Here is a 115,343-nt window from a genome sequence, read left to right on the forward strand (position 1 = left end):
GACGATCACGGTGCCGGGCTGGACGGAATCGACGATACGCCGACTGAGTACGTGGTCGCAGTCGCGCCGGAAGCGGTTGACCTTCCCGGCCAGCTTACGCAGGTGCCTCTTGGCCGAGCGGGTGCCTTTGCGCTGGAGACTGCGACGGAGCCGGAAGTACCGGCGCTCGATCTCCTTCCAGCGGCGTTTCCCAAAGAAGCGATTGTGGGAGCAGACGGCAGGGCGCGAAAGGCCCATGTCCACCCCAACGACATCTCCAGACGGCTGGAACTCCACGTCGGGGATGGTGACGACGATATGCAGCCAGAACCGGCCTTTGCGATGGATCATGTCGGCGCTGTCGAAGCCGACGGCCTGATCCAGAATGCCCTGGGTGTGTGGATCGAGGGCGAACGGCACTTTGAGCCGCCCCGCCACGGACGCGAGGCTCACACGCGCCCTTGGCGGCGCGAAGCGTGTAGGTGCGTGCGTCGTACCGAATAGGGCACAGACGGCTTCTAGGCTGGGACGCCTTCTTGCCTCGCCTTGCGCGGCCAAGCGCACTCCTCAGCGCCTCGCGGGCGCGTTCCCTGGCGGCGACCACAAGCTGGGACGGGAGCGCTGGGAATCGCTCGCGCAAGGCGCGATAGGTGGCATGGTGGAGCCGGACGCCGTTCCTCTCCTGGTGCTGCCAACCATACGCGCACACGGCGTTGAAGCATTCGGTGTGCTGGCGGAGGGTTTCCCGGAGCGCGTCCGCCTGCTCGGGGGTCGGTTTCAGCCCGACCCGAATCGTCCGCTGCATGCTCATATGCTACTGCTACCACATTTCACGAGAGGAGGGAAGGCGGCGCTCCTCCCCAGCCCTGAAGGGCGGGGTCTGCGGCGCCGCTGCAGTCAGATGAGGAATTTTTCAAAATCTCGAACGGCGCGCTCAATCGAGCGCGCCGTTCGATTTGAATCCGCGCCCCAAGCTAGCTCACTTGTCGCAACGTGATCCTTTCGCTCGAGACCTTAGCTTGCCGTTCGGAGGTCAATTTCTCGAGTTCATCGATGTGCATCTGCTCTTCGGCCATGCGTTCTTCGAGCTGAAATTGCGTGGCGCGCTCGGCATCCGTACAGGCCTCCCAAGCCGCGACATATGCGGCCATCGCCTCACGCTCTAGCTCGAGATCTTGCTTGAGCATCTCGGCCAAGTCGGTCGATTGCCTGATCACCGCCGGCTCGACGGTCGGCACGCCGCCCAATGAGACGATCTTGTCGCCGAGCGTCGTGGCGTGCTCATGCGCCTCCTCCGATTGCTTGCGGAAGAACTCGCGATAGACCTCCCGTTCTGGTCCAGTGACGAGAAAGCTGTGCTGCAGATATTGGATCACACCGGCAAGCTCCAAACTCAAAGCCCGATTCAACGCCTCGATCAATTTCGTATTAGCCATCTTCACATCCTCCAGAATGAACTGCTGACAACATGGGATGATATCGAAGGCCATCCCGCGTGTCAACGTAAATATTTGACTACCAACAACTTAGCAATGAACTTCAATTTCGATTCCGCCGTCAGGTGACGGCCCCGCCATCGATGATGACGATCTCGCCGTTCATGAAAGAGTTACGGTCGCTGACCATGAAGGCGGCGTATTCGGCGAGTTCTTCCGGGCGGCCCAGCCGTCCGCGCGAGACCCAGAAGTCATGCATCTCGAGCAGACGCGCGGGCAACGTGTGGGCCAGTTCCGTGTCGAAGATCCCGGCGGCGATGGCGTTGACCGTGATGCCGAAAGCGGCGGCTTCGCGCGACAGGCATTTCGTAAAACCGATCATCGCCGCTTTCGAGGTCGCATAATGGACCGAGGTCGGAAGCGCGCGGATGGCCGCAATCGAAGTGATGTTCAAGATGGTGCCGCGCCGTTGGCGGATCATCTGTTTGTAGATCGGCTTGGTCACGGCGAAGAGGCTATTGACGTTAGTGTTGATCACCTCATCCCACGCGCGGTCGGTAGTGGTCGCGAAATTGTCGCCGCGATTGATGGCCGCGTTATTGACGAGGATGTCTATGCCGCCCCACGCTTCGACGAGTTCACGCGTGACGCGCTTCATGCCGACGCGATCGGTGACGGAGACTTTGAAGGCTAGCCCGCGCCGCCCGTGAGCTTTGATCTTGGCGAGCACCTGTTCGGCAAGGTCATCGCGCGACTGGTAGTTGAACGCGACGTCGGCACCTTCGCGGGCGAAGACTTCGCATATCGCCGCGCCAATGCCGCGCGTGCCGCCCGTGACGAAGGCGCGTTTCCCTTCGAGAAGCAGACTCAACTTCGACCCTTCCTCAAAAAAGCCCGCGACCAAGGCGGGCGTACTGAACGAAGACTTTTATAAACTCAAAGGCGCGATTCTTGCAAACGTCGTTCGCTTCGAGTCGAGGTTTCGATCGAGCGAGAGATGAGCCGAGTTGAATGGATTTCGCCCCCTTCGCGCGATGATGAATTGAGCGGCGGCGATGCCCGTCAGCCAGCTCTTTCGGCATCCAACTCTGGCGTAGATGGCAGCAACGCGGCGATCTCTTCGACGATGCGCCGCGTCGCGTGCGGGATGACGAGGCTAGCGGCGGCGGCGCGCATCGAAGCGTAGTAGCGCGCGTCTTCCATCATGCGCCGGATGATGGGGATGACATCAGAGGCGCGCGTCAGCAGCACGCCCGCGCCGCGCCGCGCGAGCTCGCGCGCGGCACCGGCCTCTTGCGGCATGGGCGGCGTGATCGCGTCGGCGATGATCGGCACGCGACAGGTCAAAGCCTCAAAGGTCGTCAATCCGCCCAGCTTCGAGATCATGACGCTCGCAGCGCGCATGAGTTGTTCGATCTGTTCCGTGTAGCCGACGACCTTGACGGGAAAGCGCGCGCGGCGGGCGAGGCGTTCGGCCTTCAGGCGAAGCTTCTCGTTCCTTCCCGCGAGAAAGATCGCCTGAACGTCGAGGTCGCCGCGCACAAGTTCGCGAAAGATCTTCGGGATGTTGCCGCCGCCTATCCAACCGGCGTTGATGAAGACGGTGAACTTTTCGGGATGAAGGCCGAGCGCGCGACGGGCTTCGCGCGCCTCGCGCTCGTCAGCCTCTGACCACTCGAATTTCGGATGGACCGGCATGCCGCAGACCTTTATACGCTCCGGCGAGATGCCATAATCGATCAACTGTTGCCGCGCCTCTTCGCTGGCGACCAAGTAGAGGCGCACATCATCGCAGGCCCAACCGCGCCAGAAACCATAGAAAGGGTCCGTGACGACCGTGACGAGCGGGATGCGATCGGCCAAACCGAGTTCTTTGAGAACGCGCGCGATGCCGTGTTGCGTTAAGGGATGAACGCTGATGATGATGTGTGGGCACCAACGCTCGAACAGCTCGCGCACGTAGCCGACCGTTCGCCGGTAGAAGAAGTCGCGCGTTTCGGGCCGGAACCGGTTGACGGCCCAATAAAGATATTTCATCCAGTGTTGCCTGTGGCGCAACATCCAGTTGTAGAACCGGACCAGCCGCGCCGTCAGCGCGTGAGCCTCTTCGATGGCGCGCACGACGCGCACGGCGTAGGAATCGCTGCGGAAGAAACGTTGCACGCCGGCGACGATGGCCGCCGCCGCCGAGCGGTGCCCACCGCCCGTGTCCGAGGAGATGATGAGGATCTTGGGCGCGAAAGGGCGCTGAGTCCCGGGCCGATACAGTGCGAGCGGGGGCCGTCTTGCCTCGCCCCGTTTGAGCTGAGCCTTCTCTTCGTTCATCCTCGACTGCAGATCATCGTTCGAATTCAAGCTCGGCGTCTCTTCAATCAAGCTCATCTCGCAAAGAGGTTGCCCCTTCAGATTTCGACCGCCACACCTTCGCCCTCCTCCGCTTCGGCGCGTTCGTACTCGCGGCGCGCCCGCTTCATCTCGCGCTCGAGCCGCTTGATCTGGATCAGGTGCTTCGGGTTGAATGGAAGCGACGGATAGTAACAGTTCGACTCGTGCGTGCAGAAGCAGCCATCAGCCACTTTGCGCCGTCGCGCTTTCATCGCCGGCGAGTTCCACAATCGCCAGAAGTTCCAATCGTAATCGCGCAAATTTCCGACGGGCGCGAGATTTTCGCATGAGGAGACCGTCCCTTCGTCATAGATGACCGCTCCCGCCGTTCCCGCATAACAACGAAGCTGCGCGCGATTCTCCTCTTTCGTCTTCGCGATCAGCCCGTGCATGTAGATGTCGATCGCCGCTTTGAAGAAACCGGCTTCGCCCGTGTAGTTGTTTTTGATCGCCGCTTGGCGCGAGTCCTCATCGATCATCTTCGAAAGGCGCGCGTAGATCGCGTGATCGAATTCGAGCTCGCGCGGATCGGCTGAAGGCGGGCGGATGTAGTTGATGTTCACCTTGTCGGGTTTGAGTTCGTACTTCAGAAAGTCGTACCACTCGAAGATGCGATCTTGATTCGAACGCATGACGCACGTACAGGTCTGTACGTCGAGACGATTGTTGTACTGGCGCTTCATCGCTTGAAGTTGACGCGCCGTGTCGATGGCGATGTCCCACGAGCCGGGCTTCTGGCGGATCTTCTCGTGCTCCTCTTTCAACCCATCGATGCCGAGCGCGACAGCGACGTTCAACTTCGGGCACTCTTCGAGGATGCGCGCCACGTCGGGCAGGATGCGCTTTTGGATCTGCCCGTTGCTCATCAGATAGACCGATTCGAGCCGGTTGTTTTCGTAGAAGGCGCGCACGATCTCCGGCAAATCCTTGCGCGTGAAGGGTTCGCCGCCAGCGATGATCAGCACGCCGAGGTTGCCGCCGAGCGTCTCCGCGATCCGTTGGATCTCGTGCGTCTTCATCTGCAGCTTCTTGCGCGGACGATCGTCCAGCTCTTCCGTGAAGAAGCAATGCGTGCAGCGCATATCGCACACGGACGTAACCAGGATATTGAGCAACACCGGAGCAAATGGCTGGCCCACAGCCATGCGCGCGTAGCGTTTGAGCAGCTCTCGCGTCGTGTAATCCATCTTCGCTTTGAGATAACTCCCCTCGATCTTTTCTGGGCGCAAACGCCTCGCATGAATCCTAGCAGATGCGGCGCGATGGCGCACGTGCTGACGAGGCATCTTGGGGCAATTCGCGCGCCGCGACTTGTGGGCCGGTCCGGCAGGCGTTACGAGGAGGTTCCCGAACGCTCTTCGCGCACGTTGATGCCGAGCGCGCGCATGCGGCGGTAGAGGTGGCTGCGATCTATCCCCATCAACTCCGCCGCGCGTGAGACGTTGCCTTCGGCTTCGGCCAACTTTCGTTTGATGTATTCGCGCTGATAGGCTTCGCTGGCTTCCTTGAAGGAGGGGAATTTGGTCTGCGTGACGGGCGCGGCGTCGCCGCCGAGCGGCGGCAGATCTTTGGCGCGCACTCTGACAGGCGTGTGCATGATGACGACGCGCTCGACCGTGTTCCGGAGTTCGCGCACGTTGCCGGGCCACGAATGCTGCTGCAATCTCTCCATCGCTTCCGGGGTGAACTCTTTCGGCTCTTTGCCGTACGCGGCGGAGAAGCGGCGGTTGAAATGTTCGACCAGAAGCGGCACGTCTTCCAATCGTTCGCGCAGCGGCGGGATCTCGAATGGGATGACGTTCAGCCGGTAGAAGAGATCGGCGCGAAACGTCCCGCGCTCGATCTCCGCCTCGAGCCGTTTATTGGTCGCGGCGATGATGCGCACATCCACTTTGACGGTCGAGGTGCTGCCGACGGGTTCAAACCTCTGCTCTTCGAGCACGCGCAGGACTTTGGCTTGCACGCGCGCGCTCATATCGCCCACCTCGTCGAGAAAGAGCGTTGCGCCATCGGCCAGTTCGAACTTCCCCTTCTTCGCCGCGGTCGCGCCCGTAAAGGCGCCCTTGATGTGGCCGAAGAGTTCCGATTCGATCAGTTCATCGGGGATCGCTGCGCAGTTAAGCTCGACGAAAGGGGCCGCGGCGCGACGCGAGGCGGCGTGAATGGCGCGCGCGACCAACTCTTTGCCCGTTCCCGATTCGCCGTAAATAAGCACGCGACCGTCAGTCGGCGCGACGAGCGCGATCTGCTGTCGCACGGCGCGCATGGCGACCGATTCGCCGATGAGTTCGTACTCGCTGCGCAACTTCGCCTTGAACGCCGCGTTCATGCGTTCGAGTTCCAGTTGCCGCAGCGCGTTGCGCACCGTCAGCACGGTCTTTTCGACCGAGAGCGGTTTTTCGATGAAGTCGAAAGCGCCGAGCTTGGTCGCGCGCACGGCGGTCTCGATCGTCCCGTGCCCCGAGATCATGACGATGGCCGCATCGACGCCGCTTTCGCGCAAACGGCGCAGCGTCTCCAAACCGTCTATCCCGGGGAGCCACACGTCGAGCAGGATGCAATCGTAAGCGCGCTGCTCGATCGCTCTCAGACACTCTTCGCCGCTCGCGACCGCCTCCGCCACATATCCCTCGTCCTCTAGGACGGCGCGAAGCGCGTCGCGTATGCTCTGCTCATCATCGACGATCAACACCACGTTCGGCATCTCTCACTGCCGGCGCGCCGGACTCCTGATCTAACTCTGTTGCGCTTCGTGCGTCTGGCGCTCTTCGGTAACAGGCAACTCGATGATGAAGCGCGCGCCACGCGGGCGGTTCGCATCGGCGCGGATCCGCCCACCATGCTCGATCACGATGCGTTGGACGATCGCCAAACCTAAACCGGTGCCGCGCCCGCGCGTCGAGAAGTATGGCTGAAAGATATGCGGGAAGTCGCGCGGCGCGATCCCATGTCCCGTGTCAACGACTTCAAGCAACAGTAACGCTCGCGATGGGTCATAACCCGTGGCAACGGTGATGCGCCGTTCGCCCTCGACTTCGGCGAGCGCTTCGAGCGCGTTATCGATCAGATTGACGAGCGCACGCTTCATCTGTTCCGCATCGAGCAACGCGACCGGCAGATGCGGAGCTAGCTGCACGTCTAAGCGCACATCGCCCAAACGCTCTTCGTAAAGGGCGATGGCGCGCCGGACCACTTCATTCAGGTCATGCGTCTCAAGCCGCACGCGCGGCAGACGCGCGAAGCGCGCGAACTCATCGACCATCGCTTTGAGCCCGGCGACTTCGCGCACGATCGTCGTCGTTCCCTCTTCGACGATGCGCGCGATGCGCTCGCGCTCGCTCCCGTCGCCATCCGCGAGGCGATGGAAATGGCGCGCGATGCGCTCCGCAGAGAGCTGGATCGGCGTCAACGGATTTTTGATCTCATGCGCCATGCGTCGCGCGACCTCGCTCCACGCGGCCACACGTTGCGCTTCGAGCAGATCCGACAGATCCTCCATGACGACGACCACGCCGCGCCGTTCGTTCAAGCGCGGACGCAGCGCCGTCGCCGTCAAAGCCACGGGCACGGGATCGCTCTCACCTGAAGCGGAACGTATAAGTTGCGTCTGTTCGGTCGCGCGCCCGCTTCGTCGCGCGCGCCGGATGACGCGCGCCAGCGCCGCATGATCCTCAGCGCAGACGATCTCCGAAAGCCTTCGCCCGACGACGTCCGATCCTCTTCCGAGCAACAGGATGGCGAGCGCCGCCGCGTTGATCGTCGTCACGCGATCATCCTCATCGAGCGAGATGACGCCCGTCGAAAGAGATTCTAGAACCGTCTCGATGTAATTGCTCCGTTCTTCGAGCGCCAAATTCTTCTCGCGCAACTCGGCTGCGTTCGCCTCTAGGTGCCGCCTGTTCTCCTCGAGCTGCGCGGTCATCTGATTGAACGACTCGGCGAGAAGGGCGAGCTCATCTTCAGCGATTCCGGTAACACGATGCGCCAGATTGCCGCGTGCTACTTCGTTAGCCGCTTCAGCGAGAGCGCGGATAGGCGTGGCGATGCCGCGCGAAAGATAGAGCGCCGTCCAGCTCGAAGCGAACAATAGCAGAAGCGTCAGCAAACCGAGCGTCGAAAGGCCGAGAAGACGGACGCGCCGTTGCCTTTCGCGCAGGCGCTCATAGGTCTCAGCCCCAGCGACGATGCGGGCCAGGTGGTCGTCCCCCTGATTGCGGCGAATGGCGATCAAACGCGCGCCGTCAGCCAAAGGCGCGCTGGCCATGATGAACTCTTCGCTCAGATCCTCACCGGCGGCGGCTCGTCCCAAAGCATCATCGAGCCTAACGTCGGGCGAAATGAGATGCTTCGCCCTCAAGTTTCCATCAGCCGCGACGATCGCCAGTCCATCGAACGCGCCTGAAGAAGCTACCCGCGCCAAATCTTCGCTACTCCCTTCTGCTCCCTCCAAAGCCAGCGCGGCGAGCGCGGTCGCCTCACGCAGGTGGGCCGAGTCTTCTTGCACGTCGCCTTGCTGAGCCAATCGCGCTTCGTTGACGACATCTTCAGGCAAACGGCTGAACCACTTTTCGAGCGAACGATTGAGGAAGATGTAAGAGAAGACGGCCATCGCCGTGATCGGCAACAGGCTGACGACGATGAAGTAAACGACCAGTCGCGTTTTGATCTTCGATCCGAGCTGCCGTTCGCGCCTTTCTTGGCGCAGTTTCAGCAGATTGCGAACGAAGATGAAGCTGAAGATGATGAAGGCGATGAAATTGAGCGTCGAAAGCGCATAAAGGAGGAGCGTCTCCGAAGCCGTGTCAGGCGTCAGGATCTCCCATAATCCGAGCGCCTGCTGCGCGACGAGGAAGAAGAGCAAGATGAGGACGAGGCTGCCGAGCAACCAAAGGATGCTGCGCCGCCGGTGCGGTGAAGACCGCTCCTTCTCCTCGCTCAACTCGACCCGCCCCATGCCTTTTTGCGAAGGCACAGTTTATCATGGCAGGGCGCCAAAGCGCATGTGCGCGGCAAACGACCGGATCCGTGAGTTTGAAGATGAATGGGAACCGAATCCTCTTCGACGAGCATGGCCGACTGAGGAGCGGCCTTCGCTTCGCCTTCTTCGCCCTAACCTTCTTTTTCGCGCTCGCCTTGTCGGGAAGTTTGGCGTGGTTGGCCGCCTTTCTCCTCGCCGGGCGCTCAGCGGAGGCGACGAACCATCTCCTAGCCGGTCCAGTCGGACTCATCGTCCAATCCGTCATCATGCTGACGTCAGCGACGCTTCTCGGTTGGTTCTGCGGGCGCATCTTCGAGAACCTGCCTTTTCGCGCGCTCGGATGGGACTTGAGACCGGGTTGGTGGCGAGATCTGTTGCGCGGCTCGGCGCTAGGCGCTGCCTCGCTCTTCTTAGCGGTGATCATCGCTTGGCTCGCTGGAAGCGTGCGCTTCGCCGCCAACCATTCATCATCGAGCGCGAACGTCTTGCGGACGCTTCTTCTCACCCTCGTCACTTTCATCCTCGCCGCCGCCGCCGAAGAAGCGACCTTTCGCGGCTACCCGCTGCAGACGCTTCTGCGCTCCCTTCCCGTCTGGATAGCCATCGTCCCTTCCTCGCTCGCTTTCGCACTGGTCCATCTGGCGAACCCTCATGCCGCACCCGGTTTCACGCTCATCAACACGTTTCTAGCCGGAGTTTGGTTATCGGTCGCCTACCTCCGCGCGCGGAATCTGTGGTTCCCTCTGGGAGCGCACTGGGCGTGGAACTGGACGCAAGGCGCCGTGCTCGGCCTTCCCGTAAGCGGGATCACGCGCCTTACCGAATCATCGCTCCTACGCACGCAAGAGGTCGGCCCAGACTGGCTAACCGGCGGAGCTTATGGGATCGAAGGCGGTTTCGCTTGCACGTTGGCGCTCATCGCCTCGACGATCGTCCTCGCTCGCCCCTCAAGGCTCACGAGGTCTCAGGGTGAGATCTCCGCTCGCTAAAAGGGCTAAAAGCCGGAACTGAGCGGTCCGGCGGCAACGTGCTCGAAAGTATCCGCTCGCTAAAAAGCTAAAAGGCGGACCTCAAAGGCCCGCTTCCCTCCCAACGGGGAAGAAACCGATTGGCCGCCTTCATCGTTCGTCGATCGGCACGTAAGGCACATCGCGCGGGCCGATATACTCAGCGCGCGGGCGAATCAAGCGGTTGTTGGCGTACTGTTCGAGTATGTGACCGGTCCAACCTGAAATGCGACTGATGGCGAAGATCGGCGTGAACAGATCGAGCGGGATGCCCATCATATAGTAGGTCGAGGCGGAATAGAAATCGACGTTCGGATAGAGCCCCTTTTCGCGCATCATCACCTCTTCGATCTTGCGCGACATTTCGTACCAGCGGAGATCGCCCTTCGCCTCGCCCATCTCGCGCGAGAACTGCCGAAGCCACGTCGCGCGCGGATCCTCCGTGCGATAGACGCGATGGCCGAAGCCCATGACCTTCTTCTTCTGCGCGAGGGCGTTTTTGATGTACGGCTCGACGTTCTCGATGCTGCCGATCTCGAGCAGCATCTTCATCACCGCCGTATTGGCGCCGCCATGGAGCGGTCCGGACAGAGCGCCGATGGCACCCGTCACGGCGGCGTACATATCGGCCAAAGTCGCCGCGATGACTCGCCCCGTGAAGGTCGAGGCGTTCAGCTCATGGTCGGCATGCAGGATCAGAGCGACATCGAAGATGCGCGCTTCGCGCTCGCCCGGCATCTCGCCGCGTAACATGTAGAGGAAGTTGGTGGCGATGTTCAATTCGGGCTTCGGCGCAACAGGTTCTTTGCCGTTGCGCAAGCGATCGAATGCGGCGACGATGACGGGAAGTCGCGCCGTCAAACGGGTGGCGATCCTCAAACTCGCTTCGCGCGAAGTTTGATGCGCATCCTCGTCGTAGAAAGAGAGCGATGAGACCGCCGTGCGCAAGACATCCATCGGATCGGCTTCGCGCGGGATGCGCCGCAACATCTCGATGACGCCTTCGGGCACCTGCTGCGCAGCGGCGAGCGCCTCCTTCAACTCATCCAATTCGGCGCGTTTCGGCAAACGCCCATGCCACAAAAGAAAAACGACCTCTTCGAAGGTCGAGTGGCGCGCCAGATCATGTATGTTTATGCCTTGGTAGATGAGTATGCCTTTGATGCCATCGATGTCGCCGATGGAGGATTGAGCGGCGACGACGCCTTCTAGGCCAGCCGGAGTAGCCCCCTTGCTAGTCGCAGAAGTATCTTTTGCCGTATCCATGCTGTCTTTCCTTGTTCAATGATTTAACAAAACTGAAGATAGCACTCCCGCGCAAATAGTGTCAAACGAAGGCTTTTTTCACGAGCCCCAAGGCGCATCAATCTCCGGCCAAGCGAACGATGATCTCTTGTCCACGCACGAGGCCGAGCTTTTGCGCCGCCGAATCGAGCTTGATGACGATCTCCAGAAAACCGGCGCTACCCCACACGGCAAACGGCTCATCGGTTGTCCCCTCGTCGAAGAAGCGGCGAAAGGAGCTGATCTTTCGCCCGTTCGCCAAAAGATGGGCGCCGCGCGCGATCATCTCTTCGGTCAGATCAGCGCGCGTCAGGTTCGTGATGCAATTGCCGAAACGATCGATGTGGACTATTCTGGCACGCATCTCATTCTCGCCCACTCGTTGCGGCGCCAACGGTTCCAACTGGACCAGATCATCGATCGGCGGACCGAACTCCTCGGGCGGGACACCGAGCGTCAAAGAAGCGGCGACAGGTGCGAAGATATCGCGCCCGTGAAACGTCGCGCTGACCGGATGGCGGAAGAAGCGTTCGTTCGTCAGATGGAACGCGCGAACCTCTCCTTCGCGCTCGCAAACGTAGCTGAAGAGGCCGTTGTCCGGCCCGATGAAGAAATAACGCGGCGTGACGATCAAGATGGGCCGCCGCGCGGAACCGACGCCCGGATCGACCACGGCCACATGGACGGTCCGCTCCGGATACTCACGATAAGCTGCAAGCAGGATGAAGGCCCCCGCGCGTATGTCATGAGCGGGGATCTCGTGAGTGATATCGAAGATGCGCGCCTGCGGGTTCCTGGCGAGGATCACCCCGCGCATCGCGCCGACGAAGTAATCGCTCGTCCCGAAATCGGTCGCTAGCGTGATGAACATCCCACCCCCTGCCGCGCGGAAGAGATCTCTCGGCATTCTCCGGACCAGCGATCCGAAGCCGATCGAAGCTCGTCAGCGTGGCGCGATCTCGTCACTGAACGCGCGTATCCGTATTGGTGCGGATGCGGAGCTTCTGTCCGCGCGTCAAGCGCACATCCTCACCGCGCGAAGCGATCGCCCCGCCTGCACCGGCAGCCGCGCCGATCACCGCGCCGATGGCCGCCCCCTTGCCGCCGCCAGCGATCGCCCCGATCAACGCCCCGAGACCGGCGCCGGCACCGACCTTCACGGCGTCATCCTTAGTCGAATCTTTGCCCTTCACGCCGCCTTCCGGATCGACGCTGCCGGCGTTTGAAACGCCCTCGGGCACGACCTCGATCAACTGCGCTTTGATGTTCGCCCACCGACCATCGGGCAGACGTATCTGCTCGAAGTCGAGCTCGAGTTCAGCCGTCCCACGCACTCTGCCGGCCCTTTTGACGCGCTCGACTCGCCCGTCGAGTATCGCTCCAGCGTATTCGGCGGGCTCAACGATACGCGCTTGGAAGCGATCGCCACGCTGACTTGCGTCGGTCGAAAGATTGGTCAGCAACTCGGCAACCATCGTCGTTCCCGATGGGATGTAAATGGCCCCGCCGCTTGCCGCAGTTGAAGAGACGTTCGTCGAGGGCGCGTTCGAAGGGATGTTCGCCGTTTGTCCCTCTTGCGACGTTTCGGTTGCGGTTTCGGTCGCGTTCGATGCAGCATCGCGGCGCGCGAGATTGGCCGGGATCGTCGAATCGAAGTCGCGCCCGTCATAGCCGGCTTCATAGCCGGCTTCGAACCCTTGACGATAGCCATCACGGTAATCCTCGAGCGAGCCGTAGTTCGGCGAGTAGGCTCGATCGGCCCGCCGGTAATCCTCTTCATCGCGGAAATCGCGCGGGGCGCCGCTGTTTCGATCACGCAGTCCGGCCTGATAGCCATCTGAGTAACCCGTTCGATAACCGCGTTCGAGCGTCGCACGTTGCTGCGGCGCGGTCGATTGCGCCGCGATCGCCGGAGTCCAAACCAACGCCCAGATGAGCGCTCCAACGGCCATTTTCTCCATCAGCTTCATCGGTCCATCTCCTCTCGCTCATTCGAACCAACGCTCTTGACGAGGCGGCGCGAGCCTTCACGCGATTTTACGCTAATCCATAAACGCGCATTGTGCAAGCGCCGACCATCAATAAAAATCGGCCCCGCAGTCCAGCTTGACGCTTCGACGATCATCTGGCTAGACTCGAAACCGAGCCACTCGACCAATCAGATGCCGACAGACCGTCTGAAGTTGTTGCCGAGCGGATCTTTTGGCGCTTCCTGACGCATCTAACTAACCGGCAAGGTCGCTTTTCGATGAAACGCCGAGTCTATTTGGATCACAGCGCGACGACGCCCATCGACCCGCGCGTCGTTGAAGCGATGCTGCCCTATTTGACCGAGAAGTTCGGCAATCCGTCGAGCGTGCATCTGTTCGGGCAAGAGGCGCGGGCGGCGGTCGATCGCGCGCGTCAGTTGGTGGCCGAGTTGATCGGCGCGCAGCCTCAGGAGCTGATCTTCGTTTCGAGCGGAACGGAGGCGAACAACCTAGCCATTCGCGGCATCGCCGAGCGCGCTGCCCCGTATGGACGCCACATCATCACCTCGGCGATCGAACACCCTTCGGTACGCGGCGTCTGCCAAGCGCTAGAGCAACGCGGGTGGGAGGTGACGCGCTTGCCCGTCGGCGAAGATGGCCTCGTGCGCGTCGAAGACGTGCGCGCCGCCATCCGTCCTGACACGGTGCTCATCACCATCATGCTCGCCAACAACGAGATCGGCACGATTCAGCCCATCGCCGAGATCTCCCATCTCGTGCGCGAAGAGCGCCAGCGCGGCCACCGCCATCTCTGGTTTCACACCGACGCCGTGCAGGCTGCCGGACGCATGGCGATCAACGTCGCGGAACTGGGCTGCGATCTGCTCTCGCTATCGGGGCACAAACTTTACGCCCCTAAGGGCATCGGCGCACTCTACGTGCGGCGCGGCGTGCAACTTGCGCCGCAGATGCTCGGCGGCCATCAAGAGCGCGACCGCCGCGCTGGGACTGAAGCGGTGCCGCTCATCGTCGCTTTCGGCAAAGCGGCGGAACTCGCACGTCAGGAACTCGACGCGCGGATCGAACGCATGCGCGCGCTGCGCGATCGGTTCGAAAGAGGGGTCGCCGAGCGCATCACGGATGTCGTTTTCAACGGCCATCGCGAGCGCCGTTTGCCCCATCTGTCCAACATCTCTTTCCGGTACATCGAAGGCGAAGGGTTGCTCATCAATCTCGATCTTCAAGGCATCGCCGTCTCGACCGGATCGGCCTGCTCATCAGGCACGCTCGAACCTTCGCCCGTCATCCGCGCCCTCGGTCGCGACGAAGAGCTTGCGCGCGGTGCCGTGCGCTTCAGCCTCGGCAAAGATACGAGCGAAGAGGATATCGATTACGTGCTCGAAGTCCTGCCGCAAGCGGTGGAGAGTTTGCGCCGCATCTCTCCGCTCTATCATAGAGCCTTGGGCGAGCGCGCTGAAAGATCGCCATCGAACTGACTCGACGAAACAGATCGCGCTGGCTCGATCCGGCGCGAACGATCGCGAAGATGTATTCCGAGATCTTCAAAGATCATCTGACTCATCCGCGCAATGCCGGCGAATTGGCCGATCCAAGCGTGGTCGTCGAAGAATCGAACCCGATCTGCGGCGACCGATTGCGACTTGCGTTGCGCGTGTGCGAAGGGCGAATAGAAGAGGCTCGATTTCTCGCTTATGGATGCCCGCCGACGCTCGTCTGCGGATCGATCATCACGGAGATGATCGCCGGGTTGAGCGTTCAAGATGCGGCGCGTTTGACGCGGCAAGACTTGCTCGACAAATTGGGCGGGCTCCCATCGCGTAAGATGCATGCTGCCGCGCTCGCCATCGAGACGTTACGCCTCGCACTTGAAAGACTTCGCGGCGACTGAAGCGGTCGCTCAGATCGAGCCGACGGTTGAGTGTTTCAAGAAAGATTTCGAGCTTCGTGGCGACTGAAGAGGGCGCTCAGATCCTCTCCTCGCGAAGCAACCTGTAGACTGACCGGAGCGGCAGCCCGACGACGTTCCAATAATCGCCATCGAGTTTCGAGATGAAAAGCGCTGCCCGGCCCTGTACGGCATAGGCTCCGGCTTTATCCATCGGCTCGCCAGTCGCAACATACCAAGCGATCTCTTCTTCGCTCATCTCCGCAAACAGGACGCGCGTTCGCTCATGCGCGACGAGAGATCTTTTGTTTTCAGCTCGCACGAGCGCGATCCCAGTCAAAACATCGTGCCATCGCCCGCTGAGCTTGCGGAGCATACGGCGTGCGTCCTCTTCATCGCGCGGTTTACCCAGCATCTCGCCCTCGACGACGACGACCGTATCGGCACCGAGCACAAGCCCGCACAAGCGCCTTTCGGCGACGAACATCGCCTTCTCCCGCGCGAGGCGCTCGACATACTGCACGGGCGTCTCATCCCGTTTCACCGATTCATCGACATCCGCGACGCAAGTTTCGAAGGGCCAGCCGACGGCGCGCAATATCTCGGCCCGCCGCGGACTGGCCGAAGCGAGGATGAGCGGTTCGAAAAATCCGATCGCATCATTCATCGTCAACTGTCCTTGTGGCCTCTTATCTTTTCCGCTACACTTAAGCGCTTCGCAACTGACGAAGTTTTATCATCATCGGCAGCGCGGCAGTCAACCGATGGACGAATTGATCAGAGCCTTGCCGTTGCTCCTTCGCGCAGCAGGCGACAACGAGGAAGTGGCCGAAGCGGCGGTGTTCGTCGCCTGGCGGCGCGTCGCGGGAGAAGGGTTACGTTATCACGCCATCCCTTTCCGCCTCTATCGGCGCACGTTGATCGTCGCCGTGCCCGATGCCACATGGCAAAGGCAGATCGAAAAGATCAGCGGGCAATTGATCTTTCGCCTCAACTCGCTGCTCGGGCAACCCATCGTCACCTACATCGAGTTCCGCGTCGATCCTCAAACGGTCCAGCGGGAACGCGCACGTCGGCAACGGATCAGCTATTTCGTTGACGAAGAACAGGCGCTCCGCCGCGCCGAAGGGTTGCGCGTCGCTGCCGGCAAGATTCGCGATGAGGCCCTACGCCGCCGCTTCCTGCTCGCTGCCGGAAGTTGCCTCGATCGCATTGAGCGGTCGGAGAAGATTGACGAATAGATCGTCACAGAGGATCAAGAGCCATGTTGATCACGGAAGCTGATATCGAGAAACTGGCTACGCTTGCGCGATTGGAGATCACAGAAGAAGAGCGGCGCGCGCTTACGCCGCAGATCGCTTCAATCATCGCCTACGTCGAACAGTTGAACGAGCTCGATACGAGCGAAGTCGAGCCGGCTATCGGCGGGCTGACGCCGGAAGGCGAGCGCACGCCGACGATGCGCGATGATGAGGTTCGACCTTCGCTCGGCCAGAAGGTCGCGCTGGAAGAGGCGCCGGATCCGGCGCTGGGCTATTTCCGCGTGCCCAAAGTGCTCTAGCGCTCCCCAAAGTCAGGAAGATCGGAACTCGATCTTCACCGATTCTCTATCAACCATCGCCACTCATTAGGATTCGAAGATGAGCTATTTGGATTGCGATCTCGAAGAACTTCGGCAAAAGATCGTCTCTCGTGAAGTCAGCGCGCGTGAGATCGTCGCGCGCGCGCTCGATGCGGCAGAAAAGCTTAACGAAACGCTCAACGCCTTCCTCGCGATAGACCGCCGCGGCGCCGAAGCGCGCGCCGCAGAACTGGACCAGTCGCTCGGCAAACTCCCTGCGACCGGCCCGCTCTTCGGCATCCCCATCGCCATCAAAGACAACATCTGCGTGCGCGGTCTGCAGACTTCCTGTGGATCGCGCATCTTGGGCGATTACCATCCGCCTTACGATGCGACCGCAATCGAACGGCTGCGCGCCGCCGGAGCGGTGATCATCGGCAAGACCAATTGCGATGAGTTCGCGATGGGGTCATCGAACGAGAACTCGGCCTATGGTCCAGTGCGAAACCCGTGGGATATCGAGCGCGTGCCGGGCGGATCGTCGGGCGGATCAGCGGCGGCGGTGGCGGCGCGCATCGTGCCGATCGCGCTCGGTTCGGACACGGGTGGTTCCGTACGCCAACCGGCAGCCCTGTGCGGGATCATCGGCCTCAAACCGACCTACGGGCGCATCTCCCGCTACGGGCTCGTCGCCTTCGGCTCTTCGCTCGATCAGATCGGGATCTTCGGTCTGCGCGCGCGCGATGTCGCCAAAGTCCTCAGCGTCATCGCCGGGCGCGATCCACATGATGCGACGACGGCAGATGTCGCCGTGCCGGATTACGCCGCACAACTAGTGCCCGATGCGAAGGGCGTGCGCCTTGGCGTGCCACGCGCCCTGTTCGGCGAAGGTCTCGACCCGGAAGTGCGTCGCGCCGTCGAAGGGGCGATCGAAGCCTATCGCGATCTCGGCGCTGAGATCGTTGAGGTCGAACTCCCGCACGCGAAATATTCGATCGCCTGCTACTACATCATCGCGACGGCGGAAGCGTCGTCCAATCTCGCGCGTTACGATGGAGTCCGTTACGGCTTTCGCGCTGAAGAAGCCGATGAATTGATCGAGATGTACCGCCGCACGCGCGATCAAGGGTTCGGCGCGGAAGTCAAACGGCGCATCATGCTCGGCACGTTCGTCCTCTCTTCAGGCTACTATGAGGCCTATTACCGCAAAGCCCAACAAGTGCGCACGCTCATCCGTGAAGATTTTCATCGCGCCTTCGCGCGTTGCGATGCGATCATCACGCCTACGTCTCCAACCCCGGCCTTCTTGCTGGGCGAGAAGACGGACGATCCGCTCAAAATGTACCTCAGCGACGTTTACACCTGTATCGTCAATCTCGCCGGCATCCCCGGCATCTCCGTCCCTTGCGGACTATCTTCTAGCGGGCTTCCCATCGGCATGCAACTCGTCAGTCGCCACTGGGACGAAAGCACGCTCCTTAGATTGGCGCACGCTTATGAGCTGGCGCATCCTTTGACCGCGCGCCCACCGGTCGCGGCGAATTGGTGACAGGCTTCCCGCCTCTCGCTCCGAGCCGGGAAGAAGCCGCGCTTCAGGCGAAGTATAGTTTTCCGAAGTAGTAGATCAGCGGAGCGTTGAAGAGCAGGCTATCTAAGCGATCGAGGAATCCGCCGTGACCAGGCAAGATATTGGCCGCATCCTTCGCGCCGGCTCCGCGTTTTAAAGCGCTTTCGGTCAAATCGCCTAGCACGCCTAGAACGTTCATCGCCGCCGCGAGCGGAAGCGCCATGCGCAATGGCAGCTCCACGAAGAACCAGTAGTGGGCCACTACAGCGGCACACAGACTGGCCAGCATCCCGCCAATAGCGCCCTCCCAACTCTTCCCGGGGCTGACCGTCGGAGCGAGCTTGCGACGCCCCCAAGCGCGCCCGACGTAGTAGGCCGCAGTATCCGATCCCATGATGACGAGCAGAAAGAAGGAGAGCAGCTTGGCAGCTAAAGCGGCTTCGAATCCCATCCGCACTGCGACGAGATGTCCGCCCAAACCGACGACGTAGAAGAGGCCAAGTAGAGTCGCCCCGGACGAAGCGATCATGCTATCGAAAGGCGCCCCGCGTAACAGCCTCGCGATGAGGACCGCGATGATCGAAGAGGAGATCGCGGCGGGCAATAGATCCAATCGACCAATGAGAAAGATCGCGAAGAGGAGAAGGGCGAAGAGCCCGCCGACGATCAGATCGGGATCGAATCTTCGCGCAAGCCGCCAGAACTCCCACAGCCCAAAGCACATCGCGACGAGGGCGAAGATGATGAAGATCGCGGCTAGTCTTTCGATCCAAATCGAAGCGACGAGGATCGGCAAAAGGACGACGGCCGTAACGATCCGTTGCGACATCGAGCCTCCCCTGGCCCACCTAATTTATGAAAGAACGCGCCTGTCAACTACCCTAATAGCTAAAGCTAGGGGCTTGCGCCTAGCCCGCTTACGCGGGCTGGCACGCGAGGCCGGTTGACAACGGCCCGCCAGCGGCACATGTAGCACCGCTGGCAAGGTACTTCCGGGCTATATTGCGGGCAGCGTTGAGATCGGCGTTTAGCTCGAACCCGCAAGCCCGGCATAGGAACCGTGATTGGGAGCGTCGATTTCGACGATGGACATGTCCGCAACGGGAACACATCTGCGACGTGTGACGGGGATCGACACCCACAACCTTGCACCCCTTAGCTGCTGCCTTGTATGCCAGGAAGCTTCTGAGTCGCGCGAAGCTCCAGGAGTGCAGGCGACGGCGCGATTCCCTGCCGCGCTGTTTGGTGCGGCTTCGGATGTCCACCAAGTTCTCCACGACGATCACGGTGCCGGGCTGGACGGAATCGACGATACGCCGACTGAGCACATGGTCGCAATCGCGCCGGAAGCGGTTGACCTTCCCGGCCAGCTTGCGCAGGTGCCGCTTGGCCGAGCGGGTGCCTTTGCGCTGGAGACTGCGACGGAGCCGGAAGTACCGGCGCTCGATCTCCTTCCAGCGGCGTTTCCCAAAGAAGCGATTGTGGGAGCAGACGGCAGGGCGCGAAAGGCCCATGTCCACCCCAACGACATCTCCAGACGGCTGGAACTCCACGTCGGAGATGGTGACGACGATATGCAGCCAGAACCGGCCTTTGCGATGGATCATGTCGGCGCTGTCGAAGCCGACGGCCTGATCCAGAATGCCCTGGGTGTGTGGATCGAGGGCGAACGGCACTTTGAGCCGCCCCGCCACGGACGCGAGGCTCACATAGCCCTTGGCGGCGCGAAGCGCGTAGGTGCGTGCGTCGTACCGAATAGGGCACAGACGGCTTCTCGGCTGGGATGCCTTCTTGCCGCGCCTTGCGCGGCCAAACGCACTCCTCAGCGCCTCGCGGGCGCGTTCCCTGGCGGCGACCACAAGCTGGGACGGGAGCGCTGGGAATCGCTCGCGCAAGGCGCGATAGGTGGCATGGTGGAGCCGGACGCCGTTCCTCTCCTGGTGCTGCCAACCATACGCGCACACGGCGTTGAAGCATTCGGTGTGCTGGCGGAGGGTTTCCCGGAGCGCGTCCGCCTGCTCGGGGGTCGGTTTCAGCCCGACCCGAATCGTCCGCTGCATGCTCATATGCTACTGCTACCACATTTCACGAGAGGAGGGAAGGCGGCGCTCCTCCCCAGCCCTGAAGGGCGGGGTCTGCGGCGCCGCTGCAGTCAGATGAAAGCTCAGGCGAGCGCCCTGAATCAAGTTCCGGCTATTGGGTGATGAAAGAGCTGATGAGCAAGAGGCCCTTCACGCTGTCCGAAGCTGCGACTTGACCCGAGACGCTGCCGCCGGACGCCCCGTTTATCCGGCTTCACGCTAGTCCGAAGCTACGACTTGACGCCAGCTTCAGCGTAAGCGTTTTCGGCGCAAGGCTGCTCTTTTACTCCGCCGAAACGCCTATCGCGCCGTTGATAGTCGAGGATCGCCTCGAGCAGATGCACGCGCCGGAAATCCGGCCATAAGGTCTCCGTCACATAGATCTCGCTATAAGCCACCTGCCAGAGCAAGAAGTTTGAGATCCGCATCTCGCCGCTCGTGCGAATCAGGAGATCGAGTTCGGGCAAGCCGCGCGTGTACAATTCGCGTTCGATATCCGCTTCCGTTATCTCGTCGGGCGCGCGCCCTTCGAGCTGCAAGCGATGCACCGCCGCGCGACAGGCGTCGGTGATCTCGGCTCGTCCGCCGTAATTGAGCGCGACGCTCAAGACCATTCCCGCATTCCCTTCCGTCCGCTTCATGGCCCGTTCGAGTTCGCGCCTGACGCTCTGCTCGAGTTCATCTATGCGCCCGATCGCTTGAAAGCGTATGTGCTGTCGATCTATCTCGTCCAGTTCGAGGCGCAAATAGCGCTTCAACATCCGCATCAAAGCTTCGATCTCAGCGCGCGGGCGCTTCCAATTCTCCGTCGAAAAGGCGTAGAGCGTCAGCGCTTTGATCCCCAATCGCGCGCTCGTATCGACAGCCGCCCGCACGGCCTCGACGCCCGCGCGATGGCCCGCCACACGCGGCAGCCCGCGCCGCGCAGCCCACCGCCCGTTGCCATCCATGATGATGGCGATATGGCGCGGCAACCTGTCCCACGCGATCGCACGCAACAGGTCCTCATCGCGTGAACCGGGCTCGATGACGTTGGTGAAATTGGTCAACATCGATAACCGATAAGGATGAAAGATGCGTTTCAGGCGAAGATTGCATCTTAATGGGCGCGGGAGCGCGAGCGCAACCCGAAAGACGATGGGCGCTTGTGTAAAGCTTCTCATACTCCCGCGGAAGATCTCGACCGAAGGTCAATCGTCGTCATCGCCCGCCGCTGCGCCCGCGCTCGCCCAACCCGCCATCGTCTCCGCGTAATCGACATGCACGAGCGTCAAACCGTGGGCGGGAGCGGTCGCCCCGACCAACTCGCGTTTGCCGGTGAGGAGAGCGCGTCGTGGGGTTTCGAGTTCCATCTCGCCGCGCCCGATCTCGAGCAAGGTGCCGACGATGGAACGAACCATGTAACGCAAGAACCCATTCGCCGTGATCTTGATCTCGATCAGACGCCCGCGACCGCGCATGGACCAGCGCTCTTCGATCTCCAGCTCCGTCACGGTGCGCACCCGCGAGCGCGCCTCCGTCTGCGCCGCGGAGAAAGCGGTCCAGTCATGTGTGCCGAGGAAGAAGCGTGCCGCTTGTCGCATCCTTTCAAGATCGACCGGGCGCGCTTCGTGGAGCGCGTAACGTCTCCAGAAAGGCGAGATGAAAGGCGCGTTGAAGATGCGATAGACGTAGGTTTTGCTGCGCGCCGAGAAGCGCGCATGGAACTCTTCGGGGGCGACCTCCACCTCGATCGCGCGCACATCCCAATCCAGATTGCCGTTGAGCGCGCCGCGCAAGCGCTCGGGCGTGATCTGGCGTCGCAGACGGAAGCTGGCCACTTGCGCCTCGGCATGGACCCCAGCATCCGTCCGCCCGGCGCCATGAACGATGACCGGCTCGCCTTCGAGCAAAGAGAGCACGCGCGTCAACTCGCCCTGCACCGTTCGCCGCCCCTCTTGCATCTGCCAACCGTGGAAATCCGTGCCGTCGTATTGCAGCGTTAAGCGATAATTCATGTCGAGTGCGAAGACTTCAACGCGTGCAAATGGCCACCTGCAACGCTAAGCGATAACTCATGATCGGAATCCGTTCTTCAGGCGACCCGTTTCCGTGAACCGAGCGCTCATCGAGTTTGCAAACCCGCTCGACTTCCGGGTTTGATGAGCGGCTCTTGGCGTAAGCAAGCTGGACACTCGTCCGCTCTGAACGTTGGGATCTTCAGCGTGAGCAGAGCTTGATGCGGCACTCCGAGATCAATCGCGCCTCCGGAACGGTCAACGATCGCGGCTGCCGCGGCGACTTCAGCTCCCGCTCGACGCAAGACATCCATCGTCTCGCGCGTCGATCCGCCCGTCGTCATGACATCTTCAACGACGAGGACCCTTTCACCCGGTTGCACCGCAAATCCACGCCGCAAAGTCATCATCCCGTTTTCCCGTTCGGTCCAAATGAAGCGCGCGCCGAGGGCGCGGGCCACTTCATGTCCGATGATGATGCCGCCGAGAGCTGGCGCGGCGACGGTGGCGATCCGCTCGCGACCGTAACGCTCGGCCAGCGCTTGACCGAGCGCCTCGGCTTCATGCGGATATTGAAGGACGAGCGCACACTGCAGATAGCATGTGCTATGCAAACCGCTCGATAGAAGGAAATGGCCTTCGAGCAGAGCGCCCGTCCGCCGAAAAAGGTCCAGGATCTCTTCCGCTGTCAACATACGACCTCACACCGAAGAAGTTCTCTGATGGTCCTTCGACTCCATTGATGCACGCTTTCGATCGCGCAGGTGGTCGATGCGCCTAGCGACTCGATAGCGCTATCACTTTTCGCGCCCCCTTATGCTACAATGCGCGCGCTATGCCACCTTATCGCAATCTCATCCCCTCCTCCGAGCTCGCGCAGGAGATGGTCGAGCTTGCGCACCGCTTCGGAGGGCGCGTCCCGGCAACGATCGCCGCCGATCAAATCCTGCAGATACGCCACCTCGACGCTCGCACGGCGACGCTGCTGATCGCCGATCTGCTGCACGGTGATCCGCGCGTGCGAATGACGGCGAACGGTGAGATAGAGATCATCGCAAACAACGCGACGCATTCGATCCTCGAGGCGACGGAGTTCGTCGTCGTCGATGTCGAAACGACCGGGACTCGCACGCCGCCATGCCGCATCATGGAGATCGGCGCCTATCGCATCAAAGATGGCGATATCGTCGATGAGTTTCATCGCTTGGTGAACCCTGAGGCTCCCATCCCACCCTTCATCGCCGCGCTCACCGGAATAACCGATGCGCTAGTCGCGCGCGCGCCGCGTTTCGCCGAGATCGTTCACGATTGGCTAGAGTTCGCCGGTTTGTCAATCCTCGTCGCCCACAACGCGGCTTTCGATCTGCGCTTCCTTAATCATGAGATCGAACGGCTCTTTCCCGGATACAGGCTGGCGAATGAGAGCCTGTGTACGATCAAACTCGCCAAGCGGCTGGTCCCAGGACTGCCTAGCTACCGTTTGCGTTCGCTGGCGGAACATTTTCAAATCAGCATCACCAATCATCACCGGGCGACGAGCGATGCGTATGCGACGGCCCAAATCTTCCTTCGCCTGCTCGAACGCGCCCGAGCCTCCGCGCTCAATCCCCCGATCGCCCTTTCAACTTAGCGACGGGCGGGCGCGCCAAAAGAGATGGCGAAAGATGAGCAGGAGGATGATCAGACCAGCCAGCCCCATGCCGATCGTTGGATAATACCGCGCGAACAATTCCCCCGCCCGCGCTCCATAATGGATCGCCAAATACCCTTCGAGAAGATAGCGGAGCGCACGCCCCACACCGATCGCCACGGCCAAACGGAAGGCGTTGAGATGAAAGACGCCAGCCGTTATGATGAACAGTTTGAAAGGGAATGGCGGCGGCAGGATTGAAGCGACGAAGACCGAAAACGCGTCGTAACGATCGATCAACTGGCGCACCCGCTCTCTCCGCTCCGAGGAGAACCGCTCGAGCGCGCGGCGGCCCGCGCGCCGCGAGATCGCCTGAAGGATGAGACAACCTAAGACCGATCCCGAAGTCGCCGCCAAAACGTAGAGCAAGAACCAACGCGGATAAGCCGTCGTCAGCAGGATCAACGCCGCGTCTGGACCGCCGGGCAAAGGGATCGCCGCCGAGTCGAGCAGCGCGAGGAGGAAGACTCCGAACAAACCGAAGGTCGTCAGATAACTCGCCACTTGCGCGAAGCGGTTGGCCCAACCTAAGATCATCGTAACGCTAGCCTCTCCATAAGCTCGATCTCCTCGCTTTCCGTTCGAGCGAACTCTCTCATTCTGTCAAATGGACTTCAAGGCTCCGCCGCGCGCGCCGCCTTTGCGTCTTCGGCGTTCGCCCCAATTGTCGCGCGCGCGGCCCGTCTCTTATACCACCAGTAAACGAGCAAGGCGATGAAACCAGCCGAAGCGACGCCGCTGACGATCATCAATCCATTATCCCGAATGAAGAGCAGGACGCGCGTGCCATAGAAGATCGCCAGCGTCCCTTCGACATAATAACGGATGCCGCGCGCGATGAGGATCGTCATCATGAAACGCCAACGCGGATATTCGAGCGCACCGGCAGTGGCGACGAAGATCTTAAACGGCATCGGCGGCGGCAGAAGCGCCGGGATCGCCAACGCTAGGGGTCCAAATCGCGCGTAAGCGCGTTCGACGCGCTCGATGTGCTCGGCGCGAAATCGCGCCCTTAACACCGCTTGCCCGCCACGCCTTGAAAGCGTGTAGAGCACCGTGCAGCCGATGACCGAGCCTAATGCCGCGAAGAGCGGGAAATAGAAGATCTCTCGCGGTTCGCTGTAACAGCGCATCACGACCAGATAATCGTTGATCTCGGGCAGCGAGAGCAAAGAGGAATCGAGCGCCCCAATGATGATCATCGCCGGTCCGGCGATATGCAATGGCACGCTGATGATGAACTGTTGAAGCCATCGTGCTGTCGCGCGTAACCAGTCGAACATCGCCATCGAGCTTGACACGAGAAGACCCTCAACGACGGTTTTGAAGATTGCGATCCCCGGATGAGCTATCGTGCTGGCGTGAAGATCGCGGGCGTGTCGTAGGTGACGCCGAAAGTAAATCCCGATCGTGGGCTCGTCCCCGCTACCCCTTTGATCCCAGCGAAATCGAACTGCAAGCCCGAAGCGCGTACCTGCACGCCCAACCGCGCTTCCCCTTGCGATTCCGTGCCGAGAGGCGCAGCGCCACGGCGCGTGTTGGCGCGTCCGTTGATCTCACCCGCGACGTTGATGCGATCGGTCAAACGATAGATCCCAGCAACACCATAAAGCAGCATGTCGTTCTGCGTAAACGGTTGCAATGGCGCGCTCAAGATCCCGAGGCCGATATTGCCGAAGGCGTTCAAGCGCGCGTCGCGCCCGAACTTTTTACCGACAAGAAGCATCCCAAAAGCGTTCGTCTGGTTGGTCCCGATCCCGCGCCCTTGATTCGAATTGGGCAACTGCACGCCGAATCTGAACCCGAGCGCCGGGCCGAGCCTCGTTTCGTTGCGCAACTTGATCTTGGCCCATAAGGTGAAGTCACCCACATCGTTCGTCGAGCTCGTCCCCGGCGGGAAACTGAGCGGGATCGCCGAGCGCCCTTGAGAGTTGATGCTCAGGAAATTCTGCGCGACGCCGGTGACCTGAAATTCAACGTTGGGGGCCAACCCGACATGCACGCCGATGACTCCGACGCGCGTCAGCTCGCCGCTTAACCCGGAGAGCGGGAATTGGGCATCCTGCATGAAATCGATGCCCGCTTGGATCCGCACGCTACCCGGCGGAATAACATCGACATCTTCCGTGATGAGCGGGCGCTGCTGCGCATGAACTCCGATTGCCGCCATCAGGAAGATCGAAGCGAAAGGCCACTTCAACATCTTCTCGCCCACGCGCGGATTGTAACTTCTACGAAGCCGAATATTCAAACTTAACGATCCGCTCCTGGCTGCCCGCGCCGCATTCGCAGGCGGTCGCTCATTTCCCGCTCAGATCCGTCGCCACCTGTTCTTCGTCGAGCGAGAGTCTGGCTCCGGTCTTCGTCTCTTTGATGCGAATGCGATTCGCTTCGAGCGCGCTGCCCATAGCGCGCTGTAGATCAGCGATGGCTTTGTTGAGTTCGATCTGCGCGCGCAGCTCATTGCCACGCGCCGTCGTCAGGGCCGTCTGTCGCTCGAGGACGAAGAAGAAGGTCGATTGTCCCGCCTCGAATTTGCGCCGTTCGCTCTCGTACTGCTGTTCGGATGCGGCGCGAGCGGCGGCAGCCGCGCGGAGCCGCGATTCAGCCGTGCGGATCGCTTGCAGCGCATTGCGCACATCGACGGCGATCGTCTCTTCAAGCTGTGCGCGCTGCGTGCGCAACCGCTCGCCCTCGACGAGCGCGCGCCCGAGTTGAGCTTCCGCCGTGCGATTGCGCAGCGGAAGGCTGATCTGCACGCCGACGCGGAAATTGTTGAAACGATTCGCCAGAAGATTCGTTAACGCCTGTCCGTAACCGCCGAGCAGCAGATCCGGAAAGGTCTGCGTCGGCGGCGCGGGCAGCGGCGGAAGGCCGTTCAACTGAGAGAGCAGATTGACGCGATCGCGCAGTTGCGCCGTCGTCGCCGTAAACGGATTGGAAGCGGCGCCCTCTGAGAGCGTGCCGGCTAATCCGGTGACGCCGTAGCTAGCGACCAGATCGACCTGCGGCTTCGTCTGATCGCGATAGAATCGCTGGTCCACTTCGTTGATCTCGCGCGCTATATCTGCTTGCTTTATCTCGGGCCTGCTCTCCAACGCGACGCGCATCGCTTCATCCAAACCGATCGCCGGCGGTTCGAGATCGACCGTATCGGTCGGGATGAGCGCGACGTTCCAGATGGGCGAGAGGCGATCTTCCGCGATCAGAAGTTTGAGCGCGTTCTCCGCTCGATTGACGTCGTCAAGCGCCGTGTAGACGCTCTGCTCGAACCCGGAAAGCTGCGCTTCCGCGGCGACGACATCGATCGGGGCCAACAGCCCTTCGGCCACCAAACGCTTGTTGTGTTCGAGCTGCTGTCGCGCATCGCGCACCGCATCGCGTTGGATCTGCAGATTGCGTAACGCGAAGACCAGATCCCAATAGGCCCGTTGGACGGCGGTGATCGTCTCGATGGCGCGTTGGCGAAACTGCGCATCCGATAGCGACAGATTCCGCTTGGCGATCTCGATCTGCCGACGATACTGATCGAAACCGAAACCGCGCCACAGCGGCTGCGTGTAACTGAAGGTGAGCGCCGTTTGATACTGCGGATTAAGCGCGACGAACTGGTTGTTGGTCGTCAATCTGATGTTCGACAGATCGACGCGATAGCCGCCGCCGAATTTCGGCGACAAACCTTCGAACCGGAACGTGCCGGTAAGATCCGATTGCGTCACGGAACCGTTGGCGCCGCCGCTCAGAAAGCTGGCGACTGGAGTCTCAACCCGCTCATAGTAGGAACTCGAACTGAGCCGCGGATCATATGCGCCGCGCGCCGCCTGAAGATCGAATTCGGCAAGGCGCACGTTCTGTCGCGCCACCTCGATATCCTTGTTGTTCGCCAGCGCAAGCGCGATGGCATCCCGTAGAGAGAGCGGTCGTTGATTGGTCAATTCGACGCCGACGCGCCCGAATTCAGGCAACGGACGATTAGGCGCGCGATAATCGGGCGCGATCGAGGGGACCTGAGGCAATTGCTCCGGCGCCGGAGTCGGCGCGCTCTCGCGTCCGGGCTGACGCACGTCGGGGAATTGCGCGCCCTGAACCGGACCGGTCTGAACGGTCTGTTCCGGCGAGATGCCGGAAGACGTCGCTGCCGGTTGAGCGCTCGGCTGAATCGAGATCCCGGATAACGCCGATCCGCTCTGCGCCGCCGGAACGTTCGCCGATGGCACGGGCGGGTTCGCAGCCTGGCCCAGTGGAGTGTTCGCCGACGGCGCTGGGCCAGCATTCACGGCCTGCGGCGAAGAAGCGCTTCCTGGCGCGCCCGGTTGTTGAGCGAAGACGCAAGAGAAGAACAGCGATAGCTCGACGAAGAACGTCAGCGAAGACCTGAAAGCTCGAAGACGCATAGCCACACCCAAAGCGAACGCTAGACGAATAAGCTGCCGGCGATGATCACCTTCGCCACAACGCGACGATCAGCGCCAAGAACATGCCCGCCGTCGTCGCCGCTCGCCGTCGTACCCATCCGAGCGCCGCGCTGAACCGCGCGCTCAGACGGCTCAAGACGCGACTGTGACCGAGATCATCGAAGAGCGAGTAGAAGACCGGCACGGCCAGCAACGTCAACAGCAGACACAAGCTCTGACCGCCGACCACAAGCACGCCGATCGAACGATTGGTCCCCGCCCCCGGTCCGCTTGAGATCGTCAATGGGATCATGCCAGCGACGAGCGAGATCGTCGTCATCAAGATGGGGCGCAACCGATCGCGATTGGCTTGAATGATCGCTTCGTACCGGTCCATGCCCTGCGCCCGCAGCCCGTTCGTGTGATCGATCTGGAGGATCGCGTTCTTCTTGACGACGCCGAAGAGCAGCAACAGTCCGAGTCCCGAGAAGATGTTAACCGTCTGCCCCGTGATGAAGAGCGAGATGATGCCGAACGGGACGGCGAGCGGCAACGTCAGCAGGATCGTCACCGGATGGATGAACGACTCGAACTGCGCGGCCAAGACCATGTACATGAAGATGAACGAAAGCAAGAAGGCGAGCGCGAAATAGTAGCCGGCGCGTCCCAACTCTCTGGATCGCCCAGCCAATCCGGTCGTATAGCCCGGCTCGAGCCCCATCTGTTGCACGTAGCGATTCAATTGATCGATCACCGCGGCCTGCGAGCCGCCGGGCCGAACGTTGGCCGTCACCGTCACCTGTCGCTGACGATTCAACCGCTCGATCGAAGATGGACCGGTGCTCTCTTTCAATCGCACGACCTGATCGAGCGTCACATAACCGAGCTTGGTCGAAGGGACGATCATCTTCTGCAAAGCTTCGGGCGTGGTCCGCGCTTGACCGATGGCCCTCACCTCGATGTCGTACTGGTCCGTGCCTTCGTTGAAGGTCGAGACCTTTTGCCCGGCGACCAAGGTGTTCAAAGCCTGCGCGATGTCGCCGACGCGCACGCCTAAATCCGCCGCGCGGGCGCGATCTATCTCGACACGCAATTCGGGTTTGCCGGCATTGAAGGTTGTATCGGCATCGACGACATCGGGGATCGTCTTCAACTTAGCCAAAATCGTTTCCGAATATTGACGCAACTTCTCCAGATCCGGACCGCTGATGACGTACTGAATATCGGCGTTGCGGAATCCGCCGCCCGAAAAGGCGGCGACCTGCTGCACGCTCGTTCGCAGATCCGGCGGGTACTTCTTCAACATCTCACGCGCGCGCTCCATCAACTGGATCTGCGACAGCTCCCGTTCCTCGATCGGCTTCAGCTTCACGTAGATCGAGGCGCTGTTGGCGATCTCTTGCTGCCCGCCGCCGACGGTCGTCAACGTGTCGGTGACGCCCGGAAGGGTGCGCACTTCGCGCGCGATCCGCTCGGCGATCTCCGCCGTCGCCGCCGGCGTCGTCCCCTCCGGCGCGCGCAACGTGATCTCGAACTGGGACTGATCATCGACGGGCAGGAAGTTTTTGCCGATGAACATGAAGAGAGGGACGATGCTGAGGATGACCAGCAGGCTCAAGATGACAACCGCCCACCGATGGGCCAGCGCCAGCTTGAGCATCCGCGTATAGGTGCGATCGATCGCTTTGAAGACGCGCGATTCTTTCGACGTCTTCACCTGCGGCAACCCAGCTTCCTCTCGGAGCGGACCGTTCGAATAGGTCTCGATCAACTCCGCTCGTTCCTCTTCCGCCTCCGCTTCTTCGCTTCCGGTCTCTCCCCCTTCCTCCTCGCGGCGCAGGAAACGCGCGCACAGCATCGGCGTCAAGGTGAACGAAACGAGCAAGCTTACGGCGATGGCGAATGAAGCGGTAAAGCCGAACGACGACATGAAGCGTCCGACGATGCCGCGCATGAATCCGACGGGCACGAAGACCGCCAACAAGCTGAGCGTCGTCGCCATCACCGCCAACCCGATCTCCCGCGTCGCCTCGATCGCCGCTTGAAACGGCGGCATCCCCTTCTCCTCGATGAACCGATAGATGTTCTCCAAAACGACGATCGCATCATCGATGACGATGCCGACCATCAAGGTCAAAGCGAGCATCGTGATCTGATTGAGCGTGTAGCCCATCGCCGCCATCAGGCCGAAGGTCGCGATGATCGAGGTCGGGATGGCGATCGCGGCGATCAAAGTCGAACGGATGTTCCACAAAAACAGGAAGACGACGATCGCCGCAAAAAAGCCGCCTTCGATCAAGTGCGTTTCGATCGACTCAACCGCCGCCTTGATGAAGACCGATTGATCGCCGACGATCTCCGTGCGCACATCCGATGGAAGCGTGGGAGCGATCTCGTTCAAACGTTCTTTGACGGCATCGGCGACGGCGACCGTGTTCTGGCCCGATTGCTTGTAGACGACGAGCGTGACGGCAGGATCACCATTGAGCAGCGCGAGCGAACGCTGCTCTTCCGTCCCATCTTCGGCGTAGCCGATGTCGCTCAACTTGACCGGATAGGAATCGCGCGTGACGATCGCGATCTTATTGAAATCTTCCGGCTTGGGAACGCGCCCGACGGTGCGCACGACCAACTCGCGCGTCCCTTGATCGATCCGCCCGCCCGGAAGCTCCAGATTCTGCAATCTGACGGCATTGGCGACATCGGTCGGAGTCACGCCGAAGGCGCGCATCTTCTCCGGATCGACCCAGATATTAATCTGGCGCTTGCTGCCGCCAACGATCTGCACTTGACCGACGCCGCTGACCGATTCGATCCGTTTCTTGATCTGCTTGTCGGCGATCTCCGTCACCTCGCGCAAAGAGCGCGGGGCCGAAACGGCGATGCGCAAGACGGGCGTCGCGTCTGTGTCGAGCTTCTGCACGACCGGCGTCTCCGCCGTCTCCGGCAGATCCGGAATGACCAAATTTACCTTGTCGCGCACCTCCTGCGCCGCAACGTCGGCATCCTTCTCCAACAAGAAGGTGATGTAGACCTGCGAGACGCCTTCGACCGACGATGACCGCAACTCGTCGATGCCGCTGATGGTGTTGACCGCCTCTTCGATCTTGTCGGTGATCTCGGTCTCGATCTCTTCGGGCGAAGCGCCGCGATTGACGACCGTCACGGTGATCGTCGGGAAGTCAACTTTCGGGAAAAGATCGACGCCCAGAGAGAAGAACGAAAAGATCCCGACGACCGTCAGCGACAAGATCAACATCGTCGCGAAGACGGGACGACGAACGCAAATCTCAGCTAGTTTCTGCATAAAGCCTCAGCGATCGCAATATCTCTCGGATCATTGTGCCGAGCGTTCCGATAAACAGCGCTCGGATTCGCCCTGCTATCGCCGCTCCTTCGCCCCGGACCCGTTTCACTGCCGCACCGGCACCCCATCGCGCAATTTATCGAGATTGCTCGTGGCAACCAATTCCCCCGCCGCAACGCCGTTCTTGATCTCGACGAGATCGCCATCGATCTGGCCCAACTGCACGACGCGCTCTTCAGCGTGGCCGTTCTTGATGACGAAGACGCGGTTGATCCCGGCCTCAGCTCGCACGGCCCGTTGCGGGATGAGCACCGCCGGCTGGGATTCGGGCAAAAGGATGCGCACCGTCGCGAACTGGCCCGGTTTCAATAATCCCTCGTTGTTTTCGATCTCGGCCTCGACGATCAAAGTACGGGAAGCGGCGTTCAGATTAGGCGATAAGCGCACGATGCGACCGCTGAAATTTCTGCCAGGATAGGACGAAACGCTCACCGAAACGCTCTGCCCCGTACGCACCGCGCCGAGCGATTGCTCGGGGATCTCGATGCGCACGCGCATCGGATTGGTCCGCACGATGGTCGCGATCTTCGACGATGGCGTGACATATTCGCCGATATCCGCTGGCCGGTCGGCGACGTAACCACTGATCGGCGCATAAACGACCGCATCGCGAATCGCTTTGCGCGCCTGCTCGACCTGCGCGGCGGCAGCCTCGGCAGCGGCGCGCGCCGTCTGAACCGCAGCGTAAGATTGGCGCGCTTGGGCGAGCGCCGCTTCATACTGATCGCGCAACTGATCGCGCTGCGCGCGTTGCTGATCGTATGCCGCGCGCGAGACGTCTCCCGATTCGACCAGTCGCTCATAACGGCGCAACTGTTTTTCGGCAAGGTCGAGCGCCGCGCGCGCCGCTTGTACTTCGGGCACACGCGCCGGATCAAACTGCTGGCCGGGCCGAAGCCCGATGCGCTCTTCCGCCTGCCGCACGGAAGCGCGCGCCTGTTGCAATTGCGCTTCCGCTTGCTCTAAACGCAAACGCGCATCCTGATCGTCCAAGCGCACCAGAACGGCGCCGCGTGACACGTAACTGCCGAGATCGACGGCAACCGCGACGACCCGGCCAGCGACGTTCGGCGCGACATCGGTCTGCTCGTCCGCGGCGAGCGTCGCCGTCGCTTCGATGTAACGCGGCAAGGCGCGCTCGATCGCCGCCGCCGTCGTCACGTCGATCGGAGTCGGCGTCGCCTGTGCCGACGAAGAGTTCTTGTTCTCCGATTCGGCCTGCGACCCACGACATCCGTTGGCGGCGAGCGCAAACGCGATGCTGATCAGCGCATACGCGGCCACAAGAGATCTTTTCCGCGTCATAACTCTCCCACAATGCCAGAATCGTCCATCAGTTCTCACGCGAGAAGACTTTAAACGATCGGCGCATCGCTCAAGTTCCCCTCTTTCTCGACCCACCGCGCCTTCGCGCCGCACGGCGCCGCTTCGCGCTGACCCCATAGAGCAAGATCTCGGTGAAAGCGCGCGCCGCTTCTTCGTTTGAGATATCGAGTAACGTGTGCTCTTTGTCGAGAAGATTATTGGTGAAAGAGTGGTGCACGACCATACAAATGAAGGCGCGCGTGATGATGCGCGGATCCATCTTTCTAATGGTTCCGGCGCGCTGCCGCGCGGCGATGTGCGCGATCAAAAGATCATTCACTTTATGCACGTAACGCTCGATGAACATGTGATGGAACTGATGCCCTTCGAGGACCGAATAGAAGAGCAGGCGCGTGAACTCCATATCGGTCTTATGATGATCGAGGATCAGCCGCGCCAGATTCTCAAAGAAGGCGCGATCATCGCCGCGCTCCATCGCCTTAAGGAGCGGTTTAAACTCAGCGCAGGCGTTGAACATCTCGATAGCGCAAGTCTTCGCATCGAGTATCGCGCGATAGAGGTCCTCCTTGGTGGCGAAATGGCGGAAGATCATCGCCTCCGACACGCCGGCAGCGTGCGCGATCTCGCGCGTCGTCGTCCCGCGGAACCCGCGTTCGGCGAAAAGGCGCATGGCGACGCGCACGATCTGTTCGCGCCGCTCTTCGCCCGACATGCGCGCCGTCTTGTGCGCCGCGATCACCTCCGAAGTTCCATCCATCCGAGCGCCCTCAAAAAGTAAGTGCTTACTTACCATGCCGCCCGCGCTTTGTCAAGCGGCCCCTCCACTCGCGCCAGATCGAAGCGCCTGCTCCTCGGCCGCTCCTATTCTGTCCGCGTCAGTTCGGCGGCCTCAGTTCTGATCCACACCGTCTTGATGTTGACGAACTCGCGGATGCCGAACGCGCCCAACTCGCGTCCGTAACCGGAGCGTTTGACGCCGCCGAAAGGCAGGCGCGGGTCGGACGCGACCATCCCGTTGATGAAGACCAAACCGGCCTCCAGCTCTTCGATGAATCTCTCTTGCTCGCGCTCGTCGCGCGTCCACGCGCTGCTCCCTAAGCCGAAATCCGTCTCGTTGGCGAGGCGGATGGCCTCGTCCGCGTCGCGCGCGCGGAAGAGCATCGCGACGGGACCGAAGACCTCTTCGCGACGCGCGGGCGCATCTTCCGGAATATCCGCAAGGACGGTCGGCGCATAGAAGAAGCCCGGTCCAGCGAGCCGATGTCCGCCTGTTAGAAGCCGCGCTCCGGCGCTGATCGCTCTTTCCACCTGCGCCGCCACAGTCTCCAACTGGTCGCGCGTCGCGAGCGGCCCCACATCGGTCGCCGGATCGAGCGGATCGCCAACCTTCAGCCTCTCCATCGCCGCGACGAATCTTCGCTCGAACTCGTCGTAGATCCTCTCGTGAACGATGAAGCGTTTCGCCGCGATGCATGATTGTCCGTTGTTGATCGTGCGGGCGCGCACCGCGACGCTTACGGCCTCATCCAGATCGGCGCTCGGCATGACGATGAACGGATCGCTGCCGCCCAATTCGAGCACCGTCTTTTTGATCTCGCGTCCCGCGATCGAAGCGACGCTTGCCCCTGCCGCATCGCTTCCGGTCAAAGTCGCCGCCACGACGCGCCGGTCGCGCAAAACTCGCTCAACCTGACTCGATTCGATGAGCAATGTTTGAAAGACTCCTTCGGGAAAACCAGCGCGACGGAAAAGATCTTCGATGGCGAGCGCGCATTGCGGGACACAAGAGGCGTGCTTGAGCAGCGCGACGTTTCCGGCCATGAGCGCGGGCGCGGCGAAACGGAAGACCTGCCAGAACGGGAAGTTCCAAGGCATGATGGCGAGGATCGGTCCCAACGGTCGATAACGGATAAAGCTGCGCGTGGCGTTGGTCTTGACCTCCTCATCGGCGAGGAACCTCTCGCCGTTCTCCGCGTAGAAGCGGCACGCCCAGGCGCACTTTTGCGCCTCCTCGACCGCCGCCTTGAAAAGTTTCCCCATCTCCGTAGTCATCAAACGCCCGAAACGCTCGCGTTCGGCTTCAAGGATCTCCGCCGCGCGCAACAGCTTCATCGCGCGCTCAGCCAAACTGGTCCGACGGTAGTCAATGAAAGTTTCCGCCGCCAGGTTTAATCGGCTCTCGATCTCGTTCTCGGCGAGCGGCTCGAACGTTTCGATCACTTCGCCGGTCGCTGGGTTGATGCTTCTGATCATGACGGTTTGCCCTCCCGAATGCCTCTTTCTCGCTGTATCGTTACTATCCTCGATCATGCCCCCAAGCGTACAATTTCGCAACAAGCCCCAGCGGTGAAGAGGCGCGGCCTCGCCTGAAACCACACTGGCATAAGATTTGCCCGAAGAATCGGAACGCGAAGGAAGAGTTTTCGTATAGCCTTTTAGCAGGGCGGGAATACCGCCGAAAAACTTTGTAAGGAGATGAGCAAATGGAAGAGATGCGAGCGAACGTCGAATACGGGTCAACTGGCAGCGAGGAGCCGCAGGCGCAAGACCTAGCGAGACAAGCGCGCGAACAGGTGCAGCAGATCGGACAAAAGGTGGCGACAGCGGCCACGCAAGCCAAAGATTATGTCTCCGAGAAGGCCGCGGTCGTCGGCAGCAAGATCAAGGATCTTCAAAGCAAGGATATACGCGAAGTCGCCGACGAGGCGAAATCCTACGCGCGACAGAATCCCGGGCAAGCTCTTCTGATCTCGGCAGCGGCAGGTTTTCTTCTCGGTTTGCTGTTCCGCCGACGATAAAGGAGGGGGAGATGGCCGAAACCGAAAGGAGCGTGACGACCAAATCGCCGACGGAGCTGGAGAGTCTTCCGGCGCTGTTTGGACGTTTGGGCGATGACGTGCTTAAATTGATGGACACGAAGATAAGCTTGCTCCGTATAGAGCTGCGCGAGGAGATCACGAACTACGTTCGGGGTCTCATCCTTACCATCTTCGGGGCAAGCTTAGCGCTGATCGGCCTTGCGCTCCTTGGCGTGGCGGCTGCTCTTTACATCTCCGGTTTTATGAGCGCGCCGCCGCCGAACCACTATGCACTGGGTTTTCTGGCCATCGGCCTCTTCTTCGGTCTGGCTGGCGCGTTGCTCTCTTTGATGATGAAAGGTCGTCTGGCGGTGCGCGAACTGATGCCCGATAGAAGCCTCGAAGAGTTGAGGAAAGATAAGCGATGGTTGAAGCACGAGATCAATCGTTGACCGAGCAGGAAGCGACCAAAGAGGAGCTACAGCGGCGCATGGAGGAGGCGCGCGAATCGATCGCCCAAACCGTCGAGGAGATCAGGGATACCGTGAGCACTCAATACCAGCAGGTGAAGGAGGCTCTCGATTGGCGAGAGCAATACCGGCGCCATCCGCTCGTCTTCACAGCGGGAGCCTTCAGCGCTGGTTTCCTTCTGGGTTACGGCATCGCTGGAACGCTCAAGGGCGAAGGCGAAAGATGGGATACGGAAGGCATCTATCCAACCGCTTCGCACTACGACCGAGCGGCGCCGGAGCAGATGCACGCCGCTCGTCCGGGCCTCTTCGAACGTTTTCAGCAAACGCGCGCTTATGAGCGCTTGCAAGAGGAGCTATCGAACATCGGCGATCGCCTCATCGAACAGCTTTCGACGACGGCGCAAACCGTCGTCCTGCCGCTCCTGCTGGCGAAACTGAAGGAGGCGATCGGGCTGGAGACCGGCAAGCGCGCTGAAGCTGAGCCTGAGGCTCGCCCTCAGGCTCAGAAAGCCGCCGCTTCGACCGGCGAGGCAACGAGGGGCGTCGGCTGATCGGGATGGCACACTCACCTTTTAATCAGATGAACGGGTTTGGCAGTCATCCGACTGCGAACGAGCCAGGGTAAGGGGTCGCACGATGGCGGGCGCTGGTGCCCGCCATCGTGCTTTCGAGTTGAATCCAGCGAAGCGGTGCCCGACGTCGCTCAAAGATCCCCGCCTGTGTTATCCTCACTCGGCGAGCTCCCTTCAAAAGAGGTCTATATGAGGCACGAGAAGCTTCTCGACCAGAAGCAAACGGCGCTGCTCATCATCGACATGCAGGAAGCTTTCCGCCAAGCGATCTCGGATTTTACGGAGACCGCCGCTCGCATCGCACTCGTCGCGCACGCTGCGCATCTTTTGCGCCTACCGCTCATCATTACGGAACAATATCCACAGGGATTGGGACGGACGGTGAACGAGATTCGCGCCGTGCTTCCCGATCTCGCGCCGATCGAGAAGACCTGTTTCAGCGCCTGTGACGCGCCCCTTTTTCGCGCTCGACTGGAAGAGACGGGCGCGCGCCAAGTGGTCGTTTGCGGGATCGAGGCGCACATCTGCATCAATCAAACCGTTCACGATCTGTTGGCGCGCGGCTATCAGGTTCATATCCTGACCGATTGCATAACATCGCGTGCGGCGCACAACAAACACGCTGCCGTGGCGAAGATGCAGATGAACGGCGCTATGCCGTCGACGACTGAGATGATGCTTTTCGAGCTTCTGCGCGATTCGCGCCACGAGCAGTTCAAAGCGATCCAGAGATTGATCAAATGATCGATTCTTCTACAATCATCTCCCATTGAACGATGATGGTTGATTCGATGGACCTACTCGCATCATTGAACGAGCAACAGCGTGAAGCGGTGACGACGACGGAAGGCCCGGTCCTCGTCCTCGCCGGAGCCGGATCGGGCAAAACGCGCGTCATCGCGCATCGGATCGCCTATCTGATCGCCGAGCGCGGCATCCCGCCGGCGAACATATTAGCCGTCACCTTCACCAACAAGGCGGCGGAAGAGATGCGCGAGCGCGTCGAAAGCCTTCTGCGCGGCTCGAAGCTGGCGAGCGCGCCGCTCATTTCGACTTTTCACAGTCTATGCGTGCGCATCTTGCGTCGTGACATCGAAGCGCTCGGCGAAGGCTATACGCGGGATTTTACGATCTACGATCAGGACGATTCCATCCGGCTGGTGAAGAACTGTTTGAAGGAACTCGGGTATGATGAACAGCGCCTGAGCGCGCGTTCCATTCAATCGGCCATCAGTCATGCCAAGAACAGCGGGCTCGATGCCGAGATGTTCGCCGCGCGCGTCGAATACAATGACGAACGGCGCGCCGCCATCGCGCGCGTTTTCCGCCTCTACGACGAACGGCTGCGCGCCAACAACGCGCTCGATTTCGATGATCTGCTGATCAAGACGGTCCAACTCCTGCGCCGATGCGCTGATATCCGCCAACACTACAACGCCAAGTTCCGCTACATCCTCGTCGATGAATACCAGGACACCAATGCGCTTCAATTCGCGCTGGTCCAACTTCTTACCGAACAGCAGCAGAACCTATGCGTCGTCGGCGATGAGGACCAGTCGATTTACAAATGGCGGGGCGCGGATATCACGAACATCTTGAACTTCGAGAAGCACTACAAGGATGCGCGCATCATTCGCCTCGAGCAGAACTACCGCTCGACGCAGAACATCCTCGACGCGGCCAGCCACGTCGTCAGCCATAACACGGAGCGAAAGGGGAAGCGGCTGTGGACCGCCAATCCGACGGGCGAGAAGATCCGCTACTATCAAGCGCCCGATGCGGAGATGGAAGCGCGCTTCGTGGCGGCGACGATTCAGGAGCATCTGGTGAACGACCCGCGCGCGCGCATCGCGGTGCTTTATCGCACTAACGCGCAATCGCGCCTTTTCGAAGAGGCCCTCAGAAGGCTGGGCATCCCTTATCAGATCGTCGGCGGGTTCTCCTTCTACGAGCGCGCGGAGGTGCGCGATATCATCGCCTATTTGAAGCTCGCCCTCAATCCACACGACTCGCTCGCCCTGCAGCGGATCATCAATACGCCGCCGCGCGGCATCGGTCGTCAAACCGTTGATGAGATCGAACGGCGCGCGCGCGACTGCGGCGGCTCATATTGGGAGGCGATCTCGATCATGACGGAGCAGGGAGATGGGCGCGCGCGCGCCATCGCCGCCTTGAAAGGTTTTCAGCAAACTATCACGCGGCTCGTCACGCTGGCCCAGCGCGCGCCCGCATCCGAGGTCGTCAAAGCGGCGATTATCGATACGGGCTATGAGCTCGCGCTCAAGGCGGAGGGTACCGAAGAGGCGGACGCGCGGCTAGCTAACCTGCAGGAACTGGTCAACGCCGCCGTCGAATACGACGCGCGCGAGGGTGGCGGATTGCGCGAGTTCCTCGATGCGGCGGCGCTCATCTCCGACGCCGATCAGTACCGGCACGACGCGCGCGTCACGCTCATGACCATGCACGCGGCGAAGGGGTTGGAATTTCCCATCGTCTTCATCGTCGGACTCGAAGACGGGATCTTTCCGCATGCGCGCGCCGCAGCCGATCGCGCCGAACTCGAAGAGGAGAGGCGATTGTGTTATGTCGCCATCACGCGCGCACAACGCATCCTCTATCTCACACACGCGATGAAACGGCGTGTCTACGGCGAAGAGCTATCAGCCGAGCCTTCTCAATTCCTGAGCGAACTGCCTCTCGAGTTGATCGAAGACCTCTCGCGCGGTCGCTCATGGCTCAGCCTCAAACGCGCCTCGATCGCCCTCGAAGATCGTTACGCGCCGCGCCGCTATCAAGGTAAGACTTACGATTCCGTGGATTCGATCGCCGAGTTCTTTCGCCGCCGCAATGCCCGCACGGACCAGACGGATCGCGCCGCAGCAGTCGCTTCCCAGCCGGGCGAATTCAAGCCGGGCACGCATGTGCGCCATCCGAAGTACGGGCGCGGATTGGTCATCAAGCGCGAGGGAACGGGCGATTCGGCCAAAATCATCGTCAACTTTCCCGGCTACGGGCAGAAGAAGCTGATCGAGAAGTATGCCAATCTGGAACCAGCTTAAGGGCGGAAACGGGTGAAGATCGCAGGCCGGCCCGTGCGATGGACGACATCGAGCCGACACGAGAACGATGAGCTGGAGCGCGAAACGACCATGACCAATGAAGAGATCGCCGAAAGACTTGCACGTCTCGCCCTGCTCATGGAGATCCGCGGCGATGATCCGTTCCGCATCCGCGCCTACAGGGACGCCGCGGAGGTGATACGCCATTGGCCTACGCCGCTCGCCGAGATCGCGCGCGAGAAAGGGGAAGAGGGATTGCGCCAACTCCCCAAGGTCGGGCGTGCCATCAGCGCCAAGATCATGGAGCTTTTGGAGCGCGGGACCTTCGCCACTTGGGAGAAGTTGACTGAAGAGACCCCGGCCTCGGTGCTCGATCTCCTTCTCGTAGAGGGCATCGGCCCCAAAACGGCCGCGACGCTCTATCGAAAATTCAAGATCGCCTCGCTCGAAGATCTGGCCAAATTCGTCGAAGGGGGCGGACTCGAACTCATCGACAGGATCACGCCGCAGAACGCGCGAAAGATCGAAACCAGCCTGCGCGAACTGATGAAGCTCAAAGAAGAACGCTGACCACTTCGGCGCGCGATCGCCGTTCGTGCGATCAGTTTCGCGTCGCGAGCTCATCGAGCGCCGCCCCCAAACGCTCCAGTCCAGCGGCGAGCGTCTGCGTGTCACACCCGATGCCGATGCGGAAACGATCTTCCACGCCGAAGAACTCTCCCGGGACGACAGCGGTCTCATATTTATCGCGCAACAATCGACACAGATCATCGACACGCCCGCTCCTCAAACGCGGAAAGATGGTCGTTCCATAAGGGACTCTGAAAGGCTCGAGATCGCCTCTCGAATCGAAGAAGCTTTCAAGCAGGGCGCGGTTTCTGGCGAGCAGATCTTTCGCTCGGCGGCTGATGCTTTCGATATTCTTCAACGCGACGACGCTCAGGCGCTCCGCTGGATGGGCCATGATGACGCCGTACAGATCATGCAACAACCACATCTTCCGCACCAGATCAGCATCGGCTAACGCCCATCCGCAGCGCAATCCACTTAAACCGTAAGTCTTCGTCAGACTGTTCGTCGAGATGAATTCTGGCCCGAGATGGAAAGCCGGCTTGGGCGCGTCTTCAAACGCCGTTTCAAGATAGACCTCGTCGATGAGCACGCGGGCTCCGACACGACGCGCGAGACGACCGATCTCCTTCAGCGTTTGCACATCTGTCAGCGCGCTCGTCGGATTGTGAAGATTGGTCATGACGATGAGGCGCGTTCGCGCGCTCATCGAACGTTCGATCTCTTCGGGTTCAATGGCGAATCCCTTCTCCGCGCGCCGTTCGAAACGCTTTACCCGAGCGCCTAAATAAAGCGCCGTGGCGATCAGTGGTTCATAGGTCGGACGCTCGATCAAAACCTCATCGCCGGGCTCTATCGAAACGGCCATCGCCAGATGGTTGGCCATAGAGGCGCCAGCCGCCGTGATGACGTTCTCCGGCGCCACCTCGTATCTTGCCGCTAGCAGGCGAATGAGCGGTTCGTATCCATAGAAGCTCGGCCCGCTGATCTCCAGATCATCCAGCTCGATCGGAAGCTCGCGCAAAGAGAGATTGGCGACACCGCTCGTCGCCAGATTGAACCGAGCATGAGTTTCAGTTTTGGCCCAGATCAGGTAACCCGAATTCATCACGCGGCGCTGATCCATGATGGTCTCCTTTGCCAAAGGAAGTAGATCGGAACGCCCGCGAGCAAGATGAAGAATCCGATGAGGCTGTTGTGCGGATACTTGTAGATCGCGCTGGCGACGACGTAGCAACTTGCGCCGATGAAGAAGAGCGTCGTCAACGGATGGCCAGGAACGGAATAATCGACGCGCTGCCCGCCCGCGCGGCGGCGGAAGATGAAGAGCGAAGCGGCCGTCAACCCGAACCAGATGAAATCGACCGGGACCACGTAGTTTAAAATCTGCTCATAACGACCCGAAATGACGATCACCGTCGCCAACAAGCCTTGCAGCACGATCGCCGTCACGGGCACGCGCGTTTTCGGGTGGACCAGCCCGACGCGACGGAAGAAGAGACCGTCTTCAGCCATCGCAAAATAGACGCGCGGCGCAGTCAGCATGCCTTGACTTAAGAAACCGAGCGTCGAGATGGCGATCCCGATGGCGATCAAACGCGCGCCCGCCGGCCCAAGCGCCGCACGCATCACCTCGGAAGCGGGCGTCTGCGTTTTCGCCAACCCATCCGCCCCGAGAGCGCGCAAGCAGACGAAGTTGACTGCGAGATAGAGCAAGATCACGCCGACGACTCCGATGAGCAGGCCTCGTGGGAGATCGCGCCGCGGCTCGCGCAATTCGCCCGCGACGAAACTCGCCGTCTGCCAACCGCCGTAGGCGAAGAGCACGGGGACGAGCGCCGCGCCGAATGCCGTAACGAGAGCGAAAGGTTTGCGGTCCAGCGTCGCAATGATACCTACCTTCGAAGGGGACGCAACGAACAACCCGCAACCGACGAGCGCCGCGATAGCCGCGACCTTCAAAACCATGAGGATGCTTTGCGTTGCGCTTCCGGCTCGCACCCCGAGGCAATTGATCGCCGTCAAAGCGATGAGCGTCACTGACGCGATGGCCCAGTCGGGAATCGAAAGGTTCGACAACTCGCGTAAATAACGGGCGAAAGTCGCCGCCACTGCTGCCATGCCGCCCGATTGCGTAACGAGCAGGAGCGTCCACCCGTAAAGGAACGCGACCAGCGGATGAAAAGCCTCGCGCAAGTAGGCATATTGCCCGCCGACATCGGGACGACGCGCCGCCAACTCCGCGTAGATGAACGCGCCAGCGAGCGCGATCGATCCGCCGACGAGCCAAGCGGCGATGATCAACGCGGGCGCTTCGATGACGCGCGCGACGACCGATGGGTTCATGAAGATGCCCGAGCCGATGATGCCGCCCATGACGAGCATGGTGGCATCGAACAATCCGAGCCGCCGCGCGAGCGTAACCGGTTGACAGTCGCCTCTCACTGGTCCAGTCCGATGAACTCGTTCGATCGCTTCTATGGCCTTTCGATCCTCGAAAACGGCGCCTCCTTTGTCCCCCATCGTGAAGGTCTATCGCTCATCGTGAGAACGAGCGTTCCGCCGCGCATCAGATCATCATGCGTGATGAAGGGGCGCGAATAGGGCCGCCCGTTGAGCGTCGCCGATCGGATGTAGATCCTTCTGGCAGAGACGTTACGCGCTCGTATGGTGAAACGCCTCCCGTTCTCGAGATTGAATGTCACCTCTTCGAAGAGCGGCGAACCGATGGCATAGGTTTTCGAGCCGGGCGTAACCGGATAAAAGCCAGCCGCGCTGAAGATATACCAAGCAGACATCTGCCCACAATCTTCGTTGCCGCTCAGACCATCGGGCGTCGGTTTGTAGAGTTCCGTCATGATCTGATGCACGCGCGCCTGCGCCTTCCACGGTCGCCCGACATAGTCGTAAAGATAGGCGATGTGGTGGCTCGGCTCGTTGCCGTGCGCATACTGCCCGATGAGCCCTGTAATGTCAGGCAGTTCCCTGCCGGTCAACTTGCTCTCTGTTGTAAACAGTTCATCGAGCTTTAGCTCGAATCTCTCCGGACCACCCATCAACTCGATAAGACCGCCGATGTCTTGCGGGACGAAGAAGGTGTATTGCCAAGCGTTGGCTTCCGTGTAGTGCGCGGAGACTTCGCGCGGATCGAAAGGGGTGAGCCAGCTTCCGTCACGCTTCCGCGGGCGCATGAAGCCGGTTTCGCGGTCAAATAGATTCCTGTAGTACCGCGCGCGTTCGAGATAACGACGATGGTCGTCGTCTCTTCCGAGCAGGCGCGCCATTTGCGCAATGCACCAATCATCGTAAGCGTATTCGAGCGTCTTCGAAACCGATTCGCGATCATCTTCGATCGCGACATAACCGCGTTGTCGGTAAGCCGCTAATCCGCGCGCGTCACGCTCGGCGCTCTGCTTCATCGCTTCGAAGGCCTCTTCCCAATCGAACCCGGCGATGCCTTTGACCGCCGCATCGGCGATCACGGATACCGCGTGATAGCCGATCATCGTATCGGTCTCATTGGCCGCAAGCTCCCAAACGGGCAAACGCCCAACCTGCTCGTATTGCGCGAGGAAAGTGCGGATGAAATCGCGCGTGCGCCTCTGATCGATGATCGTAAACAGCGGATGAGCGGCGCGGAACGTGTCCCACAACGAGAAGACCGTGTAGTGGGTGTAGTCGCGGGCCGTGTGGATCTTGAAATCGCGCCCACGGTAGCGCCCATCGACATCCATGAAGACGTTAGGCGCGAGCATCAGGTGATACATCGCCGTGTAGAAATCGATCAACTGCTCGCGCGTTCCGCCGCGGACGATGATCCGACTCAATTCGCGCTCCCACGCTCGCTCGGCATCGCGCCGGACGCGCTCGAAATCCCAGTGATTCAATTCCGCGGCGAGATTGCGGCGCGCGCCATCCAGATCTACGGCTGAAATGGCAACGCGCACAAGTATCGGTTCATCATGCCGCGCGTCAAAGCGAAAGAAGGCCCTAACGTCAGCGCCACGCGCTTCACGCGCCCCGGCGAGGATGCGCCCATCGAGCGCAATCCCAAATTCTTTGAAGGGCTTAGAAAACTCCGCGACGAAATAGACGATTTGATCGCGCGCCCAAGACTGCGAACGACGATAACCCTCGATGCGCGCCGGGCCGACAACGCGCAGCATCGAATCGAGCACTTTGTCGCGATGACGTAGATCGACGATGATGTTCGCGCGATCCGTGTCCGGGAAAGTGTAACGATGAAGCCCAACGCGCATCGTCGCCGTGAGCTCGACCTTGATCTTTTCATCATCGAGCAACACGGCATAATAGCCTGGCCTTGCGACCTCGTTGCGATGACTGAAATGCGAAGCATAGCCGCGCATCGCATCCTCACCGGTCTTGGGTTCAAGGTAGGCTTCGCCAACCGTCGGCGCAAACAGTATGTCGTTGTAGTCAGGCACTCCGGTGCCGCTCAGATGCGTGTGACTGAAACCATAGATCACGTCGTCCGAATAGTGATAGCCCGAACAGCTATCCCAACCGGTCACGCGCGTATCGGGCGAAAGCTGAACCATCCCGAAAGGGAGAACGGCGCCCGGATAAGTGTGACCGTGCCCGCCCGTTCCGATGAACGGATTAACGTAATCGACCAGTTTCGCAGTCCGACGCTGCGCCAAAGCGGATTGTGTCAAAAGAGATGCGAACGCGAACAACAAGAACGAACCGATCAATCGCCTATGTCCGCCCGTGCGAACCATCCGCTCTCTCTATCTCCTCGATGGTGTCGATCGCTTGGAGCTTACGCGATTATCACTCACATTCAACCCAAAAGGCGAGAGATGGAAACAGATGAGAAGCCATCTCACATTCAATGTTGACTCGACTATCGACTCCGACGGGCGGGGCGCGCCATATGCCAAATCATTGATAAGCTTCTTTCTCTTCAACGACATCGACACGGGCAAGAGTTTTAGCGCCACGGGCTACATTGATAAGGGGAGGAAGGAGGGTTGGTGCCCTCGGTAGGACTCGAACCTACAACCAACGGATTATGAGTCCGCTGCTCTGACCGATTGAGCTACGAGGGCACAAAACAAGAGCTTTCGGCGCTGATTGGCCGCGCCTTCGCCCCAGAGACGCGAGCCGCGCTGTTTAAACCTTAGTGACAGAATTCTCTTCCCTCACCCGCGCCCGAGGATCTCATCGCCACTTCAGCGACACGAAGGCACATCCGAAGTCGGAGAGCTGAAAATTATAAGACCAAAATGCAGGAGCGGCAAGCCATTGAATCAGGGCGTGCGCTTCGCCTTACACGGCAAGCAGTTTACATGGCGAGCAGGACTGTGGACTCATTCGATCGAAGCCTATCCAAGGGCGCGACAAGAGCGGTTCGCACCCGCCCGCGTCGCATGAATCCGTCGGACACGAATGCGACCGATGCGCGCTAGCACCTCTAGCAGAGCGGATGCCCCCGCTCGCCTCAAATAGGCAAAAGCCAGCTGTCGAAACGCACACCGGCATCCAGTTCGACGAACGCCGTCTGAGCAACCCGATGAGCGTTTGACTTCTCACTCAGGCTCGGTCGGCTCGACGATTTCATCAGTCGATCCCGATGCCTGAAGGCACGGCGTTCGCAAGTCCCCTCAGTCAGCTCGACGATCTGCTCGAACGCGACGTTCCTTTTTCGTATCGGTTCGCGAGCCCCTCGGTCAGCTCGACGATCCCAGCTTATACCCACACAAGGGCTCGATCGGAGCGCGGCATCCTTTCGATCGGGAACCTCATCGAATCCCCACCAATTCGGCGTTCGGTTATTGAACCAAAATGGTGTAGCATCTCGAATCTTTATCATCAGCGCTCGATTCGAGGTTCAGCAAAATTGTGAGTACATCGTCTACACCATCTTTCAAAGATGTGTTGATTTGTTTGTCATCATCTGGTACACACAAAGTGATGACGAAGAACGTTAGGTTCAACGTCAGAGTCAGTCCGCAAGTCAGAGAAGAGTTCCAAGCCGCCGCTCGACTTCGTGGAGCAACCGCATCTAGTTTGGTTCACCAGTTCATGGTGAAAGTGATCCGAGAGGAGAAGGAACGGAATCCGAAAGAGTTCGCGCGGGCGCTGGCCGAGGTGCAGGCCAAAGGGGCGCAGAACCTCAAAGTATAATTGCGCGGCTCTTAAGCTCCCGCGGGCGGCCCGAATGACGAATCTCACGCCAAACCGTTCAACGCTTTCAGCGCAATTTCGCGCGAGGGGGATCTATTCTGACGGGGATGCTTTACAAAATCGGGAATATCATCTTCAACGCTGAACGGCTGATCGATGCCTCCTTCCGCAACGACGACAAAGAGAGCTACCTTTCCATCAGACTAGCTGGAGCGAGTCCGGGCGGTCACTCATACACCGTGCTCAGTTTCAAAGGGGAGACGGCGCGCGTCGTTTGGCAAGCGTTGACCGAACAAGCGAAAGAGTTGATCGCTTCCGTTCCCAAAGAAGAGCGCGGGCCGTCGAATTCGACGCCCGCGCTGTGGTGATGCGAGTCCGCTTTAACTGGACGAGCTTCAACGGAACGCCCTTGCAAACGACCTTGCAACCACAAGGATTTTTATCGATTCCGGCGTTGTTGTCGCACGGCGAGGCGGTAGTTCCTTGCAAGCGACCTTACAACCACAAGGATCTTTATCTCGCTGATGAAGGATCAGACGCGCCTAAACCTTCTGTCGAAAGAGGCGAATTTCTGCTCCGAGTTTGAGGCTCAGGAGAGACAAGCTGCTCCCCTGAGCCTGCGTTTTGCGGGTCAGCTTCGCAGCAATTGACGCAGAACGTATGGCAGGATCCCGCCGTGTCTGTAGTATTCGACTTCAATCGGCGTATCGATGCGCAGGATCACCGGCACGCTTTCGGTCCGCCCATCGGCGCGATGGATGACGAGCGTCACCTCTTCGCGCGGCGAGATGCCATCCTCGATGCCGATGATATCGAAGACCTCTGTGCCGTTGAGTCCAAGCGTTTGCGCGCTCATCCCCTCCTTGAACTGGCAGGGGAGCACGCCCATGCCGACGAGATTCGAGCGGTGGATGCGCTCGAAGCTTTGCGCGATGACGGCGCGCACGCCCAGAAGGCGCGTCCCCTTAGCCGCCCAATCGCGCGAGCTGCCCGTGCCGTACTCCTGACCGGCGATGACGACGAGCGGGACGCCCGCCGCCTGGTAGTGCATGGCAGCATCATAGATGCTCATCCGCTCGCCGACCGGTTGGAGCACCGTAACGCCGCCCTCCGTGCCGGGCACCATCAGGTTTTTGATGCGCACGTTGGCGAAGGTGCCGCGCACCATGACCTGATGATTGCCGCGCCGCGCGCCATAGGAGTTGAAATCCTCTGGCTTGACGCCACACAGCTGCAAGTAGACGCCCGCGGGCGAGGCTGGTTTGATCGCCCCCGCTGGGCTAATGTGATCGGTCGTCACCGAATCGCCGAAGATCGCCAAGGGGCGCGCTCCTTTGATATCGGACAACGCCCCCGGTTCCATGCTGAATCTTTCGAAGTAGGGCGGCTCTTGGATGTAGGTCGATTGTGGATCCCAGTTGTATACCTCGCCCGTGCTCGTCGGAATTTCGTTCCACAAAGGATTCTCTTCGACGAAGTCGCTGTAAAGCCGACGATAGGTGTCGGGATCAAACGCCAAACGCATCATCTCGTTGACCTCATCGAGCGAAGGCCAAATATCACGCAAGTAGACGTTGCGCCCTTCGCGATCTTTACCAATCGGATCGGTCTCAAGATTGATGCGCACCGTTCCGGCGAGCGCGAAGGCGACGACGAGCGGCGGGCTCGCTAAGAAGTTTGCTCGCACGCTCTGATGAACGCGCGCCTCGAAGTTGCGGTTGCCCGATAGCACGCTTGCGACAACCAGATCGCGAGCGTTGATCGCCTCTTCGATGTGCGCGTCGAGCGGCCCGCTGTTGCCAATGCAGGTCGTACATCCATAACCGACGAGATTGAAGCCCAACCGGTCCAGATAATCTTGCAGGCCAGATCTCTTCAAGTATTCCGTGACGACGCGCGATCCAGGGGCGAGGCTCGTTTTGACATATGGCGGCACGCGCAGGCCGCGTTCGACCGCTTTCTTCGCCAAAAGTCCGGCGGCGAGCATGACGCTCGGATTTGACGTGTTGGTACAGGAGGTGATCGCCGCGATCACCACATCACCGTGACCGAGATCGAATCCATCGAGCGGAAGCTCGCCCGGCGGAAGCTCTTCGATGCGATCCGGCGTTGGGCGATTGTTGATCATTTCGACTTCGGTCAAAACGTTCGTGTTCTTCACGCTGACCGTATCGCGCACGGCAACAGGGATCGTCTCAGGCCCCTGCTCTCCACCGCCAGCAAGCGGCACCTGTTCGGCAAAGGGCGTCGGTTGATGGACGGGCACGCGCACGTCCGTTTCCGTCTTGCCGTAGCCGCCCTCGGTCATCGGTTTGCGCAACAGTTCGAGGAAGCGATCCTTCAATTGCGCGAGTTCGATCCTATCCTGTGGCCGACGTGGACCGGCGACGCTCGGGCTGACGGTCGCTAGATCCAATTCGAGAACGGTCGTGTAATCGATCTCGCCCGCGCGCGGGATGCCGAACATGCCTTGGGCTTTGAAGTAGTTGCGGAACGCTTCGACGTGTTCTTCGCTTCTTCCCGTCGCCAACAGATACTCGCAAGATTTTTCGTCGACCGGGAAGAAGCCCATCGTCGCTCCGTATTCGGGCGCCATATTGGCGATCGTCGCGCGATCGGGAACGTGGAGACTCGCCGCCCCCTCGCCGAAGAACTCGACGAACTTGCCGACAACTTTCGCTTGCCTGAGCATCTCAGTGATACGCAAGACAAGATCAGTCGCGGTCACGCCCGCTTGCAATTTGCCGGTCAAGTGAACGCCGACGACATCTGGCGTCAAGAAGTAAACGGGCTGGCCCAGCATCGCCGCTTCCGCTTCGATGCCGCCCACGCCCCAACCGACGACGCCGAGCCCGTTGATCATCGTCGTGTGCGAATCGGTCCCGACGAGCGTGTCGGGGAAGTAGACGCCGTCGCGCTCGATCACGCCTTTAGCCAAATATTCGAGGTTGACCTGATGGCAGATGCCGATGCCGGGCGGAATCACGCGAAAACCGTTGAAGGCCTGCTGCCCCCATTTCAAAAACTGATAGCGCGAGCGGTTGCGGCGAAACTCCATCTCCATGTTGCGCCGCAAGGCATCGGGCACGCGCGCGAAATCGACCTGCACCGAGTGGTCCACGACGAGATCGACGGGCACTAACGGTTCGATGATCTTCGGGTCGCGCCCCATGCGCGCGACCGCCGAACGCATCGCCGCTAAATCGACGAGCAACGGGACGCCCGTGAAATCCTGCAATAGGACGCGCGCCACGACGAAAGGGATCTCATCTTGCCTTTCAGCATTCGGTTGCCAACCGGCCAGCTTGCGCACGTCATCCTCGCGCACCCTGTGACCATCATAATTGCGCAGCACAGATTCGAGTACGATGCGAATCGAAATCGGCAAACGCGAGATCTGGCCCAGCCCTTTGCGCTCGAGCTGCGGCAGCGAATAGAAGCGGCCCGTCCGCCCACGCCCGAGATCGAATTCCTGCAGAGAGTTGTAGAGGTTATGTGTCATGGCGATCCTGCGAATTTTCAAGGAGTTGATTCCAGAGAGTCGCGCGATCGATACGAACGATCGTGAAAGATCACCCCTTCAGTTTAAGAGCCGCCTGGCGAGAGGTCAAGCAACCGCTCCCGCTGACTGCGGCGCGCAAAACCGTTCGCGCGATTGTTCGCCACCCAATACTTCTGTTATATTGCTGCCACCACGAAACCGTAAGGCAAGGGGGATCGCCGATCATGCCGCGAAAAAAAGCTGAAGACTTCGAGTATCTGAGCAATGATCCGGATTTCGTCCCCGATCCGGAGATCGAGGAGTTCATGGAAGAGGAGATCGCGCGCGCGCCACGCGACCCGGAACTGCTGGCCAGACGTTTGCGCCAACACCCGGAAGCCTCGCCCGAAGATGCGGCGGGCGACATCGACGCCGAATGGGAGAGCGTTAACAGTTCCGGTGAAGAGACCGTCGGCGGCGATAACCCGACCCCAGATCAAGACATCGTCGAGGAGATCGGACGCGCCGTCGGCCTCAGCTTTGAGGACAACGAAGAGCTCGACGTGCTCGACAAGATAGAGCGGCGCGATCGCGATCGCTTCGAACTCGATCCACGCTCGAAAACCCCGGATGATTCGATCTGAAGCTCATGAAGAAAAGGAGCCGTGATCGGTCCACGGCTCCGCATTTTTCAACGGGAGGAATGCGCCTTTCGAATGCTGGCTTTGACGGCAGCAAAACTGAAGGGGAAGCGACTCCCCCGGCAGATCGCCCCTCGCCTATCATGCGAAAGTTAAGCGGCGCTCCTACCTTTAGGCAGGATCTTGAAGCGCCGCGCAATCCTTGCCGACGAAGCGCGCAAAGGCATCCGAATTATAACCTCATGACCGTTTTAAAGTCACTGGCGATCAACTTCACGCCACCGCCACCTGCCGCTGCGCGCTGAACCGCCTTTTGTTCCCTTCACTAAAGGTAAACTATCAATCGCCCTGAATTTTCAGGATCGCCTTCGCCAAATCGCAAAGAAGATCCTCATTCGGTCAAATTGACCTGATAGAGCGCCCGAGCTTCAACCGCCGACCAGCCTATCAACGCCGACGGCGCAAACCGGCACCGATCCCGGCTAATCCGGAACCGAGCAGCAGAAGCGTCGCAGGCTCAGGCACGGCCGTGCGCGAATCGGGGACGGCGATGAATTTGTTGACATCATCTGAGCTGTGATTGCTCAAACCGGCGTTATAAGCGAAGGAGTTGCTACCGCCTTTGACGTAGAAATCACCCCACATCGGGGCGCGGAGCGAATTGAAGGTGACAGAGAATCCGCTACCGGCATCATCCAAATTATCGAACTTGACTCCAGTAATGGAGCTACCCGATGGGAACCCGGGATTGCTCGGACCTGGGCCGAAGGTGCCCCAGTCTAAGTCTCCCACACCGTCGGAGACATTGTAGACACATCTCGCATCCTTCGTCTGCTTATCACCGTCAACGCAATTATCCGTCAGATCCAGGATGAAATGGCTGAGATCGGGGGAACCGAATCCCGTGAAAGTGTACGTGTAAGTGTACACGCCGGAGTTCAAGGTGATGTTCCACGTGATGGTGAAGTTCTTGTTGTCGCTGCTGTAGTTCCCCCCGGTGACGATATTTCCAGCGCTCTCCGTGCGGGAGCCGGAGAAGTTGGCTGTTGGCACTGGGGTGCCATAGACCGGATCGGCCTTGACATTCGAGTTGATTAACAACAACAGCATCGGGGCAAGAGCTGAAACGAAGATTCGACGTAAACTAACCATGTTGATCCTCCTCGACTTTAGGGTTGTTGAGGGAAAACCCGCGGCTCAAGTTTTCAACAAGTCAAAACGAAGCGATACTGAAGGCAAAGCCGCTAAGCTTCATTCAAAGCGGCGAGAGCGCACCTTTAAAAGCCTCCGGGCGAGGATCCGCTTTTTCACCTAGAGGTAAATACACAATGGTCTCAGGCTTCCAGAAAATTTTTCGGCGGGTCGGAACGGGCGCCTGGAAATCGAGTTCAGCGGTTAACAGCTTGAATTCAAGGGAGTTTGATTGCCGCTCGGCTCCGGCTGGCGGCGAGCGAATCAAGGGCCGCGCGGTCGCTATCGGACCGGAGCGACTACAATTTTTCCACCCAGAGCGCTTCAGGCTCCCCCCTTAATTCCGCTCGATTAACCTTGATTAACGCTCGAGACGCAATCCACAGCGATCCTTAGCGCTAGCAGACATCCCGATTAACCTTGATTAACGCTCGAGACTCAGCGGGCGCGGAGCGGTCCCTTCGAAGAACCAACTAGCGCCGACGCGCAGCCGATGTTGCCAAGTGGGGAGGCGTGAAGTGTACAGCGCAAAGCGCGCTTGACGCCCGAGCGCGCCGTCGAAAACGACGCCGCCCGCGAGCACAGCAGCGCGTTCCGTGCCCAGACTCACGGCCTCGCCGAGTTCGTGGAACTGTCGCGTTTCAAGCGAGCGCCCTTCGATCAAAGCGCGGATGTTATTCGCCACCAGCCCGGCCTGTTGATAAGCGAGCTGTGCCGTGCCGGCAAGGCGCGGGCTATCGAGCGTTGTACAGAGGGCGATGTCGCCGAGGGCGAAAACGCGCTCGTGCCGCCGCACCTGCAGCGTCGGTTCGACGATGATCAAACCGTGTCGATCCTTTTCGACTTCGAGCGTGTCAACCAACGGATTGACGCGCACGCCGCCGGTCCAGATGGTGGCCGAGGTTTCGAGTTCAGTCAGTCGCCCGCCGTGTTCGACGACGATGCTTTGTGGCATCACGCGTTTGACCGTCGTCTGCGTGTGGACCTCGACGCGCGAAGAGCGCAGCGCGTTTTCGACGTGCTGACGTATCTCTTCGTCCATGCCCGGCACCACTTGCGCGCTCATTTCGACGATGATGACGCGCGGCTCGCCCGGCAACCCGCGGCGTTGAAAGGCATCGCGAAGCAGATCGGCCATCTTAGTTGAAAGCTCGACGCCGCTAGCACCCGCGCCGACGACGACGAATGTCGCCGTCCGACGCGCATCCTGCGGCGCAGCATCGGGCGGGATCCGATCGAGCACGTCGATCATGTGCCAACGCAACCTATCGGCATGCGCGATCTTTCTGAAGGGGAGAGCGTATTCGGAAGCGCCTGCGACGCCTGCGTAGTTCGTCACACCGCCCACGGCCAAAACGAGGAAGTCATAGGCGAGTCGTTTGCCCCGGGCGGTCGCCACCTCGCGAGCCGAAAGATCGATCTCCGTTACGGTATCCTGTATAAAGCGCACGCCCTCATCGAGCAGTTCGCGATAGCGCGGCGCGATATGCCAAGCTTCGACCTCGCCGCTCAGATACTCGTAAAGGAGCGGCGTAAAGAGAAAATGATCCTCTTGGCTGATGAGCACCACTTCGCCGACGCCACTTAGGCCGAGCGCCGTAAAAAGACCGCCGAAACCGCCACCGACGATGATGATCCGCTTGCCGCTCATAGCTCCGCTTCGCCTCGCTTTCGTTCCCACAGATCCTAACAGAAGTCGCGCCTGACAGCCACAATCGGCGCTCTGGGAACGGAGCTCGATTAAGCGGTGCGAGAAGCCATCGAAGCTCTCCGGCTCATCAGGTTGAGTCCCGCAGCTTGCTGGACAGCGCAGCAAAGCGCGTGCTAAATTGTAATTGCTTTGTAAGTAAAACTTTGCGGTTTCCTGGCAAGCGCGTCAGGACGACTGCGGATTGGGAGGGCCATTTCGAGCAGTGGCGTTGTCGAAGGAAGTGAAAGAGAAGATCATCGAGGAGTTTCGCACGCACGAAAAGGACACCGGTTCGCCACAAGTACAGATCGCGCTGCTGACACAGCGCATCAACGACTTGACGGAACATTTCAAAACTCACAAGAAGGATAACCATTCGCGGCGCGGCTTGCTCAAAATGGTCTCGCAGCGTCGCAGTCTGCTGGAATATCTCAGGCGCACGGATATTGAAAGCTACCACGATCTCATCAATCGGCTCGGCCTGCGCCGCTAAAGGTACGGGTGCGAGCGCGGAGCGGATGGACAAGCGAGAAGCACCTTCTCCTGCTGATAGCTTTGCGCCCTTTCGTCGCGCGCGATCAGCAGCGCAGTGGTGTGCGAGCCTGAAGGGGGCGGCGCGAGCTTGAATTTTAGGCTCTCGCCGCAAATTTACTTTATGCTGAAACGGCGGGCGAATCGCTCCTTCGCCGTCGAGATCTTGCAAGCTCGCGCCCGTGTGAACTTCTGCGCCGTGCGACGCTCGCCACTTCATGAATCATCTTAATCCGGAGAGGTCGTCCCTCATGAACAGCCTCTCTGAAGGAGACATGGGTTATGACGACTAAAAAGTATTTAAAGGAAACCATTCGCGTTGGTGACCGCGATCTGACCGTCGAAACAGGGCGTGTCGCCAAACAGGCCGATGGCGCGGTGATCATCCGCTATGGCGACACGATGGTGCTCGTCACCGCCGTGGGCGCTCGGCAACCACGCGAAGGGATAGATTTCTTCCCGCTCACGGTCGAGTACCGAGAACATAACTACGCCGCCGGGCGCATCCCCGGGAACTACTTCCGGCGTGAGGGGCGTCCGACAGAGAAAGAGATACTGACCTCGCGTTTGATCGATCGTCCGTGCCGTCCGCTCTTTGCCGAAGGTTATCGGAACGAGACTCAGATCGCCGCTTCGGTGATCTCCGCCGATCCGGAGAACGACCCGGACGTCATCTCGATCACGGGGGCTTCATGCGCGCTCTACTTTTCGGACATCCCCTTTCACAACCCGATCGCGGGCGTGCGCGTCGGGTTGGTCGAAGGGCGCTACATCATCAACCCGACCTATGAGGAGCTTCGCCATTCGCGGCTCAACCTCGTCGTCGCCGGAACGGAAGAGGCCATCGTCATGGTCGAAGCGAGCGCCAAAGAGGTCTCCGAAGAGATCATGATCGAAGCCCTCATGCTCGCGCACAAAGAGATCAACCGCCTGTGTCGCTGGCAGAAGGAGCTCTACAAATATCTGGAGATCGAGAAACGTCCCGTCGAGCCCGAAGTCCTCGACGAAGAGATGCTGCGCCGTATCGAAGGCGAGTACACGGAACGCCTGCGCGCAGCGCTCGATACTTCGCAACAAGGTAAGCTCGCTTCCTATGCCGCCGTCGAACAGCTCAAACAAGAGATCGTCGAATCCTACCCGGAAGATCAACTCGAGCAGCGCGCAATGGCCAAGCGCGTCTTCGATTATCTGAAAGAGAAGATCTTCCGCGACGACATCCTGAATCACCGCCGCCGTCCCGACGGGCGTCGTTTCTCCGAAATTCGCCCGATCACGTGTGAAGTCGGTTGGCTTCCGCGCGTACACGGCAGCGCGCTGTTTACGCGCGGCGAAACGCAAGCGATCGTCACCACCACGCTCGGGACGAAAGAGGACGAACAATTCCTCGATGATCTAGAGCTTGGCGAAGTGCGCCGCCGCTTCATGCTCAATTACAACTTCCCACCCTACGCGGTCGGCGAAGTCGGTCGGTTCGGTAGCCCCGGCAGGCGCGAGATCGGGCATGGAGCGCTGGCCCGGCGCGCGCTCGAAGCCGTGCTGCCAGAAGAGGCAGATTTCCCCTACACGATCCGCGTCGTCTCAGATATCACCGAATCGAACGGCTCGAGTTCGATGGCTTCGGTCTGCGGCGGTAGCCTTTCGCTCATGGATGCCGGAGTGCCGATAAAGACGGCGGTCGCCGGCATCGCGATGGGCCTCGTCATGGAAGGGAACAAATACGCGATCCTCTCGGATATCGCGGGCGCCGAAGACCATTACGGCGATATGGACTTCAAAGTCGCCGGGACGAAAGACGGCATCACCGCTCTCCAGATGGACATCAAGATCTCCGGCGTCAACGCCCAGATCATGGCCGAAGCGCTCGAACAGGCTAAACGCGGACGCCTCCACATCCTCTCCATCATGGAGAAGACGATCGCCGAACCGCGCCCCGGCATCTCGCCCTACGCGCCCCGGATCATCCAGATCAAGATCAATCCCGAACGCATCCGCGATGTGATCGGACCGGGCGGCAAGATCATCCGCGCGCTCGTCGAAGAGACCGGCGCGAAGATCGACATCGAAGACGATGGCACCGTCTCGATTGCGACCTCAAACAGCGCCGCCGCACAGGCGGCAGTGGAACGGATTCGCGGGCTGACGGCGGAGGCCGAAGTGGGCGAAACCTACCTCGGCACGGTGACGCGCATCGCCGATTTCGGCGCGTTCGTCGAAATCTTTCCCGGCGTCGAAGGCCTGCTCCACATCTCGGAGATCGCCGCGCATCGCGTCCGCAACGTGCGCGACGAACTGAAGGAAGGCCAGCAGATCATGGTCAAATGCATCGCCAAAGAAGGGAATAAGATCAAACTCTCGCGCAAAGCGGTCCTGCGCGAAGAGAAGCAACGCACAGAAGCCGGAGGGAAAAGCAACTTCAAATAATCCGAAGCTTCACTCGGTCGGCAAGGCGCGCCCGCCGATGTGACAACCGAGAGCAAATAATCCGAAGCTTCTCCCGTCCAATCGTAGTCAAGAGGTTCGCTCATCGGCGAACCTTTTTTGATGGGCCAATTCAATGCGGCGCTAATTCAGATCCCCTAAAACATCTCTCGCTGAGCCCTCCGGGGACCTCGCCCCGTGACAGCATCTCCCTCAAGAGAGCCCCGCAAGTCACCACCCGACCCATCCCCTCCCTGAGTGACTTTGAACTTCTGGAATTTCGAGCCCATTCTCAATCTACTACGTTATGCATAGCCGAAAAGCGGAGAAGGAGATTGGTTCTGATCGATGACGATTATCTCTGGTGAGCGACCCTTTCAAGAGGCGAGGAGAAAGGAGCGGCACTCCGAAGAAAGCATCTCTTCAGTGCGCTAACCAGAAGGCATCTTGAGAGGCTTAGGGCTGAGATAGGCCGTCCCGGAAGCTCCCAGATCACTTGGAGTGCGGCGCGATCGAGTTAAGATTGTGGGAGTCGCAAAAGGAGCTCTTTCGATCAGTTTTACGTCGTGCAAATGATTTTAATTTTGCTAACTAGTTTTTAACCGTTTTTTATCCGAAGCGATTGCGGAAATAAGGAGGGTCTCGCGGTGAAAGCTCTTTGCCCTATGCTTGCCTTGCTCATTCTCCTTGCCCCTGCGCAAGCCGCTCCTATTCTGTACCGAGACGTGACCGTCGTTTTCGCTTCGGAGGACGGTGTAGATCTGCGGACTACGAACCGGTCGGATTCGGATCAACAAGGTTCAAAACAGAATCAAACTATCCAATCCTCTTCTGGTCCAAACGATAGCGGTTCAAGAGCGGTTCTGAACGTTCAGGCGCAGAACGTCGAGACCATTGAACTTGGCGATGTGACGGGATTGATCTGCGATTGCGGCGAGATCGCCGTCCCCGGTGGCGGCAGCTTCCCCAAGTGGCCTTTTCTTGCGCTAGCGGCGATCCCGCTGGCGTTCATCGGGGGTAGCGATCATGCGCTCAGCTTCCCGCCCCAACTTAATCCGACGCCTACGGCGACGCCGACTTCCACGCCGCAGACGCCCATTCCGGAACCATTCTCTCTGCTGCTATTAGGCACGGGGCTCTCGCTTCTCGGCGCGAGGCGCAAATTCAAGCGCGAGCTCAGACATCCGAGGGGAGGAATGAACGATGCGTAACAGGTCGGTGTTTTTCGCCTTCGTCCTCGCCCTGTTCGCAGCCTTCTGCTCGACTGGCATTGCGCAGGTTAAGAAGAGCGGACGGCTCGATTTCGGGCGCATCGAACTTTCGACCGCTCCCGGTGGATATCCGCTTCTGGTAGACGATCGCCCAGTCGGCGAGACGACGAGCGCCGTGCGTTATATCGATCTCCCTCCGGGCAAACACAAGCTTGAGATCCAATTTCCGAACGGCGTGCGTTGGGTGCGCGAATTCGATGTGATCGCCGGTCGGCGCCAATGCATCAAGCTCAACTACAATCCGCGCGTCGTCCGCATCCCGCGTTCGCCATGCCCTTATGCGGTGAGCGTTTCGGCGCCGAACATCGTAAACGATGGCGATCTGATCACCTTCACGGCCAACACCACATACGCGGGCGACAAGAGTTTGAACTACACTTGGACCATCAGTCCGGCCTCGGCGCGCATCATCAGCGGGATGGGATCATCAACCGTCACCGTCGATTCGACCGGACTGGGCCAGCAGAGGGTTATCGCCATGCTTATGGTCGATGATGGATCAGGCGATCCGCGTTGTCGCCAACAGGCGAGCGTGGCGACCAAGGTCTTCAAGCAAACTCCGCCGTCGGTCGTGGCCCAACGTTTCGACGAATTCCCTTCGATCTCTTACGACGACGACAAAGCGCGTCTGGACAATTTCGCCATCGAGTTACAGAACGCTCCCGGAGCGCGCGGTTTCATCATCGTCTATGCCGGCCGGACCAGTCGCCCGGGCGAAGCTGATCGATTGGCGGCGCGCGCGCGTAATTATCTGATCGGCGTTCGCGGCCTCGAGGCGCATCGCATCGTGACGGTGAACGGGGGCTATCGCGAACGCAACGGGTACGAGCTGTGGATCGTCCCGACGGGCGCGACTCCGCCGCAGCCGACCCCGGACAAACCTTTGCAGGCCAACCGCTGAGACGCTCCTTTGCAAAACTAAGGCGCTCTCTACGCCTGTGCGGCGCGATGCCGGTTTGGCATCGATTTTTGCCGCCGTTTCGGCAAACCGACAATTGAACAGAGGGCTATTACATCGAGGCTAGAGCGAACGCTTTTGATTCATCCCGCTTGACCACCCTATGCTTTATGTAGTAACAAGGGCTAGTTTTTTTGAACATCCGGATTAAGGAGGGAGATTCAGATGGCCGAAGGTGAAAGTTCAGGCGGCGTGGGAGCGGTAGCGATCATCGCGATCCTCGTGATCCTTCTGCTCGCCGTCTTCGTCGTCTTCAAGAGCGGTTTGCTCGGCGGACGTAGCGTACCTTCCAAGGTTGACGTCAACATTCAAACGCCGGGAAGCGGCAAGTGATCTGACCCTGCTCCTTACGACTCTCCCCCTTCGAATCCCATCAGCATCCGAAACGACGCCTGTGCGATGGACGCAAACGATCGCTCTGCTCTTCGGTTGAGCGAGACCGGGCGTCACGCAAGATACTCACGCCATCATAATCGCAAATCGGAAAGGCCGGCGAGAGTTTCGGCGACGGCTCTTCCCCGTCATTCTAAAAGGTTGACTTTTGAGGGGGGAACGTCTCAAATTTGGTTTTCGACTCTTGAGGATGAGAGACCGCTATCTTTAAGGAGAGGAGGCAACGTGCCGGCACCGAACATCGAAACCATCGCTCAACTGGCGAAACGTCGCGGCTTCGTCTTCCCGTCGGCTGAGATCTACGGCGGATTGGCGAGTTCATGGGACTATGGACCGCTTGGCGTCGAGATCTGCAACAACGTCAAGCGCGCTTGGTGGCGCTGGATGGTCTATGAGCGCGACGACATCGAAGGGATCGATACGGCGATCATCATGAATCGTTTGGTCTGGAAATATTCCGGCCACGAGGACACTTTCAGCGATCCGCTCGTCGATTGTCGCGCCTGCAAAAGCCGCTTGCGCGCCGATAAACTCGAGAACCATTCCGGGCTACCGATTGAGCAAGCCATCGCCGCGGGCGCGGTGAAGTGTCCGAACTGCGGTTCGACCGACTTGACCGAGCCGCGCCCTTTCAATCTGATGTTTCGCACGCAGGTTGGTCCGGTCGCTGCCGAAGATGATCCATCGGCGCTCGCCTATCTACGCCCGGAAACGGCGCAAGGGATCTTCGTCAACTTCCTCAACGTTCAACGGACGGCGCGGCGCAAACTCCCCTTCGGCATCGCGCAGATCGGCAAATCTTTTCGCAACGAGGTGACGCCGGGCAACTTCATCTTCCGCACGCGCGAGTTCGAGCAGATGGAGATGGAATACTTCGTCCGTCCGGGCGAAGACGAGCGTTGGCACGATTACTGGATCGAGCAATGCTTCAACTGGTACACCGGGCTTGGCCTCGATCCGAAGAACCTGCGCCTTTACGAGCAGCCGCCCGAAGAACTGGCCCACTACTCGAAACGCACGGTCGATATCCAATACCGCTTCTTCCCCGAACGCGAGCAGGAAGAGAAGCAATGGGATGAGCTGATGGGCATCGCCAACCGGACAGATTTCGATTTGCGCGCGCATTCGAAAGGGCCTGTTGACGCTGAAGGCAAGCGCCTCAATCCCGACTCGACCGAGGATCTCTCCTATTTCGATGAAGCGACGCGCGAACGATTCTATCCTTACGTGATCGAACCGGCAGCAGGCGTCAACCGTTCGGTGCTCGCCTTCCTGATGGACGCTTACACGGAGAAGGAGAGCGAGCGAGGCGAAAAGCGCATCGTGCTCAGGCTTCATCCGGAACTTGCGCCGATCAAAGTGGCCGTGCTGCCGCTTGCCAAGAACAAGCCGGAGATCGTGCGCATGGCCAAAGAGATCAAGCGGATGCTTCAACCCGCGATGCGCACCGTCTATGACGACACCGCGGGGATCGGCAAACTCTACGCGCGACAGGATGAGATCGGGACGCCTTATTGTGTCACGGTCGATCATCAATCGCTCGAAGACGAAGCCGTCACCGTGCGCGATCGCGACACTTGGCAACAGGTGCGCGTCAAAGTCGCGGAATTGACCGAGCATCTGAAGAAGCGTTTGAACTTGAAGTGCTGAGCGATGGCCATCTTCAAAAAGCAAGATCAGCGGACCGAGGCGCGCCTGCTTCTAGAATCGAGCGGAGAGGTTGAGCTTCCGCCGGCGGAAGTCGATGCGGCGGCGATCGTCATGCAGTTCGAGCAGTGGCGCCCGTTTTTGCCCGAACTGTTCGAAACGCTGCGCGCCGGAACGATCGCCGAACCGGTTCCGGTGATGAACGACGCCGCGACTTTCGCCGTGCACGGGCGCACGCGAACCTTTTGGGTGAAGATCTGGCACGCTTCGGTTGAGCGGACGCGCATCGAGCGCGTGCAGGTCCTCAGTTGCCTGCCGCTCGCTCGCGGCACGCGCGTCATCGCCCGAACGCTTTTCGACGAAGAGACGGATGGTGAATCGGAAGATGACGAGTGAGGAGCGGGCGGAGAGCAACGCCGAATTGGTGCGCGCCTTTCTGCTTCCGACGATCTTTTTGACGGTCGCATTGCTCGGTGGGGTGCGCGTCACGCAAGCTGGCGAGCTTCTTTTCCTCCCGCCGCCGCTCATCACGTTGCTGCTCGCTTCGCTCCTTCTGCTGCTTTTCGCGCGCGGGCGGTTGATCGAACTCGAACAGTGGTTTTCCTATCGCCTCTCTCCGCTCACGAACCTTTCGAACGCGCTCACGTTGCTGGCGATCTTCTTCGCCTCAGCCCAAGCCCTCAACGCCGCGCTGCCGGAGAGCGGACTTCTCCACTGGATGCTCTCTTTCTTCTTCCTCTGGACGCTCTGGAACGACCTCTTTGCCCCTTTCGATGCGCGCAGGCTCACGCGCAGTCTCGGCGTCCTCCTCGGGACAGCCTTCATCTTCAAACACATCTTGGTATCCAGCCTTTACGCGCCCGAGGGGAGTTGGCCCCGGAAGCTGGCGAGCGCCCTTTTCGAGGGCGTAACGCTGGGGATGGCCCATCGCTTTGCGGCAAGCAGCGGCTACATCGCCTTTTTCGCGCTCGCGCTATACGTCGTCGGGTTGATCCTGACCGCACGGTTACGCCCACCGCGTATTGAGATCGTCGCCTCGCGAGGGGATGATCATCTCATGCGCGATTGACTTAAAGGCTTGTCTCGATGAGCGCCTGTATGGTAAATCTCTCCCGCATTTTTTAACTTCGAGGGCTTTCGCGTCGAGGATCGCGCCCGACATGCGCCATCCTCTATCGAAATGAAGAGAGAGGATGGATCTCCCCCGCCATTCTCCGCCCGACGCAACTTGAGGAGCAGGTATGAGCGCATCATCGGCATTGAAGATCATGTGCGAGGGGCTTCGCAGCAACGTCGATGCGATCACGCTTTCTTGGGTCCAGCGGGTCAAACACAGCAAGCGGATCGAATCCGATGAGAGATTAACCCTTTCGCAGTTGATCGATAACATCCCGGAGATGATCGAAGAGATATGCGAACTATTGACGCAAGATGAGGGCTTCGATTTCGAGAAGTTGCGCGCGGCGAGCAAGCACGGATTCATGCGCTCGGTCGAAGGTTATGCGCTGAACGAACTGCTGCTCGAGCTCGAGATCTTGCGCGATTGCGTCTTCAGTTTCATCGCCGACTACATCGCCGATAAGCGCATCGCCGGGCACGAAGCCGTGCGCGCGTTGCGACAGATCAACCGCTATTTCAGTGACGATGTCCTCTTCGTCGTCGAGTATTATTTACGACACGGCGGCTTGCGACCGAGATCGGAATGAAGGACCCTATTCATCCGAAAGAGATGACTTAAGATGGCGCACAGGCTCGATGGCTCAACTGCAAAATGAGATTTGCGAGGTGACGCTGGCGCGGGCAACGAGCCCCATCCTGCTCGCCATAGACATCGGATCATCGAGCGTGCGGGCCGCGCTCTTCGATGGTCGCGGGCGCGAAGTGGTGGCCACGCAAGCGAGGCGGGCTTGGAGTTTTCGAACCGCTGACGATGGCTCATCGGAAGCCGATGCCGAAGAGCTACTGGCGATCGTCGTCGCGGTGATCGATGAAGCCCTCTCACGCTCCCCGCAAGATTTGACCATCGAAGCCGTTGCGATCTCATGTTTCTGGCACAGTCTCGTCGCGCTCGACCGCAACGGCCGCCCGCTCACGCCGATCTTCGGTTGGGCGGATACGCGAGCGAGGCACGCTGCGCGCGCGCTACGTTCGAGATTGGATGAGAGCGAATTTCACCGTCGCACCGGCTGCCGCTTTCACGCTAGCTACTGGCCCGCCAAAATCGTTTGGTTGCGCGAACATCATCCAACGCTCTTCGCCGAAGTCGGCAGATTTGTCTCTTTCAGCGAGTTCTTCACCGATCATCTGCTGGACCGATCGGCGATGAGCGTTTCGATGGCTTCCGGGACCGGTCTTTTCGACCAGCGCGGATGCGCGTGGGAGGAGCGGTTGCTCGCCGAACTGCGCTTGCGCCCAGAGCAACTTCCCGATCTAGCCGATGCGCAAGATTTGAACGCGAACCTCCGAACTGAATTCTCGAAAAGATGGCCGCAATTGCGCCGCGCGCGGTGGTTCGCTCCCTTCGCCGATGGCGCGGTCAGCAACGTCGGTGAAGGGAGCCTGGAGCGCGAGCGCGCCGTCATCATGATCGGCACCTCGGGTGCGATGAGAGTGATCTTCGCTGGCGAACCGCCCGAAGATTTACCTTCGAGTTTGTGGTCATACCGAGTGGATAGACGGCGCGTCGTCATCGGAGGCGCGCTCTCAGATGGCGGCAACCTGCGAGAGTGGCTGTGCCGCTCGTTGATGCTCGATGAGGCGACGCTCGACGCGGAGCTGGCGCGTCTTGCGCCAGGCGGACACGGGTTGACGGTGCTTCCCTTCTGGTCCGGTGAAAGGAGCACCGGATGGCACGATGAGGCGCGCGGCGCGATTTTAGGCTTATCGCTGCACACGCGCCCGATCGAGATCGCTCGCGCGGCGATGGAAGCCATCTGTTACCGCTTCGCCGCCATCGCCGACGCTTTGCGCGCCGTTGCGCCCATTGAAGAATGGATCGCTTCGGGCGGCGCGCTTCAAAGATCCGTTTTCTGGACGCAGATGCTCGCTGATATCCTCGAACAGCCGGTCGGACTTTCCGGCGTCCGCGAAGCTTCGAGCCGCGGCGCAGCGTTGCTGGCGCTGGAAGCGATGGGTCGGCTTCGCTTGTGCGACGTGCGCCCCACCATCGTCCGACGTTTCGAACCGGAGGCGGAACGCGCATCGCGTTACCGCGCCGCGCGCGCGCGCCACGAGCGCCTCTACCGCCTGATCCTCGAAGCTGATGATCCCTGAATACTGGCGTTCCGGATAGCGTTCGGGGATTGAAGAAAATTCGCAGGATGATAAACTGTTCGAATCTATCGACTGAAATCTTACGCGAGACTTCATCTATCAGGAGAAAGTTCGAAGTGAGCACACAAGCTGTTAGCACGCAGACCGCGCTCGATCAGCTCTGCATCAACACGATCCGCACGCTGGCGCTCGACGCCGTCCAACAGGCCAAGTCCGGTCATCCCGGCTTGCCGATGGGCGCTGCGCCGATGGCTTATGTTCTGTGGACTCGTTTTCTTCGCCATAACCCGCGTAACCCGAAATGGGCCAATCGCGACCGTTTCTTGCTCTCGGCGGGGCACGGCTCGATGCTTCTTTATGCGCTCCTTTATCTAACCGGCTACGATCTTTCGCTCGATGAGATCAAACGCTTTCGTCAATGGGGATCGAAGACGCCGGGCCACCCCGAAAACGTCTTGACGCCCGGCGTTGAGATCACGACCGGACCGCTCGGTCAAGGATTCGCCAACGGCGTCGGCATGGCCATCGGGCAAGCGCACTTAGCCGCGCGGTTCAATCGCCCAGATTTTCCGTTGCTCGATCATTACATCTACGCCATCGTCTCCGACGGCGACCTGATGGAAGGCGTCGCGTCGGAAGCCGCGTCGCTGGCCGGACATTTGAAACTCGGCAAACTCATCTACCTTTACGACAACAATCGCGTGACGATTGACGGTTCGACCGATCTCGCTTTCACTGAAGACGTCGTCCGACGGTTTGACGCCTACGGTTGGCACACGCTGACGGTGGAAGACGGCAACGATCTGGACGCCATCGAACGCGCCATACGCGAAGCGCAAGCCGTAACCGATCGCCCGTCGCTCATCTCCGTTCACACGATCATCGGCTACGGGCTTCCGACGCAAGGGACGCATAAAGCCCATTCCGATCCGCCGGGCGAAGAGGCCGTGCGCGAAGCCAAACGCCGTCTCGGCTGGCCGGAAGACAAGATCTTCTACGTGCCGGAAGAGGCGCTGGCCCACTTTCGCAAGGCGGTCGAACGCGGCGCGCAACTAGAAGCCGAGTGGAATGCGCTCGTCCGCGATTACGAACGCGCTCATCCGGAGCTTGCGCGCGAATGGCGTCTCTTCATGAGCGGCGAGCTTCCAGAAGGGTGGGAACGGGCGCTGCCGAGCTTTGAGGACGCTAAACCGATGGCGACGCGACAGGCTTCAGGCGAAGTGATCAACGCGATCGCCCCAGCTCTTCCGATGCTCATCGGCGGATCGGCTGACTTGACCGGCTCGAACAACACCGAGATCAAATCGAGCCATGATTTTCAAGCCGGATCTTACGACGGGCGCAACATACATTTCGGCGTGCGCGAGCACGCGATGGGCGCCTGTCTAACCGGCATCAGCCTGAACGGCGGGCTGATCCCGTTCGGCGGAACGTTTCTCGTCTTCTCCGACTACATGAAAGCTTCGATCCGCCTCGCCGCCCTATCAGAGGTTCAAGTCATCTACGTCTTCACGCACGATTCGATCGGCTTAGGTGAAGACGGGCCGACGCATCAACCGGTCGAGCAACTCGCCGGATTGCGCGCTATTCCCCATCTTTACGTCATCCGCCCGGCTGATCCGCACGAGGTGCGCGAAGCGTGGCGCGTCGCCATCTTGCGCCGTCACGCGCCGACGGCGCTGGCGCTTTCGCGCCAGAAGGTGCCCGTCATAGATCGCAAGCGCTACGCCTCGGCGGAAGGATTGCGGCGCGGCGCTTATGTTCTGGCCGAGGCGGAAGATGGGCGCGGAGAAACGTCCATGCCTGATCTCATCTTGATTGCGACCGGCTCGGAAGTGCACCTTGCGCTTGAAGCGCGCGAGGCTTTGCAGAAGGATGGCATCAAGACGCGCGTCGTCTCATTCCCCTGTTGGGAGCTGTTCGAGGATCAGGACGAAACTTACCGCGACGAAGTCTTGCCGCCACAGGTCACAGCCCGTCTGGCGATCGAAGCGGGAGCGCGTTTGGGATGGGATCGCTACGTCGGACCGGCGGGAGACGTTCTAAGTTTGGACCGCTTCGGCGCCTCGGCTCCGGGCGAAGTAGCGCTGCGTGAACTCGGCTTCAATGTCGAAAACGTCGTCGCGCGCGCCCGCCGCGTGCTCGAAAGAGGGCAAAGATGAAGATCGCCGTTGGCGCCGATCATGCCGGAGTGCCGCTCAATGAGCGGATCATCGAAACGCTTCGGGCCGAAGGGCACGACATCGTGGATTTCGGCACGCACGATGCTTCGCAACCGGACGACTATCCCGACTACGCGCGCTTGGTCGGCGAAGCCGTGCGCAACGGTCAAGTTGAAATCGGCATACTCGTCTGCGGGAGCGGAGTCGGCGCGTGCGTTGCGGCGAATAAGCTGCGCGGCGTGCGCGCCGCTCTTTGCAGCGACACTTATTCAGCGCACCAATCGCGCGAACACGATGATTGCAACGTCCTGTGCCTCGGCGCGCGCGTCGTCGGCCCCGAACTAGCCCTTGAGATCGTCCGCGCTTTCGTCCACGCGCGTTTCACGGGCGAAGAGCGACATCTTCGCCGCCTGCGCAAAGTGGCAGATATCGAGCGGAACGAACGCGACGCGAGATCTTGATCTGCGGGGCCAAAGACGAGCTAATTTCTCCCGCTCACGCCGCCTCGCAGCAGGCAGAATCCTCCGCCGAAGCGGGCGTGGCGGCGGCGCATGCGCGCGTCGCCTCAAATCCGAAGATCATCAGCCGAAGAACGCGCGCTCTTCGTCACCTCTGCGCGCGACGCAACCTGCGCAACAGATCGGCGGGATCGGGAGCGCGCATGAGCGCCTCGCCGATGAGAAAAGCGCGATAACCCATCCGCGTCAAACTCTCGATCTCTCGCTCATCGCTCAGGCCGCTTTCGCTGACGAGCAGAACACCATCCCTTGCGCGCTGGGCCACCTCTTCAGAAGCACGGAGCGAGACCTCGAACGTGCGCAAGTTGCGGTTGTTCACGCCGATCACGCTGGCCCCACAGGCGTGAGCCCGGTTCAACTCTTCCACCGTGTGAACCTCGACCAGCGCGTCCATCCCCAGTCCCTCCGCGACGGAACGGAGGCGCGCGAGCGTCGCCTCATCCAACGCGGCGACGATCAAAAGCACGGCGTCAGCCCCGGCTGCTGCCGCCTCATAGATCTGAAACTCGTCGAAGATGAAATCTTTGCGCAGGATTGGAAGGTCAATCGCCGCACGCACGGCGCGTAGATCATCGAGCGAACCGCGAAAATGATCCTCTTCGGTCAGAACGGAGATTGCCGCCGCCCCACCTGCGGCGTATCGCCGCGCGAGCGTCGCCGGATCTATGTCGGCGTTGATCGTGCCTTTCGATGGCGAAGCGCGCTTTATCTCGGCGATGATGTTTATTCCCTCTTGCGCCAATGCGGCGCGAAAGCTGTGCGGCGTTCGCCGTCCCCTCTCATCTCGCGCGGCGCGCTCGATCATCTCGATGGAGATGGTCGAACGCGCGCGCTCGACCTTTCTTCTCTTCGTCTCGAGTATTCGACTCAATACGTCTGACACCGTTCTCCCCTTCCTCTCAGGGCTTCGCGCGTATGGCTCGCCACGCTATCGAACTTACTGAAAGATCCCGCCCCGGCTTTCGGGTCTGCCCCGCAAGCTCGCCCGGGAAGCCATTCACGCCGCCGGCACATTTTGCGTCGCGGCGACGAGCGACGTCAGCTTTTCAAGTGCCGCGCCCGAATCTATGCTCTGTTCGGCGAGGCGAGCGGCTTCGCGCAAGTTTTCGGCGCGACCGCCGACAAAGAGCGCGGCGGCGGCATTGGCGATGACGAGCGCGCGTGCGGCATCGCGTCTTCGCCCTTCGAGCACTTCGCGGATGATGCGCGCGTTCGTCTCAGCGTCACCTCCGCGCAAACGGTCGAGCGCGCTCGGCGAAAGGCCGAAATCCTCCGGCGCGATCTCGAAAGATCTCACTTGCCCGCCTTCCGCTTCCGCGACCACGGTTCTTTCGGCGAGCGTCACTTCATCGAGGCCGTCGCGCCCGTGCACGACCCAGGCTCGTTCCGTTCCCAACTGGGCCAGCGTGTGGGCGATCAACTGGACCAGCCCCGGATGCCAGACGCCGATGATCTGGCGCGGCGCGCCTGCCGGATTGGTCAATGGGCCGAGCAGATTGAACGTCGTGTGCACGCCGAGTTCGCGCCGCACGCTGACGACGCGCGCCGTCGCGCGATGGTAAAGCGGCGCGAACATGAAACAGATGCCGATCTCGTTCAAACACCGTTCGGAGATCTCCGGCGCGACGGAGACGTTCACGCCGAGCGCCGTGAGCACGTCGGCGCTGCCGGAGCGCGATGTCGCCGCGCGGCTCCCGTGCTTGGCGACCGGCAACCCGGCTCCGGCGATGACGAACGCCGCCGCCGTCGAGACGTTGAACGTCTTGGCGTAGCTCGATCCAGTTCCCGCCGTATCGATGAAGACGCGATGCTGCGACCGTATCTTGACAGCACGCGCCCGCATCGCTTCGGCCAATCCGGCCAGCTCTTCGACCGTTTCGCCTTTGACCGCCAAGGCGACGAGCGCCGCCGCGATCTGCGCATCGGTCGCATCTCCGGCGAGCAGCGCATCGAGAAGACTGGAAGCCTCTTGCCGCTGCAAACTCTCGCCGCGCATCAAACGCAGGAGCAGCGCTTTGATTCCGGTCGCCGGCGGCTCATCGCGTCTTTGCGGCGTCGGCAACAACCACGCTGGACGGCCAACGTTGCGTTCTTCGCTCATCTCTCCTCACCGATCTTGACGCTGGCGTTCTCTTCCCTGCGCTATTCCCTTCGCGCCCCACTCGCATCGCAGGCGACGATGAGAACTGGCCGCGTCTTCACGTCGCGTGTGAAGCGAATGCAGTAGCCTCTGAGCATATCGCAAGCGACGATGAGAATTTGCCGCATCTTCACTCGCAACCTTTGATCGAACGCGAGCGCTCTCAAGCATCAAAGCTTCAAGAAACTCCTAATGAATGCGAGCATCCACACACCACAGATCTCAAGCATCAAAGCTTCAAGAAATTCGCCAGCAGCCTTTTCCCTTCCGTCGTCAAGACGGATTCAGGGTGAAACTGCACGCCTTCGATCTTCATCTCGCGGTGGCGCAATCCCATGATGAGGCCATCGGACGTCGTCGCTGAAATCTCCAGACAGTCGGGCAGAGTCTCGCGCTCGACGATCAAAGAATGGTATCGCCCGGCTTGAAAGCCATAAGGCAAATCTTGAAAGATCGTCCGACCATCGTGAAAGATTTCGGAGGTCTTGCCATGAAGCGGTTCCGGCGCGCGCACGACGCGACCGCCGAAGACTTGCCCGATGGCTTGATGGCCCAAACAGACGCCCAAGATGGGAACGCGCCCGCCGAAGCGACGGATCACCTCGAGCGTGATGCCCGCCGTATCGGGCGTTCCCGGTCCGGGCGAAATCACGATCCGTTCGGGCGCCAGTTCCTCGATCTCATCGAGCGCGATTTCGTCGTTTCGCCTGACATGAAGATGCGCGCCGAGTTCGCCCAAATATTGCACGAGGTTGTAAGTGAACGAGTCGTAATTATCGATCACCAAAAGCATGACCGCTCCCCCATCTTCGTCAAGATCGTCTCGCGCGCGACGGACGATCCCTAATCGCGCATCTTGGCCGCGCGTCGGATCGCGCGCGCGATCTCTCCATGCCCGCCCTGAGTGGCCCACCAAATGGCGTCTTTGCCACGCCAATCGCGCAGACGCGGATCCGCGCCGCGCTCCAGAAGAAGTTCGACAACGTGCGCATGCCCCTTCGCCGCGGCGATCATGAGCGCCGTTCCTCTCACTGCATTCTGCGCGTTGACATCCGCCCCTTCGTCCAGAAGCGCCTCAACCACTCGCGCGTTGCCGAGCGAGGCCGCCCATTGGAGCGCAGTCAACCCATCTCCATCGCGCGCATCGACCTGCGCGCCCCGTTCCAACAGAAACTTTAACAACTCATCATCGCCACTCCACGAAGCGTACATCAAGGCGGTCGCCCCGTTGACCGGCGCATGCGCATTCACAGCCGCTCCGCCATCGAGCAGCGCTTCGACCATCTTACGCTTGCCGTCGCGCGCGGCGAGCATCAGCGGCGTTACGCCTTTGCAGTTCGGCCCATTCACGTCGCTCCCGCCTTTGATGAGAGCGCGCGCGACTTCGACCGATCCCTCTCTGACGGCAATGCACAATGCCGCTTCGCCGCGTTCATCGCGCGCGTTCGGATCCATCCCCGCAATCAAAAAGAGCTTCACCAAACCCGGTTTCCCATCGCGCACCGTCAGGATGAATTCACGTTCGTTGAACTCCAGACCACGCAAAGCCAGTTCCCGCCGCGCCGTTTCAGGACTCGGTTTAAATCGCGCCCGATCGACGCAGGCCATCATCGAAAGGGCGAGCGCCGTTGCGACCGCCAATCGCAGCAGCGATGCGCAAAGCGATCGGGACGTGTGCGCCAATCTCATCAGCCCTCATCGAACTTTCCGTGCATGCAAGCGTGGATGCGATCAAACACTCGCGCGTGCGCCAATCTCATCAGCCCTCACCGAACTTTCTGTCACTCCTCGCTCAGTTTCTCGCGCTTTCGGTCGCACCGGACCTTCTACAATCCCTGTTCAGCCCATTCGATGGCGCGCAGCAACGCGCTCGCCTTGTTGACCGACTCTTCGTACTCGCGTTCGGGCACGGAATCGGCGACGATACCGGCTCCGGCCTGCACCTCGGCGCGCCCGTCCCGTAGATGCATCGTGCGAATGGCGATGCAGGAATCGAGGTTATCGGCATAGTCGGCATAGAAGACCGTGCCCGCGTAGATGCCGCGCCGATCGGGTTCGAGCTCGCGTATGATCTGCATGGCGCGCACTTTGGGAGCGCCCGTGACGGTCCCCGCCGGAAAGCACGAGGCGAGCGCGTCGAACCGGTCCAGATCATCGCGCAGACGGGCGCGAAGCCCTGTGACCAGATGTTGTACGTGCGAGTATTTTTCGATCGTCATCAGATCGGTTATCTCGACCGAACCGAAATCGGCGACGCGCCCGAGATCGTTGCGCCCGAGATCGACGAGCATCATATGCTCGGCGACCTCTTTTTCGTCGGCGCGCATCTCTTCGCCGAGCAGCCAATCTTCCGTTTCGGTCGCGCCGCGCTTGCGCGTGCCGGCGATGGGCCGGTAATCGAGCCGCTGCCCGCGACAGCGGACGAGCATCTCGGGCGACGCGCCGACCACCGCTTCGCGATCGAAGCGCAGGAAGAACATGTAAGGCGATGGATTGAGCACGCGCAAGGCGCGATATATCTCGACGGGGTCAGCTACGACATCGACCATGAAGCGTTGCGACAGGACGACCTGATAACAATCTCCGGCGTAGATGTACTCGCGGGCGCGCTGGACCGCTTGCTGAAAACCCTCGCGCGTCCAGTTCGATTGTAATCGCAGCGGATCAGCAGCGCGCCCGGGCCCTTTCCGCGCCGACTTTGGCGGCAGATTCTCGCCCAACTTCCGCTCCATCCGCTCGGTCTCCGCCACCGCCTCCTCGTAGAGTTCGCGCAACCTTCGACGGTCGCCTCCGGCTTCATCCGTGAAGACGACCGTTGTGATGACGATCTGCTGACGCACGCGGTCGAAGGCGAGCACCGTGCGATAGAACATCAGCGCGGCGTCATCCGTCTCTGGATCTTCACCGCTATCGAGCACGGGTTCGAACCAGCGCGCGGCATCATAGGCGAGAAACCCAACGGCTCCGCCCGCAAACGGTGCCAGTCCGCTCCTTCGCGCGAGCCTTTTGGCGCGAAAGTAGTCGCGCAAGAAATCCACGACGCGCACGCCCTCGAACCTCTCCGTCCCCTCGGCGCGCTCGATGATGGTCGCGTTCCCACGCCCGCGCACGATCATCTCGGGATGCGCGCCGAGAAACGAATAGCGCGCGATGCGCTCGCCCCCTTCGACCGATTCGAGCAGGAAAGCATGGCGTGCGTCAGCAGCGATGCGCAGGAAAGCGCTCACCGGCGTCTGCAGATCGGCGAGCACGGTGCGGACGACCGGCACGACGTTTCCACGCTCAGCTTCTTGTAAGAACTCTTCGAAAGATGCCGGTTGAATCGTGTACATGCTCATCAGATATGACGAAACTACTGGCCTCTACCACCGCATGCCTTCGCGGAAGATGACCGCTGAACCTTTACGCGGATTGCGCGTCAAAAAGTCTAGTCGATTAGCCTGGCGAAGGCGGGACGCCACGCCGGAATGGGACGACAGAGAGGTGAAGTCAGGACGTTCATGCGATGAATTTTAACCATAAAGCTCATCTTCAGGCAATACGTAACGCCTCCTGCAGCGTGAATCGCCCCTCGTAAAGCGCCTTCCCGACGATGACGCTATCGATGCCACACGAGCGCGCAGCTTTTAATCGCCGGATGTCATCGAGGGATGAGACTCCGCCTGAAGCCGTCACTTTCAAACCCGATTCGCGGGCGATGGCGCAAGTCTGTTCGACGTTGACGCCTGTCAGCGTCCCATCCCGCGTCACGTCCGTGTAGACGATGCGATCGACGCCCGCATCTGCGACGCGCTGCGCAAGTTCGATAGCAGAGATCTTCTCCTCCTTCTCCCAACCGTGCGTGACCACCTGACCGTTGCGTGCATCTATGCCGACGGCGATGCGGAAGCCGAAAAGCTGCACGAACAGTTCGAGCGTTTCGGGAGATTCCGCCGCGAGCGTGCCGATGACGACTTGCGCCGCGCCATATTCGATCATCTGTTGCACATCATGTACGGAACGAAGCCCGCCGCCGAACTGGACCGGTATTTCGACCGCTCGAATGATGCGCCGCACCACCTTTCGATTGATCGAATTCGGCCCCTCGAAAGCGCCGTCGAGATCGACGACGTGGATCATGCGCGCGCCCGCATCCTCGAAACTCTTTGCGACGTCGACCGGATCGGCATCGTAAACTTTGACATCCGACCGTCGCCCTTGCGTCAAACGCACACAGCGACCCTCCTTCAGATCTATTGCCGGGATGACCAACATCTCCATCTCACGCCATGAGCATCGCCGCAGGCGATAACGCGGCGACAGTTCCGCTTACCTCCTTTCTTTCCGGTGCTCCTTTTGATTCGGTGTCGCGCTATCATCGCCGACCATCACATCCGGCGTGATCGGCAGTTGCTCCGGCACATCGCCCTCGCGGGCCGCGGCGCCGCGCTCCTGTTGCAACTGGTCCATGACGGAAACGACCGCACGCTGCGCGTCTCCGTTATCTGGGTCATAACGCAGAGCGGTGCTGTAGTCTTTGAGCGCCTCGCGCAACTGCCCAGCCTCGCGCCGCGCATTGGCGCGGGCCAGATAGGCGCGCGAAAGCGCTAATCTTATATCATCATCGCCGGGATTGATAGTCGCCTCTTTCTCCAGCCTCTCGATCTCGGCATCGAACTGTGCCGCATCGCCCCTCTGATTCGCGTTCTGCGCGAACGCGGCGTTGCCGTTTACGACCTGCGCCGCACGCTGCCGCTCGCTCGCACACGAGCAAAGAGCGAGCAGCATGGCGCAGAACACCGCAACTTGTCGTCTGCTTTTATCTCCCATCACGAACCTCCGCGACCAGCGATGTAGGGGCGCGATTGCACGATGTAGAGCTGTCCGCGCATATAGACCCATTCAACGTCCTGATCGCGCCCGCCGAAGACCTTTTTGAGCGCAAGGCCGACGCGCGCCAGCCGCCGCGCCATCTCATCAGTCAAGACCGCGCGATCGCCTGTGATGGGGACCTCTTTGACCCCACCCCGCTCATCGAAAGTCAAAAGGCTATCCTCCGCCGAGCGCGTCAGCACTTGCACCGTGTCGCTCGCCGGACGGTAGATCACCTGTTCGGCGATCTTTTGCCCCTCGACCACCTTGATGCCGAGCCCGCGTTTGGCGCTGATGTAAACGGCATCGTGATTCTCTTCGTTGAACGGATCGGTGGTGATCATCACGCCAGCGCTATCGGCGTTGATCCCCTCTTGAATGAGGACGGCCATGAAAACCTTCGTGTGATCAATTCCGGCGCGTTCGCGCGCTTCATACGCTTCGAAGTTCCAAACCGATCCCCAGACCGTCTTGATCGCCTCGATCAATTGCCCATCCGTGCGCACGTTCGGCACGGTGGTGTAGAGCCCCGCGCCGTTGAAATTGGGCAGATCCTCCGAATTGGTCGAACTGCGAACGAAGACGCCTCGGCCCCGGAATTCGCGATGGAAGCGCGCCAGAACCATCGCGCGCAGCCGATCGTTCATGCGCCCGCGCTGGAACTTCTCGCGCAAGGCCGCCAGTTGCTCGCGCCTGTAAGCCGGATCGTGGACGAAACGTTGATCGTTCAAAAGCTCGTAGATCGCCTCATCGAGGCCATTTTCGCGCACGAACTGGTCGTAGTAGAAGAACGGGATTGTAAATCCACGCGGCACGATGACGCCGGCCAATCGCGCGCGCATCACTTCGCCGAGATTGGCCGATTTGGCGCCATAGGCGACCACGTCGCGCGCCCGCTGTTCGCTCAGGCTCGCCAACCGCCGCACTGAAAGATCATAACGCGGCGTCATGATGTCGAGCCGCGCCTTCAGCCTTTTTTGATACTCATCGAGCTGTTTGAGATCGGCCCGCTTGATCGCATACGAATCCGGCTTCGTCTCAAACGTCACCCACCAGCCATCGTACTCTTTCAAAACCTCGGTCGCGTTCTTGATGTAAGCGTTCGGCACGCCCCACGATTTAGCGAGCAGGTTGATGTGCGATAGCGGCGTCGAAGGTTGTGAAGTGATGATGCCAGCGACGGGCGGAAGGTGAAGCGGCACTTCGTCGAGCACGACGATCTCATTGAAGTGAATATCCGTGTGCTCGTCGAGTCTCTTGATGATGTGTATGCGTCCGATGCCGCGCGCGACGTTGAGCGGCTGGTACTCCTGTTCGCGCAAGATCTCCGACGGAAGGACGATCTCCAATCCGCCAACCCTCGCGGCTTCTCGCTCTTGATGGGTCGAATTCGGTTTGAAAGCGATGGGCGCGAAGAAGGTTTGGCGAAGCTTCTCCGCCGTCAAGGAGATCAGATCCGCCGTGATCCGATCTCCTTCCCAAAACTCAAAGGTCCACTTTCCGACCGGCGCCTGATAGGCGATGGTGCCGAGGATGAATCGCCGGTTCGGTTTCAAATAGTTGTTGTCGAAGAACTCCTGCCCGCGTTCGAGCGAAAGATAGGTGCCATTGACGAAATCGCGATGGAAGCGGTAGCGTTTCGAGTTGATGTAGTAGATGCGATCGCCGTCTTGTCGGTCGATGACGAAAAGGACGTGTGGAAGCGGCACGTTCGCGTCCGTGTACACGCGCGCCAGCGCATCGAATTCGGCCCGCGAGCGTATCGCGGGGAGCGAACGCGGCTCAACCTGCGCTCCATTCTGCGCGCCGAGGACGGCGCACCCGCCGCCTCTCGAAAGGAGAAGCGCAAGCCCGATCAGCGCAACCGACGCTTTCCGAACGCTATCCATAACCTTTCAATTGACCGATCCTTTACCATCGGCTTCGAACGTTACGATCCGAATCTTAGCGTTTGCCGAAGCGAGCAGCGCAGAGTTCCCACCGGACTTAAAAAGCGGTAGAGTTTTAACCGATCGCCGGATGAAAGAGAAGATGACCGCAGAGACCGATGAGTTCGCTCGCGCCCTCATCGAAGGGGCGGCGGACTTCAACGTTCGTTTGACTCCGGACCAGATAGCCAGGCTGCGCAAGTACCATCAGCTATTGACCGTTTGGAACGCCCGTCTTCATCTAACCGGCCCATGCTCGCCAGCGGAATTTGCCACACGCCATGTCCTCGAATCGCTCTTCGCCAGCGAGCACCTTCCCGCAGGCGCGCGCGTCGCCGACGTCGGATCTGGCGCCGGGCTTCCCATCATCCCGTGCTTGATTGCGCGCTCCGATCTGAGCGCGAAGCTCATCGAAGCTTCGCGCAAGAAGGCGATCTTCCTGCGCGAGGCTTTGCGCGCCACAAGGATCGAAAAAGCCGAAGTCATCGCCGAACGCTTCGAATCGCTGCCGACGCCCGAAGTCGATGTCATAACCTGCCGCGCGCTCGAACGCTTCGGCGAGATGCTGCCGCAGCTTATCGCTTGGGCGCCGCCCGGCAGCACCTTGCTGCTTTTCGGTGGGCCGGAACTTAGCGCGCGACTCAGCGCGCTCGGCATAGAGCATGAAGCGGTTCCGTTGCCGCGCGCCAAGCGCCGCTTGTTGCTCGTCGCGCGCCGTTAACTCGCCGACGCGCCCATCCCGCGCGACCGATGCTCCTTGTCACGGATCAGATCGCCACTGAAAATCTCGATCACACCTTTGATCGTGCCGACAACCGGCGTCGCGTCCAATCCGACATGGACCAGTCCGCGCAACAACCCTTTCTTCTTTATCTCGTGACCGGCCAATCCGAGCGCCACCGCCGTCCCGACGAGCGGGATCGGCCTGATCAGACGCTTGGCCAATCGCCACCCCACCGCACGTACCACTCTGCGCGTCACGCTCGCCCCCATAATCTCCCGAAATCCCGTCTTGCCATGCTCGAGACGCTCGCCGCCGTCATGAATTCAATCCGAGTTCCGCGCGCAAACGCCGTTCGTCGTAAGGCGAAAGAGCGAACGCGCGCCCGTCGATCTCAAAGGTCGGCACCTTCCGTTTGCCGCCGTTGATCTTCATCACATACTCGGCTGCGCTCTCTTTCTCTTCGATGTCGATCTCTTCGTATTCGATACCTCGCTCCTTCAAAAAACGCTTGGCGTTGTGACAATCACCGCACCAGCGCGTCGTGTAGATCCTAACCCTCATCTCACCATCAACCGCTCCACTTATCAACGATCTTCGGAAGAAAATCCCCGCGCTATTTTAACCAAGCGCGGGCGATCGCGGCTAGAGCCATGCAGATGACGACGGGCATCTGAGTCAAACCGGTTGTGACTTATGGACCATGAAGCGCAACGTCGGCCCGATCCAATCTTTCACGCGCGCGCCGCAGGAAAGTCCCCATGATTTCGCGCAAACGACTTTGCATCTCGGCGCTGATCCTGTCAGCGCCGAGCACCCCCGCCAACCTGTGCAACTCGGAGGCGCGCGCGCGTCGCAGCTCGATCTGTTGAACGATGCGCACCGATGTCCGCCCGCCCTTTCTTTCGAAAGCGAGCGCGTAACGCAGGAGATTGCGTTGCTCGCCTATTACGGGCACCCATTCGATCAAACATTCTTCGTCCTCGACTCGGCGCACCTTAAACCCCATGCTCATCCGCCCGAGCCAAGGCACTTCGGCTTGGATCAGCCAACGGCGCGTGCCGTCGGCGTTGACGACGATCTCCTGAACGTTCGGCATCAGATCGATGAACGTGCGCGGTTCATCGAAGAAGGCGCGCGCATGCGCCAGTTCTGCCCTCGTTTCCAGATGCCCGCTGAAACTGGCCCCGACGCGAAACATTCAACGCCCCTTTCGAATCTCCCCGCCTTCGCTGAAGACATCTAGCGGCGTGATTCGGTAGACATCGAGATGAGATTTGAGCGCATCGAAATCTGCGAAGCCGCCGAGAGGAGCCACCATGTCACGGAAAACATGCCATCTTCTAATCATCGCCCTTCTTATCCTTCAGATATCCGCCTCCTCTCGCCCCGCAAGTCGTCGCGCTCCGCTGCCGAGCGAAGCTGCGGTTCACTATCGCGTAGACGCACGGCGAAGTCAATTGATCGTGCGCGCGTTCGTCGGCGGACTCCTTTCTCCCTTCGGCCACAACCACACCATCGCCGCGCGCGATCTTTCAGGCGACGTGCAGATCGCCGATCCGGAGAGTTTGCGCGGCGCGTCGCTCACCATCGTTGTGCGCGCGGCTTCGCTTACAGTCATCGACAAGGTGAGCGAAAGCGATCGGCGCCAGATCGAGCAGACGATGCGCACCGAAGTGCTCGAGACCTCAAAATATCCCGAGATCGTCTTTCACAGCACCGAAGTGCAAGCGCAAAAGGTCGGCGATGGCCAGTATCGCATAAGGATCGCGGGCGATCTCTCCTTGCACGGTGTGACGCGCCCGCTCGTCATCAACGCGCTCGCCTCGTTTGACGGCGAGACTTTGCATGCGCGTGGGGAGTTCACTTTACGCCAATCCGACTACAAGATCACCCCTCCCTCGCTCGGTCTCGGCACGATCCGCGTCAAAGATGAACTGAAGCTCTCGTTCGATATCACCGCCACGCGCGCTGGCTGAAAGCCGCTAAAGAACGGCTTGAAAGAGAAACGAGTTGAAGAACAGGCGCGTCGTCGCGCGCCAAAAACCGCGAAAGTTAGGATCTTCAGCATACAGGATGACGTGCCCTCGCCCGGTCGGTTCATCTATCACATAGGCCGCGCCGCGCAACAGCTTCTCCGTGTTATCGGGCCAGATGAATCCGGCGACGTGCAGACGCTGTTTCTCGTCCGGGCTGAAGATGACGGCGTTTACGCCCCCTTTCGAGGGGCGGAAGAAATATGCCGATTCGATCAGCACGGGCAGCGTGTCCATCTCATAACCGTAAGTGAGCGGCGTCGTCCGATCGATCGTCGCGCGCATGATGGCGCCCGGGACGGCTTCCGGCACGCGCCCTGGTTTTGCCGAAGGCGAGGCGATCGGCGGCAAGATCGGCGGCGCGCCCTCCATCTTCTCTGTCTGCTCGGCGCGCCCTTGTTCTGCCGAAGCGGTCTGCGTCTTGGCGGGTTTCTTTGGCGCTTCCGCCGGAGTCGGCGTCGGTTGCGGTTTCTCCTCGGCCTCTTCTTCCTCCTCCTCGCGTTCTTCCTCTTCGCTACCCACCAATCGCGACGAAGTCAAATTTACATCCTTCAACGCGGCGAAGACGGCTGCCCCTTTGATGCAAACGAGCGTGCCGCCGCGTTGCGCCCAACCGCGCAACATTTCGACGCCATCCCGACCGAAAGCCGCGAAATACCGCGAGGGAGAACCATCGGGCAGGATGATGACGTTGTAACGATCCAGTTCCGCGCGTTTTAATCCATCGATCGTCATCGGCGTGAACTCGACGCCATACCGGTCCAGAGTCCACCACAAAGCGCCATAGCTCGTTTGATTGACCGGCTCATCAGCGATCACGACGATGCGAGGACGCTTCAGCGAGACCACCGTCTCCGAACCGATGCCCGTGTCGCCGTTTTCGGCAAATCCGCTGTTGACGGCATAAACCTGCGCCCCCGTTTCGCGCGCAAGCTGCGCGATGCGCTCGTGTATGGAATCGGGATTACGGCTGACGCGCACGACCACGGTGCCGCGCGGCCAATCGCGTCCGCCGGCATTTAGCGTTCGCGTCGCGACGGCGAGTTTGTAATCCTCCTGCAACAAACGCGCGATGAGCGAAGCCGCGCCGTTGCTCTCATAGGGGATGAGATAGGCGACCGACGCACGCCCGGTCACGCTGCCCGCCGGAGCGATCGAAGATTCTTCGCCACGTGGCAAAGCGAGCGGAGTGGAAGCGACGGGCGCGGCATCTTCGGTCCAGTACGCCTCGACGCCGAAAGCCAGTGGCAACGACCACGCCGTGATGTCATAAAAGCCGTACTCCTCTTTTGGCGCGTTCTTCCCGCGCCGTTCATTGCGGCGGAAGCGGGCCAGTTGCTCGGCGACGAAAGCGCGATCGAGCGGCGTTTCCGGCTCGAGCAAGGCTTTGGCGAGCCGTTTTTGCGGTTGCGCGAGATCGACTATGTACGCTCCGGCGGGGAATTGTTTGGTCATTGGCGCATCGCCATCGGCGGCGTAAGCGTGCGCGCGTGTCGCACGGAATGGCTCATCCGCACGCGCGACTTCGATCCCAGCGCGTAACAACACATCGACCAGCTCAGCCGCTCGCCCAGGATCGTTCCCCGGAAGGATGACGAATCGCCTCATCGGCCCAGTCTTCCCTTCTTCGATCGCCGAACGACGAAATTCGTAGTAGTCGCGCAATCGCGCTTCGCGATGGCGCGCCGTCGTCTCAAGCGTCATCATCGACGCGATGAAATGTTTGGCGATCGCCGAGCGAAGGGTCACGATCGTCTCGTCGTCGCGTTTCCAGCGAAGCCCTTTCCACCCGCCGCCGTCGGTCTCATAAGTCATTCCGATCGCGCCGTTCAGGCTGGGCCACGAATCCCAATATCCGGGGTAGAAGAGATCGAACACATCACGCACATAGTAATCCCACCGCTGCGCATCGAAGGCGCTGGCGTTGGCGCGCCCAAACATGGTTAACCACTTGCCCACCTGCTCCGTCGGAAGATTCGGATTGATAGGCAACGCCGCCGGTGGGAAGAAGAATTGCGAAGGTTGACCGTGATGATCGACGACGACTTGCGGATTCCACTCAAGGTAGGCGCGTTGCAGATGGCGCGTTTCGATCTGCGTCGAAGCCAAATTATCGCGGTTCAGATCGAAGCGATAGTGATTGACGCGCCCCCAAACGGACCAAGGTTCACGATGCTCGGCGGCAGTCGGCTCGGGGTCTCCGATCGCCACCGAGTTATACCAGGTGACGAAGCGCTCGTGCCCATCGGGATTCTCGCCAGTGACGATGAGCACCACCAGATTGCGCAGGATATCAAGCGTCGCCGGCTCGTTCGAAGCCGCCAGTTGATAGACGACTTGCATCATCGCTTCGAACGACGCCGATTCATTCCCGTGGATCGTGTAAGCGAGCCAGACGATGGCCGGTCGTGTCGCGATGATCCGTTCAGCCTCTTCGCGCGAGATCTTTCGCGGATCGGCCAATCGCGCGATATCGGCCTTGATCCGCTCGAGCTGCGCGATATTCTCCGGCGCGCTGATGACGACCAGATGCATCATCCGATGCTCGTTCGTCAGACCGATGTCGAGGACGCGCACGCGATCCGGCGCAGCGGCGGCGATCGCCCCGATGACGCGCTCCATCATCGCGTAGTTGGTGTGAAAATCGCCGACGTCGTATCCTAAAATCTGCCGCGGACGCGGGATGGATTCGCGATATGGACCGCGCGCGTAAAAGTCGAAAGGAGGATCCGCGCGTTGCGATCGCACGACGGATGGCCAAAGGACACACACGAAAGCTAAAAGGATCGGCAAGATGCGGGCTCTCTTCATTCGACAGGTGATTCCGCTTCGCGTAGTGCGCTGGAACGCGCAAGATATTAACGCGATCGCGCGCAGATCGGCAAACCCGAGCGACTCGACGCCGAGACGGACCGTTCCAGATCGGCGCTCCTGCTCGCGGAACCGAAGGGGCTTTGACGTATCATTCCAGACCGAGGAAGTGTTTCGTGCTGAGGTTGCATAGTTGAGAGGCTACGGCTTTGACGTATCATTCCAGACCGAGGAAGACATGATCGATCTCCTTGATGGACGGAGATGCCCGCGCTGCGGAGGGCGACTTCGCGCGTGGCACGAACTGAGAGAAGAGGAGCATGAAATCGTGAGGCGCCTTCCGCTATCCGCCTCATACGCGCTGGCGGAACGCATCGCACGCCATTTATGGTGCACGCGCTGTTGGTACGAAGATCAACAGCTATCTTCTCAAAACGCTTGATTGGCGAAGATCGGCGAACCGCTTCTTCGGTCCGCCTGAATCAGGCAGGGGCGTTGACTTTGAACGCGCTGGCGGCTGAAGATCGGCGAACCGCTTCTTCGGTCCGCCTGAATCGGGGTGTATTGGGCGAGCATCTTTTGAAGCGTGGTCGAGAGATGTTGAGAAGGCTTCTTAATCTCCTCTGGCGCCACATGCCGCGCCGCCTCATGCGTTGGGGCGTGCGGGTGACGCAACCTCGTTTCGCCATAAGCGCCGGCGCGGTCGCGCTCGACGAGCGGGGTCGCGTGTTGCTGCTCCGTCACGTCTTTCGGCGCGGCAGCGGATGGGGGATTCCCGGCGGTTTTTTGCGCCACAATGAGCAACCGGAAGAGGCGTTGCGGCGCGAATTGCGCGAAGAGGTCGGGATAGAGATCACCGATCTGAGGCTCGCTTTTGCGCGGACGATCACCCATGCACGTCAACTTGAGATCATCTACTGTTGTCGCGCGTGCGGCGAGGTCAAACCGCAGAGCGTGGAGATAAACGGCGCCGCCTGGTTCGATCCGAAGGATTTGCCACAAACGCTCGCGCCCGCTCAAGCGCGAATCATCGAACGCGCTCTCGGCGCTTGGCAAAGCGGAGAGCGGCGCGACAAAATCTGATCGATAGATGCCAGCAAGGCGATCGCCTCGGCATCTCGCCTTGAAGCTTTCGTTCGAAAAAATCCTTTAGGGGGAGATCGTTATGGTCCAATTGATCCCATCATCCGAAGAAGTGATGCAGACCTTGAAAGAGACTGGAGCCTTCCGCGAAGGCCACTTCATCTATCCATCGGGCCAACATACACCGCACTACTTCCAGATGCCTTTAGCCTTCCGTTACTACGATACGGCGCGCGTGCTGGCCGTCGCGCTGAGCCGCAAATTCAGACTCGAGAACGAGATTTCGAGCGCGCTGCCGCGCGTGGCGATCATCTCTCCCGGTCCGGGCGGCATCCCCGTCGCCTTCGGCGTGCGCGATGCGCTCGAGGCGGAGCAGATCTACTGGGCCGAACGCGAACAAGGCAAACGCATGTTCCGCCAATTCCTCAATCGCGGCGAGGTCAACCCGTGCATCATCGTCGATGACATCATCCGCACGGGCACGGCGATCCGCGAAACGGCGGAACTGGTCAAAGAGCTCGGCGCTCCCATCATCGGATGCGGAGCGATCGTGCGCTTCACTTCCGCGCCGACGAAATTGAATGGCGTGCCGATCAAATCGCTCGTCGATTTTGACGCCAAATGGTACGCTCCGGAAGACTGTCCGCTCTGCAAGGAGGACGTCCCCGCCGAACACGTCAGGTTTTAAGCCGAAGGTGTGGGCTGCGGAGTGAAAGGCCGTGAGCTGCCCTCTTTCGCCGCCTTCGAGTTCGGTGAGCGCGGATGGTATGGATGGGGACGCCACCAAACGGCGCGGCGAGATGAGGCCTAGATCTCGTGCCGATTGGCGAGCGCTTTATCCATCGTCACTTCATCGACGTATTCGAGATCGCTTCCGACCGGCATTCCCATCGCGATGCGCGTCGTGCGCACGCCCAAGGGTTTGAGCAGATGGCTGAGGTAGATGGCCGTCGCTTCGCCCTCGGTCGTCGGGTTGGTCGCAAGGATCACCTCTTTGACCTTCACCCCTTGATTGTTCTCCGGTTTCAAACGCGCGAGGAGATTGTCGAGCCGCAACATCTCCGGCCCGATGCCGCGCACGGGCGACAAGCTCCCGTGCAGAACGTGATAGAGGCCACGATAGCTGCGCGTCTTCTCGATGGCGACGAGGTTGTATGGCTCTTCGACGACGCAAATGATCGAGCGATCGCGCGTCGGCGAACTGCAGAAACGGCACGGATCAACATCGGTCAAATTGTTGCACTCGGAGCATAGACGGATCTTCCGCTTGACCTCTTGCAGCGCGTCGATCAGCCGCTCGACATCTGCCTCCGGAAGTCGCATGATGTGAAAGGCGAGCCGCTGTGCCGATTTGCTTCCGATACCCGGCAGACGTTTGAACTCGTCGATCAACTTTGTAACTGGTTCGGCGTATTCGAGCATAGAGCGCGCGTTCACCCACGTTTGTGCGATAAGCTCCAGAGCCTCCGCCTCAGAAGAGGTTTCCCAATCCCGGCGGCAACATCCCGCCGAGCTTGCTCCGCATCGCCTCATCCACCTTGCGCCCGGCTTCGTTGACCGCAGCGATGACCATGTCTTGGAGCATCTCGACGTCACCATCCTTGATCGCCTCAGGATCGATCTTGAGCGCGGTCAACTCCTTCGTCCCGCGCATTTCGACGCTCACCATCCCGCCGCCGACCGAGGCTTCGACCCGCAAAGCCTCCATCTCCTGCTGTAGCTTCTCCTGCATCGCCTGCGCTTGTTTCAACATCTGCTGCAGGTTCATTCCTCCGGGGAACTTCATCATCGCTTCTCCTCTCGCAAATCGCCTTTACGCTTGAAGCGTTCTTCCATCCTAACTTTTCAGCGCCCCGAATTGCAACGTGGGGGGGATCGGGCTGGCGCCTCATCGTCGCGCGTTCACCTTGTGCGGCATCTCGTGCTATAAGCTCGATGTCGGCGATGAGAAAGTACGTCATCAAAAGGGCGAGCAATCTACCGGAACGACTGGCTCGCTATCGCGAGGAGTTGAACGACGAACAGTTCGCCGTCGTCACCGCACCGCCGGGACCGGCGCTGGTCATCGCAGGCGCAGGCTCAGGCAAAACGCGCGTGATCACCTATCGCGTCGCCTACCTGATCGAACAAGGCGTTGCGCCCGCGCGCATCATGCTGGCGACCTTCACTAATCGCGCCGCACGCGAAATGCTCCGGCGCGTCGAGCAGCTTACCGGGAGCGACGTGCGCCGCGTATGGGGCGGGACGTTTCATCACATAGGGAATTTGATATTGCGTCGCCATGCCCTCTGCCTCGGCTACGGAGCGAACTACACGATCCTCGACACAGAAGACGCGCGCGATCTTCTGGCGACGTGTATCGAAGATGTCGGGAGAGCGACGCGCACGCGCCGTTTTCCCAAACCGGAGGTCGTTCAAGATATCCTCAGTTTCGCCAGCAACACCGCTCGCTCGCTCGGCGAAGTCCTCGCGCGCCGCTATCCGCAATTTGAACCGCTGGCCGCGGAGATCGCGCGCGTCGCCGATCTTTACCGAGAACGCAAACGCGCGCGCAACGCGATGGATTACGATGATCTTCTGCTCAATTGGAAGAGCTTGCTCGAAGAGCATGCGGAAGTCGCCGAACTCTATGCCGAACAGTTCGAACATATCCTCGTCGACGAGTTTCAAGATACGAACCGCCTGCAAGCGGAGATCGTCGATCTGCTGGCGCGCGCGCATCGCAACGTGATGGTCGTCGGCGACGATGCGCAAAGCATCTTCGCGTGGCGCGGGGCTGAGTGGACCAATATCTACGAATTTCCGCAGCGCTATCCGGAAGCGCGCATCTTTCGGCTGGAATCGAACTACCGCTCGACGCCGGAGATCCTCGCCGTGGCTAACGCTTCGATCGCAGCCAACCGCCAAGGATTTCCCAAAACGCTGCGCGCGATGCGCGCCTCTTTAGGCTGGCGTCCCGCACTTGTCCCGTGCCGCGACGTCGATCAACAAGCCGCTTTCGTCGCTTCGCGTATCCTCGAACTGCGCGATGAAGGGGTCCCGCTCGAAGAGATCGCCGTCCTTTATCGCTCGCACTACCATTCGCTCGAACTGCAACTCGAGTTGACGCGGCGCAACATCCCGTATCGCGTCTACAGCGGCGTGCGCTTCTTCGAACAGGCCCACATCAAAGATGTGCTCGCCTATCTGCGCATCATCGTCAATCCGCACGATGAACTGGCTTGGAAACGGGCGTTGCGTTTGATCCCGCAAGTCGGCCCCGCGACGGCGAACAGAGTGTGGGAAGCGATCTCGACCGATCCGCTCACGATGGTGCGGCGCGGCGATGCCGACGCCTTGGTTCAGCGACGCGGAGATGGCTGGGCGGAGTTTCGCGCGCTTCTCGACATGCTCGCGCGCGAAGAGATGCGAGGCGATCCGGCCCGCCAGATCGAACTGATCCTCGCGCACGGATACGAAGCGCATCTCGCCCACGCCTACGAGAACGCCGAAGCGCGCCTCGAAGATCTGCGCCAACTGGCCCGATACGCGGCGCGATACGATTCGACCGAATCCTTCCTTTCGGAGCTCGCGCTTTTAGCGACCGAACGTTACGACGCGCCGAAACCGCTCGTCGGTGAAGATACGGTGATGGGCGGCGCGGAAGACGAACTCCTATCGCTCAGTTCCGTCCATCAGGCGAAAGGCTTAGAGTGGCGCGTCGTCTTCATCATCTGGGCGGCGGACGGACGCTTCCCTAGCCCACGCGCGCTGCGCGAAGCGGAAGGCGAAGAGGAGGAACGGCGCCTGTGGTACGTCGCTTTGACCCGCGCGCGCGATCAGCTTTACATCACCTATCCGGCGCTTGTCGCCGATTACGCGCAGCAGACCGTGCTTCAACGCCCATCGCGATTCGTCACCGAAGTCCCGGTCGAACTTTTTGACATCTGGCAAGTGGAAGATGAAACTATCGATACGGAATCGGCGGAAGAAGACGAAGAGGTAGGCGGTTACCTTAATTGACCAGCCATGAGCCAGCGGAAGCGCGAACCGACTTTCGAAGAGAAGGAGATCAAACGCGCGATCGGCGAATTCGAAGCGACGATCGCGCGCGCGCCTTCGGAAGAGCCTGACCATCTGGATGGTCGCCTGCTCGTCGATCAACCTTTGCGCGTTGAAACCAAGCTTTACTACGATCTCCTCATCCCAAGCGATGAAGAGCGGGCGCGCCCTTTGCTCGTCGCGCTCCACGGCTATGGCGGGAACAAACAACAGATGATGCGCGAAGCGCGCCGAATCGCTCCCCCAGACTTCGCCGTCGCGGCGCTACAGGCTTTGCATCAGCACATACGCGAACCGCGCGAACCCGGCGGTCCGCTCCGATACGGATTCGGATGGCTGACCAACTTCCGTCCCGAAGAATCGATCGCGCTCCATCACGAAGCGCTCTTTGCGCTGATCGAGCGCGCTGTCACCGATGGATTGGCGGACGGAAGAAAGATCTTCTTGCTCGGCTTCTCCCAATCCGTCGCGTTGATCTACCGCTTCATCTTCAAACACGCCGATCTGGCGCGCGGCGCCATCTGCATCTGTGGAGGGTTGCCGGGCGATTGGGAGACGAACGAATCCTACCGGAACTCGAAAACGGCCATCCTTCATCTTTGCGGCACGCGCGACGAGTTCTATCCGCCCGAGCGCGTCCGCGATTACGAAGCGAAACTGAAACAACGCGCGCCACAAGTCACGGTGCGAGGGTACAATGCGAGCCACGAGATCACCGATGAGATGAGGGCCGACGCGCGCGACTGGCTCGAAGAGATGGCCCGCTGAGAGTCCGGGGCGGCTATAAGCGAAGATCGTGCGCCCCTCGAGACGGTCTTCGCCCACGCGAGATGAAACGGTCCGGCAAAAGGATTATGCGAAGGTGAAAAGGATGAGACACCTAACGAAGCCGATCTTCTTCGTCATCTTACTGCCTTTCGTCGCGTCGCTTCCTTCATCGAGAGCCGAAGAGCCACGCGCAGCTATTCGCGCCATACTCGATGAACAAGTCGCCGCTTGGAACCGCGGCGATATCGAGGGCTTCATGCGCGGCTACGCGCAATCTGAGGCAACGACGTTCGTCACCGGCGATCAACTCGCGCGCGGGTGGGAAACCGTGCTCGCGCGTTACCGGCGCGTCTACGATTCGCGCGAGAAGATGGGTCAGCTCACCTTCTCCGAACTCGAGATCGTGCCGCTCTGCGGCGATGCGACGCTCGTTCATGGCCGATGGGAATTGAAGAGGGCGCACGATACGCCGCACGGAAGATTCACGCTCATCTTCCGCCGCTTACGCGAAGGATGGCGTATCGTGTACGATCATACTTCCGCAGTCTGAATCAAGAGCTTTCTCATTCATTTCGTATCTAGGAGAAACCAACATGCGAAGATCATCGCTCGCTATCGCAGCCTGTTTCTTGCTCTTCCTGCAATCGACCCCAGCGCGACAGGTGGTGAGCCTCAGCACGGGTGAAGGTCCTTCGATCGAGCGATATCTGAACATCAGGAGCGCAAACTCACCGACCTTCTCGCCCGACGGGACGCGCCTCGCATTCTTGACGAATATTACGGGCACGCCGCAGGTATGGGTCATCTCGGCGCAAGGCGGTTGGCCCGATCAGTGGACCTTCTATCAAGACCGCGTGGATTTTGTCGCGTGGTCGCCGAACGGTTCAGGCTTGATCTTTGGGAAATCCCACGGCGGCGACGAGAACGCGCAACTCTTCTGGCTCGCGTCCGACGGGACGGCGATCCGCGCCCTCACCGATGAACCGAAAGTCCGCCACAACTTCGGGCTATGGGCGCACGACGGTCGAAGGATCGCCTACGCTTCCAACAAACGCAATCCGAATTTCTTCGACGTTTACGTCATGGATACGGCTTCGGGACGCGAAGAGCTGGTCTATCAGCAGGACGGGTCCAATTCTCCGGTCGCCTGGTCGTTCGATGGGCGGTATCTGATCGTCTCGCGCAACAACGAGCAACTGAGCTTGGACAACGATCTTTATCTGATCGATCTGTCGACCAAACAGATAACGCACCTTACTCCGCATACCGGACCGGCGCTATTTGGCGATGTCCATTTCACGCGCGACGGACGCGCGATCATCTTCGCTCATAACGATGGGCGCGAGTGGTATCAACTTGCGCGCATGGATCTCCGCTCCCGACGGATCGAAACGCTCGACGATGCGCCATGGGACGTAGACGCGACGGCGCTCTCATACGATGGGCGACTCTTCGCCTACACGCTCAATCGCGAGGGTTACAGTGAGCTTTACATCCGCGAGGTGACGGACGATGGGCGCTTGGGGCCCAAAGGCGCGCCCGTACAGCTCCCCGGGCGAGGCGTCATCAGCGGGCTCGAATTCTCCAAAGATGGGAGCAAGTTGGCCTTCGTCTTCAATGGCGCGCGTTTCAATCCGGACATCTGGCTCTACGATCTGCGAGCACGCGAGCTGACGCAATTGACGCATAGCGCCCGCGCCGGACTATCTCAATCATCTTTCGTCGAGCCAGAGCTGATCCGTTACAAAACGTTCGATGGGCGCGAGATACCGGCTTGGTACTATCGCCCGCAAAATGCGCAAGGGAAGTTGCCGGTGATCGTCAGCGTTCACGGTGGGCCAGAAGGACAAGAACGCCCGACCTTCAACGCCATCTACCAGTATTTCCTCGCGCGCGGATATGCGATCCTCGCGCCGAACGTTCGCGGCTCGACCGGTTACGGCAAAAGCTATACGCATCTTGACGATGTGCGCAACCGCGAAGATTCGGTGAAGGATCTGGCCTACGCCGTCGAATGGCTGAAGAGACAAGGCGGCGCCGATCCGAAACGGATCGCCGTGATGGGCGGCAGCTACGGCGGTTACATGACGCTCGCAGCGATTACGCTCTACCCTGATCTGTGGGCGGCGGCGGTCGAAATAGTCGGGATCGCGAACTTCGAGACGTTCTTGCGCAACACGTCGGGCTACCGGCGAAAATTGCGCGAAGTCGAATACGGCTCCTTAGAGCGAGATTTAGATTTCCTTCGCTCGATCTCGCCGATCAACCGCGTCGATCGCATACGCGCTCCGCTGATGGTCATCCATGGCAGGAATGATCCGCGCGTCCCATACACAGAAGCCGAGCAGATCGTCAAAGCGTTGCGCGCGCGCAATCACCCGGTCGAATACATGCTCTTCGAGGACGAGGGTCATGGCATCGCGAAGCTGAGCAATCGCTTGCTCGCCTATCCAAAGGTCGCCGATTTCCTCGATCGCTACATGAAGTAGCATGTGTTTGCCGGATATAGAGCGGCGCCGCTTGAGAGCCGAGATGCTAGCCGTCACCAATTGCGCGCAACTCGTCACGCTCGCTGGGCCGGCTCGTCCGCGCGTCGGTCCAGAGATGCGCGCGCTTTCGATCGTGGAAGATGGCGCGATGATCATACGCGATGGGCGCATTGCGCGCGTCGGGAAACGCGAAGAGGTGGAGCCTCACATCGAGCCCGAGGCCCAGCTTGTCGATGCCGGCGGGCGAGTCGTCCTCCCCGGCTTCATAGACGCGCACACTCATCTCGTATTCGCCGGCACGCGCGCCGATGAGTTTGAACTACGACTTGCGGGCATAGCCTACCATGAGATCGCCGCGCGCGGCGGCGGCATACGCGCCACCGTCCGTCGCACGCGCGCAGCGACCGAGGATGAGCTGTTCGCGCTCGCACGTAGAAGGAGCGAATGGTTTCTGCGCAACGGGACGACGACGCTCGAGGTCAAATCCGGTTACGGCCTCACCGCGGAAGATGAACTGAAGATCTTGCGCGTCATCCGACGGTTGAATGAGACGACTCCTCTGCGTTTCATCCCAACCTTTCTGGGCGCACATACGGTGCCGGATGAATATGACGCGCGGCGTGCGGACTACCTCGATCTGCTCATCAACGAGATGCTGCCGCGCATCGCGCAAGACGGACTGGCCCAGTTCTGCGATGCCTTCTGCGAAGAAGGCGCTTTCTCGGTAGAAGAATCGCGCCGCGTTCTGAGCGCAGCGAAAAGGCTTGGCCTTGGGCTGCGCCTTCACGCAGATCAGTTCTCAGATGGCGGCGGGGCCCAACTGGCCGCCGAACTGGGCGCCGCGACGGCGGATCATTTGGAATACACGGGCGATCGCGGGATCAAGGCGCTGCGCGCGGCGAACGTCCAACCGGTCCTGCTTCCCGCCTCCGCTTATGTTCTGGGCGCGAAATACCCGGTGGCGCGGCGAATGATCGAAGAAGGGCTCGCCGTCGTGCTGGCGACGGACTTCAATCCCGGCACCTCGCCTACACCATCCATTCCGATGGTCATCTCCCTCGCCGCAACTCAGATGAAGATCTCCCTGGCCGAAGCGATCACGGCGACGACCATCAACGCCGCCTATAGCCTCGGCCTCGGCGCACGAGTCGGCTCGCTCGAAGCGGGCAAAGATGCCGATTTCGTCATCTACGACTGCGGAGATTATCGCGAACTCGGCTATTTCTTCGGCATCGAGCTGGCGAAGGAAGTCTACATCGGCGGGCGGCTGGTCTTCTCGCGCCCAGAGAGTTGATAAAGAAGTCATAAAAGATCATCTGGCCATGTTTGAACAGGGCGCATACCGAACTTGACAGTCAACGCCGCCACGAATTATCTTGCCCCTTCTGTAGTGACCAACAACAAAGCTCACTAGAGAGGTGATTAGAGATTAGTTAAGATTCCGGAGTGAGGAGGTAGTATGGCAGTTAAAGTAGGCATTAATGGTTTCGGGCGTATCGGACGCAACGTGTTGCGCGCTTCTTTGGGCGACGCCGAGATAGATTTCGTCGCCGTCAACGATCTCACCGACACGCGCACACTGGCCCACCTGCTCAAGTACGATTCCGTCCTCGGCAATCTCGAAGAGGAAGTCACTTATACCGAAAACAGCATTCGCGTCGGCGATGACGAATTCCGCGTCTTCTCGGAGAAAGATCCGGCGGCGATCCCTTGGGAGGAGGTCGGAGCGGAGATCGTCATCGAATCGACGGGCCGGTTCACCAACGCACAGGACGCGCGTAAACACCTGCGCGGACCGGTCAAAAAGGTCATCATCACGGCGCCGGCCAAGAATGAGGACATCACGATCGTCATCGGGGTCAATGAGGATCGCTATGATCCCAGAGAGCACCATATCATTTCAAACGCATCGTGCACGACGAATTGCCTCGCTCCGGTTGCCAAAGTGATCCACGAGAAGTTTGGCATACGCGCAGCGCAGATGACCACCATCCATTCATACACGAACGATCAGCAACTGCTCGATCTGCCGCACAAGGATCTGCGGCGCGCGCGCGCCGCGGCGCTTTCGATGATCCCGACCTCGACCGGCGCGGCGAAGGCGGTCGCGCTCGTCATCCCGGAACTCAAAGGCAAATTCGACGGGATCGCTGTCCGCGTTCCGACGCCGAACGTCTCGCTCGTCGATGTCGTGATGGAGGTCGAGCGCGAAACGACGACCGAAGAGGTCAACCGCGCGCTCAAGGATGCGGCCAATGAACAGTTGCGCGGCATCCTCGGCTTTTGCGAAGAGCCGCTCGTGTCGGTCGACTTCCGCAAAGATTCACGATCCTCTATTGTCGATGCCGAATACACGAAAGTCATCAACGGGAATCTCGTCAAAGTCCTTTCGTGGTACGACAACGAGTGGGGATATTCGTGTCGCGTGCGCGATCTGGTGAAATACATTGCAGGGAAGGGGCTGTAGATCAGCCCGAAACCTGAAGTTTGATGGCATTTCGACCATGAATAAGCTCTCAATACGCGATCTCGATCTGGCAAGCAAACGCATCTTCGTCCGCGTTGATTTCAACGTCCCGCTCAAAGACGGTCAAGTTGAAGACGATACGCGCATCCGCGCGACCCTTCCGACGATCCAATATGCAATCGAACGCGGCGCGCGCCTCGTCTTGGCCTCACACTTGGGACGGCCCAAGGGGCAACGCAATGAGAAGTACAGTTTGCGTCCCGTCGCCGAGCGGTTAGCGCAACTTCTGGGCAAACCCATCGCCTTCGCGAATGATTGCATCGGCGAAGAGGCGCGCGCTAAATCCGCCGCCCTCAAAGATGGCGAAGCGCTATTGCTGGAGAACCTGCGCTTCCATCCTGAGGAGGAGCAAAACGATGATAGCTTCGCCGCACAATTGGCCGAGCTATGCGATAAGCTTTACGTCAACGACGCTTTCGGTTCGGCCCATCGCGCGCATGCCTCAACCGAAGCGATCACGCATCATGTGGAGAAGGCGGCGGCTGGATTGTTGATGGAGAAGGAACTCGAATATCTGGGTCGCGTCCTCAACAATCCGGAACACCCGTTCGTCGCGATCCTCGGCGGAGCCAAGGTCTCCGACAAGATCGAGGTCATCAACTCTTTGATCGAACGGCGCGTGGATAAATTGCTGATCGGCGGCGCGATGGCCTACACCTTTCTGAAAGCCGAGGGGTTTACTGTCGGCAAATCGCTCGTCGAGGACGACAAGCTTGAAGTCGCGCGCGAGATCAAGCGACGCGCCGAGGAGGCTGGGATCGAGTTCCTGCTGCCGACAGATCATCAAGTCGTTGACCGTTACGATCCGCTCCACAGTCGTCGGACGATCCCGATCGAATTTACGACCGCCGGACTTGTCGGCCTGGATATCGGGCCGGAGACGGTCGCCATCTTCACGCGCGCGCTCGAAGGGGCGAAGATGATCGTTTGGAACGGTCCGATGGGCATGTTCGAAGAGAAACCCTTCGACGAAGGGACGATCGCCATCGCGCGCGCCGTCGCCGACGCTGCCGACCGCGGAGCGATCGTCGTCGTCGGCGGTGGCGATTCGGTCGCCGCCGTCACGCAAGCGGGCGTCGCTGACCGCATCACGCATATTTCGACGGGCGGAGGAGCTACGCTCGAGTTCCTAGCCGGAGAGAAACTGCCCGGCGTCGAAGCCCTGAGCGACAAGTGAGACTCCGCCTCACACGATCCGTCGAGGATTCCATCCTCAACCATAACGGTGGCCGAAGCGGGAGAGCCGTTCGGCCAAAGCTGAACCGTGAAACCCTATGAGATGATCAGAGTATGCGCCGTCCCGTCATCGCCGGCAATTGGAAGATGCACAAGTTCATCGCCGACTCGGTCGCCACGGCCCTCGCGCTCAAGCCTCTAGTCGCCAACGCCAATCATTGCGAGGTGATCATTGCCCCCGTCTTTACGGCCATCAAATCGGTCGCCGATCGTCTCGAAGGATCGAACATTAAGATCGCCGGCCAAGATTGCGCCCCGGAGAAGAAACACGGCGCACACACGGGCGAAGTCGCCGCCGACATGCTGCGCGATGCGGGCGCGTCTTACGTCATCGTCGGGCATTCGGAAAGGCGACAACATTATGCCGAGACGGACACGATGATTAATCGCAAAATGCACGCGGCGATCGCGGCTGGGCTCATCCCCATCCTCTGCATCGGCGAGACGCTCGCCCAACGCGAAGCCGGGATCGCCGAACGGGTCGTGAGAGGGCAGATCGAAGGCGGACTGCGCGAGTTGACAGCCTCGGATCTCGAACATATCATAATCGCTTACGAACCCGTTTGGGCGATCGGAACGGGTCGCACCGCGACGCCGGAGCAAGCGCAACAGATGCATTCTTTCATCCGGCGCGTCTTCGCCGAAAAGTTCGACGAAGAAGCGAGCCGTCGTTTGCGTATACTCTATGGCGGTTCGGTTCGACCCGACAACATCGCCGGGTTGATGGCTCAACCGGACATCGATGGCGCGTTAGTCGGTGGGGCCAGCTTAGAGGCTGAAACTTTCGCGCGGATCGTTAATTACGATCGCGGCTGAGCGAAGATCCGAATCGTGAGGGTGCGCCCTTGTTAGAATATCTTCTCTACGGTTTATACGTTCTAGCGTGCATCATTATCATCGTCTCGGTACTGCTGCAGCCGGGCAAAGCGGATGCGGGCGCGCTCTTTACAAGCACGATCTCAAGCACGGCGTTCGGTCCGCGCGGCACGCAAACGCTGCTGGCCAAAATCACCATCGGCGCGGCGATCGCCTTCATGCTCATCGCGCTGATGCTGTCGCTGCCAGCGGTAACGCAAACTCGTTCCGTGCTGCAAGCGACGCCCGAAGCTACGCCAACGGCAACGCCGCAAGCGTCACCGTCGGCGACGCAAGGGGCGAACGACGCATCTAATAAGAATGCGACGGCGACGCCCGAAAAGAAGTAACCCCTCTTTGACAATCTCGCTCTCCTGCGTGCCGAAGTGGCGGAATTGGTAGACGCGCACGTTTGAGGGGCGTGTGAGGCAACTCGTGTGGGTTCGAGTCCCACCTTCGGCACCAAATCTTCTCCACACCCGATTTACCTGACGTTTTCTAACGCGCGAAAGCTTCGGGGAAGCAAGGCGATGTTATCGTCCCCTATCCACAGAAGAAGGATCCCCTCCGTCTCCTAAACGCAAAAGACGCCGCGACACCATCCGTTCTGCAAGAAACAGCTCATAACGCCCGTCTCGCACTCAGATCTAGTACATTGTCCGCCGTAGTTCGAAGTACACCTAGCACAACACCAAGTACATGGACCGAGTACACATTTTGTCTGCTTCGCCTTCTCCGACAGGCTAAAAGATACGGGCTCAACCTTCACCGTTGTTTTTGAAAGTCCCGTAATGGAAGTTGGATAGGGAAACGTGCTAAGGTTAGCTACATGTTCTTCAAATTTTCCGGTCGCCGCATTGAATCTCAAGACGCTGGCTTGAACCACCGAGCCTGGACTAAGGCTCCTGATGGCTTGCTGAAAACCCTCTATGCTTGTAAGCTGCCCAGTCACATTTGTGAACGTGATGATGTCACCAACCCTCACCTCAGGTTGAATGACGGCTGAATCTATGCCAGTAACCACATAGCCTAGCTCGCCCAGTAAACCCAAACGCGAATTCCCCATCTCCTGATGAGAGATCGCAACGTCAGCCATATAAAGAGTCAGTAGAAAGCTGAGTATGAACGAGACCCGGTTCCTCACGACACACCTCCCAGCTTCCCGTCGCATTCGATTTGCCCGGAATTATACTAGTGACAACAAACGACAGTAAATGATCTGGCGCGAACCCTCGGCTTGCCCCCACGTGCTTCGAAGTCATCCTCTCTGAGACATCGAGGACATTGCCCGTCCTCGCCTCTGCTGCTAAACTCGAGCGGGGCAGAAGACGATGTGCTGTCAGTACAGCGACCTACTTCGTCTCAACCGCGTCCGTTGCGCATGGCGCTATCTTTTGCTATTCACCATCTGCGCATCGGGGCAGTTTGTACTCGCTCAATCTAGCGATCCGGCATTTCCAACGCCTCTCACTGAGAACGAAGTCTCGGGCAGCATCGCACCGCGCGATCCGGGAGATGCTAGAATGACACGCCATTTCTACTCTCTGACGGGATCAGCGGGCGAGATCGAGATCGAGGTCGAAGCTAACGGCCTTGAAGGGGATGTCGATATCTTCACGGCGGCTGATTGGCGTCCACTCGTCAAGGTACCTCTGTATGCTACGGGCGAGCCGCTCAAAGTCGCGAAGACCTTCTTTCTGCGAAGAGCGGAGCGATTGATTCTACGTATCGAAGCGCGCGCACAGGGCGATGCCGAAGGAACTTATCGCATTCGCTTCGGCGGATCTTTCGTTCCAGATCAAACCGTTGCCGCGGAGACGCCCCTCCTTCCCACGCCGCCGCCAGCGAAAGGGGAACGGAGGACGGCGACCGGAGCGCGCATCGAAGATGAGCGCGTCGAGATCGCCGAAAGCGAACAAGCCTCGAAACAGGAATCACCCAAAGCCAAAGACGAACGATCTGAAACTTCCCTCGCCAAAAAAGAGGACAAGGAAGCGCCCGCCGCTCCCGCAAAAGAGGAGGAGAAGCGGCGCGATGAGGTGATCGCTCTAAGCGACGCCACTGGCGCTAAGGGACCTTCGCGAAGCGGAGGGCGCGCGCCCGGACGCTCACCAGTCACCGCGCCTCTCGCCGACGGCAAATTGGTGCTCGAGATGCAGGATGGATCGCGGATTGAACGCGAGATGCGCGCGATCCGGCGGTTAACGATCAGCGCCACGCAAATCGTCATCGTCGATCTTCGCGGCAGGGTCGAGCGCATCCCGATGGCGCACGTCATCCGCATCGCGATCGAAAGATGACCGCCGATTGAGATCGCCGGTTCGAATTTCACCCGACGATTTTCGCGCGCGTCCCGACAGAAAGGTGTATAATGCTCGCCACCGGCGCTGCGCACGCCAACCGGTCTTCTTGCAGGAATCGCGCAGGTAGAGAAATATGGGCGCGCTCTCTTCCATCGAAGAGTTGCTCTTCGGCCTCAAGCAGGCGTTCGATGCGACGACGGATCATCGTCTGCTCGAGGCCTCGCGGGCGGGCGATGAAGCGGCGTTCGCCGAACTGGTCCAGCGCTACCGCCATCCGATCACGAACTACATCTATCGGCTGACGAACGACTACGATCTAGCGGTCGATCTAGCGCAAGAGACTTTTTTGCGCGTCTATGGCGCGCTGGCCCGCTATCACACGAATTTCGCTTTTTCAACCTACATCTACCGCATCGCAACTAATCTGGCGATCAGCGAATTGCGGCGACGCAAACGGCGGCGCTTCATATCGCTCACCGCGTTCTTTCAACCCAATGGCGATAGTGGAGATGGCGCGGATTTCGATTTGACGGATGATCGCCCGCTGCCCGATGCGAAGCTCGTCGCGAGCGAAAGGCAACGCGCCATCGCGCGCGCCATCGCGAGCTTGCCGGAGAAATACCGCGTCCCGCTCATCTTGCGCGATATCGAAGAACGGAACTACGAGGAGATCGCGCAGATTCTACACTTGAGCGAAGGGACGGTGAAGTCGCGTATCAGTCGCGCTCGCGCTTTGCTGCGCGAAAAGTTACGCAACTATCTATAAGCGACAGCGGTCAGCATGATCATGCGTTTCGTCAGGGACAAATTAAGACGACTTCGGAAGATGCTCGGCTGCCGAAAGGTAAAACGCGAGATAGATGCCTCCATTCCGGCGCCATCGCTCGATGCGCAAACGCGCCGCCACCTGAAAGATTGCGCAGATTGCCATTCGTTTTATCTCGAGCGGCGGCGTCTGTATGACCTTCTCAAGGAACTGCCCCCCATCTATGCTCCCGATGACTTCGGCGAAAGATTGCGCGCGCGTCTGGCTCGCGACTCGAGCGCAAGCGGGACGCTTTTGCCGATCCACAGCGCGGCAACCATCATGTTTACGATCTGCGCACTCGCCCTCGGCCTCGCTCTGTTACGTCAGAAGGAGACGAACAGTCAGGCGCGAAAGGACGGGGCGACCGTCGCAACCCTGCAGATCGGGGCGCTGCCAACGTCGAGCGGCTATCAAATCGCTCAGGCGCGCCGTCAGCCGCGGATAAGCCCCGAACAACGGCGAAGGCGCGCGCGACCGAAAGTGGTGGCGACCGACTTCGCGGCGTATCCAGCTTCGTCGCTGATCTTGACGGACGCACCCATTGAGTCGTCCGCCAACTCAGCGCTCCTTTTCGACGAAATGGGGGGTGTCAGAACCGTGGTGATCAAGCCGCTCTCCTTCGGCGAAGAAGCGATGGCGCAACCGGTGAGCGCGAACGCTCGAATGGCGACTTCACTCACGCCCCAACACTAAAAAGCGGATGCGCGCCTTCATGAAACTTCGAGGTGAGGCGGTGACGATGCGAAGTCGACTCAAGATCACAGGTTTACTACTCGCCATCGTAGCATTGGGGGCAAACGCGCCATCGAGCGCTCAAACGGCGCCCGGGGCGCGCGACAAACGGACAAGCTCATCCGATCACGCGCTAACCCCCATGGCCTCAACTTTCAAGGCGATACGGGCGAACGAAACGGATGCGCTCACGGTAATCCATCGGCTGCGCGGCCTACGCCTTTTGTGGTGGCTCGCGCGGGAAGAGCGAGCGCCAGTCATCTTTGCAACCGATCGGTTACAGGTCCATTCGAACGTCGTCGCCGGACGCGCGCTCGCCGATGGCACGTCGGTTGTCGCGCGTCTGCCGAACGTCGAAGCGGAGTTTCTGCCGCTGCCGCAGACGACGAACCTTCTTTTTCCAGATCGTTCGGATTCGGAGTTCATCGTGATCCGTCCCGACGGGGCGCAATTCAACGCATCGCTCGTCAATTTCGACTCGCTGACCGGATTATCTCTTCTCAAGACTTCAACCCCGCTCTTTAACTCCCGCGCAAGCGAAGCGACCGTTTCGCTCCCTCTCAAATCAGATGCTCGATCATCTTCGCCGCCTCATTGGCAAACCGGTTATACGGTTCGCCTGCTGAAGCCGAAACTGGCGGAAGATGGCGTTCCACCCAGACGGCGTTTCCATCTAGAGGAGATCGAAGCCTCTATCGCAACCATCAATCGCTCCGATTCGGGTGAGATCACGCAAGCCTTCATACAAGCCGCGCGCCTTTCGCCCACCTTCGCCGGTGCGATCGCGCTCGCGCAGGACGGCTCGTGGCTCGGCATCGTCGGGCGCGCGCGCGCTGGCGAGGCGTCGCTCATACCGGCGCAAACGATCAAGCAAGCCATCGAACGCCTCAGCGCGAGCGCATCGGCGCGCTCATTGAAAGCTCTCTCCGATCGAGAGGCCAAACCAGTGATAGAAGGGGGCGCGCCGAACGAGCCGCCAACCGATTCCGGCATCGAAGGCATCATCCTGTCGTCGCAAGCGGCGGCGCAACTCGGATTGATACGAGCTGGCCTCTTCGTTCTGCGCGTGCGCCCGAAGAGTCGCGCCGAATGCTTGGGTCTTCGCGCCGGAGACATCATCGAAACGATCGATGGGGTTCGGTTGACGCCGCAAAACTGGTCCACTTTCATCGCTCATCGCTCCGGTTCGAAAACCGTTCTCGGCATCCTGCGCGATGCTCGACGCATCGAACTCGGCTTCACAGCGGACTCGCCATGTCAAAGGTAGCGATCGCCTATTATCACGATCTACTCGGAGATGACGGCCTCGCCGCCGCATCGCGCGCGATGTTGGCCGAAGAACTCGAACGCGCCAAATTGGTCTTCGGAGGCCGCCTTCTATCGCCCTATTTGCGCCCGCACTTCCTCAGCGAAGAGGAGTACGCGCACGTCAGGCGCGTTTGCGAGACGCTTTGGACCACCGTCCAGAAGGTCAAAGACCTCGCGCTTGAAGACCGCATCACCGCCGAGGAGCTTGGGCTCACGCCGTATGAATGGGAACTCGCTCGCCTCGAGCCCGGTTACAGCATGGTTTCGCCGACGGCCCGATTCGATTCCTTCCTGACCGAGCGGAGTTACAGCTTCGTCGAACTGAACGGCGAGAGTCCTGCTGGGATAGCTTATGCCGACGCGGCCTTTGACGTCTTCGCGCGCCTTCCCGTCATGCGCGCCTTCAAAGAGCGATACGATGCGCGACCGCTTTACGGGCGCCGCCTCTTGCTCGACACCTTGCTCGCCACATACGCGGAATTCCTCGGCCACAGACAGTTCGCGCGCCCGCCGCAAATAGCCATCATCGATCTCAAGGGATTGCCAACACAACAGGAGTTCGAGCTATTTTGCGAATTCTTCGAACGCGAAGGATATCCAACGTGCATCTGCTCGCCCGACGAACTGGAATTTTCTAAGGGCAAGCTACGCAGCGGCGATTTCGAGATCGACATCGTTTACAGAAGATTGCTCGTCAATGAATATCTGCCGTTCATCGAACGTTTCCCAGCGCTTCTCGATGCTTATCGCGCGCGCGCCGTTTGCGTGGTGAACAGCTTTCGTTCGAAGTTGATCCATAAGAAGGCGCTCTTCGCCACGCTGACCGACGAACGCTATGAACGGCTCTTCGACGATGCGGAGCGCGCGGTGATACGCGCCCACGTCCCTTGGACGCGCCGCGTGCGTGACGCGAAAGATAAGCGTGATGGCGAAGAGATAGAACTACTGAGATTCATCGAACGCGAGCGCGAACATCTCGTCCTCAAACCGAACGACGACTACGGCGGACGCGGCATCTTCGTCGGATGGCGATCGAGCGAAGGGGAATGGCGCGCGGCGATAGATTTCGCGTTGAAGGACGGCGATTATCTGGTTCAAGAGCGAGTCTCGACCTCGCGCGAGAAGTTCCCCATGCTGCGCGATGATGGCTTCGAAATGAGCGAGCAATTAGTCGATCTCGACCCGCTCCTCTTCAACGGCAAGGTCGGATCGGCCTTCGCGCGCCTTTCTTCGACGGAGCTGGCGAACGTCTCTTCAGGCGGCGGCATGGTGCCAACCTTCATCATCAGCGACGGGGCGAGTTGAGATGTGCCAGTGCGATCCTTCTGGCCAAAAGCTCGATAACCGAACGGGGGAAAACGACCGATGGGAGATCAAGAGAATAGGGCGCGAGCGTCGCGCGCTGAACGTCGCCGACACGAGCGCGCACGTTTGATCATCGACCTCTATTTCGAGGGGCAAGAAGGAACCGGCATCGCCAGCACGAAGGATATAAGCGCCGGCGGACTCTATATGAACACGAAAGCTCTGATCCCTGAAGGGACTTCGCTTACGCTGCGCATCCCGCTCGGCGATGAGCAGATCGTCGTCCGAGGGCGAGTCGTTTACAGCAATCCCGGGCGCGGCGTCGGCGTCAAGTTTCAGGATCTTTCCGAGCGCGATCGCGAGATCATAGAACGCGCCGTCGCGAGGGAGACCGATCGCCCATGAAGCCGAGCGAATCGATCTATCTATCGCGATCGGCTGGATTCTGGTAGACTCTCCACTGCTTTCGGGGAAGCCATGTTCGGCAAGTACACGCTCGGCATCGAGGAGGAGTTTCAGATCGTCGATCCCGCGACGCGAGAGTTACGCTCACACGTCTCGGAAATCCTCGCCGAAGGGCGCATGCTGCTCGGCGAGCAGATCAAACCCGAGATGATCCAATCGACGGTCGAGGTCGGAACCGGCGTCTGCCGCAACATTCAAGAGGCGCGCGCCGAAATCATCCGTTTGCGATCGATCGTCTCGCATTTGGCGCGCAAGCAAGGGCTGGCGATCGTCGCCGCTTCGACCCACCCTTTCTCTCACTGGCTGGACCAGAAGATCTACGAGGACAAGCGTTACGAATTGCTCGTCGAAGAGGTCCAAGTGATTGCGCGCTCGCTCCTCATCTTCGGACTCCACGTTCATGTCGGCGTCGAAGATCGCGAGCGCGCCATCCACATCATGAACGCCGCGCGCTACTTTCTGCCGCACGTTCTGGCGCTTTCGACCTCGTCGCCCTTCTGGCTCGGCATCAACACCGGCTTCAAGTCCTATCGCTCGGAGATCTTCAAGAAGTTCCCGCGCACGGACATCCCGGACCATTTCGATTCTTACGCCTCTTTCGAACGTTATGTCGATCTCCTGATCCGAACCAACTGCATAGACAATGGGAAGAAGATCTGGTGGGATGTCCGTCCGCATCCATTCTTCCCGACTTTGGAATTCCGCGTATGCGACATCCCGACGCGCGTTGACGATACGATCGCGATCGCCGCGCTCTTTCAGGCCATCGTCGCCAAACTCGACAAATTGATCGAACAAAACCTAGGCTTTCGCCTCTACCGCCGCATGCTCATCCAAGAGAACAAGTGGCGCGCCGTGCGCTACGGGCTCGACGGTAAACTGATAGACTTCGGCAAGCAGAAAGAGGTGCCCGTGCGCGACCTGATCCGCGAGCTGCTGCAATTCGTCGATGATGTCGTAGATGAGCTTGGCTCGCGCCGAGAGATCGAACACATCCACCGCATACTTGAGCGCGGCACATCAGCCGAAGAGCAGTTAAGGGTTTACCGCGAAACCGGGGACTTGCGCGCCGTCGTCGATCGATTGATCGAACTGACGATGGAGAACGTCCCATACGAACCTTCAGGCGTTGAGAAGGCGCAATGCGGATGAAAGCGTGGGTATCGGCCCTGATCGGCCTATAGATCGCAAGACGAGATTCGGCGTTGCTAAAGATAGGCTCGACGAATCGCGTTCAAAGCCGAACCTTCCTATCACTCAGCACGCGCGCCCGCGACTCTTTTCTAACCGCCTCACAGAGTTCAAAGCTGAACCTTCCCATCACTCAGCACGCAAGATGAACTTTTCGATGGCGAGCGCGACGCCGTCTTCATCGTTTGAAGCCGTCAGATGGAAGCGGCTCGCGCCGCGCAGTTCCGGTTCGGCGTTGCCCATGACGACGCTCGTTCCGGCAAATTGCAGCATCTCCAGATCGTTGAAGTTATCGCCTATAGCCATCACCTCTTCGCGCGCGATCCCGTATTCGGCGGCGACGGCTGCGAGCCCCGCCCCTTTGGAAGCTTCCGGATTGATGATGTCAAGGAGAGCGAAATCCTTCTTCGGATAGAAGGTGCGCACCACGCGCACGCGCCCTTTAAGCTCACGCGCGAGCCGCGCGCCGAGATCGCCCATGGTCGCGCAACCTCCAGCGAAAGCGATGTGGACCGGGTCGTGGTCCAGGTATTCGATGAGCGAAGAAACGCAACGCACGTCGGCGTCCGTGCCGACCACGCGCCGCGACCAAGCGATGTATCTCGCCAACTCCTCGTTCCGCTCGCTGCCGCGCTCGTGGACAAGCAGGCCCGCGCCGTGAGGGTCATCGCTTACCATGGCATGAGCGCCGCACTCGCGCCCCAAACGCAGGACGGCATGAGCGGCTTCGCGTGGCAGAGGCCGCACCGCGACCGTCTCGAGCGTGAGCGCGTGTTTGGTGAGCGCGCCGTTGTGCGCGATCACCGGAACGTCGTCGAGATCGAGTTCGAGCGCGATGGGTCGCGCGTCGCGGAACCGGCGTCCCGTGACGAGCGCAATCCTCACGCCGCGCCGCCTGGCCTCGGCAATGGCCCGGCGGTTTCTTGCGGAAATCTCTCCGCGCGAATCAAGAAGCGTCCCATCGAGATCGAGGGCGAGCAATCGTATGGGCATCATCGAAAATTTACCACATCGAACGCGCGGCTCGCTATTTCGCCCTCAGCGAAACTTCACCTTCTGAGCGCGATGCAGGATAATCGCTCCAAGTGGCATAATCTCCTGCGCGTTGGGCGAACGAAATTCAGAGCCGATTCGTTCGCCGCGCTGCTAAATCGCCGTCAATCGAAGGTGATACGATGCATCTTACACATCTCGAATGCACGGCATGCGGTCTGCATCATGAGGCACGCCGCTTGCTCAATCTTTGTCTTCGCTGCGGCAAACCGCTCTTTGCCAAGTATGATCTAGCGCGCGCGGCGCAGACCATGACGCCAGAAGCGCTGCGGACGCGCCGAGCGGACATGTGGCGTTACCGCGAGGTCCTGCCCGTCGAACGCGACGAGAACATCGTCTCGCTCGGCGAAGGGTGGACGCCGCTCGTCCACGCGCGAAGGTTGGGCGCGAAGCTCGGAATGGGCGAACTCTACATCAAAGACGAGTCCTTGAATCCGACGCAAAGCTTCAAGGCGCGCGGCATGTCGACGGCGGTCTCGATGGCGATGGAGCTAGGCGCGCAACGGCTCGCCGTTCCCTCAGCAGGCAACGCAGCTGGCGCGCTTGCGGCTTACGCGGCGCGCGCCGGATTCGAAGCCTTCATCTTCATGCCGCAGGATACGCCGCGCGCCAACGTCATCGAGTGCGTTGAGATGGGCGCGCGCGTGACGCTCGTCGAAGGGTTGATCACCGATTGCGCGGCGGAGATCGCGCGGCGCAAAGAGCAAGAGGGATGGTTCGAGGTTTCGACGCTCAAAGAGCCTTACCGCGTCGAAGGCAAGAAGACTATGGGTTACGAGTTGGCCGAACAGTTCGATTGGCAACTTCCAGATGCGATCATCTATCCAACGGGCGGCGGCACAGGGCTCATCGGCATGTGGAAAGCGTTCGATGAGATGGAGGCGATGGGACTGATCGACGGCAAACGACCGCGCATGATCGTCGTGCAGGCTGCAGGTTGCGCCCCAATCGTGCGCGCTTTCGAGCAGGGTGAAGATCACGCCGCAGAGTTTCCGAACGCCGCGACCATCGCTTCGGGTTTGCGCGTACCGCGCGCCATCGGCGACTTTTTGATCCTCAGCGCCGTGCGCTCATCAGGTGGCACAGCCATCGCCGTCACAGACGAAGAGATGACAGATGCCGTACGCGAGATCGGCGCAACCGAAGGCATCTTCGCCGCTCCGGAAGGCGCCGCTTGCCTTCCCGCGTTACGCAAGCTGCTGGACCGTGGCGTGATCAGTAAAGATGAGCGCGTCGTCATTTTCAACACCGGCGCGGGCGTCAAATATCTCGAATGCTTCGCGCGATGAAGAGGCATAGAAGCCGATCGTTGAAACCGGACAACTGAGAGCGACAGAGTAAGGCAACGGGGAGATGGAAGATGGGGCGAAGCGCGACGAGAGCTTATCCCGCATGGGATGAAGCTCGACTGCAACGAAGCCATCCGAACCGATCCGTGCAGACGCGCAATCTCGGGCGCGCAGCGGCGTTGATCGCCTGCCTCATCGGTGCTCTCTCGGCGTTCGACTGTGCGGCGCAAAACCTCGAGCAGTTCGAGCGCTTGCGCGCGGAGGGGCGGGAAGCCCTTTACAACTTGGATTACGAGGGCGCGCGCGCGCGTTTCCGCGAGATCGTGCGCCTGTTCCCGGACCATCCGGCTGGACCATATCAACTCGCCGCCGCGCTCTGGTTGCAGAAACTGAACGAGGAGAGGCGACTTCAATCTTCGCTCTACAACTCCGAATCGTTCTACGCGCCGACCGAGGACCGCGCCGACCCGCGTCTTGCTGAAGAGTTCAAGCGGTTGACCGAAAGAGCCAAAGAACTGGCGACCGCTCGCTTGAAGAAGAACCCGCAAGACGTGGAAGCGCTTTACTATCTCGGCGCGACCTCGGCCTTGCGCGCCGCGTTTGCCAGCACGATCGAACGGCGTTTCATCGCCGCATTGCGCGAAGGCAACAGCGCCGTAGATCGTCATCGCGAAGTGCTCAAACTCGATCCCAACTATCGTGACGCCGAACTGACGATCGGGCTGTACGATTACGTCGTCGGCAGTCTGCCTTTGCCCGTGAAGCTTTTGGCGAGCCTCGCCGGATTTCGCGGATCGAAACGGCGCGGGATAGAGACGCTCGAGCGCGTCGCACGCGAAGCGCGCTGGGTGCAGGACGATGCGCGAGTGATTCTGATCGCCATCTACAAGCGCGAAGGGCGGAACTCCGATGCGCTGCGCACGGCGCGCGAACTCGCCGCTCGTTATCCGCGAAACTATCTTTTCAAGCTCGAACTGGCCGACGCGCTCGCGCTCGAAGCGGTCGATCAGAGGCAGAGAGACTCGTCTCAAGCCGATGCGCTTATGCGCGAGGCGTTCGCCATCTTCGACGCGATGAGTCGCGATCGCGCTTTGCGCGCGCAAGACTTGGTCCGCTTCCGTTACGGCGAGGCCCTCATGTATCTCGGCCAACCCGAGCGCGCGGCGCAAGAGTTCTTGGCGGCGGCAAACGCGCCGCAGGCCGAACCGGGACTGGCGACCATGGCACGACTGCGCGCGGCGCAAGCGTTCGATCTCATCGGTCGGCGGGACGAAGCCATCGCGCAATATCGCGCCGTGCTTGCGCGCCCGAACGTCTACGATGCGCACGAACTGGCCCAGAAGGGATTGCGCGAACCTTTCGCGAATAGGTGAATTAACCGAAGTCTGTCTCGGACGTCATGTTCGACTCCCAGCGCGCGAAGGCTCAAAGCAGCCGACCGGCGGAAGGCTCTATGAAGAGGGGAAGCGCAGCACTGATCGAAATCGCGCGAAGAGCCGACGAACGCTCCCTCGCCATCGAGACGGCGCATGAAACGGCGGACCGTAAGCTTCTCGTCTGTCTCGATGGCGTTCCCTTCGATCTCATCGAGGCGGCACGGGCGCGAGGGCTCTTTTCGTCCTTCAATCGACCGACGCGGCTCCTCTCCCCCTTTCCGACGATGACCAATATCGCGCTTTCGATCATGTTCGACGAAAGCGCGCCGCTCGGCTATGAAAGCCTCTACTTCGACCGCGAGCGTGGCGCGTTGATGGGCGGGGTGCGTAAATACCTCGGACGGCGCACGCCGGACAAGATCCCTTCTTCGTATATGGATCTGCTCGATTATCAAGAACCGCTCGCCTGCGAATTCCTCGTTTACGTCGCGCCGCACAAAGTCGTCGCCGCTGACTTCCGGCGTTTCTACGCCGCGTTCGCTCGGGCCAGCGGCGATGAAGACTTCTTCGCTTTCCTCAAAGGCGTCGATGGCATGCTCCACATCTGCGGTCCGGAAGCGCTGCTCGAAGCTCTTTGCGAACTCGACCGGATGCTTGAGAAGATCCGTCATCGCGAAGGCGATCGGACGGAGATACTGCTCTTTTCGGATCATGGGATGAACCTCGTCGAGAATCGCCGCGCTAACGTTCGCACGCATCTCGAAAAGCGCGGCTATCAGGTGGTGTCACAGTTCGGGCGAGCGAGCGCGCGCCAAGTCGCCATCCCGGCTTTCGGCCTGTGCGGCTATGTCGCGCTCTATTCAGCCGAAAACGACAAAGCGGAACTGGCCCAGCATCTCGCCGAACTCGAAGGCGTGGATTTTTCCGTCTACCGCGATGGCGAGGCGTTGATGCTCGTCGGCGTCGAAGGGCGCGCGCGAATAGATCGCCGCCTGATCGGCGCCGAAGCGCATTACAAGTACGAACCGCAGGAAGGCGACCCGCTTCGCCTTCTTCCGAAGATCGAGACGATGCGTGCGGCGAGGCTGTTCGATGCCAGCGGCTATGCGCACGACCACGCATGGTACGAATGGACGGCGGAGCACATCTACCCGGACGCGCTCGCCAATCTTTACAACTCCATATTCGAGCCGCACGTCGTCAACGCGGCAGACGTGCTCGTCAGTTTGCGCGATGGTTATTATTACGGCGCGTCCATCTTCGGTCGCCTCGTGCGTCTTTTGGCAACCCACGGCAACGCCCTTCTGCCAAGCTCCAGCGCCTTTCTGATGAGCACGCACAGAGAGTTCCCGCCCCACATGCGCGCTTCCGATCTTCGATATAGTTTTAAGCCGAAACGCAAGCTGCGCTCTTTATCCTCTCAGCGCTGACGAGTCAAAGCAGCATGGCCCGGCTCGCGCTCGGCGACCTTCGAGCGAAGATGCGCTCTTGCCTGCCCCCCGTTTTCCGCGCGCCACCGACCGCCTTGGGACGATACGTAGAGCGGACCCCACACGCTTCGAGAATTTCGCCCGCGCGCGTCGATCCGCCGTTCTATTTCGAAGTTGCCCGTGCTAACCTCTATCACCGATGCGGCTCCTTAAGCGAACTGCGCTCGCGCTGCTTGCCGCCGCGATCGTCTCTCAACTCCCGTTCATCTATCGGCGGCACCAACTACTGCGCTTGCGTCAAGGGATCGCCGCCCTCGCCGCGCAGAGGATGCCCCCCGTTGAAGACGGGTTCAAAGAGGTCAAAGGCGTCATTCACGTTCACTCCCTTCTCGGCGGTCACAGCTTGGGAACCTTCGATGAGATCATCCGCGCTGCGCAAATCAATCAATTGGATTTCGTCGTCATGACGGAACATCCGGAATCGCACGTGGCAACTGCCGAAGCGACGCTCCGCGGTGTGCATGAAGGCGTGCTTTTCGTTAACGGCAGCGAAGTGGAGACGGCGGATGGCGACCGTCTGCTCATCTTTCCGGGCAGCGCCGCTGAAGACCCGTCGCGCCTGCCGACGCGGCGACTCATCGCTGAAGCGCGAAGCAAGGGCCAAATGACCGCGGTCGCCTATCCGCGCGAAACTGGAGCGTGGAAGGAAGAGGGGCCCGATGGCTTAGAAGTCTACAATCTGTACACTAACGCGCGACGCGCGCGAACGTTTCCGCTCATCCTCGACGCCATCTGGTCATGGTGGAGCTATCCGGATCTGATCTTCGCGCGTTTCTACGAAAGGCCCGATGACGCTCTGCGCATTTGGGATGAAGCGCTCAAAGGGCGAAGGCTCTTTGCCATCGCAGGCAACGACGCGCATGCAAACATCGGCCTCGGGCTTCGCTACGACTCCGGCAAACCCATCTTCGACATGAGATTCGATCCTTACGAGACGAGCTTTCACCTGGTCCGCAACCATGTGCTGCTCGCGGCAGATGAGCCGTTGACCGCCGAAACGTTGCAAGCGGCGCTCAGTCGCGGCCATAGCTTCATCGCTTTCGATCTCTTTTCCGATGCGACCGGTTTCCGTTTCATGGCGAGCGACGGGCGCGAGACGAAGATCATGGGCGATCAGATAGCGGCAACAGGAGACTTGCAATTGACGGTTCGAACGCCGCTCCCGTCGCACATCCGTTTGCTCAAAGACGGAGAAGAAGTGGCGCAAGCGCAGAACGCGACAAGCTTGACCCATCGGACGAGCGAACCGGGCGTCTATCGCGTGGAAGTCTATCTCGACCAACTCCCGCTTATCGCCTCCAAGCCCTGGATCATCTCCAATCCCATCCGCGTGGTTCGCTGAGCGCCGCCATGTTCTTCAAAGAGGCTCGTCGCATCTTCGCGGATTTTCAGTAAGGAATCGCGATCGGCCCTGACAGCCACGCTGATTAGCCCTCAAGACTCCACTTCGTGAATCGCTGAAGACAGTCTATACTCACCCGACTCTGCGAGGCAGCGGGGGAAACGACTGGCGACCGAATTGTTCGCGCGGACGATCGGCATCCCGAGCGATTATGAATCTTTAGAGCGGCTTATCCACTTATCCATTCGACCTACTAGACTAACCCCTTTTCGAACCCGCTATGCGAGGTTAATCGCCAAATTCGTTTTTGTCCGACCAGCATCATCAGCACCATCGGACCATCGGCATCATCGTTAATCGCCAAATTCGTTTTTGTCCGACCCAGCTTCTTTGCGCTAAAATGCAGCTTCGGCAAGGCCCGGTGGGGGTCCCGGAACCTTGCCGAAGCGTTTCGCGCCCTTTTCCCTTTGCGCGGGTTTTTATAATCTCTTCTGCGCGGGAAGTCCTTAAAAAAGGATTAGAATCTCGTTAGAAAAAGATTAGAGCGTTAAACCTTTGCGTACGAAGTTGATTTACGAATTCGGCCCCTACTCGCTCGATACCGCAGAGCGTGTTTTGCGACGTCGCGGGCAGATCGTCCCACTCGCTCCGAAAGCTCTGGAAACGCTCCTTGTGCTGATCGAACGGAGTGGCAACGTCGTCTCGCGCGCCGAATTGATGGAGCGCGTCTGGCCCGGGACATTCGTCGAAGAGCAAAATCTGACTTTCAACATCTCCGTCTTGCGGAAGACGCTCGGCGAGGAAGATGGCGCGCCATACATCGAGACCGTCCCCAAACGGGGATATCGTTTCGTCCCCGACGTGAAAGTGAGGCAGCTCACGTTAGAAGATCCCGGAAGCGCCAATCAAACTCGAACTATCGAACTGGGATCGGTCCAAGTCGCGGGAGAGAGCGCCGTCCATCTTGCTCCGACTTCCCCGCCCGCCGTCTCCGATCATGAACCCATCGAAGGACCCGGCGAGCCCGAGTCTGCACCGAACGGAGCGAACACGACCGAGGCCCTGCCGAATCTCGCGTATCATCCGACGAACTCCGGCCAAGATAGAGCCATAGCTCAAACCACGCTATCTGGCCAAGTTAAGAAGCGAGCGATCCTGCTCGTGACAGCGCTCGGCCTTCTGATCGTAGCTTTTATCGTCGGATGGATGAGATCCTTCAAAGATCGAAGCGATCTCATCCCATCCTTCCAAACGATGCAGATCACACGCCTTACTGCGCTCGGCAACGTGCGCGAGGCCGCCATCTCGCCTGACGGGAAATACGTCGTCTACGTCACCGAAGCGAGCGGTCAGCAGAGCTTATGGTTGAAGCACATTCCGACCCTAAGCGACGTGCAGATAGCACCTTCGACCGCCGAGAGTTATCAGAATCTCGCCTTCTCGCCCGAGGGCGATCAGATCTATTTCACCAAGGGGGCGCATAGCGTCCCATCGCCGCTCTACCGCATTCCGGTGCTCGGCGGATCGCCGCAGAAGCTTACGGAGAACGTGATGAGCCGCATCACCTTCTCTCCTGACGGGCGGCGAATGGCCTTCGTGCGCACCTTCCCCTCTGGCGACAAAGACGCTTTGATCACAGCCAATACGGATGGCTCGGACGAGAAGATCCTCGTAATCAAAGGGCCGAACGAGACGCTCTCACCAGCCACTCCCGCCTGGTCTCCTGACGGCAAGGTCATCGCCTGCGGGATCATGGATATCAAGAAGAATGAGATGACCATCTTCGGCGTGAGCGCCGCCGATGGGACCGAACGACACATCACTTCATATCGCTGGTTCCGCGTCGAGAAGATCGCTTGGGCCCCAGATGGGCAAGGGTTGATAGCCGTCGCCACGCCGCAGAAGCGTTTCTTCTATCAACTGTGGTACGTGCCTATCGAAGGCTCACCCTATCGCATCACGAACGATCTCGATAACTACAACGGCGTCAGCGTCGCAGCTGAGGCGAACGCGATCGTCACCGTCCGCCTCGAACAACAATCAAGCCTCTGGGTGATCAATCCGGCGGAAGGAGCGATCAACGCTAAACGGCTGACCCTCAGAGCAGATGTCTTCGATGGCGGCAACGGGGTCGCATGGACGCGCGACGGGCGCATCATCTACACTTCGAACGCCAACGGCGACGATGACCTCTGGATCACCAACGCCGACGGGAGCGATCAACATCCTTTGACCCAAAGAGCGTACGTCAACTGGCAACCGACCGTTTCGCCTGACGGGCGCTACGTCGCCTTTCTCTCCGACCGCGCGGGAGCGCCTCACATCTGGCGGCTTGACCTCGAAAGCGAAGAGGTTGCGCAATTGACTCACGGGCAGGGCGAATCGAACCCGACCTTCTCGCCGGACGGAAGTTGGCTCATCTATGCCGGCATCGCGGCAAACAAATATGTCATTTGGAAAGCCCGCGCTGATGGCAGTCAAGCGCAGCAGCTCACCAAACATTCGTCCATCCGGCCCACCGTGTCGCCCGACGGGCGATGGATCGCGTACTGGTACCAAGACGACCAGCCCAATTCGCCGTGGCGGATCGCTATCATCCCCATCGAAGGCGGGGTGCCCATCAAGATCTTCGATCTCCCGCTCTCAGCCGCGCATCGCGGCTTCTTCGGCGGTTTCTTCTTCCGCGCGCGTTGGTCGCCCGACGGAACGTCTATCAGCTACATAGACGAGAAGGATGGCGTTTCGAACATCTGGGCCCAACCGCTCGACGGTGGCCCACCGAGACGATTGACCGATTTCACTTCGAACCTGATCTTCGATTTCGACTGGTCGCCCGATGGCGAACGCTTGGTCTGCTCGCGCGGCATGGAGAAGAGCGACGTCGTCCTCATAAACTTCACGAGATGAAAGGCTAGATGCGCAGCCGCATTCAATCGTTCAACTGGATCGAACGAAGCACCGTATTGAAGGCGCTTTGGAAACCGCTGTAATCGCTCTGCGGCGCCACCGTTATCACGTAGAAGAGATCACCGCCGCGCAACAACGTCGTGTAAACCTCGACGATCTCCGTTCTTCCCGTGATGTAAGATTCGCCTGCCAATCGCGCACGCAGCGCTTCGCGTCCGCTCAGGTAGGCGCGCTGGTATCCGCCCTGCTGACGCAAGTAGGAATTGCCTTGAATCAGAGTGTTGATGAAATTATCGGTCGCACGACGCAACTCGGCGGCTTGCGCGCGCGCGATGCCGATCTGCACGCCATGGGTGAAGACGAACTGCCCCTGGACCTCACCGTAAGCCCCATCGGGGGCGAAGATGGTCGAGCTGCCGCCGGCCAACTCGCGCCAATTATCCGGAACGCTCACCCGAAACAGGTTGCCGGTATAAGTACGGTAACTGCGCGAAGGCATCTCGACGCGCCCTCGTGGACCGCCGCCTTGCGGATAGCGCCTGCCGCCGCTCTGCACCTCTTGCATCGAAGGCGCGCGTCCCATTGAACGCAAACGCTCTTTGATGCGTTCGAATTCGGCGGTGTCGCGGATCGGATTCGAAACGCGCAACATCTGCGCTTCGCGCTCGATCCTCTCGTAACGATTGCCCGGATTCGGGTGATCGCTCAACCATTCCGGTCCACCGCTCCCGCCTTCGCGCTCGAGCGTGCGGAACATGTTCGCCAAATCGCGCGGATCGTATCCAGCCCGCGCCATGATCTGCGCTCCCAGAACGTCAGCTTGCGTCTCGTACTCGCGACTGTATTTGAGGAAATAGATGCCGAGGCCAGTTTGCGTCCCCTGAGCGATGACCTGGCCCAGTCCGCCGCCGATGATCGCGCCGAGGATCGCGCCGCCGATGGCGGGCAACTGAAACTTCTGCGCTTTGGTCGCCTGCGCCGTCCCATGCCGCAACGCGATATGCGAAATCTCATGGGCCATCACGCCCGCCAATTCGCCCTCATTGTGCGCCACCTCGATCACCCCGCGATTGACGTAGAGCGGGCCTCCCGGCAAAGCGAAGGCGTTGATGTCGCGGACGTTGACGACCTTGAACGTGTAATGGAATTCAGGATGTTGGAATTGAGCCGGGATCGCCGCAACCAATCGCTGTCCGACCCGTTCGATATAATCCTGCACAACCTCATCATTGAGGAGCGGAAGTTGACGTTCGACCTCGCGCGCCGCCTCTTGTCCAAGGCGCACATCGTCGCGCGGGCTGTAACTGTTTTTCGGCGCGCTGATGCGCGTTTGCGCGAGCGCAAGTTGCGGCATCACCGCCATTGCGACGATCAGCCAAATCGCCAACCAAACTGTAAGATCACCGCTTCTCACTCGCCCGCGATGGCATCTTGCCGCTCGCCAACTGGATTGCGAAATTGAACGATCTCTGCTTCTCACCTCATCCCTCCTTATGCGGAAAAAGCGGCGCGCCCTTATTCTCTGGGGGCGTGCCGCTTCAAGAAGCTTCCCCCACGTTTAAGAGCGACCTTTGCGCTTGGGGGAGAGCGCTAGATTTCGCGCACCGATGACGCGCACGGTGCCGCGTTAGCATATTTCACAGATGAATCCTACTGCAAGCCGGTTGTCTTGTCACGGAAGATTGGAGCGAAACAGAGCGATTCCCAACTTGCAACGTTGTAAGGGATTATGCACAAGCCAAAACGAGAACAAAGGAGCGATGCTCACGCGGTTCGAGCTTGTGGAGACGGAGACGGCGCTGATATGCTCACCCCGGACTAATCACGGATTTCGAAGGACAAGCGCCGCCAAAATGAGAACAAAGGAGCGATGCTCACGTCCCGGCTGTGTTTTAAAGCCCCATTCGATTATAGGCGGCGAGGTTCAATGGCCCGTTCGATGCGGCGCGAGACCTGCGCGAGCGGCGCGAGATCGATCGCGTTGCCGTTCCACGCTTTGACCATCAAAGAGATGAGGAAGATGAAAGCGACTATCTGGAAGAGAACCCAACCGGCGCTAAGCAGCGCGCTCGACAGACCGCCGAGCGTGATCTCAGCCATAAGATGGGCGAAACGGAACAACAGACCGCCGCCCATAATCGCCAGATGGAGGCTGAGCGCCTGCGCCGCGTTGGCGCGCACGCGCGTTTCGCTCCGCGGAGTGAGGAAGAGTTCTATGGCCGCCAATGCAGCGCCGATGAAGAACGGTATGTATGGCAGCGTCACCGCGATGTTTTCTGCGATCCCCAGTCCGGCAACCGTGCGCGTGCGCGAAGCAGAGAGATTGATGCCATTTACCGGAGCTGTCGCCAAAGGCGGAGGCGCGGCTTGATAACGTGGTGGATCGCCGGGGAACTCAACGTAACGGCGCGTTGGCGCTTCGGCCCCTTCCGCCACAGGGGCGTGTGGCAACTCTTCTTCCGTCGAACGCCCCCAAGCCCTTTCGGTCTGTCGCGCGTATTCGGGATCGAGCGGATTGGTGTCGTACTGACCTCTCTTTTCCATCGCCGGAATTGTCACATTCTTTTTACGAAAAACCAACCCTAAAAGTTCACGCCTCACTCGACTACCTCATAAACCGCCTCTTCCCATCGATGCTCCGCCTCGAACAGATGGAAAGCGCGCACGATCCCCTCTTCGCCATCGAATCCGATGATCAGGTAAACAGCAGCGGGATAGTAGGCCAATCTGATATCCGTTTCCGATGGGATCGGATCAGATGCGCATGGATGCGAGTGATAGATGCCGATGAGTTCCTCTCCGCGAGCGCGCATCCGACGTTGCACGGCGAAGAGATCTTCGGGCGCCGCTTCATATGCGACGAGGGGATTCCGCGCGACGTTGCGCAATCGATAGACGCTGGAAGCGATCTCATGATGACCGCCGATCAGGCCGCAACACTCGGCGGGGCGTTCTTGGCGCGCATGACGGATGATCTCATCAACATGCGCGCGACGCAGGATGAGCTTTCTCGGCGCATCGCTCACCTTTCGACCTTTATGTGCAACTCTGCGAGCAATCGCGGATCGACTTCGCTCGGCGCATCGATCATCAGATCGACCGCCGCCGCCGTCTTCGGGAAAGCGATCACATCGCGGATATTGTTCGTTCCAACCAGAAGCATCATCAACCGATCGATGCCCGGCGCGATCCCACCGTGCGGCGGCGTCCCATACTCCAAGGCATCGAGGAAGAAGCCGAATCGCTGACGCGCCTCTTCCTCGGTCAATCCGAGCGCTTTAAAGATCAAGCGCTGCACGTCGCGCCGGTGAATGCGGATCGAGCCGCTCGCCAATTCCACCCCGTTGATGACCGGATCATAGGCTTTGGCGCGCAACTGGCCCAACAGGTGAGTCTCGCCGCCTTCGACCGCGCGTTCGAGAAGCGGAAGATCTTCGTCCACGGGTGAGGTGAACGGGTGATGCATCGCATAGTATCGCCCATCCTCCTCGCTATACTCGAACATGGGGAAGTCTATGACCCACAGCGGCGCGAATTTGCTCTCATCGATCAATCCCTCTCGAC

General features: G+C 60.0%; 102 protein-coding genes and 2 tRNA genes (1 of these 104 running past the window's edge). 54 read left to right on the forward strand and 50 right to left on the reverse strand.

Annotation, left to right across the window (positions count from 1 at the left end):
• From PYK22_RS08305 to PYK22_RS08335, 7 genes are all read right to left on the reverse strand, one after another.
• A partial coding sequence (locus PYK22_RS08305) for a transposase (protein WP_157770762.1) occupies positions 1-432 on the reverse strand: 432 nt, incomplete at its 3' end.
• Between the two features lie 521 nt (positions 433-953).
• Positions 954-1,415, reverse strand: coding sequence for a ferritin-like domain-containing protein (locus PYK22_RS08310; protein ID WP_041976562.1), 462 nt, complete (start codon positions 1,413-1,415; stop codon positions 954-956).
• 121 nt (positions 1,416-1,536) lie between these two features.
• The gene (locus PYK22_RS08315) at positions 1,537-2,286 is read right to left on the reverse strand and encodes an SDR family NAD(P)-dependent oxidoreductase (RefSeq protein WP_157770763.1); all 750 of its coding nucleotides are present in this window, start codon (positions 2,284-2,286) and stop codon (positions 1,537-1,539) included.
• Positions 2,287-2,477: 191 nt separating this feature from the next.
• On the reverse strand, positions 2,478-3,797 hold the full coding sequence (locus PYK22_RS08320) for an MGDG synthase family glycosyltransferase (RefSeq protein WP_041976136.1): 1,320 nt from the start codon (positions 3,795-3,797) through the stop codon (positions 2,478-2,480).
• Between the two features lie 20 nt (positions 3,798-3,817).
• Positions 3,818-4,987, reverse strand: coding sequence for a radical SAM protein (locus PYK22_RS08325; protein WP_157770764.1), 1,170 nt, complete (start codon positions 4,985-4,987; stop codon positions 3,818-3,820).
• 146 nt (positions 4,988-5,133) lie between these two features.
• Entirely contained in the window at positions 5,134-6,504 is a 1,371-nt protein-coding gene (locus PYK22_RS08330) for a sigma-54-dependent transcriptional regulator (RefSeq protein ID WP_041976139.1), read from the reverse strand.
• A 30-nt stretch (positions 6,505-6,534) separates the two neighbouring features.
• Complete coding sequence (locus tag PYK22_RS08335; protein ID WP_041976141.1) at positions 6,535-8,754, reverse strand: sensor histidine kinase; 2,220 nt, start codon at positions 8,752-8,754, stop codon at positions 6,535-6,537.
• Positions 8,755-8,837: 83 nt separating this feature from the next.
• Here PYK22_RS08335 and PYK22_RS16605 point away from each other — a divergent pair, with 83 nt between their 5' ends.
• Positions 8,838-9,767, forward strand: coding sequence for a CPBP family intramembrane glutamic endopeptidase (locus tag PYK22_RS16605; protein WP_157770765.1), 930 nt, complete (start codon positions 8,838-8,840; stop codon positions 9,765-9,767).
• A gap of 129 nt (positions 9,768-9,896) precedes the next feature.
• Here PYK22_RS16605 and PYK22_RS08345 read toward each other — a convergent pair whose 3' ends face one another.
• The 3 genes from PYK22_RS08345 to PYK22_RS08355 form a co-directional block, all read right to left on the reverse strand.
• Positions 9,897-11,051, reverse strand: coding sequence for a citrate synthase (locus PYK22_RS08345; protein WP_041976143.1), 1,155 nt, complete (start codon positions 11,049-11,051; stop codon positions 9,897-9,899).
• Positions 11,052-11,148: 97 nt separating this feature from the next.
• A complete protein-coding gene (locus PYK22_RS08350; RefSeq protein WP_060635486.1) occupies positions 11,149-11,976 on the reverse strand; it encodes an SAM hydrolase/SAM-dependent halogenase family protein in 828 nt (275 codons plus the stop codon).
• A 55-nt stretch (positions 11,977-12,031) separates the two neighbouring features.
• Positions 12,032-13,039, reverse strand: coding sequence for a hypothetical protein (locus PYK22_RS08355; RefSeq protein ID WP_041976145.1), 1,008 nt, complete (start codon positions 13,037-13,039; stop codon positions 12,032-12,034).
• A gap of 278 nt (positions 13,040-13,317) precedes the next feature.
• Between PYK22_RS08355 and PYK22_RS08360 the strand changes: the two genes are divergently transcribed.
• The gene (locus tag PYK22_RS08360) at positions 13,318-14,535 is read left to right on the forward strand and encodes a cysteine desulfurase family protein (protein WP_041976146.1); all 1,218 of its coding nucleotides are present in this window, start codon (positions 13,318-13,320) and stop codon (positions 14,533-14,535) included.
• A 50-nt stretch (positions 14,536-14,585) separates the two neighbouring features.
• A complete protein-coding gene (locus PYK22_RS08365) occupies positions 14,586-14,948 on the forward strand; it encodes an iron-sulfur cluster assembly scaffold protein (RefSeq protein ID WP_041976148.1) in 363 nt (120 codons plus the stop codon).
• A 76-nt stretch (positions 14,949-15,024) separates the two neighbouring features.
• On the opposite strand, the gene PYK22_RS08370 is transcribed toward PYK22_RS08365, so the two are convergent.
• Positions 15,025-15,612: a Maf family protein gene (locus PYK22_RS08370; RefSeq protein WP_041976149.1), complete on the reverse strand. Its 588-nt coding sequence runs from the start codon at positions 15,610-15,612 to the stop codon at positions 15,025-15,027.
• A gap of 97 nt (positions 15,613-15,709) precedes the next feature.
• Here PYK22_RS08370 and PYK22_RS08375 point away from each other — a divergent pair, with 97 nt between their 5' ends.
• The 3 genes from PYK22_RS08375 to gatA all read left to right on the forward strand — a co-directional run bounded on the left by PYK22_RS08375 (position 15,710) and on the right by gatA (position 18,055).
• Entirely contained in the window at positions 15,710-16,186 is a 477-nt protein-coding gene (locus PYK22_RS08375; RefSeq protein ID WP_041976151.1) for a DUF721 domain-containing protein, read from the forward strand.
• A gap of 23 nt (positions 16,187-16,209) precedes the next feature.
• Positions 16,210-16,506, forward strand: a complete 297-nt coding sequence (gene gatC, locus PYK22_RS08380; protein WP_041976153.1) for an Asp-tRNA(Asn)/Glu-tRNA(Gln) amidotransferase subunit GatC — start codon at positions 16,210-16,212, stop codon at positions 16,504-16,506.
• Between the two features lie 79 nt (positions 16,507-16,585).
• A complete protein-coding gene (gene gatA / locus PYK22_RS08385; protein ID WP_041976155.1) occupies positions 16,586-18,055 on the forward strand; it encodes an Asp-tRNA(Asn)/Glu-tRNA(Gln) amidotransferase subunit GatA in 1,470 nt (489 codons plus the stop codon).
• Positions 18,056-18,098: 43 nt separating this feature from the next.
• On the opposite strand, the gene PYK22_RS16610 is transcribed toward gatA, so the two are convergent.
• The 5 genes from PYK22_RS16610 to pyrE form a co-directional block, all read right to left on the reverse strand.
• Positions 18,099-18,902, reverse strand: coding sequence for a phosphatidate cytidylyltransferase (locus PYK22_RS16610; protein WP_060635487.1), 804 nt, complete (start codon positions 18,900-18,902; stop codon positions 18,099-18,101).
• 88 nt (positions 18,903-18,990) lie between these two features.
• A complete protein-coding gene (locus PYK22_RS17245) occupies positions 18,991-20,139 on the reverse strand; it encodes an RNA-guided endonuclease InsQ/TnpB family protein (protein ID WP_083437720.1) in 1,149 nt (382 codons plus the stop codon).
• Positions 20,140-20,384: 245 nt separating this feature from the next.
• Positions 20,385-21,317 carry an isoprenyl transferase gene (locus PYK22_RS08400; RefSeq protein ID WP_211197650.1) on the reverse strand — a complete coding sequence of 311 codons (933 nt, stop codon included), beginning with the start codon at positions 21,315-21,317 and terminating at the stop codon, positions 20,385-20,387.
• A 27-nt stretch (positions 21,318-21,344) separates the two neighbouring features.
• Complete coding sequence (truA, locus tag PYK22_RS08405; RefSeq protein ID WP_041976159.1) at positions 21,345-22,151, reverse strand: tRNA pseudouridine(38-40) synthase TruA; 807 nt, start codon at positions 22,149-22,151, stop codon at positions 21,345-21,347.
• Positions 22,152-22,258: 107 nt separating this feature from the next.
• On the reverse strand, positions 22,259-22,846 hold the full coding sequence (gene pyrE / locus PYK22_RS08410; RefSeq protein ID WP_041976161.1) for an orotate phosphoribosyltransferase: 588 nt from the start codon (positions 22,844-22,846) through the stop codon (positions 22,259-22,261).
• 188 nt (positions 22,847-23,034) lie between these two features.
• On the opposite strand from pyrE, the gene PYK22_RS16615 reads away from it, so the two are divergent.
• Complete coding sequence (locus tag PYK22_RS16615; RefSeq protein ID WP_157770766.1) at positions 23,035-23,781, forward strand: 3'-5' exonuclease; 747 nt, start codon at positions 23,035-23,037, stop codon at positions 23,779-23,781.
• Here the strand turns inward: PYK22_RS16615 and PYK22_RS08420 are convergent.
• From PYK22_RS08420 to PYK22_RS08455, 8 genes are all read right to left on the reverse strand, one after another.
• Positions 23,773-24,378, reverse strand: a complete 606-nt coding sequence (locus PYK22_RS08420; RefSeq protein WP_041976163.1) for a YqaA family protein — start codon at positions 24,376-24,378, stop codon at positions 23,773-23,775. The genes PYK22_RS16615 and PYK22_RS08420 overlap by 9 nt on opposite strands.
• Positions 24,379-24,455: 77 nt before the next feature.
• Positions 24,456-25,124: a YqaA family protein gene (locus tag PYK22_RS16620; RefSeq protein ID WP_157770767.1), complete on the reverse strand. Its 669-nt coding sequence runs from the start codon at positions 25,122-25,124 to the stop codon at positions 24,456-24,458.
• A 65-nt stretch (positions 25,125-25,189) separates the two neighbouring features.
• Positions 25,190-26,044 (reverse strand): hypothetical protein, encoded by an 855-nt coding sequence (locus tag PYK22_RS08430; RefSeq protein ID WP_157770768.1) that lies wholly within the window; start codon positions 26,042-26,044, stop codon positions 25,190-25,192.
• A 97-nt stretch (positions 26,045-26,141) separates the two neighbouring features.
• Positions 26,142-28,235 carry a TolC family protein gene (locus PYK22_RS08435; RefSeq protein ID WP_041976168.1) on the reverse strand — a complete coding sequence of 698 codons (2,094 nt, stop codon included), beginning with the start codon at positions 28,233-28,235 and terminating at the stop codon, positions 26,142-26,144.
• A gap of 46 nt (positions 28,236-28,281) precedes the next feature.
• Complete coding sequence (locus PYK22_RS08440) at positions 28,282-31,542, reverse strand: efflux RND transporter permease subunit (RefSeq protein ID WP_041976170.1); 3,261 nt, start codon at positions 31,540-31,542, stop codon at positions 28,282-28,284.
• A gap of 105 nt (positions 31,543-31,647) precedes the next feature.
• Positions 31,648-32,907, reverse strand: a complete 1,260-nt coding sequence (locus PYK22_RS08445; protein ID WP_041976172.1) for an efflux RND transporter periplasmic adaptor subunit — start codon at positions 32,905-32,907, stop codon at positions 31,648-31,650.
• Between the two features lie 70 nt (positions 32,908-32,977).
• Positions 32,978-33,685, reverse strand: a complete 708-nt coding sequence (locus tag PYK22_RS08450) for a TetR/AcrR family transcriptional regulator (RefSeq protein ID WP_041976174.1) — start codon at positions 33,683-33,685, stop codon at positions 32,978-32,980.
• 104 nt (positions 33,686-33,789) lie between these two features.
• Entirely contained in the window at positions 33,790-35,181 is a 1,392-nt protein-coding gene (locus tag PYK22_RS08455) for an NAD-dependent succinate-semialdehyde dehydrogenase (RefSeq protein WP_041976175.1), read from the reverse strand.
• Positions 35,182-35,411: 230 nt separating this feature from the next.
• Here PYK22_RS08455 and PYK22_RS08460 point away from each other — a divergent pair, with 230 nt between their 5' ends.
• The 6 genes from PYK22_RS08460 (at position 35,412) to PYK22_RS08485 (ending at position 40,400) form a co-directional block, all read left to right on the forward strand.
• On the forward strand, positions 35,412-35,726 hold the full coding sequence (locus PYK22_RS08460; RefSeq protein ID WP_041976177.1) for a DUF883 family protein: 315 nt from the start codon (positions 35,412-35,414) through the stop codon (positions 35,724-35,726).
• 11 nt (positions 35,727-35,737) lie between these two features.
• Entirely contained in the window at positions 35,738-36,178 is a 441-nt protein-coding gene (locus PYK22_RS08465; protein ID WP_041976179.1) for a phage holin family protein, read from the forward strand.
• Positions 36,151-36,750, forward strand: coding sequence for a hypothetical protein (locus tag PYK22_RS16625; protein ID WP_157770769.1), 600 nt, complete (start codon positions 36,151-36,153; stop codon positions 36,748-36,750). The genes PYK22_RS08465 and PYK22_RS16625 overlap by 28 nt, the downstream gene beginning before the upstream one ends.
• 210 nt (positions 36,751-36,960) lie before the next feature.
• Positions 36,961-37,515, forward strand: coding sequence for a hydrolase (locus PYK22_RS08475; RefSeq protein WP_041976183.1), 555 nt, complete (start codon positions 36,961-36,963; stop codon positions 37,513-37,515).
• A 47-nt stretch (positions 37,516-37,562) separates the two neighbouring features.
• A complete protein-coding gene (locus tag PYK22_RS08480; RefSeq protein ID WP_041976577.1) occupies positions 37,563-39,830 on the forward strand; it encodes an ATP-dependent helicase in 2,268 nt (755 codons plus the stop codon).
• A 12-nt stretch (positions 39,831-39,842) separates the two neighbouring features.
• Positions 39,843-40,400 carry a helix-hairpin-helix domain-containing protein gene (locus PYK22_RS08485; protein WP_157770770.1) on the forward strand — a complete coding sequence of 186 codons (558 nt, stop codon included), beginning with the start codon at positions 39,843-39,845 and terminating at the stop codon, positions 40,398-40,400.
• A gap of 31 nt (positions 40,401-40,431) precedes the next feature.
• On the opposite strand, the gene PYK22_RS08490 is transcribed toward PYK22_RS08485, so the two are convergent.
• The 4 genes from PYK22_RS08490 to PYK22_RS08505 all read right to left on the reverse strand — a co-directional run bounded on the left by PYK22_RS08490 (position 40,432) and on the right by PYK22_RS08505 (position 45,472).
• Positions 40,432-41,526: an aminotransferase class I/II-fold pyridoxal phosphate-dependent enzyme gene (locus PYK22_RS08490; RefSeq protein ID WP_041976186.1), complete on the reverse strand. Its 1,095-nt coding sequence runs from the start codon at positions 41,524-41,526 to the stop codon at positions 40,432-40,434.
• Positions 41,508-42,923: an APC family permease gene (locus PYK22_RS08495; RefSeq protein WP_083437723.1), complete on the reverse strand. Its 1,416-nt coding sequence runs from the start codon at positions 42,921-42,923 to the stop codon at positions 41,508-41,510. Before PYK22_RS08495 ends, PYK22_RS08490 begins: the two co-directional genes overlap by 19 nt.
• Positions 42,878-45,142 (reverse strand): GH92 family glycosyl hydrolase, encoded by a 2,265-nt coding sequence (locus PYK22_RS08500; protein WP_060635492.1) that lies wholly within the window; start codon positions 45,140-45,142, stop codon positions 42,878-42,880. The genes PYK22_RS08495 and PYK22_RS08500 overlap by 46 nt, the downstream gene beginning before the upstream one ends.
• A 253-nt stretch (positions 45,143-45,395) precedes the next feature.
• Positions 45,396-45,472, reverse strand: a tRNA-Ile gene (locus PYK22_RS08505).
• Positions 45,473-46,337: 865 nt separating this feature from the next.
• On the opposite strand from PYK22_RS08505, the gene PYK22_RS08510 reads away from it, so the two are divergent.
• Together PYK22_RS08510 and PYK22_RS08515 are read left to right on the forward strand one after the other, a co-directional pair.
• Positions 46,338-46,550, forward strand: coding sequence for a hypothetical protein (locus PYK22_RS08510; protein WP_041976189.1), 213 nt, complete (start codon positions 46,338-46,340; stop codon positions 46,548-46,550).
• Between the two features lie 107 nt (positions 46,551-46,657).
• Positions 46,658-46,918 (forward strand): hypothetical protein, encoded by a 261-nt coding sequence (locus tag PYK22_RS08515; RefSeq protein WP_041976191.1) that lies wholly within the window; start codon positions 46,658-46,660, stop codon positions 46,916-46,918.
• 263 nt (positions 46,919-47,181) lie between these two features.
• Here PYK22_RS08515 and acnA read toward each other — a convergent pair whose 3' ends face one another.
• Positions 47,182-50,052, reverse strand: coding sequence for an aconitate hydratase (gene acnA, locus PYK22_RS08525; protein WP_041976197.1), 2,871 nt, complete (start codon positions 50,050-50,052; stop codon positions 47,182-47,184).
• A gap of 224 nt (positions 50,053-50,276) precedes the next feature.
• Between acnA and PYK22_RS08530 the strand changes: the two genes are divergently transcribed.
• Complete coding sequence (locus PYK22_RS08530) at positions 50,277-50,675, forward strand: DUF6335 family protein (protein ID WP_060635493.1); 399 nt, start codon at positions 50,277-50,279, stop codon at positions 50,673-50,675.
• Between the two features lie 444 nt (positions 50,676-51,119).
• On the opposite strand, the gene PYK22_RS08535 is transcribed toward PYK22_RS08530, so the two are convergent.
• Positions 51,120-51,824: a PEP-CTERM sorting domain-containing protein gene (locus PYK22_RS08535; protein ID WP_083437724.1), complete on the reverse strand. Its 705-nt coding sequence runs from the start codon at positions 51,822-51,824 to the stop codon at positions 51,120-51,122.
• 463 nt (positions 51,825-52,287) lie between these two features.
• Positions 52,288-53,514 carry an NAD(P)/FAD-dependent oxidoreductase gene (locus PYK22_RS08540; protein WP_041976202.1) on the reverse strand — a complete coding sequence of 409 codons (1,227 nt, stop codon included), beginning with the start codon at positions 53,512-53,514 and terminating at the stop codon, positions 52,288-52,290.
• A 262-nt stretch (positions 53,515-53,776) separates the two neighbouring features.
• Here PYK22_RS08540 and rpsO point away from each other — a divergent pair, with 262 nt between their 5' ends.
• From rpsO to rpiB, 12 genes are all read left to right on the forward strand, one after another.
• Entirely contained in the window at positions 53,777-54,046 is a 270-nt protein-coding gene (gene rpsO / locus PYK22_RS08545; protein WP_041976203.1) for a 30S ribosomal protein S15, read from the forward strand.
• A gap of 320 nt (positions 54,047-54,366) precedes the next feature.
• Entirely contained in the window at positions 54,367-56,505 is a 2,139-nt protein-coding gene (pnp, locus tag PYK22_RS08550) for a polyribonucleotide nucleotidyltransferase (protein ID WP_041976205.1), read from the forward strand.
• A gap of 644 nt (positions 56,506-57,149) precedes the next feature.
• Complete coding sequence (locus PYK22_RS08555) at positions 57,150-57,713, forward strand: PEP-CTERM sorting domain-containing protein (RefSeq protein WP_211197651.1); 564 nt, start codon at positions 57,150-57,152, stop codon at positions 57,711-57,713.
• A complete protein-coding gene (locus PYK22_RS08560) occupies positions 57,706-58,674 on the forward strand; it encodes a hypothetical protein (RefSeq protein ID WP_041976208.1) in 969 nt (322 codons plus the stop codon). Before PYK22_RS08555 ends, PYK22_RS08560 begins: the two co-directional genes overlap by 8 nt.
• Positions 58,675-58,896: 222 nt before the next feature.
• Positions 58,897-59,064 carry a hypothetical protein gene (locus PYK22_RS17545; protein WP_157770771.1) on the forward strand — a complete coding sequence of 56 codons (168 nt, stop codon included), beginning with the start codon at positions 58,897-58,899 and terminating at the stop codon, positions 59,062-59,064.
• Between the two features lie 285 nt (positions 59,065-59,349).
• Positions 59,350-60,774, forward strand: a complete 1,425-nt coding sequence (locus tag PYK22_RS08565) for a glycine--tRNA ligase (protein ID WP_041976210.1) — start codon at positions 59,350-59,352, stop codon at positions 60,772-60,774.
• 3 nt (positions 60,775-60,777) lie between these two features.
• Positions 60,778-61,167 carry a hypothetical protein gene (locus PYK22_RS08570; RefSeq protein WP_041976212.1) on the forward strand — a complete coding sequence of 130 codons (390 nt, stop codon included), beginning with the start codon at positions 60,778-60,780 and terminating at the stop codon, positions 61,165-61,167.
• On the forward strand, positions 61,157-61,840 hold the full coding sequence (locus PYK22_RS08575) for a hypothetical protein (protein WP_041976214.1): 684 nt from the start codon (positions 61,157-61,159) through the stop codon (positions 61,838-61,840). The genes PYK22_RS08570 and PYK22_RS08575 overlap by 11 nt, the downstream gene beginning before the upstream one ends.
• 172 nt (positions 61,841-62,012) lie before the next feature.
• The gene (locus PYK22_RS08580) at positions 62,013-62,477 is read left to right on the forward strand and encodes an RsbRD N-terminal domain-containing protein (RefSeq protein WP_041976215.1); all 465 of its coding nucleotides are present in this window, start codon (positions 62,013-62,015) and stop codon (positions 62,475-62,477) included.
• Between the two features lie 49 nt (positions 62,478-62,526).
• Complete coding sequence (locus PYK22_RS08585) at positions 62,527-64,044, forward strand: gluconokinase (RefSeq protein WP_041976217.1); 1,518 nt, start codon at positions 62,527-62,529, stop codon at positions 64,042-64,044.
• Between the two features lie 116 nt (positions 64,045-64,160).
• A complete protein-coding gene (tkt, locus tag PYK22_RS08590; protein ID WP_041976583.1) occupies positions 64,161-66,206 on the forward strand; it encodes a transketolase in 2,046 nt (681 codons plus the stop codon).
• Positions 66,203-66,667 (forward strand): ribose 5-phosphate isomerase B, encoded by a 465-nt coding sequence (gene rpiB / locus PYK22_RS08595; RefSeq protein WP_041976219.1) that lies wholly within the window; start codon positions 66,203-66,205, stop codon positions 66,665-66,667. Before tkt ends, rpiB begins: the two co-directional genes overlap by 4 nt.
• Before the next feature lie 145 nt (positions 66,668-66,812).
• On the opposite strand, the gene trpC is transcribed toward rpiB, so the two are convergent.
• From trpC to PYK22_RS08635, 8 genes are all read right to left on the reverse strand, one after another.
• A complete protein-coding gene (gene trpC, locus PYK22_RS08600) occupies positions 66,813-67,607 on the reverse strand; it encodes an indole-3-glycerol phosphate synthase TrpC (RefSeq protein ID WP_041976222.1) in 795 nt (264 codons plus the stop codon).
• A gap of 114 nt (positions 67,608-67,721) precedes the next feature.
• A complete protein-coding gene (gene trpD, locus PYK22_RS08605; protein WP_083437726.1) occupies positions 67,722-68,825 on the reverse strand; it encodes an anthranilate phosphoribosyltransferase in 1,104 nt (367 codons plus the stop codon).
• 268 nt (positions 68,826-69,093) lie between these two features.
• Complete coding sequence (locus PYK22_RS08610) at positions 69,094-69,657, reverse strand: anthranilate synthase component II (protein ID WP_041976587.1); 564 nt, start codon at positions 69,655-69,657, stop codon at positions 69,094-69,096.
• Between the two features lie 50 nt (positions 69,658-69,707).
• Positions 69,708-70,553, reverse strand: a complete 846-nt coding sequence (locus tag PYK22_RS08615; protein ID WP_060635494.1) for an ankyrin repeat domain-containing protein — start codon at positions 70,551-70,553, stop codon at positions 69,708-69,710.
• 137 nt (positions 70,554-70,690) lie between these two features.
• Positions 70,691-72,196, reverse strand: a complete 1,506-nt coding sequence (locus PYK22_RS08620; protein ID WP_041976223.1) for an anthranilate synthase component I family protein — start codon at positions 72,194-72,196, stop codon at positions 70,691-70,693.
• 199 nt (positions 72,197-72,395) lie between these two features.
• Positions 72,396-73,118: a 1-(5-phosphoribosyl)-5-[(5-phosphoribosylamino)methylideneamino]imidazole-4-carboxamide isomerase gene (hisA, locus tag PYK22_RS08625; RefSeq protein ID WP_041976591.1), complete on the reverse strand. Its 723-nt coding sequence runs from the start codon at positions 73,116-73,118 to the stop codon at positions 72,396-72,398.
• 54 nt (positions 73,119-73,172) lie between these two features.
• The gene (locus PYK22_RS08630; protein ID WP_041976225.1) at positions 73,173-73,673 is read right to left on the reverse strand and encodes a tetratricopeptide repeat protein; all 501 of its coding nucleotides are present in this window, start codon (positions 73,671-73,673) and stop codon (positions 73,173-73,175) included.
• Positions 73,673-75,604, reverse strand: coding sequence for a PEP/pyruvate-binding domain-containing protein (locus PYK22_RS08635; protein ID WP_041976227.1), 1,932 nt, complete (start codon positions 75,602-75,604; stop codon positions 73,673-73,675). Before PYK22_RS08635 ends, PYK22_RS08630 begins: the two co-directional genes overlap by 1 nt.
• Before the next feature lie 142 nt (positions 75,605-75,746).
• Between PYK22_RS08635 and rsmG the strand changes: the two genes are divergently transcribed.
• Positions 75,747-76,364, forward strand: a complete 618-nt coding sequence (gene rsmG / locus PYK22_RS17550; protein ID WP_157770772.1) for a 16S rRNA (guanine(527)-N(7))-methyltransferase RsmG — start codon at positions 75,747-75,749, stop codon at positions 76,362-76,364.
• On the opposite strand, the gene PYK22_RS08645 is transcribed toward rsmG, so the two are convergent.
• The 3 genes from PYK22_RS08645 to PYK22_RS08655 all read right to left on the reverse strand — a co-directional run bounded on the left by PYK22_RS08645 (position 76,361) and on the right by PYK22_RS08655 (position 77,565).
• Complete coding sequence (locus PYK22_RS08645; RefSeq protein ID WP_162199821.1) at positions 76,361-76,624, reverse strand: hypothetical protein; 264 nt, start codon at positions 76,622-76,624, stop codon at positions 76,361-76,363. The two genes, rsmG and PYK22_RS08645, sit on opposite strands and share 4 nt — an antisense overlap.
• A 58-nt stretch (positions 76,625-76,682) precedes the next feature.
• Positions 76,683-76,928: a glutaredoxin family protein gene (locus tag PYK22_RS08650; RefSeq protein WP_041976231.1), complete on the reverse strand. Its 246-nt coding sequence runs from the start codon at positions 76,926-76,928 to the stop codon at positions 76,683-76,685.
• A 130-nt stretch (positions 76,929-77,058) separates the two neighbouring features.
• Complete coding sequence (locus tag PYK22_RS08655; protein ID WP_041976234.1) at positions 77,059-77,565, reverse strand: hypothetical protein; 507 nt, start codon at positions 77,563-77,565, stop codon at positions 77,059-77,061.
• A 118-nt stretch (positions 77,566-77,683) separates the two neighbouring features.
• On the opposite strand from PYK22_RS08655, the gene PYK22_RS08660 reads away from it, so the two are divergent.
• On the forward strand, positions 77,684-78,343 hold the full coding sequence (locus PYK22_RS08660) for a YceI family protein (RefSeq protein WP_083437728.1): 660 nt from the start codon (positions 77,684-77,686) through the stop codon (positions 78,341-78,343).
• Positions 78,344-78,349: 6 nt separating this feature from the next.
• Here the strand turns inward: PYK22_RS08660 and PYK22_RS08665 are convergent, their stop codons facing one another.
• A complete protein-coding gene (locus tag PYK22_RS08665) occupies positions 78,350-81,211 on the reverse strand; it encodes a M14 family zinc carboxypeptidase (RefSeq protein WP_041976239.1) in 2,862 nt (953 codons plus the stop codon).
• Positions 81,212-81,808: 597 nt separating this feature from the next.
• On the opposite strand from PYK22_RS08665, the gene PYK22_RS08675 reads away from it, so the two are divergent.
• On the forward strand, positions 81,809-82,294 hold the full coding sequence (locus tag PYK22_RS08675) for an NUDIX hydrolase (RefSeq protein ID WP_157770773.1): 486 nt from the start codon (positions 81,809-81,811) through the stop codon (positions 82,292-82,294).
• Between the two features lie 82 nt (positions 82,295-82,376).
• Positions 82,377-82,982 (forward strand): phosphoribosyltransferase family protein, encoded by a 606-nt coding sequence (locus PYK22_RS08680; RefSeq protein ID WP_041976246.1) that lies wholly within the window; start codon positions 82,377-82,379, stop codon positions 82,980-82,982.
• A gap of 119 nt (positions 82,983-83,101) precedes the next feature.
• On the opposite strand, the gene recR is transcribed toward PYK22_RS08680, so the two are convergent.
• Entirely contained in the window at positions 83,102-83,716 is a 615-nt protein-coding gene (gene recR / locus PYK22_RS08685; protein WP_041976248.1) for a recombination mediator RecR, read from the reverse strand.
• A gap of 49 nt (positions 83,717-83,765) precedes the next feature.
• The gene (locus PYK22_RS08690) at positions 83,766-84,080 is read right to left on the reverse strand and encodes a YbaB/EbfC family nucleoid-associated protein (RefSeq protein WP_041976595.1); all 315 of its coding nucleotides are present in this window, start codon (positions 84,078-84,080) and stop codon (positions 83,766-83,768) included.
• 158 nt (positions 84,081-84,238) lie between these two features.
• Between PYK22_RS08690 and PYK22_RS08695 the strand changes: the two genes are divergently transcribed.
• The 17 genes from PYK22_RS08695 to PYK22_RS08775 all read left to right on the forward strand — a co-directional run bounded on the left by PYK22_RS08695 (position 84,239) and on the right by PYK22_RS08775 (position 102,283).
• Positions 84,239-86,296 carry an ATP-dependent helicase gene (locus PYK22_RS08695; protein ID WP_041976597.1) on the forward strand — a complete coding sequence of 686 codons (2,058 nt, stop codon included), beginning with the start codon at positions 84,239-84,241 and terminating at the stop codon, positions 86,294-86,296.
• 6 nt (positions 86,297-86,302) lie between these two features.
• Positions 86,303-87,103, forward strand: a complete 801-nt coding sequence (locus PYK22_RS08700) for an alpha/beta hydrolase (protein WP_041976251.1) — start codon at positions 86,303-86,305, stop codon at positions 87,101-87,103.
• Positions 87,104-87,206: 103 nt separating this feature from the next.
• Entirely contained in the window at positions 87,207-87,653 is a 447-nt protein-coding gene (locus tag PYK22_RS08705; RefSeq protein WP_041976254.1) for a YybH family protein, read from the forward strand.
• Positions 87,654-87,696: 43 nt separating this feature from the next.
• Positions 87,697-89,592, forward strand: a complete 1,896-nt coding sequence (locus tag PYK22_RS08710) for a S9 family peptidase (RefSeq protein WP_083437730.1) — start codon at positions 87,697-87,699, stop codon at positions 89,590-89,592.
• 1 nt (position 89,593) lies between these two features.
• A complete protein-coding gene (gene hutI, locus PYK22_RS08715; RefSeq protein WP_211197652.1) occupies positions 89,594-90,886 on the forward strand; it encodes an imidazolonepropionase in 1,293 nt (430 codons plus the stop codon).
• Between the two features lie 165 nt (positions 90,887-91,051).
• Positions 91,052-92,059 carry a type I glyceraldehyde-3-phosphate dehydrogenase gene (gene gap, locus PYK22_RS08720; RefSeq protein WP_041976256.1) on the forward strand — a complete coding sequence of 336 codons (1,008 nt, stop codon included), beginning with the start codon at positions 91,052-91,054 and terminating at the stop codon, positions 92,057-92,059.
• A 37-nt stretch (positions 92,060-92,096) separates the two neighbouring features.
• The gene (locus PYK22_RS08725) at positions 92,097-93,296 is read left to right on the forward strand and encodes a phosphoglycerate kinase (RefSeq protein ID WP_041976257.1); all 1,200 of its coding nucleotides are present in this window, start codon (positions 92,097-92,099) and stop codon (positions 93,294-93,296) included.
• A gap of 113 nt (positions 93,297-93,409) precedes the next feature.
• Positions 93,410-94,171 carry a triose-phosphate isomerase gene (tpiA, locus tag PYK22_RS08730; RefSeq protein WP_041976259.1) on the forward strand — a complete coding sequence of 254 codons (762 nt, stop codon included), beginning with the start codon at positions 93,410-93,412 and terminating at the stop codon, positions 94,169-94,171.
• Positions 94,172-94,200: 29 nt separating this feature from the next.
• Complete coding sequence (gene secG / locus PYK22_RS16635; protein WP_060635496.1) at positions 94,201-94,560, forward strand: preprotein translocase subunit SecG; 360 nt, start codon at positions 94,201-94,203, stop codon at positions 94,558-94,560.
• A gap of 30 nt (positions 94,561-94,590) precedes the next feature.
• Positions 94,591-94,675 (forward strand) — tRNA-Leu (locus tag PYK22_RS08740).
• 1,058 nt (positions 94,676-95,733) lie between these two features.
• Positions 95,734-96,510, forward strand: a complete 777-nt coding sequence (locus tag PYK22_RS08745; RefSeq protein ID WP_041976261.1) for a hypothetical protein — start codon at positions 95,734-95,736, stop codon at positions 96,508-96,510.
• A 136-nt stretch (positions 96,511-96,646) separates the two neighbouring features.
• On the forward strand, positions 96,647-97,279 hold the full coding sequence (locus PYK22_RS08750) for an RNA polymerase sigma factor (RefSeq protein WP_083437732.1): 633 nt from the start codon (positions 96,647-96,649) through the stop codon (positions 97,277-97,279).
• A gap of 60 nt (positions 97,280-97,339) precedes the next feature.
• Complete coding sequence (locus PYK22_RS08755) at positions 97,340-98,014, forward strand: anti-sigma factor (protein WP_157770774.1); 675 nt, start codon at positions 97,340-97,342, stop codon at positions 98,012-98,014.
• A gap of 46 nt (positions 98,015-98,060) precedes the next feature.
• Positions 98,061-99,320 carry a PDZ domain-containing protein gene (locus PYK22_RS08760; protein WP_157770775.1) on the forward strand — a complete coding sequence of 420 codons (1,260 nt, stop codon included), beginning with the start codon at positions 98,061-98,063 and terminating at the stop codon, positions 99,318-99,320.
• Positions 99,308-100,666 (forward strand): hypothetical protein, encoded by a 1,359-nt coding sequence (locus PYK22_RS08765; RefSeq protein WP_041976267.1) that lies wholly within the window; start codon positions 99,308-99,310, stop codon positions 100,664-100,666. Before PYK22_RS08760 ends, PYK22_RS08765 begins: the two co-directional genes overlap by 13 nt.
• A gap of 60 nt (positions 100,667-100,726) precedes the next feature.
• Positions 100,727-101,071, forward strand: coding sequence for a PilZ domain-containing protein (locus tag PYK22_RS08770; RefSeq protein ID WP_041976270.1), 345 nt, complete (start codon positions 100,727-100,729; stop codon positions 101,069-101,071).
• Positions 101,072-101,143: 72 nt separating this feature from the next.
• Entirely contained in the window at positions 101,144-102,283 is a 1,140-nt protein-coding gene (locus tag PYK22_RS08775; RefSeq protein WP_041976273.1) for a carboxylate-amine ligase, read from the forward strand.
• A 168-nt stretch (positions 102,284-102,451) separates the two neighbouring features.
• Here PYK22_RS08775 and PYK22_RS08780 read toward each other — a convergent pair whose 3' ends face one another.
• Positions 102,452-103,315, reverse strand: a complete 864-nt coding sequence (locus tag PYK22_RS08780) for a Cof-type HAD-IIB family hydrolase (protein ID WP_162199822.1) — start codon at positions 103,313-103,315, stop codon at positions 102,452-102,454.
• A 182-nt stretch (positions 103,316-103,497) separates the two neighbouring features.
• Here PYK22_RS08780 and PYK22_RS08785 point away from each other — a divergent pair, with 182 nt between their 5' ends.
• From PYK22_RS08785 to PYK22_RS08810, 5 genes are all read left to right on the forward strand, one after another.
• The gene (locus tag PYK22_RS08785; RefSeq protein ID WP_041976277.1) at positions 103,498-104,664 is read left to right on the forward strand and encodes a threonine synthase; all 1,167 of its coding nucleotides are present in this window, start codon (positions 103,498-103,500) and stop codon (positions 104,662-104,664) included.
• A gap of 71 nt (positions 104,665-104,735) precedes the next feature.
• Positions 104,736-106,037 (forward strand): tetratricopeptide repeat protein, encoded by a 1,302-nt coding sequence (locus PYK22_RS08790; protein WP_041976280.1) that lies wholly within the window; start codon positions 104,736-104,738, stop codon positions 106,035-106,037.
• A gap of 80 nt (positions 106,038-106,117) precedes the next feature.
• Positions 106,118-107,470 carry an alkaline phosphatase family protein gene (locus PYK22_RS08795; RefSeq protein WP_041976283.1) on the forward strand — a complete coding sequence of 451 codons (1,353 nt, stop codon included), beginning with the start codon at positions 106,118-106,120 and terminating at the stop codon, positions 107,468-107,470.
• A 199-nt stretch (positions 107,471-107,669) separates the two neighbouring features.
• Positions 107,670-108,872, forward strand: a complete 1,203-nt coding sequence (locus tag PYK22_RS08805) for a CehA/McbA family metallohydrolase domain-containing protein (RefSeq protein ID WP_041976288.1) — start codon at positions 107,670-107,672, stop codon at positions 108,870-108,872.
• 555 nt (positions 108,873-109,427) lie between these two features.
• Positions 109,428-111,779: a winged helix-turn-helix domain-containing protein gene (locus tag PYK22_RS08810; protein WP_041976289.1), complete on the forward strand. Its 2,352-nt coding sequence runs from the start codon at positions 109,428-109,430 to the stop codon at positions 111,777-111,779.
• A 22-nt stretch (positions 111,780-111,801) separates the two neighbouring features.
• Here the strand turns inward: PYK22_RS08810 and PYK22_RS16640 are convergent, their stop codons facing one another.
• From PYK22_RS16640 to aspS, 4 genes are all read right to left on the reverse strand, one after another.
• Positions 111,802-113,259, reverse strand: coding sequence for a M48 family metallopeptidase (locus PYK22_RS16640; RefSeq protein WP_162199823.1), 1,458 nt, complete (start codon positions 113,257-113,259; stop codon positions 111,802-111,804).
• 428 nt (positions 113,260-113,687) lie between these two features.
• Positions 113,688-114,323, reverse strand: coding sequence for a hypothetical protein (locus tag PYK22_RS08820; protein WP_041976291.1), 636 nt, complete (start codon positions 114,321-114,323; stop codon positions 113,688-113,690).
• Between the two features lie 53 nt (positions 114,324-114,376).
• Positions 114,377-114,805: a Mov34/MPN/PAD-1 family protein gene (locus PYK22_RS08825; protein ID WP_041976292.1), complete on the reverse strand. Its 429-nt coding sequence runs from the start codon at positions 114,803-114,805 to the stop codon at positions 114,377-114,379.
• Positions 114,802-115,343, reverse strand: partial view of an aspartate--tRNA ligase gene (aspS, locus tag PYK22_RS08830; protein WP_041976294.1) — the final stretch only. 1,264 nt of this gene lie beyond the right edge of the window; only the last 542 of its 1,806 coding nucleotides appear in the window; the start codon falls outside the window, past its right edge — the gene reads right to left on this strand; its stop codon occupies positions 114,802-114,804. Before aspS ends, PYK22_RS08825 begins: the two co-directional genes overlap by 4 nt.

Origin of the sequence: Pyrinomonas methylaliphatogenes, from assembly GCF_000820845.2 — a bacterium.
GTDB lineage: Bacteria > Acidobacteriota > Blastocatellia > Pyrinomonadales > Pyrinomonadaceae > Pyrinomonas > Pyrinomonas methylaliphatogenes.

Excerpts from the sequence above, each read along its gene's own strand:
- PYK22_RS08360 (WP_041976146.1), top strand. The coding sequence starts at position 13,318 with ATGAAACGCCGAGTCTATTTGGATCACAGCGCGACGACGCCCATCGAC.
- PYK22_RS08310 (WP_041976562.1), bottom strand. The coding sequence starts at position 1,415 with ATGGCTAATACGAAATTGATCGAGGCGTTGAATCGGGCTTTGAGTTTG.
- PYK22_RS08335 (WP_041976141.1), bottom strand. The coding sequence starts at position 8,754 with ATGGGGCGGGTCGAGTTGAGCGAGGAGAAGGAGCGGTCTTCACCGCAC.
- PYK22_RS08430 (WP_157770768.1), bottom strand. The coding sequence starts at position 26,044 with ATGTTGAAGTGGCCTTTCGCTTCGATCTTCCTGATGGCGGCAATCGGA.
- PYK22_RS08440 (WP_041976170.1), bottom strand. The coding sequence starts at position 31,542 with ATGCAGAAACTAGCTGAGATTTGCGTTCGTCGTCCCGTCTTCGCGACG.
- rpiB (WP_041976219.1), top strand. The coding sequence starts at position 66,203 with ATGAAGATCGCCGTTGGCGCCGATCATGCCGGAGTGCCGCTCAATGAG.
- PYK22_RS08355 (WP_041976145.1), bottom strand. The coding sequence starts at position 13,039 with ATGAAGCTGATGGAGAAAATGGCCGTTGGAGCGCTCATCTGGGCGTTG.
- PYK22_RS08535 (WP_083437724.1), bottom strand. The coding sequence starts at position 51,824 with ATGGTTAGTTTACGTCGAATCTTCGTTTCAGCTCTTGCCCCGATGCTG.
- PYK22_RS08465 (WP_041976179.1), top strand. The coding sequence starts at position 35,738 with ATGGCCGAAACCGAAAGGAGCGTGACGACCAAATCGCCGACGGAGCTG.
- PYK22_RS08400 (WP_211197650.1), bottom strand. The coding sequence starts at position 21,317 with ATGAGAAGCTTTACACAAGCGCCCATCGTCTTTCGGGTTGCGCTCGCG.
- PYK22_RS08820 (WP_041976291.1), bottom strand. The coding sequence starts at position 114,323 with ATGGAAAAGAGAGGTCAGTACGACACCAATCCGCTCGATCCCGAATAC.
- PYK22_RS08615 (WP_060635494.1), bottom strand. The coding sequence starts at position 70,553 with ATGAGATTGGCGCACACGTCCCGATCGCTTTGCGCATCGCTGCTGCGA.
- PYK22_RS17545 (WP_157770771.1), top strand. The coding sequence starts at position 58,897 with ATGGCCGAAGGTGAAAGTTCAGGCGGCGTGGGAGCGGTAGCGATCATC.
- PYK22_RS08350 (WP_060635486.1), bottom strand. The coding sequence starts at position 11,976 with ATGCCGAGAGATCTCTTCCGCGCGGCAGGGGGTGGGATGTTCATCACG.
- PYK22_RS08530 (WP_060635493.1), top strand. The coding sequence starts at position 50,277 with ATGCCGCGAAAAAAAGCTGAAGACTTCGAGTATCTGAGCAATGATCCG.
- PYK22_RS16625 (WP_157770769.1), top strand. The coding sequence starts at position 36,151 with ATGGTTGAAGCACGAGATCAATCGTTGACCGAGCAGGAAGCGACCAAA.
- tpiA (WP_041976259.1), top strand. The coding sequence starts at position 93,410 with ATGCGCCGTCCCGTCATCGCCGGCAATTGGAAGATGCACAAGTTCATC.
- PYK22_RS08510 (WP_041976189.1), top strand. The coding sequence starts at position 46,338 with ATGACGAAGAACGTTAGGTTCAACGTCAGAGTCAGTCCGCAAGTCAGA.
- rsmG (WP_157770772.1), top strand. The coding sequence starts at position 75,747 with ATGACCGCAGAGACCGATGAGTTCGCTCGCGCCCTCATCGAAGGGGCG.
- PYK22_RS08370 (WP_041976149.1), bottom strand. The coding sequence starts at position 15,612 with ATGAATGATGCGATCGGATTTTTCGAACCGCTCATCCTCGCTTCGGCC.
- PYK22_RS08765 (WP_041976267.1), top strand. The coding sequence starts at position 99,308 with ATGTCAAAGGTAGCGATCGCCTATTATCACGATCTACTCGGAGATGAC.
- PYK22_RS08320 (WP_041976136.1), bottom strand. The coding sequence starts at position 3,797 with ATGAGCTTGATTGAAGAGACGCCGAGCTTGAATTCGAACGATGATCTG.
- PYK22_RS08665 (WP_041976239.1), bottom strand. The coding sequence starts at position 81,211 with ATGAAGAGAGCCCGCATCTTGCCGATCCTTTTAGCTTTCGTGTGTGTC.
- PYK22_RS08365 (WP_041976148.1), top strand. The coding sequence starts at position 14,586 with ATGTATTCCGAGATCTTCAAAGATCATCTGACTCATCCGCGCAATGCC.
- PYK22_RS08655 (WP_041976234.1), bottom strand. The coding sequence starts at position 77,565 with ATGTTTCGCGTCGGGGCCAGTTTCAGCGGGCATCTGGAAACGAGGGCA.
- PYK22_RS08805 (WP_041976288.1), top strand. The coding sequence starts at position 107,670 with ATGCGGCTCCTTAAGCGAACTGCGCTCGCGCTGCTTGCCGCCGCGATC.
- PYK22_RS08610 (WP_041976587.1), bottom strand. The coding sequence starts at position 69,657 with ATGCTTTTGGTGATCGATAATTACGACTCGTTCACTTACAACCTCGTG.
- PYK22_RS16610 (WP_060635487.1), bottom strand. The coding sequence starts at position 18,902 with ATGTCGCAACGGATCGTTACGGCCGTCGTCCTTTTGCCGATCCTCGTC.
- PYK22_RS08560 (WP_041976208.1), top strand. The coding sequence starts at position 57,706 with ATGCGTAACAGGTCGGTGTTTTTCGCCTTCGTCCTCGCCCTGTTCGCA.
- PYK22_RS08750 (WP_083437732.1), top strand. The coding sequence starts at position 96,647 with ATGGGCGCGCTCTCTTCCATCGAAGAGTTGCTCTTCGGCCTCAAGCAG.
- PYK22_RS16615 (WP_157770766.1), top strand. The coding sequence starts at position 23,035 with ATGGTCGAGCTTGCGCACCGCTTCGGAGGGCGCGTCCCGGCAACGATC.
- PYK22_RS17245 (WP_083437720.1), bottom strand. The coding sequence starts at position 20,139 with ATGAGCATGCAGCGGACGATTCGGGTCGGGCTGAAACCGACCCCCGAG.
- truA (WP_041976159.1), bottom strand. The coding sequence starts at position 22,151 with ATGAATTATCGCTTAACGCTGCAATACGACGGCACGGATTTCCACGGT.
- PYK22_RS08725 (WP_041976257.1), top strand. The coding sequence starts at position 92,097 with ATGAATAAGCTCTCAATACGCGATCTCGATCTGGCAAGCAAACGCATC.
- PYK22_RS08455 (WP_041976175.1), bottom strand. The coding sequence starts at position 35,181 with ATGATCAGAAGCATCAACCCAGCGACCGGCGAAGTGATCGAAACGTTC.
- PYK22_RS08460 (WP_041976177.1), top strand. The coding sequence starts at position 35,412 with ATGGAAGAGATGCGAGCGAACGTCGAATACGGGTCAACTGGCAGCGAG.
- hisA (WP_041976591.1), bottom strand. The coding sequence starts at position 73,118 with ATGTTGGTCATCCCGGCAATAGATCTGAAGGAGGGTCGCTGTGTGCGT.
- PYK22_RS08705 (WP_041976254.1), top strand. The coding sequence starts at position 87,207 with ATGAGACACCTAACGAAGCCGATCTTCTTCGTCATCTTACTGCCTTTC.
- PYK22_RS08345 (WP_041976143.1), bottom strand. The coding sequence starts at position 11,051 with ATGGATACGGCAAAAGATACTTCTGCGACTAGCAAGGGGGCTACTCCG.
- PYK22_RS08755 (WP_157770774.1), top strand. The coding sequence starts at position 97,340 with ATGCTCGGCTGCCGAAAGGTAAAACGCGAGATAGATGCCTCCATTCCG.
- PYK22_RS08325 (WP_157770764.1), bottom strand. The coding sequence starts at position 4,987 with ATGGATTACACGACGCGAGAGCTGCTCAAACGCTACGCGCGCATGGCT.
- PYK22_RS16605 (WP_157770765.1), top strand. The coding sequence starts at position 8,838 with ATGAATGGGAACCGAATCCTCTTCGACGAGCATGGCCGACTGAGGAGC.
- PYK22_RS08620 (WP_041976223.1), bottom strand. The coding sequence starts at position 72,196 with ATGTACACGATTCAACCGGCATCTTTCGAAGAGTTCTTACAAGAAGCT.
- gap (WP_041976256.1), top strand. The coding sequence starts at position 91,052 with ATGGCAGTTAAAGTAGGCATTAATGGTTTCGGGCGTATCGGACGCAAC.
- acnA (WP_041976197.1), bottom strand. The coding sequence starts at position 50,052 with ATGACACATAACCTCTACAACTCTCTGCAGGAATTCGATCTCGGGCGT.
- pyrE (WP_041976161.1), bottom strand. The coding sequence starts at position 22,846 with ATGTTGACAGCGGAAGAGATCCTGGACCTTTTTCGGCGGACGGGCGCT.
- PYK22_RS08450 (WP_041976174.1), bottom strand. The coding sequence starts at position 33,685 with ATGGATGGAACTTCGGAGGTGATCGCGGCGCACAAGACGGCGCGCATG.
- PYK22_RS08790 (WP_041976280.1), top strand. The coding sequence starts at position 104,736 with ATGGGGCGAAGCGCGACGAGAGCTTATCCCGCATGGGATGAAGCTCGA.
- PYK22_RS16620 (WP_157770767.1), bottom strand. The coding sequence starts at position 25,124 with ATGTTCGACTGGTTACGCGCGACAGCACGATGGCTTCAACAGTTCATC.
- PYK22_RS08635 (WP_041976227.1), bottom strand. The coding sequence starts at position 75,604 with ATGGATAGCGTTCGGAAAGCGTCGGTTGCGCTGATCGGGCTTGCGCTT.
- PYK22_RS08785 (WP_041976277.1), top strand. The coding sequence starts at position 103,498 with ATGCATCTTACACATCTCGAATGCACGGCATGCGGTCTGCATCATGAG.
- pnp (WP_041976205.1), top strand. The coding sequence starts at position 54,367 with ATGACGACTAAAAAGTATTTAAAGGAAACCATTCGCGTTGGTGACCGC.
- PYK22_RS08475 (WP_041976183.1), top strand. The coding sequence starts at position 36,961 with ATGAGGCACGAGAAGCTTCTCGACCAGAAGCAAACGGCGCTGCTCATC.
- PYK22_RS08540 (WP_041976202.1), bottom strand. The coding sequence starts at position 53,514 with ATGAGCGGCAAGCGGATCATCATCGTCGGTGGCGGTTTCGGCGGTCTT.
- PYK22_RS08780 (WP_162199822.1), bottom strand. The coding sequence starts at position 103,315 with ATGCCCATACGATTGCTCGCCCTCGATCTCGATGGGACGCTTCTTGAT.
- PYK22_RS08495 (WP_083437723.1), bottom strand. The coding sequence starts at position 42,923 with ATGGGGGACAAAGGAGGCGCCGTTTTCGAGGATCGAAAGGCCATAGAA.
- PYK22_RS08575 (WP_041976214.1), top strand. The coding sequence starts at position 61,157 with ATGACGAGTGAGGAGCGGGCGGAGAGCAACGCCGAATTGGTGCGCGCC.
- PYK22_RS08330 (WP_041976139.1), bottom strand. The coding sequence starts at position 6,504 with ATGCCGAACGTGGTGTTGATCGTCGATGATGAGCAGAGCATACGCGAC.
- PYK22_RS08435 (WP_041976168.1), bottom strand. The coding sequence starts at position 28,235 with ATGCGTCTTCGAGCTTTCAGGTCTTCGCTGACGTTCTTCGTCGAGCTA.
- PYK22_RS08675 (WP_157770773.1), top strand. The coding sequence starts at position 81,809 with ATGTTGAGAAGGCTTCTTAATCTCCTCTGGCGCCACATGCCGCGCCGC.
- gatA (WP_041976155.1), top strand. The coding sequence starts at position 16,586 with ATGAGCTATTTGGATTGCGATCTCGAAGAACTTCGGCAAAAGATCGTC.
- PYK22_RS08795 (WP_041976283.1), top strand. The coding sequence starts at position 106,118 with ATGAAGAGGGGAAGCGCAGCACTGATCGAAATCGCGCGAAGAGCCGAC.
- PYK22_RS08580 (WP_041976215.1), top strand. The coding sequence starts at position 62,013 with ATGAGCGCATCATCGGCATTGAAGATCATGTGCGAGGGGCTTCGCAGC.
- PYK22_RS08420 (WP_041976163.1), bottom strand. The coding sequence starts at position 24,378 with ATGATCTTAGGTTGGGCCAACCGCTTCGCGCAAGTGGCGAGTTATCTG.
- PYK22_RS08630 (WP_041976225.1), bottom strand. The coding sequence starts at position 73,673 with ATGGGAGATAAAAGCAGACGACAAGTTGCGGTGTTCTGCGCCATGCTG.
- PYK22_RS08680 (WP_041976246.1), top strand. The coding sequence starts at position 82,377 with ATGGTCCAATTGATCCCATCATCCGAAGAAGTGATGCAGACCTTGAAA.
- PYK22_RS08745 (WP_041976261.1), top strand. The coding sequence starts at position 95,734 with ATGACACGCCATTTCTACTCTCTGACGGGATCAGCGGGCGAGATCGAG.
- PYK22_RS08770 (WP_041976270.1), top strand. The coding sequence starts at position 100,727 with ATGGGAGATCAAGAGAATAGGGCGCGAGCGTCGCGCGCTGAACGTCGC.
- PYK22_RS08700 (WP_041976251.1), top strand. The coding sequence starts at position 86,303 with ATGAGCCAGCGGAAGCGCGAACCGACTTTCGAAGAGAAGGAGATCAAA.
- PYK22_RS08515 (WP_041976191.1), top strand. The coding sequence starts at position 46,658 with ATGCTTTACAAAATCGGGAATATCATCTTCAACGCTGAACGGCTGATC.
- PYK22_RS08500 (WP_060635492.1), bottom strand. The coding sequence starts at position 45,142 with ATGGTTCGCACGGGCGGACATAGGCGATTGATCGGTTCGTTCTTGTTG.
- PYK22_RS08585 (WP_041976217.1), top strand. The coding sequence starts at position 62,527 with ATGGCTCAACTGCAAAATGAGATTTGCGAGGTGACGCTGGCGCGGGCA.
- recR (WP_041976248.1), bottom strand. The coding sequence starts at position 83,716 with ATGCTCGAATACGCCGAACCAGTTACAAAGTTGATCGACGAGTTCAAA.
- PYK22_RS08660 (WP_083437728.1), top strand. The coding sequence starts at position 77,684 with ATGTCACGGAAAACATGCCATCTTCTAATCATCGCCCTTCTTATCCTT.
- PYK22_RS08650 (WP_041976231.1), bottom strand. The coding sequence starts at position 76,928 with ATGAGGGTTAGGATCTACACGACGCGCTGGTGCGGTGATTGTCACAAC.
- PYK22_RS08570 (WP_041976212.1), top strand. The coding sequence starts at position 60,778 with ATGGCCATCTTCAAAAAGCAAGATCAGCGGACCGAGGCGCGCCTGCTT.
- gatC (WP_041976153.1), top strand. The coding sequence starts at position 16,210 with ATGTTGATCACGGAAGCTGATATCGAGAAACTGGCTACGCTTGCGCGA.
- trpD (WP_083437726.1), bottom strand. The coding sequence starts at position 68,825 with ATGAGCGAAGAACGCAACGTTGGCCGTCCAGCGTGGTTGTTGCCGACG.
- hutI (WP_211197652.1), top strand. The coding sequence starts at position 89,594 with ATGTGTTTGCCGGATATAGAGCGGCGCCGCTTGAGAGCCGAGATGCTA.
- PYK22_RS08760 (WP_157770775.1), top strand. The coding sequence starts at position 98,061 with ATGCGAAGTCGACTCAAGATCACAGGTTTACTACTCGCCATCGTAGCA.
- PYK22_RS08710 (WP_083437730.1), top strand. The coding sequence starts at position 87,697 with ATGCGAAGATCATCGCTCGCTATCGCAGCCTGTTTCTTGCTCTTCCTG.
- PYK22_RS08690 (WP_041976595.1), bottom strand. The coding sequence starts at position 84,080 with ATGAAGTTCCCCGGAGGAATGAACCTGCAGCAGATGTTGAAACAAGCG.
- PYK22_RS08695 (WP_041976597.1), top strand. The coding sequence starts at position 84,239 with ATGAGAAAGTACGTCATCAAAAGGGCGAGCAATCTACCGGAACGACTG.
- PYK22_RS08375 (WP_041976151.1), top strand. The coding sequence starts at position 15,710 with ATGGACGAATTGATCAGAGCCTTGCCGTTGCTCCTTCGCGCAGCAGGC.
- PYK22_RS08490 (WP_041976186.1), bottom strand. The coding sequence starts at position 41,526 with ATGGATCAGCGCCGCGTGATGAATTCGGGTTACCTGATCTGGGCCAAA.
- PYK22_RS08445 (WP_041976172.1), bottom strand. The coding sequence starts at position 32,907 with ATGACGCGGAAAAGATCTCTTGTGGCCGCGTATGCGCTGATCAGCATC.
- PYK22_RS08480 (WP_041976577.1), top strand. The coding sequence starts at position 37,563 with ATGGACCTACTCGCATCATTGAACGAGCAACAGCGTGAAGCGGTGACG.
- PYK22_RS08775 (WP_041976273.1), top strand. The coding sequence starts at position 101,144 with ATGTTCGGCAAGTACACGCTCGGCATCGAGGAGGAGTTTCAGATCGTC.